At 53.0% G+C, this 115,343-nt stretch carries 94 protein-coding genes, 2 tRNA genes and 1 pseudogene (1 of these 97 running past the window's edge); 27 read left to right on the top strand and 70 right to left on the bottom strand.

From position 1 onward, the window contains the following. The 3 genes from AYI96_RS14170 to AYI96_RS14160 all read left to right on the top strand — a co-directional run. Positions 1 to 978, top strand: partial view of an anhydro-N-acetylmuramic acid kinase gene (locus tag AYI96_RS14170; RefSeq protein WP_039033674.1) — the 3' portion only. The gene continues 132 nt to the left of window position 1, outside the view; 978 of the gene's 1,110 nt are visible here — the last part of the coding sequence; its start codon lies beyond the left edge, outside the window; its stop codon occupies positions 976 to 978. 149 nt (positions 979 to 1,127) lie between these two features. After that, a complete protein-coding gene (locus AYI96_RS14165; RefSeq protein WP_039033673.1) occupies positions 1,128 to 1,505 on the top strand; it encodes a DUF2750 domain-containing protein in 378 nt (125 codons plus the stop codon). Further along, on the top strand, positions 1,465 to 1,968 hold the full coding sequence (locus AYI96_RS14160) for a hypothetical protein (protein WP_260853001.1): 504 nt from the start codon (positions 1,465 to 1,467) through the stop codon (positions 1,966 to 1,968). The genes AYI96_RS14165 and AYI96_RS14160 overlap by 41 nt, the downstream gene beginning before the upstream one ends. Positions 1,969 to 2,030: 62 nt before the next feature. Here the strand turns inward: AYI96_RS14160 and erpA are convergent, their stop codons facing one another. After that, positions 2,031 to 2,381 carry an iron-sulfur cluster insertion protein ErpA gene (gene erpA / locus AYI96_RS14155; protein ID WP_025010525.1) on the bottom strand — a complete coding sequence of 117 codons (351 nt, stop codon included), beginning with the start codon at positions 2,379 to 2,381 and terminating at the stop codon, positions 2,031 to 2,033. After that, on the bottom strand, positions 2,374 to 3,177 hold the full coding sequence (locus AYI96_RS14150) for a DUF6776 family protein (RefSeq protein ID WP_039033671.1): 804 nt from the start codon (positions 3,175 to 3,177) through the stop codon (positions 2,374 to 2,376). Before AYI96_RS14150 ends, erpA begins: the two co-directional genes overlap by 8 nt. A gap of 130 nt (positions 3,178 to 3,307) precedes the next feature. On the opposite strand from AYI96_RS14150, the gene AYI96_RS14145 reads away from it, so the two are divergent. The 4 genes from AYI96_RS14145 to nhaD all read left to right on the top strand — a co-directional run bounded on the left by AYI96_RS14145 (position 3,308) and on the right by nhaD (position 9,144). Then, entirely contained in the window at positions 3,308 to 4,960 is a 1,653-nt protein-coding gene (locus AYI96_RS14145; RefSeq protein WP_082014254.1) for a chloride channel protein, read from the top strand. A gap of 124 nt (positions 4,961 to 5,084) precedes the next feature. Further along, positions 5,085 to 6,104, top strand: coding sequence for an aspartate carbamoyltransferase (locus AYI96_RS14140; RefSeq protein WP_039033669.1), 1,020 nt, complete (start codon positions 5,085 to 5,087; stop codon positions 6,102 to 6,104). A 29-nt stretch (positions 6,105 to 6,133) separates the two neighbouring features. Continuing rightward, a complete protein-coding gene (hemL, locus tag AYI96_RS14135) occupies positions 6,134 to 7,417 on the top strand; it encodes a glutamate-1-semialdehyde 2,1-aminomutase (RefSeq protein ID WP_039033668.1) in 1,284 nt (427 codons plus the stop codon). Between the two features lie 476 nt (positions 7,418 to 7,893). Further along, complete coding sequence (gene nhaD / locus AYI96_RS14130) at positions 7,894 to 9,144, top strand: sodium:proton antiporter NhaD (RefSeq protein ID WP_144361818.1); 1,251 nt, start codon at positions 7,894 to 7,896, stop codon at positions 9,142 to 9,144. Between the two features lie 237 nt (positions 9,145 to 9,381). Here nhaD and AYI96_RS14125 read toward each other — a convergent pair whose 3' ends face one another. The 6 genes from AYI96_RS14125 to AYI96_RS14100 all read right to left on the bottom strand — a co-directional run bounded on the left by AYI96_RS14125 (position 9,382) and on the right by AYI96_RS14100 (position 18,440). Next, positions 9,382 to 10,698, bottom strand: a complete 1,317-nt coding sequence (locus AYI96_RS14125) for a sugar MFS transporter (RefSeq protein WP_144361824.1) — start codon at positions 10,696 to 10,698, stop codon at positions 9,382 to 9,384. Positions 10,699 to 10,917: 219 nt separating this feature from the next. Next, entirely contained in the window at positions 10,918 to 12,063 is a 1,146-nt protein-coding gene (gene nagX / locus AYI96_RS14120; protein WP_071475587.1) for a transmembrane glucosamine N-acetyltransferase NagX, read from the bottom strand. Positions 12,064 to 12,154: 91 nt separating this feature from the next. Further along, positions 12,155 to 13,300 (bottom strand): N-acetylglucosamine-6-phosphate deacetylase, encoded by a 1,146-nt coding sequence (nagA, locus tag AYI96_RS14115; RefSeq protein ID WP_144361817.1) that lies wholly within the window; start codon positions 13,298 to 13,300, stop codon positions 12,155 to 12,157. Between the two features lie 49 nt (positions 13,301 to 13,349). After that, the gene (gene nagB-II / locus AYI96_RS14110; RefSeq protein WP_101054025.1) at positions 13,350 to 14,348 is read right to left on the bottom strand and encodes a glucosamine-6-phosphate deaminase NagB-II; all 999 of its coding nucleotides are present in this window, start codon (positions 14,346 to 14,348) and stop codon (positions 13,350 to 13,352) included. Then, positions 14,345 to 15,292 (bottom strand): N-acetylglucosamine kinase, encoded by a 948-nt coding sequence (gene nagK / locus AYI96_RS14105; protein ID WP_144361816.1) that lies wholly within the window; start codon positions 15,290 to 15,292, stop codon positions 14,345 to 14,347. The genes nagB-II and nagK overlap by 4 nt, the downstream gene beginning before the upstream one ends. Before the next feature lie 445 nt (positions 15,293 to 15,737). Beyond that, positions 15,738 to 18,440, bottom strand: coding sequence for a family 20 glycosylhydrolase (locus tag AYI96_RS14100; protein WP_144361815.1), 2,703 nt, complete (start codon positions 18,438 to 18,440; stop codon positions 15,738 to 15,740). A 623-nt stretch (positions 18,441 to 19,063) separates the two neighbouring features. Between AYI96_RS14100 and AYI96_RS14095 the strand changes: the two genes are divergently transcribed. Further along, positions 19,064 to 19,750, top strand: coding sequence for a SapC family protein (locus AYI96_RS14095; protein ID WP_039033662.1), 687 nt, complete (start codon positions 19,064 to 19,066; stop codon positions 19,748 to 19,750). Between the two features lie 166 nt (positions 19,751 to 19,916). On the opposite strand, the gene AYI96_RS14090 is transcribed toward AYI96_RS14095, so the two are convergent. After that, positions 19,917 to 21,272 (bottom strand): NCS2 family permease, encoded by a 1,356-nt coding sequence (locus AYI96_RS14090; RefSeq protein ID WP_144361814.1) that lies wholly within the window; start codon positions 21,270 to 21,272, stop codon positions 19,917 to 19,919. Positions 21,273 to 21,624: 352 nt separating this feature from the next. On the opposite strand from AYI96_RS14090, the gene AYI96_RS14085 reads away from it, so the two are divergent. From AYI96_RS14085 to torD, 4 genes are all read left to right on the top strand, one after another. Further along, entirely contained in the window at positions 21,625 to 21,777 is a 153-nt protein-coding gene (locus AYI96_RS14085) for a nitrate reductase (RefSeq protein WP_025009952.1), read from the top strand. Between the two features lie 20 nt (positions 21,778 to 21,797). Continuing rightward, complete coding sequence (torC, locus tag AYI96_RS14080) at positions 21,798 to 22,976, top strand: pentaheme c-type cytochrome TorC (protein WP_144361813.1); 1,179 nt, start codon at positions 21,798 to 21,800, stop codon at positions 22,974 to 22,976. Positions 22,977 to 22,988: 12 nt separating this feature from the next. After that, complete coding sequence (gene torA, locus AYI96_RS14075) at positions 22,989 to 25,478, top strand: trimethylamine-N-oxide reductase TorA (RefSeq protein ID WP_101094934.1); 2,490 nt, start codon at positions 22,989 to 22,991, stop codon at positions 25,476 to 25,478. A 71-nt stretch (positions 25,479 to 25,549) separates the two neighbouring features. Continuing rightward, positions 25,550 to 26,179: a molecular chaperone TorD gene (gene torD, locus AYI96_RS14070; protein WP_144361812.1), complete on the top strand. Its 630-nt coding sequence runs from the start codon at positions 25,550 to 25,552 to the stop codon at positions 26,177 to 26,179. A gap of 191 nt (positions 26,180 to 26,370) precedes the next feature. Here the strand turns inward: torD and torS are convergent, their stop codons facing one another. After that, a complete protein-coding gene (gene torS / locus AYI96_RS14065) occupies positions 26,371 to 29,241 on the bottom strand; it encodes a TMAO reductase system sensor histidine kinase/response regulator TorS (RefSeq protein ID WP_144361811.1) in 2,871 nt (956 codons plus the stop codon). A gap of 184 nt (positions 29,242 to 29,425) precedes the next feature. Between torS and torT the strand changes: the two genes are divergently transcribed. Continuing rightward, complete coding sequence (gene torT / locus AYI96_RS14060; RefSeq protein ID WP_101094953.1) at positions 29,426 to 30,451, top strand: TMAO reductase system periplasmic protein TorT; 1,026 nt, start codon at positions 29,426 to 29,428, stop codon at positions 30,449 to 30,451. Here torT and torR read toward each other — a convergent pair. Next, positions 30,441 to 31,151, bottom strand: coding sequence for a two-component system response regulator TorR (gene torR / locus AYI96_RS14055; protein WP_025009949.1), 711 nt, complete (start codon positions 31,149 to 31,151; stop codon positions 30,441 to 30,443). The genes torT and torR overlap by 11 nt on opposite strands. Positions 31,152 to 31,298: 147 nt before the next feature. Between torR and AYI96_RS14050 the strand changes: the two genes are divergently transcribed. After that, complete coding sequence (locus tag AYI96_RS14050) at positions 31,299 to 31,667, top strand: PilZ domain-containing protein (protein WP_144361810.1); 369 nt, start codon at positions 31,299 to 31,301, stop codon at positions 31,665 to 31,667. Between the two features lie 92 nt (positions 31,668 to 31,759). On the opposite strand, the gene radA is transcribed toward AYI96_RS14050, so the two are convergent. Further along, on the bottom strand, positions 31,760 to 33,124 hold the full coding sequence (gene radA / locus AYI96_RS14045) for a DNA repair protein RadA (protein ID WP_039033655.1): 1,365 nt from the start codon (positions 33,122 to 33,124) through the stop codon (positions 31,760 to 31,762). Positions 33,125 to 33,291: 167 nt separating this feature from the next. Between radA and AYI96_RS14040 the strand changes: the two genes are divergently transcribed. Then, complete coding sequence (locus tag AYI96_RS14040) at positions 33,292 to 35,706, top strand: PilZ domain-containing protein (protein WP_144361809.1); 2,415 nt, start codon at positions 33,292 to 33,294, stop codon at positions 35,704 to 35,706. On the opposite strand, the gene AYI96_RS14035 is transcribed toward AYI96_RS14040, so the two are convergent. Together AYI96_RS14035 and serB are read right to left on the bottom strand one after the other, a co-directional pair. Beyond that, positions 35,673 to 36,593 carry an alpha/beta fold hydrolase gene (locus tag AYI96_RS14035; protein WP_039033653.1) on the bottom strand — a complete coding sequence of 307 codons (921 nt, stop codon included), beginning with the start codon at positions 36,591 to 36,593 and terminating at the stop codon, positions 35,673 to 35,675. The genes AYI96_RS14040 and AYI96_RS14035 overlap by 34 nt on opposite strands. 91 nt (positions 36,594 to 36,684) lie before the next feature. Then, entirely contained in the window at positions 36,685 to 37,635 is a 951-nt protein-coding gene (gene serB, locus AYI96_RS14030; protein ID WP_404830124.1) for a phosphoserine phosphatase SerB, read from the bottom strand. Between the two features lie 107 nt (positions 37,636 to 37,742). Here serB and AYI96_RS14025 point away from each other — a divergent pair, with 107 nt between their 5' ends. After that, complete coding sequence (locus AYI96_RS14025) at positions 37,743 to 38,828, top strand: YtjB family periplasmic protein (protein ID WP_144361808.1); 1,086 nt, start codon at positions 37,743 to 37,745, stop codon at positions 38,826 to 38,828. Positions 38,829 to 38,934: 106 nt separating this feature from the next. Here the strand turns inward: AYI96_RS14025 and deoD are convergent, their stop codons facing one another. From deoD to pnp, 11 genes are all read right to left on the bottom strand, one after another. Continuing rightward, positions 38,935 to 39,645: a purine-nucleoside phosphorylase gene (gene deoD / locus AYI96_RS14020; protein ID WP_144361807.1), complete on the bottom strand. Its 711-nt coding sequence runs from the start codon at positions 39,643 to 39,645 to the stop codon at positions 38,935 to 38,937. A 76-nt stretch (positions 39,646 to 39,721) separates the two neighbouring features. Next, positions 39,722 to 40,939: a phosphopentomutase gene (locus AYI96_RS14015; protein ID WP_044733933.1), complete on the bottom strand. Its 1,218-nt coding sequence runs from the start codon at positions 40,937 to 40,939 to the stop codon at positions 39,722 to 39,724. 1 nt (position 40,940) lies between these two features. After that, positions 40,941 to 42,281 carry a thymidine phosphorylase gene (gene deoA, locus AYI96_RS14010; protein WP_144361806.1) on the bottom strand — a complete coding sequence of 447 codons (1,341 nt, stop codon included), beginning with the start codon at positions 42,279 to 42,281 and terminating at the stop codon, positions 40,941 to 40,943. Positions 42,282 to 42,424: 143 nt separating this feature from the next. Further along, positions 42,425 to 43,198 (bottom strand): deoxyribose-phosphate aldolase, encoded by a 774-nt coding sequence (gene deoC / locus AYI96_RS14005; RefSeq protein ID WP_071475600.1) that lies wholly within the window; start codon positions 43,196 to 43,198, stop codon positions 42,425 to 42,427. Between the two features lie 389 nt (positions 43,199 to 43,587). Then, positions 43,588 to 44,439 (bottom strand): outer membrane protein OmpK, encoded by an 852-nt coding sequence (locus AYI96_RS14000; protein ID WP_071475619.1) that lies wholly within the window; start codon positions 44,437 to 44,439, stop codon positions 43,588 to 43,590. A 295-nt stretch (positions 44,440 to 44,734) separates the two neighbouring features. Beyond that, a complete protein-coding gene (locus AYI96_RS13995) occupies positions 44,735 to 46,030 on the bottom strand; it encodes a NupC/NupG family nucleoside CNT transporter (protein ID WP_071475601.1) in 1,296 nt (431 codons plus the stop codon). Between the two features lie 176 nt (positions 46,031 to 46,206). After that, on the bottom strand, positions 46,207 to 47,004 hold the full coding sequence (locus AYI96_RS13990; protein WP_039033696.1) for a TatD family hydrolase: 798 nt from the start codon (positions 47,002 to 47,004) through the stop codon (positions 46,207 to 46,209). Next, positions 46,997 to 47,173: a hypothetical protein gene (locus tag AYI96_RS20340; RefSeq protein WP_186300066.1), complete on the bottom strand. Its 177-nt coding sequence runs from the start codon at positions 47,171 to 47,173 to the stop codon at positions 46,997 to 46,999. The genes AYI96_RS13990 and AYI96_RS20340 overlap by 8 nt, the downstream gene beginning before the upstream one ends. A 59-nt stretch (positions 47,174 to 47,232) precedes the next feature. Further along, entirely contained in the window at positions 47,233 to 48,816 is a 1,584-nt protein-coding gene (gene prfC / locus AYI96_RS13985) for a peptide chain release factor 3 (protein ID WP_039033646.1), read from the bottom strand. A 99-nt stretch (positions 48,817 to 48,915) separates the two neighbouring features. Beyond that, positions 48,916 to 49,815 carry a lipoprotein NlpI gene (nlpI, locus tag AYI96_RS13980; RefSeq protein ID WP_071475603.1) on the bottom strand — a complete coding sequence of 300 codons (900 nt, stop codon included), beginning with the start codon at positions 49,813 to 49,815 and terminating at the stop codon, positions 48,916 to 48,918. Between the two features lie 153 nt (positions 49,816 to 49,968). Continuing rightward, entirely contained in the window at positions 49,969 to 52,071 is a 2,103-nt protein-coding gene (pnp, locus tag AYI96_RS13975; RefSeq protein ID WP_039033644.1) for a polyribonucleotide nucleotidyltransferase, read from the bottom strand. A gap of 203 nt (positions 52,072 to 52,274) precedes the next feature. On the opposite strand from pnp, the gene AYI96_RS13970 reads away from it, so the two are divergent. Further along, entirely contained in the window at positions 52,275 to 54,329 is a 2,055-nt protein-coding gene (locus AYI96_RS13970) for a putative bifunctional diguanylate cyclase/phosphodiesterase (RefSeq protein ID WP_039033643.1), read from the top strand. A gap of 127 nt (positions 54,330 to 54,456) precedes the next feature. Here AYI96_RS13970 and rpsO read toward each other — a convergent pair whose 3' ends face one another. The 14 genes from rpsO to rlmE form a co-directional block, all read right to left on the bottom strand. After that, positions 54,457 to 54,726: a 30S ribosomal protein S15 gene (gene rpsO, locus AYI96_RS13965; protein ID WP_039033642.1), complete on the bottom strand. Its 270-nt coding sequence runs from the start codon at positions 54,724 to 54,726 to the stop codon at positions 54,457 to 54,459. 100 nt (positions 54,727 to 54,826) lie between these two features. Beyond that, entirely contained in the window at positions 54,827 to 55,774 is a 948-nt protein-coding gene (gene truB / locus AYI96_RS13960) for a tRNA pseudouridine(55) synthase TruB (protein ID WP_039033641.1), read from the bottom strand. Continuing rightward, complete coding sequence (rbfA, locus tag AYI96_RS13955) at positions 55,774 to 56,187, bottom strand: 30S ribosome-binding factor RbfA (protein WP_039033640.1); 414 nt, start codon at positions 56,185 to 56,187, stop codon at positions 55,774 to 55,776. Before rbfA ends, truB begins: the two co-directional genes overlap by 1 nt. Before the next feature lie 57 nt (positions 56,188 to 56,244). Continuing rightward, positions 56,245 to 58,902, bottom strand: a complete 2,658-nt coding sequence (gene infB / locus AYI96_RS13950; RefSeq protein WP_039033639.1) for a translation initiation factor IF-2 — start codon at positions 58,900 to 58,902, stop codon at positions 56,245 to 56,247. Between the two features lie 24 nt (positions 58,903 to 58,926). Further along, a complete protein-coding gene (nusA, locus tag AYI96_RS13945; RefSeq protein ID WP_039033638.1) occupies positions 58,927 to 60,426 on the bottom strand; it encodes a transcription termination factor NusA in 1,500 nt (499 codons plus the stop codon). Positions 60,427 to 60,453: 27 nt separating this feature from the next. Then, complete coding sequence (rimP, locus tag AYI96_RS13940) at positions 60,454 to 60,909, bottom strand: ribosome maturation factor RimP (RefSeq protein ID WP_039033637.1); 456 nt, start codon at positions 60,907 to 60,909, stop codon at positions 60,454 to 60,456. A 174-nt stretch (positions 60,910 to 61,083) separates the two neighbouring features. Next, a tRNA-Met gene (locus tag AYI96_RS13935) sits at positions 61,084 to 61,160 on the bottom strand. An 82-nt stretch (positions 61,161 to 61,242) separates the two neighbouring features. Further along, positions 61,243 to 61,329: transfer RNA gene (locus AYI96_RS13930), tRNA-Leu, on the bottom strand. 10 nt (positions 61,330 to 61,339) lie between these two features. Continuing rightward, positions 61,340 to 61,645 (bottom strand): preprotein translocase subunit SecG, encoded by a 306-nt coding sequence (gene secG, locus AYI96_RS13925; protein ID WP_039033636.1) that lies wholly within the window; start codon positions 61,643 to 61,645, stop codon positions 61,340 to 61,342. A gap of 1 nt (position 61,646) precedes the next feature. After that, positions 61,647 to 62,429, bottom strand: coding sequence for a triose-phosphate isomerase (gene tpiA / locus AYI96_RS13920; protein WP_039033635.1), 783 nt, complete (start codon positions 62,427 to 62,429; stop codon positions 61,647 to 61,649). A gap of 182 nt (positions 62,430 to 62,611) precedes the next feature. Then, positions 62,612 to 63,949 carry a phosphoglucosamine mutase gene (gene glmM / locus AYI96_RS13915; RefSeq protein ID WP_039033634.1) on the bottom strand — a complete coding sequence of 446 codons (1,338 nt, stop codon included), beginning with the start codon at positions 63,947 to 63,949 and terminating at the stop codon, positions 62,612 to 62,614. Between the two features lie 98 nt (positions 63,950 to 64,047). Further along, positions 64,048 to 64,884: a dihydropteroate synthase gene (folP, locus tag AYI96_RS13910; RefSeq protein WP_039033633.1), complete on the bottom strand. Its 837-nt coding sequence runs from the start codon at positions 64,882 to 64,884 to the stop codon at positions 64,048 to 64,050. 113 nt (positions 64,885 to 64,997) lie between these two features. Then, entirely contained in the window at positions 64,998 to 66,962 is a 1,965-nt protein-coding gene (ftsH, locus tag AYI96_RS13905; RefSeq protein ID WP_143078337.1) for an ATP-dependent zinc metalloprotease FtsH, read from the bottom strand. A 44-nt stretch (positions 66,963 to 67,006) separates the two neighbouring features. After that, positions 67,007 to 67,636, bottom strand: coding sequence for a 23S rRNA (uridine(2552)-2'-O)-methyltransferase RlmE (gene rlmE, locus AYI96_RS13900; RefSeq protein WP_025009927.1), 630 nt, complete (start codon positions 67,634 to 67,636; stop codon positions 67,007 to 67,009). Between the two features lie 90 nt (positions 67,637 to 67,726). On the opposite strand from rlmE, the gene yhbY reads away from it, so the two are divergent. After that, positions 67,727 to 68,026, top strand: coding sequence for a ribosome assembly RNA-binding protein YhbY (gene yhbY / locus AYI96_RS13895; RefSeq protein ID WP_025009926.1), 300 nt, complete (start codon positions 67,727 to 67,729; stop codon positions 68,024 to 68,026). 116 nt (positions 68,027 to 68,142) lie between these two features. Here yhbY and secF read toward each other — a convergent pair whose 3' ends face one another. The 10 genes from secF to AYI96_RS13845 all read right to left on the bottom strand — a co-directional run bounded on the left by secF (position 68,143) and on the right by AYI96_RS13845 (position 82,648). Beyond that, a complete protein-coding gene (gene secF / locus AYI96_RS13890; protein ID WP_409928946.1) occupies positions 68,143 to 69,039 on the bottom strand; it encodes a protein translocase subunit SecF in 897 nt (298 codons plus the stop codon). Between the two features lie 4 nt (positions 69,040 to 69,043). Then, positions 69,044 to 70,879: a protein translocase subunit SecD gene (secD, locus tag AYI96_RS13885; protein ID WP_144361805.1), complete on the bottom strand. Its 1,836-nt coding sequence runs from the start codon at positions 70,877 to 70,879 to the stop codon at positions 69,044 to 69,046. 119 nt (positions 70,880 to 70,998) lie between these two features. Next, entirely contained in the window at positions 70,999 to 71,565 is a 567-nt protein-coding gene (locus AYI96_RS13880; RefSeq protein ID WP_144361804.1) for a hypothetical protein, read from the bottom strand. A 107-nt stretch (positions 71,566 to 71,672) separates the two neighbouring features. Beyond that, on the bottom strand, positions 71,673 to 72,149 hold the full coding sequence (gene greA, locus AYI96_RS13875) for a transcription elongation factor GreA (RefSeq protein WP_039033631.1): 477 nt from the start codon (positions 72,147 to 72,149) through the stop codon (positions 71,673 to 71,675). A 244-nt stretch (positions 72,150 to 72,393) separates the two neighbouring features. Continuing rightward, on the bottom strand, positions 72,394 to 75,318 hold the full coding sequence (locus AYI96_RS13870) for an alkaline phosphatase family protein (protein WP_144361822.1): 2,925 nt from the start codon (positions 75,316 to 75,318) through the stop codon (positions 72,394 to 72,396). A gap of 296 nt (positions 75,319 to 75,614) precedes the next feature. After that, entirely contained in the window at positions 75,615 to 78,836 is a 3,222-nt protein-coding gene (gene carB, locus AYI96_RS13865) for a carbamoyl-phosphate synthase large subunit (protein WP_144220251.1), read from the bottom strand. Between the two features lie 23 nt (positions 78,837 to 78,859). Continuing rightward, a complete protein-coding gene (gene carA, locus AYI96_RS13860; protein ID WP_093982431.1) occupies positions 78,860 to 80,008 on the bottom strand; it encodes a glutamine-hydrolyzing carbamoyl-phosphate synthase small subunit in 1,149 nt (382 codons plus the stop codon). Between the two features lie 188 nt (positions 80,009 to 80,196). Beyond that, on the bottom strand, positions 80,197 to 81,015 hold the full coding sequence (dapB, locus tag AYI96_RS13855; protein ID WP_039033628.1) for a 4-hydroxy-tetrahydrodipicolinate reductase: 819 nt from the start codon (positions 81,013 to 81,015) through the stop codon (positions 80,197 to 80,199). A 59-nt stretch (positions 81,016 to 81,074) separates the two neighbouring features. After that, positions 81,075 to 81,692 (bottom strand): FKBP-type peptidyl-prolyl cis-trans isomerase, encoded by a 618-nt coding sequence (locus tag AYI96_RS13850; protein ID WP_039033627.1) that lies wholly within the window; start codon positions 81,690 to 81,692, stop codon positions 81,075 to 81,077. 161 nt (positions 81,693 to 81,853) lie between these two features. Continuing rightward, a complete protein-coding gene (locus AYI96_RS13845; RefSeq protein ID WP_039033626.1) occupies positions 81,854 to 82,648 on the bottom strand; it encodes a M48 family metallopeptidase in 795 nt (264 codons plus the stop codon). Positions 82,649 to 82,896: 248 nt separating this feature from the next. Here AYI96_RS13845 and AYI96_RS13840 point away from each other — a divergent pair, with 248 nt between their 5' ends. The 4 genes from AYI96_RS13840 to AYI96_RS13825 all read left to right on the top strand — a co-directional run bounded on the left by AYI96_RS13840 (position 82,897) and on the right by AYI96_RS13825 (position 86,666). Next, entirely contained in the window at positions 82,897 to 83,097 is a 201-nt protein-coding gene (locus tag AYI96_RS13840) for a DUF1656 domain-containing protein (protein WP_039033625.1), read from the top strand. Positions 83,098 to 83,105: 8 nt separating this feature from the next. Further along, a complete protein-coding gene (locus AYI96_RS13835; protein ID WP_039033691.1) occupies positions 83,106 to 83,969 on the top strand; it encodes an HlyD family secretion protein in 864 nt (287 codons plus the stop codon). Between the two features lies 1 nt (position 83,970). Further along, positions 83,971 to 86,094 carry an FUSC family protein gene (locus tag AYI96_RS13830; RefSeq protein WP_052248001.1) on the top strand — a complete coding sequence of 708 codons (2,124 nt, stop codon included), beginning with the start codon at positions 83,971 to 83,973 and terminating at the stop codon, positions 86,092 to 86,094. Positions 86,095 to 86,243: 149 nt separating this feature from the next. Then, positions 86,244 to 86,666, top strand: a complete 423-nt coding sequence (locus AYI96_RS13825; RefSeq protein ID WP_039033624.1) for a MarR family winged helix-turn-helix transcriptional regulator — start codon at positions 86,244 to 86,246, stop codon at positions 86,664 to 86,666. 192 nt (positions 86,667 to 86,858) lie between these two features. On the opposite strand, the gene dnaJ is transcribed toward AYI96_RS13825, so the two are convergent. Together dnaJ and dnaK are read right to left on the bottom strand one after the other, a co-directional pair. Beyond that, positions 86,859 to 87,989: a molecular chaperone DnaJ gene (dnaJ, locus tag AYI96_RS13820; protein ID WP_039033623.1), complete on the bottom strand. Its 1,131-nt coding sequence runs from the start codon at positions 87,987 to 87,989 to the stop codon at positions 86,859 to 86,861. Positions 87,990 to 88,079: 90 nt separating this feature from the next. Continuing rightward, positions 88,080 to 89,993, bottom strand: a complete 1,914-nt coding sequence (gene dnaK, locus AYI96_RS13815; RefSeq protein ID WP_039033622.1) for a molecular chaperone DnaK — start codon at positions 89,991 to 89,993, stop codon at positions 88,080 to 88,082. Positions 89,994 to 90,296: 303 nt separating this feature from the next. Here dnaK and AYI96_RS13810 point away from each other — a divergent pair, with 303 nt between their 5' ends. Beyond that, a complete protein-coding gene (locus tag AYI96_RS13810; protein ID WP_071475606.1) occupies positions 90,297 to 91,199 on the top strand; it encodes a DMT family transporter in 903 nt (300 codons plus the stop codon). 250 nt (positions 91,200 to 91,449) lie between these two features. On the opposite strand, the gene dinB is transcribed toward AYI96_RS13810, so the two are convergent. The 17 genes from dinB to AYI96_RS13725 form a co-directional block, all read right to left on the bottom strand. Next, positions 91,450 to 92,526: a DNA polymerase IV gene (gene dinB, locus AYI96_RS13805; protein ID WP_101095273.1), complete on the bottom strand. Its 1,077-nt coding sequence runs from the start codon at positions 92,524 to 92,526 to the stop codon at positions 91,450 to 91,452. 154 nt (positions 92,527 to 92,680) lie between these two features. Beyond that, positions 92,681 to 94,687: a methyl-accepting chemotaxis protein gene (locus AYI96_RS13800; RefSeq protein ID WP_144361803.1), complete on the bottom strand. Its 2,007-nt coding sequence runs from the start codon at positions 94,685 to 94,687 to the stop codon at positions 92,681 to 92,683. A gap of 247 nt (positions 94,688 to 94,934) precedes the next feature. After that, complete coding sequence (gene bfr, locus AYI96_RS13795; RefSeq protein WP_039033619.1) at positions 94,935 to 95,402, bottom strand: bacterioferritin; 468 nt, start codon at positions 95,400 to 95,402, stop codon at positions 94,935 to 94,937. 10 nt (positions 95,403 to 95,412) lie between these two features. Next, the gene (bfr, locus tag AYI96_RS13790; RefSeq protein ID WP_039033618.1) at positions 95,413 to 95,886 is read right to left on the bottom strand and encodes a bacterioferritin; all 474 of its coding nucleotides are present in this window, start codon (positions 95,884 to 95,886) and stop codon (positions 95,413 to 95,415) included. A 162-nt stretch (positions 95,887 to 96,048) separates the two neighbouring features. After that, the gene (locus AYI96_RS13785) at positions 96,049 to 97,035 is read right to left on the bottom strand and encodes a GGDEF domain-containing protein (RefSeq protein ID WP_039033617.1); all 987 of its coding nucleotides are present in this window, start codon (positions 97,033 to 97,035) and stop codon (positions 96,049 to 96,051) included. A 104-nt stretch (positions 97,036 to 97,139) separates the two neighbouring features. Continuing rightward, positions 97,140 to 97,364, bottom strand: coding sequence for a (Na+)-NQR maturation NqrM (gene nqrM / locus AYI96_RS13780; protein ID WP_025011868.1), 225 nt, complete (start codon positions 97,362 to 97,364; stop codon positions 97,140 to 97,142). Positions 97,365 to 97,380: 16 nt separating this feature from the next. Beyond that, the gene (locus tag AYI96_RS13775; protein WP_071475608.1) at positions 97,381 to 98,412 is read right to left on the bottom strand and encodes an FAD:protein FMN transferase; all 1,032 of its coding nucleotides are present in this window, start codon (positions 98,410 to 98,412) and stop codon (positions 97,381 to 97,383) included. A 62-nt stretch (positions 98,413 to 98,474) separates the two neighbouring features. Beyond that, positions 98,475 to 99,731 carry an NADH:ubiquinone reductase (Na(+)-transporting) subunit F gene (gene nqrF / locus AYI96_RS13770; protein WP_039033615.1) on the bottom strand — a complete coding sequence of 419 codons (1,257 nt, stop codon included), beginning with the start codon at positions 99,729 to 99,731 and terminating at the stop codon, positions 98,475 to 98,477. A gap of 45 nt (positions 99,732 to 99,776) precedes the next feature. Next, positions 99,777 to 100,385 (bottom strand): NADH:ubiquinone reductase (Na(+)-transporting) subunit E, encoded by a 609-nt coding sequence (gene nqrE / locus AYI96_RS13765; RefSeq protein WP_039033614.1) that lies wholly within the window; start codon positions 100,383 to 100,385, stop codon positions 99,777 to 99,779. A gap of 5 nt (positions 100,386 to 100,390) precedes the next feature. Then, entirely contained in the window at positions 100,391 to 101,023 is a 633-nt protein-coding gene (locus AYI96_RS13760; protein WP_039033613.1) for an NADH:ubiquinone reductase (Na(+)-transporting) subunit D, read from the bottom strand. Further along, positions 101,023 to 101,811: a Na(+)-translocating NADH-quinone reductase subunit C gene (locus AYI96_RS13755; protein WP_039033612.1), complete on the bottom strand. Its 789-nt coding sequence runs from the start codon at positions 101,809 to 101,811 to the stop codon at positions 101,023 to 101,025. The genes AYI96_RS13760 and AYI96_RS13755 overlap by 1 nt, the downstream gene beginning before the upstream one ends. Then, the gene (locus AYI96_RS13750) at positions 101,804 to 103,003 is read right to left on the bottom strand and encodes an NADH:ubiquinone reductase (Na(+)-transporting) subunit B (protein WP_039033611.1); all 1,200 of its coding nucleotides are present in this window, start codon (positions 103,001 to 103,003) and stop codon (positions 101,804 to 101,806) included. The genes AYI96_RS13755 and AYI96_RS13750 overlap by 8 nt, the downstream gene beginning before the upstream one ends. Then, a complete protein-coding gene (locus AYI96_RS13745) occupies positions 103,000 to 104,331 on the bottom strand; it encodes a Na(+)-translocating NADH-quinone reductase subunit A (protein ID WP_039033688.1) in 1,332 nt (443 codons plus the stop codon). Before AYI96_RS13745 ends, AYI96_RS13750 begins: the two co-directional genes overlap by 4 nt. A 372-nt stretch (positions 104,332 to 104,703) precedes the next feature. Continuing rightward, on the bottom strand, positions 104,704 to 106,749 hold the full coding sequence (locus AYI96_RS13740) for a TonB-dependent receptor (RefSeq protein WP_144361802.1): 2,046 nt from the start codon (positions 106,747 to 106,749) through the stop codon (positions 104,704 to 104,706). 132 nt (positions 106,750 to 106,881) lie between these two features. Beyond that, positions 106,882 to 107,391 carry an S-ribosylhomocysteine lyase gene (luxS, locus tag AYI96_RS13735; protein WP_025011876.1) on the bottom strand — a complete coding sequence of 170 codons (510 nt, stop codon included), beginning with the start codon at positions 107,389 to 107,391 and terminating at the stop codon, positions 106,882 to 106,884. A gap of 124 nt (positions 107,392 to 107,515) precedes the next feature. Then, the gene (locus AYI96_RS13730; RefSeq protein ID WP_039033687.1) at positions 107,516 to 107,815 is read right to left on the bottom strand and encodes a BolA family protein; all 300 of its coding nucleotides are present in this window, start codon (positions 107,813 to 107,815) and stop codon (positions 107,516 to 107,518) included. Between the two features lie 75 nt (positions 107,816 to 107,890). Further along, positions 107,891 to 108,553: an alpha-ketoglutarate-dependent dioxygenase AlkB family protein gene (locus AYI96_RS13725; protein WP_144361801.1), complete on the bottom strand. Its 663-nt coding sequence runs from the start codon at positions 108,551 to 108,553 to the stop codon at positions 107,891 to 107,893. A 163-nt stretch (positions 108,554 to 108,716) separates the two neighbouring features. On the opposite strand from AYI96_RS13725, the gene AYI96_RS13720 reads away from it, so the two are divergent. After that, positions 108,717 to 109,847 (top strand): methyltransferase, encoded by a 1,131-nt coding sequence (locus tag AYI96_RS13720; RefSeq protein ID WP_144361800.1) that lies wholly within the window; start codon positions 108,717 to 108,719, stop codon positions 109,845 to 109,847. Positions 109,848 to 109,953: 106 nt separating this feature from the next. On the opposite strand, the gene AYI96_RS13715 is transcribed toward AYI96_RS13720, so the two are convergent. Next, entirely contained in the window at positions 109,954 to 110,796 is an 843-nt protein-coding gene (locus tag AYI96_RS13715) for a choice-of-anchor H family protein (protein WP_144361799.1), read from the bottom strand. Between the two features lie 524 nt (positions 110,797 to 111,320). Between AYI96_RS13715 and AYI96_RS13710 the strand changes: the two genes are divergently transcribed. The 3 genes and pseudogenes from AYI96_RS13710 (at position 111,321) to AYI96_RS13700 (ending at position 113,711) form a co-directional block, all read left to right on the top strand. Further along, positions 111,321 to 111,659 (top strand): PepSY domain-containing protein, encoded by a 339-nt coding sequence (locus AYI96_RS13710; protein WP_233962558.1) that lies wholly within the window; start codon positions 111,321 to 111,323, stop codon positions 111,657 to 111,659. A gap of 13 nt (positions 111,660 to 111,672) precedes the next feature. Beyond that, positions 111,673 to 112,362: pseudogene (locus tag AYI96_RS13705) on the top strand (response regulator transcription factor). Further along, positions 112,362 to 113,711: an ATP-binding protein gene (locus AYI96_RS13700; protein ID WP_144361798.1), complete on the top strand. Its 1,350-nt coding sequence runs from the start codon at positions 112,362 to 112,364 to the stop codon at positions 113,709 to 113,711. The pseudogene AYI96_RS13705 and the gene AYI96_RS13700 overlap by 1 nt, the downstream one beginning before the upstream one ends. Before the next feature lie 720 nt (positions 113,712 to 114,431). Here AYI96_RS13700 and AYI96_RS13695 read toward each other — a convergent pair. Then, on the bottom strand, positions 114,432 to 114,797 hold the full coding sequence (locus AYI96_RS13695) for a hypothetical protein (protein WP_144361797.1): 366 nt from the start codon (positions 114,795 to 114,797) through the stop codon (positions 114,432 to 114,434). Positions 114,798 to 115,343 lie beyond the last annotated feature (546 nt).

The raw sequence follows: 115,343 nt of genomic DNA, 5'->3' as shown, positions 1-115,343 counted from the left end.
TTCAAGGGGTTGCAGCGTCTGTGCCAACCGGATACAGATGAAATTAACCGTTTGGGACGGCTGGATCGCACTGTTGGTAAGGTGTTTGCAGCCGCGGTCAAGCAACTGCTGGCCAAGACTGGGGTGAGTAAAGAACAGATCTGTGCTATCGGCAGCCACGGCCAGACAGTACGCCACATGCCCAACCTGGAAGTGGGCTTTACCCTGCAAATTGGCGACCCCAACACAATCGCCGCCGAAACCGGTATAGATGTTATCGCCGACTTTCGCCGTAAGGATGTCGCCCTCGGTGGCCAGGGTGCTCCCTTGGTGCCGGCATTCCACCAGCAGATATTCTCACACCCAGGTATAAATCGCTTCATTCTCAATATCGGCGGCATCGCCAACATCACTTTCCTGCCCGCCGATAACCGGGAGATCCTTGGCTTTGATACCGGCCCGGGAAACACCCTGATAGACGCCTGGAGCCAGCAGATAAGACAACTGCCGTTTGATGAAGATGGCCAGTGGGCCGAAAGCGGCAACAGTTCGGCGGAGTTTCTGGCGCAGTTGTTATCACACCCCTATTTCTCACTGGATTATCCCAAGAGCACGGGCAGAGAGCTATTCAACAACGCCTGGTTGGATCAACAACTGGCGCTGTTCAGCCATCTGCCGGAAGAAGATATTCAATCGACACTCTTGGATCTCACCTGTCACAGCATTGCCAGAGACATAGCCAAGCTGAGCCCGGATGGCGAAATCTATGTCTGTGGTGGCGGCGCGCTCAATGGCGTATTGATGAAACGCCTCGGGGCCCAGTTACCAAAGCACAGCATAGCCACTACCTCGGCTTTGGGTATTGATCCCAAGTGGGTGGAAGGCATAGCGTTTGCCTGGCTGGCGCTGCGCCACCATCAAGGCTTACCGGCGAACCTGCCGGCGGTAACCGGCGCCAGCCGCGAAGCCGTGCTCGGTGCCCGTTTCCCCGCCGCCTGAAAAAAGATTGGCTTCAACCAGGCAAAGCTGAAAAACAGGAATTAGCCATTGCGCCCTGCGGGGCGCTTTTTCTTGCCTGCAAGCAATGTTAACATGCCGTCAATTTTTGGCCGGGCGCAGTGCCGTGGCCACCGAGATGAGATGTCACCATGAGCAAGAAACAAACCCAGGCCCAGTTCGCCGGTATGACACCGGAAGGCCGCTACGACTTTCTGGTAGAGCAGGTAAAAGAACATAAAGAGCTGTGGGTATTACAAGACAATGACGGCTGCGTGATGCTGACCACGGATGATGAAGACTGTATTCCAGTTTGGCCCAGTGAAGAGACGGCTTCCCTGTGGGCCGAGGATGATTGGCAAGATTGCCGACCGCTGTCTATCGGCCTGGCCGAGTGGCTGGAGCGCTGGGTTCCAGGTATGGAAGATGACGAGCTCTATGTTGCCGTCTTCCCTATGCTGGAAGATCTCGGCGTAGTGATCCCGCCACATGAGCTGGAGCAGCGACTGGCGCCCAAGACGCGTCACTGAGTCGATAGAGCATGATTCAATAGTGCACAAGGAGCGCCGCGAGATGAGCCAAACCGCCACAGAAAGCTACGCCATTCCCAAACGCCTACTGCTGCTGATGCTACTTTATATCGCTGCCGCGGTCAGTGGTCTGATTGCCGGTCAAGGCGTTATCTTTTGTCTGCTGACGCTGATCATGGTGTTGGCGGTATTAGCGCGCCATCAAGCCGGCTTATGGGCACTACGACTCTATACCTTGGTGCAACTCGCGCTGGTGAGTTTCTTGCCCTATCTTCTGGATCAGGGCGACAGTGTAGCTACTGGGCCTAACTCACTCAAAATCACAGGTTTTGAGATCAAGGCACCGGACTGGGCCATTTTCAGCTTTCTGATAGGCTTTTGCATGCTGCAGGTATGGATAGCCTTTACCCCCAAGGTCAAAGCCTTCTTCAAGCGTAAGATGAACTTCAACCTGATGCAGTAACCGGCCTTGCGCCCACAAAAAAGCCGTCCCAGTGGACGGCTTTTTGCTGCTTTTATTCTCGGTTATACCGAGAAGCTGGCCCCACAGCCACAGGTGGTGGTGGCGTTTGGGTTTTTGACGAAAAAACGCGAACCTTCCAGCCCTGAGGTGTAATCCACTTCACCGCCAACGAGGTATTGCAGGCTCATGGGATCAACGACCAGCTGTACCCCTTGTTTTTCCACAGTGAAATCGCCTTCATTCACTTTTTCGTCAAAGGTGAAGCCATACTGAAAACCTGAGCAGCCGCCGCCCGTGACATAGACCCGCAGCTTCAGCGCACTGTTCTGTTCTTCTTCCAGCAAGGCCTTGACCTTGGTTGCCGCCGCATCGGTAAACTGGATGGGCATAGCTGATTCAGCTTGTTCAGTCATTACTACCTCTTACATCTGTTTGCTGTGGCAGATTATCTGTTACCTGACTATTTTGTTCAAGTATTATGCCGGGATCTTTTTCGCCCTCAAGCAACTCAGGCAAGCTGAAACTTTGCTCGGTTTCGGCGCCTTTGCTCCAGCGACTCGCAGGCACAACGACCTTGGCTTTCATCTGCTGTAATTCAAACCCTTCAGGCAGGGTAAATTCCGCTTCCAGTACCTGAAAGTACTTGAAGTTAAATGCCAACTTGGTGTCCACCAGTTTAGCTAAATTCAGTTCGACTTGCTTGCCCTCTTGCATGCCAATGAGAAGTATCTCACTTCTTCCCTTGAGCGCCTGCTTACGCTTTTGCAACTGGGTCAGCACCAATTTGAGGCGAAACTGTCCAGCTGTGGCTAAAGGCATCAATTCCAAACCATGAATAGCCACCCCTTCGGCATTATACTCCGGCGCCATGATGCTGCGGTAGAAGGCCAACTCACGTTCCAGCTCCTGCTGCTTTTTATGCTGTTTGTTGAACAGCTGCTGCATCTGTTCGTTGGCTTCCTTGGCCAGGCTCAGCTCCAAATTGCGGCTCGCCAACTGCTGCGCCTGCTCCTGTAACTCGATCTGCAATCGCTGACTCTTGCCATCGTTTCGTTGAAATTTGACTTCTGCTGGCGGAATAAAAAAGTGATAGCTGAGCAGTCCAGTCAGAAAGGCCACCATGACCAAGAGCAACAAATACAGACTGGATGGGCGAATATTTCGCTCCATCACTTGCAGGCGATCGAGCCAGCGATGATAATTTGCCATTAACTAACAGCCCCTTATATAAAAATTTCCATCTTGGGTACTAAGATTTCACATCAGGCTTCGGAAAGCAGCAGTGCAGACAAGATTCAGAAAGTTCAAACTTGAGGCGCGAAAGTATCTGCGCCACCAGATGAGAGACAAGCTGTCCCAAACGAGGATCAGTATTCAACTGTGTCTGCTGGCCCTGTTGTTTGCGCTGATGGCCTCGGCTGTCATCATACTGTTTCGCCTGCTGCTGCAATGGGCCAATCATTTTACCCAAACACAAGAATGGGATTTTACGGGCTCAATCGGTGACTGGCGAGTCCTGTTACCACTTTTTGGGGCTTTTTTGATCTGGATTGTCGCCAAATTCGGCTCCAAACGCTACAAGCGGATGGGCATAGCCTATGTGCTGCACAGGGTGAAACTGCATTACGGCAAAATTCCGCTGCAGTCGGCACCGGGGCAGTTTTTTCAGGCGCTGTTTGCACTGGCGAGCAACTTCTCGGTCGGTCGTGAAGGCCCGGCAATTCATCTGGGGGCGGTCACCGCCTCGGTATTGGCGGAAAAATTCAAGCTGCCGGACAACAGTGTACGCATCATGTGCGCCAGCGGCATAGCCGCCGGGATAGCCGCCACCTTTAACGCGCCCTTGGCCGCCGTGGTATTTGTCCTCGAAGTGGTGCTCAGGGAATACAAGGTACAGTACTTCTTCCCCATCATGCTGTCGGCCATCTGCGGCGCCGTATCCAGCCAGGTGGTGTTCGGTAATATCCACGAGTTTGATGCCATCAAGGTCAGCCATATTCCACTGGATCAGTACCCGCTGCTGGCACTCGGCGGTATAGTGCTGGGGGTCGCCGCGGCCTTATTCAATCACAGCCTTATTCAGGTGACCGAGCGCGGCCAACACTGGCCCTTGATTATCCGCCTGTTACTGGCGGGTGTTATCACCACTTTGATAGGCCTGGTGCTGCCTCAGGCATTGGGCAGCGGTGAAATGGCCATAGGACTTGCGGTCAGCGACAATCCGGCCATCTGGTTTTTGCTGGCGGTATTGCTGGCCAAGATTATCGCAACCATTGCCGCTATCGGCCTTGGGATCCCGGGTGGGATCATAGGCCCACTCTACGGTATAGGCGCCTTGGGCGGCGCCATTCTGGCTCAGGCGACCGCGCTGCTGTTTCCCTCGGTGGCCCCCTATGCCGGGCTCTATACCGTCATCGGCATGACCGCCATGATGGGGGTTTGCCTCAGTGCACCGCTCGCCGCCCTGGTGGCGCTGCTGGAGATGACCAATGATGCCTCCATCATACTGCCCGGAATGATAGTGGCCGTGCCCGCCTACCTCATCGCCTATCAGGGGCTGAATGCCAAATCCATATTCTTTCGTCAGTTGGATATCATGGGCCTGGGTTATAAAGTGGCCCCGGTTAACCTGGGGTTACAGAAACTCGGGGTACGCGCCCTGATGGACAGGCGCATAGTGATAGTCAACAACAATGATGAGCTGCTGCTGGAAGTAATGAAACGCGCCCAGGGCAGGCCCGTGCTTGCCAGAGATGCCGAAGGCCAGATTGCCATGCTGGAGTTGCAGATGCCTTCGTTTGACACTGACACCAGCCTGACCCAACACAGGATCCAGGGGCTACCCGACTCGGCCACCCTCAACGAGGTGTATGAAATACTGGCGCCGAAACGTGCCGGTGAAGTCTATATCTATCAAGATAACCCGGAGAATATCGTCGGAGTGATCAGTTGGTCTAACCTGCAGCAGGAAATCCGTGCCGGAGAAGTGTAATTTCAGTCATCAGTCATTTTCATGACCGCCGCCTTCTGTTATAGTTGCGCCTCAGCCAAACCCTACATAACCCATGGGTCCAGACCTCAGTGTCAACACCCAACTGCATTGGAAACCAAGGCTGATGAACCATTTCCAGGGATCACATATCCTCTCTGTAAACCAGTTAGATCTGGACGCCATTCAAACCATTTTCTCAGTAGCCCAAAAGATGACCCCATACGCACTACGCGAGAAGCGTACCAAGGTGCTGGACGGTGCTATTCTCGGCAATCTATTTTTTGAACCCAGCACCCGCACCCGGGTCAGCTTCGGCTGCGCCTTCAACCTGCTTGGCGGCCGGGTTGCTGAAACGGTCGGCATGGCCTCCTCGTCGCTGTCCAAGGGGGAGTCCCTCTACGATACCGCCAGGGTGTTGTCCAGCTACTCGGACGTGATAGCCATGCGCCACCCCGAGTCCTACTCGGTACGCGAATTTGCCGAAGGCAGCCGGGTGCCTGTGATTAACGGCGGCGATGGTGCCAACGAGCATCCAACCCAGGCACTGCTGGATCTGTTCACCATACAGAAAGAGCTGCACAGCAAAGGCTTAGGCATAGACGGTATGCATATCGCCATGGTGGGCGATCTCAAATACGGCCGCACTGTGCACTCGCTGTCGCGTCTACTGTGCATGTACAAGAACATCAGCTTCACCCTGATCTCCCCTGCCGAGCTGGCAATGCCTGACTATGTGATCGCCGACATTGAAAATGCCGGGCATAAGATCACAATAACAGACCAACTGGAAGGCAATTTAGATCAGGCTGATATACTCTACCTGACGCGCATTCAGGAAGAGCGCTTCCCCTCGCAGGAGGAAGCCGATAAGTATCGTGGCAAGTTCCGTTTGAACAGCGCCATATACACCAAAAATTGTAAGTCCAATACAGTGATCATGCATCCATTGCCTCGGGACTCCAGGCTGCAGGCCAATGAGCTGGACAATGATCTTAACAACCATCCCAACCTGGCTATCTTCCGTCAGGCCGACAATGGCTTGTTGATCCGCATGGCACTGTTTGCCCTGACACTCGGGGTGGACAATCAGTTGGAAAAATACGAGTGTCCGGTTAACTGGTATTCACGCAAGGCCAATCGCTAAAGAGCGGCCACTGACTTTAAGGATTAAACATGACCCGTTCTGAAGACCTGTTTGAACAGGCCAAGAAAACCATCCCCGGCGGTGTGAACTCGCCAGTACGTGCCTTCAATGGTGTAGGCGGCTCTCCCCGCTTCATCGAAAAGGCCGACGGTGCCTATATCTATGATGCCGACGGCAAAGCCTATATCGACTATGTCGGTTCCTGGGGGCCTATGATCCTGGGTCACAACCATCCCAAGATCCGCGAAGCAGTTCTCAAGGCGGTGGAGAACGGTCTGTCTTTCGGCGCACCTACCGAACTGGAAGTGCAGATGGCAGAAAAAGTCATTGAGATGGTGCCTTCCATTGAACAGGTACGCATGGTGAGCTCTGGTACAGAAGCTACCATGAGCGCCATACGCTTGGCTCGTGGTTACACCAACAGAGACAAAATCCTCAAGTTCGAAGGCTGCTACCACGGCCATGCCGACTGTCTGCTGGTTAAGGCCGGCTCAGGCGCCCTGACTCTGGGTCAGCCCAGCTCCCCTGGGATCCCAGCTGACTTCGCCAAGCACACTCTGACTGCTGTCTATAACGATCTGGACTCAGTCAAAGAGCTGTTCAGCCAGCATCCGCAGGATATCGCCTGTATCATACTTGAGCCGGTTGCCGGCAACATGAACTGTATCCCGCCGGTTGCAGGTTTCCTTGAAGGACTGCGTGAGCTATGCGATCAGTTCGGCGCCCTGTTAATCATCGACGAAGTGATGACAGGCTTCCGCGTCTCCAAGAGCGGTGCTCAAGGCCACTATGGCGTGACACCGGATCTGACCACTCTGGGTAAAGTTATCGGCGGCGGTATGCCGGTTGGTGCCTTCGGTGGCAAGAAAGAAGTCATGCAGTATATTGCCCCGACCGGCCCTGTGTACCAAGCCGGTACCCTTTCAGGTAACCCTATCGCCATGACCGCAGGTCTGGCCCAGCTGGAAGCCCTGTCAGAGCCTGGCCTCTATGAAGATCTGGCTGCCAAGACCAAGCGTATTGCCGAAGGCTTCAAGGCCGCGGCCGACAAACATGGTATCCCTATGGCCATCAACTATGTTGGCGGCATGTTTGGTTTCTTCTTTACCGATGAAGAGAAGATCACCGGCTTTGAGCAGGTCACCAAGTGCAATATGGAGCAGTTCCGCGCCTTCTATCACGGCATGTTGGATGAAGGTATTTACCTGGCACCAAGCGCCTTTGAAGCAGGTTTCCTGTCTATGGCTCACGGCGAGCAAGAGCTGCAAGCGACTCTGGATGCAGCCGATCGCGTCTTGGCACGCATGAAGTAATCCGCAGATGGATTGAAAACGGGGCCTATACGGCCCCGTTTTTTATGCCCACTCCCGCCGGGTAGATTTCTCTGGCGTCCAGCTCGAACTCAGGTTGCTCAATTCCCCTTCTGCAATTTTCCACCCAGCGCCATACTCACAAGTCAATTAAAGCTGCACCATGGCTGTCACGCCAACTTGCCACCGGCTCGCGAGTCGACTGTCGCGTTTCACTGCCAAACAAACCCAATCAGTACAAAACACCAAGATATAAAAAATAAACAGACCAAATCACTGGCTTAGCCCGAAAGTAGACGGATGCTTATCACAAAGTCTAAGAAAATGTGTTCCAGTTAACAGTTGCGTTATCCATGTCAGTGTGGTCTGATGCGCACGCGCTATCACAGCTTGATTAACTGAACCTTGATGGCCAACACAAAAACTGCCCACATCCCCCAGGGCAGACGAACATAAAATCAGCAGTTGGAATTGCATTTATGCTCTATACCTTTCTTATCATACTGGCGGTGTTGGCACTGCTGAGTATCATTTTTGAAGAGGTGACTCACCTCAACAAAGCCAAAACGACTCTGTTTTTCGGTTGTATCTCCTGGATAGCTCTGTTCATGTCTGCCGGCGACCCCGGCCATGAAAAGCTGGTAGAGCATCAACTCAATGAAAACCTGCTGGAAATCGCGACGCTCTGGCTGTTTTTGATGTCGACCATGACCTTTGTGGCCTACCTCAACGCCAAGGGCATGATCCAAATTTTAGTGCAGAAGCTGTTTCCGCAGCGGGTCAGTACCCGGATGCTGATGCTGCAAGTCGCCCTGTTTTCCCTGGTATTGTCGGCCATCTGTGACAACGTCACCGCTACCTTGGTCTCTCTGGGACTGCTGACCACCTTCAAACTCGACAAACAGATGCGTCGCCGGATGGCGGTATTGATTATCTTTGCCGTCAACTCAGGAGGGGTTTCCCTGATAACGGGTGACGTCACCACCCTGATGATCTTCCTCGGCGGCCATGTGCATATGTCAGAGCTGTTGATGTTGGTGCTGCCGGCGGCGTTCAGCGTGATGTTGCTGGCAATACTCTTCTCCCTCAATGCCAAGGGCGAGGTGTCCACCACACCTATTCGTCAAAGTTACGAGACAGTGGATGTGCTGATAGCCATCATCTTCTTCACCACCATATTGATGACCATGGCACTGAATATTCTGTTTGCCATTCCCCCCGTGCTAACTTTCCTCACCGGGTTGTCAATCATGTTCCTGGTGGGCCACACCGCCCGTAACGACAAAGAAGAGCTGCAGATCCTCGAGTATATCCGCCAAGTGGAATACGACACCTTACTGTTCTTCCTCGGGATCCTCTTGTTGGTAGGGATGCTCAAAGAGATAGGAACGCTGGATCTGCTGGCCCAGGTCTACGCCCGTCACGACCCCAACATTTCCAACTTTGTCACAGGTATGGGCTCGGCGGTATTGGATAACGTGCCCTTGACCGCGGCACTTTTGAAAGCCGCACCGCAACTGACCACACCAGAGTGGCTCGGCCTGACCTACGCAGTAGGTGTTGGTGGCTCTCTGCTGGTAATAGGTTCGGCGGCCGGGATCATCGCCATGAGCAAGATCAAAGAGCTGACTTTTGTCTCCTACCTCAAGTATGTACCTGCGCTGCTGCTGTGCTACTCGGTGGGCTATGCTCTGACGTTGCTACTGGGTAACTACTTCTACGGCATTTGATATCTATGTCAGCGATAACGGCTCAATCAAGGAACCAGTGGCTCATGGCCACAAGCGTACGACTAATCCAAGTTGGAATTGATTCCCTGCCAAGCTCGGCAAGGAAAGATTAACTGGTTTCTTTATCTATTCTATTTGTTGCAAGAGCCAGAGTTACAGAAGAATACGAGAGATACCTTGATAAGCAAGAAGCCACCTGTTTAGCAGGTGGCTTCTTTATGCCCGGAATTTCCCTGTTTACCAACTACGCATCTTATGGCCTTTCAGCGCATAGAAGAGAATAAACAGATAACAGGGCAAGCCTATCCAGTAACCCAACTGCACATTGTCGCTGAAGTGGGCGATCTTGCCGAATATCAGCGGCAGTATGGCGCCACCTGAAATACCCATGATCAGCAGCGCCGAGCCCTGGGCCGTGTACTTGCCCAGGCCTTCCAGCGCGAGCGGCCACACAGAAGGCCAAACCAGAGCGTGAGCCAGGCCCATCATGGCGACAAAGGTGACTGTATCCGGAATAGTTGGAATACCGCTCCACCCCCACAGCAGCGACGAGATAGCATGGCTCTCGGCCGATGAGAAGATGATGCCAAAGATGCAAGCAATACCCGCCAAGGCCGAGGCGAGCAAAGCCTTTTCCTGGCTGATAAAACGTGGAATACAACTAACCCCCAAAAGGTAGCCGATAACCATAAACACCATGGTGTAGGAGGTCAGGGATGCGAAATTGTTGACCTCGAGGCTGGCACCATAGAGACCTATGGTATCACCGGCAATCACTTCAACCCCCACATAGGCAAAGATGGCTATGGCGCCCAGGATCACCTGAGGGAAATGCACTATACCGCTCTTGTCGGCGTGCTCTCCCTCTTCTCCCTCGAAGGCGATTTCCGGCAAAGCAGAAAACTTCACCAGTGCGATCAGTACCACAAGCGCCAGCGTCATATAGATATAGGGCATCACCAGACGTGCAGACAGTTCGCTTATTTGGGCTTCTCGCTCGGCCGGGGCCATGGCAGCCAGATGCCCGGCGGTGAACCCTTCCAGATCAGCCAGTACCAAAGCGGTAAACAGAATAGGCACTATCACCCCGGCGCCCTTGTTAATCAGCCCCATGATGGAGATCCGCATGGCGGCGCTCTCCTTTGGACCAATATGCACCACATAGGGGTTGGACGCCGTCTGCAAAATGGTCAGGCCGGTTCCCAGTACAAAAAGCGCCAGCAGGAACATCAAAAAGTTGGCGCTGAAGGCGGCGGGAATAAACAGCATAGAGCCGACGGCCATGATCCCCAACCCCACCGCCATGCCATTGCGATAGCCGGTACGGCGCAGGATAGATGACATGGGCAGCGCCATCACGGTATAAGCGATGTAGAAGGCAAAGGTGACAAACAGTGCCTGAAACTCATTGAGCTCACAGATGATTTGCAGAAAAGGGATCAATGAACCATTCAACCAGGTCACAAATCCAAAGATGAAAAACAGCGCACCTACGATAGTCATAGGCAGAAAACTGCTTCTTGAGGCTGCGTCAGCCGGGGTAGCAACTGTCATGTTCATAAACCTGCTTCTTATAGTAATTTATTGTTTGGCAACCAAATTTATCGGCGCCCCATCCATCTTGAGTGGTGTTTAACCCTTGAAACCTTGATGCCGCGGCAGCTTTATACACGGCTTTGTTTCAATAAAGTTACGTCATAATAACAAAAAAGACAACGCTGTCATTAATTTTAAACCCGGCAGATGACCGCTTGTTCACCTCACTTAGGCAAGCTAAACCCGAATAAACAACTGCCTGCGATACATCCACCAGAGCAGCAACCATTGCACCCCGAGCATGGCCAATACCCCAAGCAGTGGCTGCCAGTTCTCGGGAGCGCTATTGATAAAACCGCCAAGCAGACTTTCGCTGCTATAGCGCCACTGAACCAGACTGGAAGCGAGATAGATGATGATGGCGTTGCAACCAATCACCACAAAGGGGAAACCCAACCAACGCAGCCCAAGCACATCGATAACGGCGTAAAACAGTGCCAGCAGCAACAGGCTCCAGCCGCTGCTCACCAGCACAAAACTGCTGGTCCAGAGATCTTTATTAACCGGGATCAGAGGATTGAGCAGCCAGCCAAGCCCCAAACAAACCAGCCCGGCCAGACACAGCAAACCTACCCTGCCCCAGGCTGAAAAACTTTGCTGCTGCAAAAAGCGGCCCACAAACACACCGGCCAAAGCATTGACCACTGCGGGAAGGGTCGATAACAGGCCTTCCGGATCATAAGGCTTATGTTGGTAGCTGATCCCGGGCAGGAAATGACTGTCTACCCAGGCGTTGATAGAACCGGCGGCGCTGAAGTCTCCGGCACTGCCGCCCGGGACCGGCAGCCACAGCTGCACCATGGCGTATCCCAGCAAGATAGCGACAGCAACATAGATCTGGGTTCTGAGCCCTGTGTGCCACACCAGCATGGCGGCAAAAAACCAGGCGAAGGCGATACGCCCCAAGACGCTGGCATAGCGTATCTCATCCAGGGCCACCGGCATGCCCGTCCCCCAGCCGTGATTGTAGAGCACGCCAAAAAACAGCAGTAAAGCCAAACGCTTAACTGCGTGCTTATATTTTGGAAGTCGCTCGGCAAACGCCAACTTGTCCAGACGCTTGGGAGACAAACCCAGGGCAACGCCGGAGAGGAAGATAAACAGCGGGAAGATAAGATCGTAGAAGGTAAAACCATGCCAACTGCTGTGGTGCATCTGGCCATCGAACCAACGCCAGCCACTCCAAGTAGTCAGCAGCAAGAGGGCGGCAAACAGCGCTTCACCGCCGAGGATCCAGAACATGTCAAAGCCCCGCAGCGCATCGAGCGACATCAGCCTGGGCTTGTTGGCGGTCTCAGTTGCCGCCGCTATCTTTTCAGTCATAGGGCTTCCCTGTTGTTATTATCTTTATCCGGGTAAAAGCTGCACTGCTTATGTGAAGACGGTTAATGTGTTCTTGGCGCAACGGCTTATTTCAGTACACTCTTTCCTCGGCGGCGTAAACCAATTGACCGCCGATATAGGTGCTTTGCACCTTGAGTTCATTATCGAGCACCAGGAAATCGGCACGTTTGCCCGCAGCCAAGTGGCCTTGCTGCTCAAGCCCAAGAAATGCCGCCGGATACTCGCTCGCCATCCGTATGGATTCTTCAACACTGAGCCCCAGCAGAGAGACAGCGTTTCGCACCGCGGTATTCATATCCAGCACACATCCGGCCAGCTCTCCTGTGATGGCGTTGAGTCTGTCGCCCTGGCGCAGCACCTGCTGGCCAAAGAGCTCAAAACTGGCATCTTGCTCCAACCCCACAGGTGGCATGGCGTCCGTCACCAAAATAATCTTGCCTTTAGCCTTGGCGCGGATAGCCACCTTGGCTGCGGCCGGATGCACATGATGACCATCGACGATAAGGCCACACCAACTGGCCTCGTCCTCTATGGCGGCGCCCACCATACCCGGTGCTCTGGAGCCCAAGGGCGACATGGCGTTGTAGAGGTGAGTAAAACCGCTGGCACCTGCCGCCAGGGCCGAACGCACGGTATCATAGTCGGCATTGGAGTGACCTAGACAAACACGGACACCGGCCTCGACCAAGGCACTGATAACCTCAGGCGCCACATTTTCCGGCGCCAGAGTCAGCAAACGAACACCCAAGTCCTGACGGCTGAACAGTGCCAGCTCGGCATCGGAAATTCGGCGGATATACTGCTGTGGATGCACGCCTTTCTTCGGCACAGACAAGTGCGGCCCCTCAAAATGTATCCCCAACACCCCTGTGCTTTGCCTGGCTATCGCCTCGGCCACCGCATCGGCCGCGCGGTTCATCACTTCGATTCTGTCGCTGATCAGGGTCGGCAAGAAGCCCGTGGTGCCGAACCTGGCGTGGGCCCGGCCTATGGTTGCGATACACTCGAGTGTAGGCTCGCCGTTAAACAGCGCGCCGCCACCGCCATTGACCTGCACATCGATAAATCCGGGTACGACCAGGCCTTGCAGGCGGATAGCATCTGAACCTGCCGCAGAGCCCAAGGCCTGCAGATGGCCGTTCTCCACGGCAAAGCTCAGATTGTGATGATATTGCCTGCCATCGAACAAGCGCTCGGCGATAAAGGTTTGCGTCATTCTCTGCTCTCCACAGCGTTATCCAGGTTGGGCACGTCGGCCACTTTAATCAAAGGGTTTGGGTGACTTTCTTAAGCCCGGCCGGTTGATCCGGATCTATGCCTCTGGCTATGGCCACAGCGGCCACATCGATATAAAAACGCTGCAGCAATGCCAGTGGTGCCACTCTGGGGTGAACCTCATTGGCGGTTTGCTTGAGGTGCACCAACTCAGCGCCGCGGCGCCCGACTTCGGCTATCTGCTCAAGATGGCTGGCATAGGATTCATCGGCCACACAGACATCGACTATTTTGAGCTGGTTCTCCACCAGGGTCACAGGGCCGTGAAGAAACTCGGCGCTGGAGAAGGCCTCGGCATGGATAGCACAGACTTCCTTGAGTTTGAGCGCTATCTCTTTACTGATGGCATAACCCAGTCCTCGTCCCAGCACTACCAGGTTGTTGCTGCCCTGCAAAGATTCGGCAGTCAGTTGCGGTTCTGCATCCACAGCCGCCTGCAGCGCCTGGGGCAATTCATCTATGGCGCGGGCCAACTCAGGGCTCTGGGTCCAGGCAGCGGCCAGTTGCAGCAGCGCCGACAGGGTAGCCAAATAGCTCTTGGTGGCGGCCACCGCCTGCTCCTCTCCGGCGCGAAGCGGCAATACAAGATCGACTATGTCCTTGATAGGTGCGGTTTCATCATTAACCAGCGCCACGCAAAAGGCACCGGCTTCGCGGGCCATCTTGGCCTGGGCCAGAATATCCGGGCTACGTCCCGACTGAGAGATGACTATCACCAGACCACCGGCCAACTGCAAGCGCTTGCCATAGACACTGGCCACCGAAGGCGCGGCGGCAAAAGTAGGCACACCGGCCTCTATTTCAAACAGATACTTGGCAAATACCCCGGCGTGATCGGAAGAGCCGCGACCCACAATCATCACAAACTTGGGCGCAAACTCGCGCAGCCGCTGCCCCAGTTTCCGGGTTAACTGGTCATTGGCCTGCAACTGGTTGGCAATCTTCTCGGGAGCACTGCGAGCCTCGCGCTCCATTATGGTATGGGTCATGGTTTCACCTTTGCTAAGTCGTATGCGCCGGCATCGGCCGGACGGGCTGAAAATTGCGAGTGTTGGTGCATGGCAAAGTGCACGGCACCGATTTCCGGTGGCGCCAACACGGGGGCGATTCGTTCGACCACATCGTCGGCCAGCCAGGGCCGGAGCGGCTCGGCCAGGCCGCCTATCATGGCAAATCGCGGCGGATTGAGTTCAAACAGGCGCCGTGCCAACTGGCTGATATAGTCGGCACCTTCGCTGACAATAGTGGTGGCGGTATCATCGCCCTCGGCCGCACAGGACAGCACTATTCTCGCCAGGGCGGCATAACAACTGGAGGAGCGACCGGCGAGGTTTTCCACTATCCCCAAGGCATCGGTCACCCCGAAATGGGCCAGCAATTTGGCGCCAAGGGCTGTTTGCGGCGCAAAACCATCGAGCGACAACAACACCTGCTCCGCGGCTTTCAAGCCCATCCAGGCACCACTACCCTTATCGCCCAGCGCAAAACCATGACCACCGAGAGACAATTGCCGTTCGCCCACATGGGCATAACCACAGGAACCTGTGCCTGTGATGATGACGGCACCCTCTTCCCCCTGGTGGGCGCCTATGCAGGCGGTATGCAGATCTGTGGTCAAATACATGGCGGCAAAGGGATGCCTCCAATCGAGGATCTCCTGATAAAGCCTGGGAATATTGACACCGGCAAGCCCGAGACCGGCCACCATATTGGCGCAATCGGCTTGCTGCAGACCGGCATCGGCCAGGGCCAAACCTGTAGCACTGATGATGGAGTCGAAAGTTTGGCTCAGACCGTGCAAAGGATTGGCCCGACCGGCAACTCCGGTTCCCAGCACACCCTTTTGCCGGCAGTAGAGGGTTGCCCGGCACTTACTGCCGCCGCCGTCTATCCCTATAAACACTTGTGTATCCGGTGTCGGGTTTTCCCCCATGGCAGACCTCTTTCTGTTTCTTTTATGGTCACGGCGCAATCTGGCGCGGCGGAACACTGACAAATCGCTGCAGTAAGGCGCCTTTCAGGATTAACCCGATGACATTCCACTGAGCGCACTCAAGTTAAAGCTATAGTTAACCATGTGGTTAAACTAATGTTACATCACAAATGACAGCGTTGTCATTTAATTTTAATCAGCAGAGATAAATCGACTCATGGCTAGGACTCGCCATTGACTAATACATTGAAAATTAACCAATAAATATTCAGCAAGCCACTATCTTTGAGCGACTCGGGCCCCTTAACCACTCTTAAACGCCACTCTTCTAAACGCAACTCAAGTATTAAAACCAGGCATTAAAAACCGGGCATTAAAAATAAGTCAGGCAACGTGGGCTGGCGTTATCTGTTAACGCCAGCCCACATCCGTACCTGCTTAAAGACTAATTCAGTGGCTGAACCCGGCTATAGCGGCGGCCATCGGGCGAAACACTGCGAAGCTCAAGCGGCGCAGCAATTGCCACAGGGCCGCGATACTCCTGCCATTCAGCCCCTGGTCGGCGATATTGGATCTTGAGCCCGGGAAAGATGATATTGGCCTCAAGCTTGCCATCCTTGATTCTGCCGCCCGGCAGCGGCAAACGGTAATGGACCCCGGCCTTATCCAGCTTGGCCAGTTCCTTATGCCCCAGGATGTTGGCCAGTCGATGCCAATCCTCTGCCTGCGCCTGTCGCTGCTCGGCAACGAAGTGACCGGAATCCTGGCTGTAACTTGCCCCCTGATGCCGGTAAGCCAGTTCCCAGTCCGGCTTATGCCAGGCCTTTTCCGCCAAAACCAAGAGGCGAGGGAAAATCATGTAGGCTGCGGTCGTGTCGCTGCGAATCGTCTCGCTCCAGAGTTGCCCCTGCAGGCCTATAAAGCCCCTGCCCGGCGCCATTGGGCCGCTGAGACGCTTTCCTTGTGGGCTGAGTTGCTCTGTGTCATCGGCGACAAAAGGCCTGGCCTCAATATCGCCCCACTGCTCGGCATTGGCCGGCAGGTTATCCGGCATAAAGCTGTGTAACTTGCGACTGTTGCTGCTGCGACTGGCCCAGTAATAGCCGGGCTCTTTCGGATCGGCCGCCGGCGGCATATCGAAATAGAGTACTTCCGGGTTGGACAGTACAGTATCCCAGCCGAGATTGGCCTGGGCATGTGCCCGTTTGAAGCCGCCGTGGGCGACTATGTCCCAGATATTGCTTTGCACCGGGCTCGGCATATTGGCCGGGTTGACGTGACTCATGCCATCGCTCCAACCGGCAGCCTCTATGCCGCGATCGGCCAGCATCTGCGATACCCGCTCAATAAAGTAGGCGCCGAGGGCCGATTTGTCGGCCACTCGCTGCGAATTGGCCGCAATAAAGCGTTCACAGGCCGGCGAGTCGAGCCAGGCACCGGCGGTCTCATCGGCACCTATGTGATAGCGCTTAAGCGGTACTCCGGCGGCCTGATGCAGCTTGGCAATTTCATCTATCACCTTGGCGACAAAGGTGTAACTGGACTCCATACAGACATTGAGCGTGTTGTCGTTGTAATACTGAATAGAGCTGTAGACAGTGGCATCCTCGGGATCCGCCAGCAGATATTGGCTGGCGGCCTGACTGTCGCCCTGAGCCAATAACTTGCGGCTGCGGGCCTGCATCGATTTGATAGCGGCGCGGGAGTGACCCGGCATATCCATCGACGGGATCACCTGGATCTGTCTTGCGGCGGCAAACTTGAGAATGTCGATATAGTCCTGGGTCGTGTAGTACCCGTTGACCTGAGTCTCAGGATTGGGGCCACTGCCGAGTTGCGGCAGCAAACAGCGGTTTTCATCGAGATCATGGCAACGCTTGCTGCCAATCTCGGTCAGCTCCGGCAGGCCGGGGATCTGCAGGCGCCAGCCTTCATCGTCGGCCATGTGCAAATGCAATACGTTGAGTTTATAAGCCGCCATCTGCTCCAGCAGGCTCAGCACAAACGCCTTGGAGTGGAAGTTGCGGCCAACATCCAGATGCATACCACGAAACGGGTATCTGGGGCCATCTTGAATGCGCAGCTGTGGCAGTGCTATTGATTGGGTATCATCGGCAGGCAACTGCAGCAAGGCGGCAAGACTCGCCAAGCCATAGGAGTAACCCGCGGCGTCTGCGGCGGCCAGGTTAATTTCGCCGGCCTCAATCTCGAGTCGATAGTGCTCGCTTTGCCCGCCCTTGAGCGGCAGCAAGTTAAGCGCCAATCCTTGCTCGCTCTGGCTGACACCCAGCCTTTGTAGGCGCAAGAGCGCCGCCTCAAGTGATTGCAGCTCGACTCCGGTAGCTATGTGGCTCGGGTTAAGCTTAATCCCGGCATTGAGGGTGACGGGTGTTTGCTCAAGCCAAGTCACTGAATCCGGCTTAGGAATAAGGCTTGCCACCGCAAGGCCGGCATCATCGGGAGTATCGGCATTTTGGCCGAAGACGACATTGGCGGTATCCCAGGGCAGCTTATCCTTTGAGCTGCGGCGATATTGTTTCTCGGCATCCGTATAAGGCTGCACATAGGGAAGCAACTCAAGCCCGGTATCCGGGTCTTGCTTAACTTCAGTGCTGGCGATGACCTCCGGCTTGAGCCCCTCAACCACCATGTAATAGTTGGGCATGGCATCGATTTCCGACAGCTGCCACAGCTCACCGCGAAAATTGATGATTTCGCTGACACCCTTTTTGAAACCGCCGAAGGCGGCGGTTGGCGTCAGACGATGCAGATCGCCCTGAATATGCTCTATATGAAACTCAGGCGAGGCAACCGAGAGTACCGGACGCATCTGGCTAAAATAGATGGCCCAGTCAGAAGCGCTGAGATCTTCGCTCGGAGTCAGGCGAATTTGCGCCTGGAAACAGCGGCCTTCGGCACGGCTCGGGTCGCAGTTATCATCCGGCACATTGGACAGCACAGCATATTTCAGCTGCAAACTCTGGGCAAAGCTATGCAGCTTATTCTGAGTCAGATCTTCACTCGAGGCTTTTGACGAAGAACCGGCTTGGCTCTGCCCTGGTTCAGTCCCGGTTGCCGGCGGCTTGTCAGAACAAGCCGTCAGCCCCAAGCTCAAGGCAATGGCTAACGCCGCGATAGTTAACTTCATTCCGTTACTCTCCTGTCCTTATTATTGTTTTCACCATGATGCCATATTCCCTGTCGACTCAAGCAGTGGCTGTCACCTCAACAAGCTATGTTGAGTGACAACCGGGATAAAAAAATGGCCAGGTACTGAAATCAGCACCCAGCCCACTCTAGTTTCCGGGGAGAGACTACAGTATTGAAAACACAGTTGCGCAGCCGCCCGACAGATACTCAACTGTGGAAGGCATGTAAAGGAGACCTCATCCTCGACATGCAGACCTTACAAGACAGCATGGTCATGGAAACAATAGTCACACAAGCAATGACAACGCTGTCATCGATAAACATACACAAGTACAAACCTTATTTCTACATTTTTTTGACAATTTTTATTTTCCCAAGCCCCCTTGAAAACAGCGCTTGCAAACATATTTTTAACAATGACATCCAGTTTGCCCACTGTTAACATCCGCAGCATGCTTGGGGTCACAAGCCAATAAGTCTCAAGCTGAACTTTTTACTGGTTTGCGGTACTAATACAACCGAAGAAGCGGTTCTGGCCCGATATTTCAGTGACGATTTATTTTCCGGTGCGTCAGTTGATTGGCTGACGGAACCTCAGATAACAACAAGGATAAAAAGACAATGACAGCACAATACGTCCCGCTCAACAACGGCGCACACAAGGCTCTGAAAGTCACTCCAGGCATAGATTTCAGCGAATTTGAGCAGCACCATATGTTGCCCTTGCTGGTGCAGGAATTTTTGCCTGCCGCCACCAGTTTCCCGATCATTTTCGCCAAGAACAGCCAAAGTGGAGAATTCCAGCCGGTTGCCATCACCTCTCTGAAGCCTGAGAGCAACTGCTTTATCAAGGACAACACCTGGACCCGACGTTACCTGCCAATGCAGTGCCGGATGCAACCTTTTGCCGCCGGTGACTCCAGCCAGGAAAATGTACTTATCGGTATCGATGTCAACAGCAAGCATGTCAGCGAAGACAAGGGCGAAGCCCTGTTTACCGAAACCGGTGAGCAGACCGAATTCCTGAAAAACCGCATCGAATTTATCGGCAACCTGATTGAGTACCGTGAAATCACCAAGCAGTTCGTCAAGACCCTGACCAGCCATGAATTACTGCAACCCAAGACTCTGACAGTAACCAACAAACAGGGTGAAAAGAGCAATATAGATGGCCTCTATATCGTCGATGAGCAAAAGCTCAATGCCCTGAGCGATGAGGTTAAACTGGAATTTGCCAAGCGCGGCGTCTACTCACCGGTTTATGCTCACCTGTGCTCACTGAATCAAATCGACTTGCTGCTGGATTAATCCACTCATCCCTATTCCGGGACAATAAAAACGGCGGCCAAAGCAGTAATGCTTGGCCGCCGCCTTATTGGATCACGGTTAGTTTGCCCTATAGGGAATTAAAAGCGCCAACGAGTTAAGCCTTGTTTGCCTTCCCTAAACCAAGCCTAAAGCTTGAACTTCAGGGTTAAATGGCCCAGCCGCCCATATAGAACACTACCAAGCCTATGGTGATAACCAACACACCAGGCTTGAGCTTACGCCACTCACCGCTGCAGATTCGGCCGATAACCAGGGTCGCAAACCCCAACATAATGCCTGTGACTATGTTGCAGGAGAGTATGATGAATACTGCGCAGGTCAGTCCCGCCATGGCATCCACCTTGTCATCGAAGTCCAGCTTGGTGACATTGGACAACATCAGCAGTCCCACATACATAAGCGCAGGCGCCGTGGCGTAGGCAGGTACCAAATAAGACAGGGGTGCCAGGAAGATCATCAGCAGGAACAGTACCCCCACCACAGTGGCGGTCAGGCCTGTTTTTCCGCCTGCTGCAGTACCGGCGGCCGATTCAATGTATACAGCGGCAGGTGCGCCGCCCACCAGACCGGCGAAGATAGAACTGACAGAATCCGAGGTCAGCGCCTTGCCGCCCCCTATGATGTTGTCGTCCTTATCCAGCAAATTGGCTTGTCCGGCCACGGCTCTTATGGTGCCTGTGGCATCGAAGATAGCTGTCATCACCAGCGCCAGCACTATCGGCAGCACCACAGGGTTAAGGGCGCCCATGATATCCAGTTGGCCAATCAAAGAGCCTTCAGCGCCTAAGTCGGGTATGGCAAACACGCCTTTGAACTCCACATTGGGGTCAAACAGCAAACCAAACACTGACAGGGCGATTATCACTAACAGAATGCCGCCCGGCACCCGACGACGCTCGAGTCCGATAGTGGCAGCCAGCCCCACAACAGTGGCGATCACCGGCAGGCTGTGGATGTCGCCGAGCTTGACCGGCAAACCGGTATCATTGGCCACAATCAGTTGCACACTGTTAGTGGCAATCAGCAGCAAAAACAGGCCGATACCTATCCCTGTACCATGGGCAATCCCCTTGGGCAGGTTAGCAAGCACCCACTGGCGAACGCCGGTAACGCTCACCAGGGTAAAGACGATACCCATAAGGAAAATCGCCCCCAGGGTGACAGGCAGGCTCATGCCCTGCCCCAACACCAGACTAAAGGCGGTAAACGCAGTCAGTGAGATGGCGCAGCCTATTGCCATCGGCAGATTGGCCCACAGACCCATCAGCAATGAGCCGAAGGCGGCAATCAGACAGGTGGCAATAAACACGGAGCCGGGATCAAACCCGGCCTTTCCCAACATGGAGGGTACAACGATAACTGAGTAAACCATGGCAAGAAACGTGGTCAAACCGGCGATCACTTCCTGGCGGACAGTGCTGCCACGAGCGCTGATATTGAAGAAGCGTTCCAGCCATGACGATGTAGTAGGTACAGCGGTATTTGTCTTTGAAGACATCATAATTATTCTACCTTTTTGATCTCTTTATTCGGGTCAGATGACGCCGGCTACGGCAGGTGAGAGCCCCGCTGGGCGGGTGAGAGATCCACAACAAAACGTGACCTGCAGGTGGTGGGCACCAAGGAGTATCGTCAAACGATGTCCAACGCAGCCTTTGTTGGTCGCGGATAATACTGCAAATTGGCGCCCCCGGCTAAAAAGATTTCGGGATCTGTGGCTCATCCTGAATATGCAGTTGTTCATAACTTTTCATATTTTCTCAAATCCCATTCATTGGCAGCGCAATCGCCATTCACATCCTTTCCCTATAGTGGCCCCATCAAGCAAACCCTGCTGCGTTGGAGCAATCACTATGTCTGAGTCCACATCAAGCAAAAAACAGGAACTTATGGCCCACGGCCTGATTATTTTCATGCTGTTTCCGGCCCTGACCATCACAGGTATCAGCCTCTATGGCCTGATCATCTGGATCATGCTGGCCCTCGGCGGCGTCGCCAGTCACTGATACAAGAGAGGATTGAATAGATGAAACGGTTAATAACAATCTGGCGTACTCTCAACCGCCCAACCAAGTACCTGAGCCTGGGCGCCATCAGCCTGTCGGCCTTTATCATGGGTATTATCTTCTGGGGCGGCTTCAACACGGCGCTGGAAGCCACCAACACAGAGGCCTTCTGTATCAGTTGCCACTCGATGGAGAGCAATCCCTATCAAGAGCTGCAGCAAACTGTGCATTGGTCGAATCACTCCGGCGTGCGGGCAACCTGCCCAGACTGCCACGTGCCCCACGACTGGAGCCGCAAGATAGCCCGTAAGATGGAAGCATCTCACGATGTCTGGGGCTGGCTGTTCCAAACGGTCAACACTCCGGAAAAATTTGAAGCCAAGCGTCTGGAAATGGCCAGCCGTGAATGGAAACGCTTTGCCCGTGACAACTCCCAGGCCTGTAAAAACTGCCATGACTACAAGTCAATGAAATGGGAAGAGATGTCAGCCCTGGCGCAAAAACAGATGAAACAGGCGGCCGAGAAAGATCAGTCCTGCATCGATTGCCACAAGGGCATAGCTCACAAGCTGCCTGATATGGGCACAGCCAGAGCCCCGGAACTGATTGCCGAAGTGGGTTCGGGTGAGACTTCACTGCAACAGGGCGGCAAATATTTCAGCGCCTTGACCAAGCCTCTGTATCTGGATGACAAGAGCGCGGAAGAAGCCGGTACTCTGAACGTGGCCACCGAAATCAAGGTACTGGAGCTCAAGGGCAAGCGCGTCAAAATCGCCATCGATGGCTGGCGTAAAAAGATAGGTGCCGGCCGGGTGATCTACATGGACTTCGGTATCAATATCCTCTCGGCTCAATTGACCAAGGCCGCTGCCGAAACCGACGGGGTGATCAAGACCTTTGAAGAGAAAGAAGATCCCATGACTGGCCTCAAGTGGCAGCGTGTGGAAGCCGAGATCTGGACCGACAGCGATTATCTGCTGACCGAACTGGCACCACTCTGGGGCTATGCCCGCAGCACTTATGCCTCTAGCTGCAGTGTCTGTCACACCCAGCCCGATGAGCATCACTTTGATGCCAACACCTGGCCGGGCATGTTCCAGGGGATGTTGGCCTTCGTCAACATGGATCAGGACACCCAGGCACTGGTGCAGAAATACCTGCAACAACATTCTTCCACCTTCAGCAAAGAAGAGCACTAAGAGGTTGGCGTTATGAACAGAAGAGACTTTTTAAAAGGCCTGGCCTCCACTTCCGTTGTGGTTGCCGGAAGCAGTTCGGTACTCGCTCCCCTGTCGGCGCTGGCCAAGGGGATGGATGACGGTGACGCCTGGCTGACCACAGGCTCCCACTTCGGTGCATTTCGTATCAAGCGCCGCAACGGGGTTATTGCCGAAGTCAAACCACTGGAATACGACAAGTATCCCACCGACATGATCCGCGGTATCCGTGGCCTGGTCTATAACCCATCACGGATCCGTTATCCCATGGTGCGGCTCGACTTCCTGCTCAAGGGACACAAGAGCAATACCCATGAACGCGGCGACTTCCGTTTCGTTCGTGTCACCTGGGACAAGGCCTTGACTCTGTTCAAAGAGTCGCTGGATATCATTCAAACCCAGTACGGCCCATCTGGCCTGCACGCCGGACAAACCGGTTGGCGAGCCACCGGACAGCTGCACTCAAGCACCAGCCATATGCAGCGCGCCATTGCTATGCACGGCAACTTCGTCAAGAAAGTAGGCGACTACTCCACCGGCGCCGGGCAAACGATTATGCCTTATGTGCTGGGCTCTACCGAAGTGTACGCTCAAGGCACCTCCTGGCCGCTGATCCTCGAGCACAGCGATACCATAGTGCTCTGGTCCAACGATCCATATAAAAACCTGCAGGTGGGCTGGAACGCCGAAACCCACGAGTCCTTCGCCTATCTGGCGCAGCTCAAGGAAAAGGTCAAAGCCGGTAAGATCCGGGTGATCAGCATAGATCCGGTCGAAACCAAGACCCAGGCCTATCTGGGTTGTGAGCAGCTGTATGTCAACCCACAAACAGACGTGGCCTTGATGTTGGGTATCGCCCATGAGATGTACACAGCCAAGCTGCACGATGCCAAGTTTATCGAAGGCTATAGCCTGGGCTTTGAAGAGTTCCTGCCCTACCTCCTGGGCGACAAAGACGGCATCGCCAAGACTCCGGAATGGGCCGAAGCCATCTGTGGCGTCAAGGCTGAAGTCATCCGCGATCTGGCCCGTACCCTGACCAAGGGCCGCACCCAGATCATGATGGGCTGGTGCATTCAGCGTCAGCAACACGGTGAGCAGCCTTACTGGATGGCAGCGGTACTGGCCACCATGATAGGCCAGATAGGCCTGCCTGGCGGTGGTATCAGTTATGGTCACCACTACTCGGGTATCGGCGTACCTGCCACAGGTGCCGCCGCGCCGGGCGCCTTCCCGCGCAACCTGGACGAAGGCCAAAAGCCACTGTTCGACAACAAGGACTTCAAGGGTGCCAGCAGCACTATTCCGGTCGCCCGCTGGATAGATGCCATTCTGGAACCCGGCAAGACTATTGATGCCAACGGCAGCAAGGTCACCTATCCGGATATCCGCATGATGGTGTTCTCGGGCAACAACCCCTGGAACCACCATCAGGACAGAAACCGTATGAAGCAGGCGTTCCGCAAGCTGGAATGCGTGGTCTCCATAGATGTGAACTGGACCGCCACCTGCCGCTTCTCTGACATAGTCTTGCCCGCCTGTACCACCATGGAGCGCAACGATATCGATGTCTACGGTGCCTACGCCGGCCGCGGTATTCTGGCGATGCACAAGATGGTTGAACCGCTGTTTGAAAGTCTGTCTGACTTTGAGATATTCACCCGCTTTGCCAAAATACTCGGCAAAGAGAAGGAATACACCCGTGGGCTAACCGAAATGGAATGGCTGGAAAAACTCTACAACGAGTGTAAGGCCGCCAACCAGGGCAAGTTTGCCATGCCGGACTTCAACGAGTTCTGGAAGCAGGGTTATGTGCACTTCGGTGAAGGGCAAAACTGGGTCAGACACGCCGACTTCCGCGAGGATCCTGAGATCAACCCCTTGGGTACTCCTTCAGGCCTGATTGAAATCTTCAGCCGTAAGATTGCCCAGTTCGGTTATGATGACTGCCCAGGCCACCCAGTGTGGATGGAAAAATCCGAGCGCAGTCACGGTGGTCCAGGCAGCGATAAGTACCCGGTTTGGCTGCAGTCCTGCCATCCGGACAAGCGCCTGCACTCACAGATGTGTGAGTCCAAGGAATATCGCGAAACCTATACGGTGCAAGGGCGTGAGCCGGTTTACATCAACCCTGAAGATGCCAGGGCCCGCGGTATCAAAGACGGCGATCTGGTGCGGGTGTTCAACGACCGCGGTCAACTACTGGCCGGTGCCGTCGTCTCCGGCCGTTTCCCCAAAGGGGTAATTCGGATCCATGAAGGCGCCTGGTATGGCCCGGTCGGCAAAGATGGCAGCGTCGAAGGCGGCGCCGAAATCGGTGCCCTGTGCAGCTATGGTGACCCCAATACCCTGACTCAGGATATAGGTACCTCCAAGCTGGCGCAGGCTTGCTCGGCCTACACTTGCCAAGTGGAGTTTGAAAAATTCACCGGTAAGGCGCCCAAGGTATCCTCCTTCGATGGGCCGATTGAGATAAAAATCTAAGGGAAGGTGCAAACAAGTCCCACGAGAACTTATTCGCATCATCCCTAATCGCAGATAACTGAGGTAAGCCAATGGAACAGTTAAACCAAGGCAGAGCCATGCTGTACAACTTCCTCTCGGGCCTGTTCGCCCGCGAGTTGAATGCCGAGCGCCTGAATCAATTGACGGCGCCGCAGAGCAAGGACTTCTGGCAACAGCTGAGCAGCGATCCTGCCCTCAAGCAAGAAGCCAAGCTGATGGAGCAAAAACTGCTGGCCATCGCCTGGATGCAGGACAGAGACAAGGCGCTGCTGGAGCTGGCGGCAGACTTCTGCGGGCTGTTTCTGGTGGGTAGTAAACAGAGTGCTTCGCCCTATGCAGGCCTCTATCTGCAAGCGGATGACGATGTCACCCTGTTCGGTGAACAGCATCAACAGATGCTGACCTTTTTGCAGCGAAGTCAGCTGCAGCTGAGCGGTGACTTCCCCGAGCCCGCCGACCATCTGGCGGTGATTCTGGCATACCAAGCTCATCTGTGTCTGAACGCCTCGGCCTCAACGCAGCAAGAATTTCTGCAAGAATGTCTGCTCAGTTGGTTGGAGCCATTTTGTCAGCGGGTGATCGAATGCGATCGCGGCGGTTTTTATGCCGCGCTCGCGCGCCTGACCCTGGCCTTTGTTCAAAGCGATGCCGAATGGCTAAAAGGCGCCGCAGCGCACTGAGCGAGGCGATTTAGACCAGTGCTGACTCAAGTGCTTGCCTGAATCAAACGTAACACAGCCTCCCCCTAATCAAAGGATCAAAGGGTCAAAGGGCGCCAACTCGAGTATCGAGCGGCGCCCTTTCTATATCATCAGTAGCCGGTAAATGCTGCGCTTCTTCTCTTTCGCTTAAACCCCAGGTAAAAAGCACCTTAGTCTGATTGCTGCTCAAGCCAGTTTTCGAGCGCCTGCAATGATGCCGCTACGCAATCTGTCAGCTCGGTAAGTTCCTCGTCGCTCAAAGGATTGCCAACCTTGATGGACTGTTCCAGTGCGGCGCAGCGCAAATGCAGCGCTTCAAGCCCCATGTTGCCACTGCTGCCCTTGAGTGCGTGCAGCTTGGCAGCCATGATATCCCGTTGCCCATCCGCCGCCTTTAAAGCTTGCAGCTGCGCGTCACAGCTATCCACAAACTGTTGCCGCATCTCCAGCAAAGTGGCCTTGCCGAGTACCTGCAAGTCCTGCTCAAGTTGCTCCAGCGCCAGCCATTGGGCGTTGTCCGTATTGCGGGATTTAAGGCCCGGCGCTTGGATATCCTCCTCCTTATGGCGCTCATCACTCAGATTCGAGCCGGAGACAACCCCTAGCCAATTGGCCAGTGCCTGCAATCCCAAGGGCTTACCCAGCACTGTATCAAAGCCCATGGCCTGATAATCAGCCATGTCCTGAGTCTGCAACTGGGCGGTAAAGGCGGCAATAGGCACCTTGGTGCCCAGCTGTTGCCTGAGCTCAGGCAACAGCTCGCTGCCGGAGCCGTCACTCAGCTGTAAATCCAGCATCACGGCATCAAAGGGGCCTGACGTGTTATCAAGCAACACACTTCGCGCCTCAGCCAAACTGACACACAAGAGTGATTCATGTCCAAGGTGCGCCAAAAAGCCCTGAGCCACCAGGGCGTTAACCCTGTTATCTTCCACCAGCAACACCCGCTTGGCGATTTCACTCTGCGGCAGGCGACTCGATTGTTGCTCCCCCTGCTCACAGGGCTGAAGCGGCACACTGAAACTGAAACGGCTGCCCTGCCCCGGCGTACTGATAACGTCTATGGCGGGCTCATCCTCGCTCTCACGGCCATTCATCAGTTGCACCAGGTCACGACTGATACTCAGCCCAAGCCCGGTACCCCTGGCACTGGCATGGGTCGCCTCTGTGGCATAGGGGGTAAACAGATGCGCCATGGCTTCGGGGCGGATGCCGATACCTGTGTCAGTCACGCTGAAGCACAGGCGTGCACCTTCAATACTGACCTCCAGAGTCACACTGCCCTTGGTGGTAAACTTGATCGCATTGCCCAGAAGGTTAAATAATACCTGCCTGAGCTTGGGCCCATCAAGCCAGACCCATTCGGGCAATTCCGGCTTTAACAACCTGAGCTCAAGCCCGGCAAGATTGGCCCCGGCCAACATGATGGCGGTCACTTCGTTGAGCAGCGCCGGCAACTCCACAGCCCTTGGCTCATTGAGCAGCCTACCCTGCTCCAGACGTGAAAAATCGAGAATGTCATTGAGCACGGTTTGCAGTTGAGTGCCACTGTACTGGGACAACGCCAACATCTGCCGCGCCTTGGCGGGTAACTCCGCCTGCCCCAGCAGACTCAGGGTACCGAGCAAGCCATTAAGCGGTGTACGTATTTCATGACTCATGGTTGCCAAAAACAGCGACTTGGCCTGACTGGCTTCCTCCAACTGGGCATTGGTCTGGGCGAGCTCGCGGGTTCGCTCGGCGACCTTCAGCTCCAGCGCTAATTTATGCTCGGTCAACTCGGCGGCGGTGCGTTGCAGATCCTGCTGCAACTTTTGATTATGAGCCGTTTTCTGTTTGAAGGCTTCCAGCGCCGAGGCCATGGCAGTAAGTTCATCATCACCGTAGGAGCGTATACTGACATTGGTATCGCCAAGACTCAGGCGACTGAGTGCCTGGGTGGCATCGCTCAAGCGCCGGGCGATGCCCTTATAGATAACCTGCCAACTGACAAACAGGATCAGCAGCAACATCAAAGCGCCCGTCCCCCAGAGCCCTGCGCTGGCCCAATTGAGCTGCCCCAGATAGTCGCGGCGGGCCAAATTCAGCTGTTGCTGTTGGCCTTCGAGGGCGGCATCCACGGTTTGCTCCATCGACTTGAGGTTATCAGAAATCACCAATTGCCTTTGTTCCAGTTGCTGCTGCAACTGCCATATCGCTTCGGCCAATTGTTGACCGGCAATGACCTGGTCAAGACGAGCAAATTCTGCCTCGAGCGCCTCGGCTCTACCTGGGTCCCGAACCAAATCGGCCACAGGAATACGCTTGAGCAATCCCGGGGACAGGGCATCATCGGTCAACGGCGCCTGGTTGATGGCGCCGACCAAGTCTTGCGGCGCATCGGCCGCGGCAAATATCTGCCCGAGCAAGGCTATCTTGTGGGTCAGTTTCAGGGCGCGGTTGAGCTGCTCGGCGCTGCTGAGATCCAGCTCTATAATGTCATCTACTGTCTCAGCGCCAGGGATCTGGCTCAGCTTGGCAATAATAACTGAATCCAGCACCGCCAGCTCGGAACGCAGCAGATTATCGGCCTGCTTGGAAGCCTGTACCAGTAAAAGTCCTTGCTGCTTCAGCGCTTGGGTACGCTCAAGTCGCTCGCCAGTCTGTTCGCCGAGTAAGGTCAGCTCGGCGATAATGGTGGCCGCCGCCTGTTTAAGGTTGGCCGAATCCGGCACCGCCAACTGCTCCAGGGTCGCTATCGCCGCCAACATGCGATTGCTTTCAAGAGACAGGCGGCGTCCCAAATATTGACGCTGCTTTTCATCTGCAACTGTGCCCAGGCGCTGGGCATTCTCCGCCAACGAGGTGGCCGACTGCGATAACTGCCGCGCGGCTTCTGATGCGGGCAAGGCCTTCTCATACAGAAAACTGTCGGCACCCTTGACCCAGTGCAGGCTCAAATTGCCCAGAGTCACCAGTAATAACAGCAACAGCGCCAGTAAACAGAACGCCAGCATCAGACGGCCGGTCAGGCTGCTCAGCCATGAAGATAAAGGTCTCACTTGTTATCCTTGTTGATACCGGTTCGCATAGGCATTGACTCACTCAAACATTCAGCAGGAATGCTATGGTAGAATACTTGCATCATATATCAGGGCCTTCCCCATGAGCCAATTTTCCGCCAAGTTTGAGGCTGTGTTGCCTGCAACTAAAAAACCGCTACAGCTGTGGTTATTGGCTCTGCTGATGTTTATCCCTGCCGCGCTGGCCAATGAAGCCTGGGAGCTGGAGCAACGCAGTCCTTTCAACGAAGCAATCCAGCAGGCCAGCCCTCTGACCCACACGCCGCTCACCAAGGCCAACAAACCTTGGAAACTGTGCGCGTTGGTGCCGCATCTGAAAGATGCTTACTGGATAGGGATTAATTATGGCTTAGCCAAACAGAGCCAAGTATTGGGGCTCGGGCTGGAACTCCATGAAGCCGGTGGCTATGGCAACACTCAAACCCAGTTGGCACAACTCAAATCCTGCCTCGATGGTGATGCCGATGCCATTTTGCTCGGCGCCGTCAGCCCACACCTGCTTGAGGGCCAGGCGCTTGAGCTGACCAAGCCGGTGTTGGCGCTGGTGAACCAGTTGGCAGACAGCCGAGTACAAACCCATATAGGAGTCAACTGGTATCAGATGGGTTATCTCACAGGTCAATTTCTCGCATCCAAACCATATCAACGTCTGGCGATGCTGGCGGGGCCCGAAGGCCGCGGTGGTACCGATCTGGTGGAAAAAGGCGTCGGACAAGCACTGCAAGACAGCACCGTAGAGATAGTGGCCGTGATGCATGCCGACAACAACCGCAATCTCTACCGGGATCAGCTCAATCTGTTGCTTAACCAAAATAAGCCGCCGCTGCCACAAGCCTTACTCGGCAGTGCTGTGGCGATTGAAGCCGCCATGGGCACTCTGAGACAGAGAAATATGACGGATAAAATGGCGCTGGTAAGCAGCTACTTGTCTCCGGATGTCATGCGAGGCCTCAAGCGCAACAAGGTCGCTTATGCCAATGATGACAGAGTGGTACTACAGGGGCGGCTGGCGGTCGATCTCGCCGTTAGGCTGTTGCAGGGGGAAAAGGCGTTTGGTGATATAGGCCCGGCAATTTTGCAATTGCGCCCGGATAACCTCAACAGCATGCAACTAGATGACAGTTTGGCACCGGCGGATTTCTACCCGGTATACAGAGTGGAAGCCAAGGGCTCAGAACTCAGTCGCTAACATCGGCGGCAAACAGATAACCTTCACCATGCACAGTGACAAACAGCTCTGGACTCAGCTTGCTGCGCAGACGCCGAATAATCACATCTATGGTACGGTCGTTAACATCCTGATCCCTGTGACTGGTTTGTTGCATCAAGCGCTCTCTCGATAGCACCTGCTGCGGGTGCAGGGCAAAGGCCACCAGCAGTTCAAACTCAGCCTTGGTCAACTTGATAGCCTGCCCATCCAAGCTCAAACGGCGGCTATTGAGCTGCAGGTGATAGCCTTCGAAATAAAGATTGTCGTCCGAGCGCGACAGTTGTTCGGCCGTTTGTTGCTGCGCCTTCTTCACCAGAGAGATGCGCCAGAGCAGATTTTTGACCCTGACCCTGAGCTCACGAAACTCAAACGGCTTGGTGACATAATCATCGGCGCCCATTTCCAGGCCAACTATTTTATCTATCGCCTCATCCCGGCCGGTCACCAGAATAATGCCCACATCTGAGCGACTGCGCAGCTCACGGGTCAGCATCAAACCATCGTCACCAGGCATATTGATATCCAGCATCACCAGGTCCACATGCTGTTGTTGTAGTTGCTGCCACATCTGCTCACCGTCAGCGGCCTCCATCACCTGGTAACCATCTTTTTCAAAGTAGCCTTTTAAACGAGTCCTAATGATAGCCTCATCGTCCACTATCAATATGCGGTATGCCATGCTTGTATTCCAACCGGCTGGGATAGAGGCCATTATTCACAATTTTTCATATTTTGTCTGTAGCGGATAGATATTTGACCTGAGTTCGGTGCTAAGCGCTTTTTATGTGGCTACAATAAGGACGAATCAAAAATTAAAGGACTGAATATGGACGAAAAGCGCAAGTTTTCGCGGATCCTGTCTAGCATAGATGCCCAGCTGAGCTGCGGTGACAAGGTGTGGAGCACCCATTTGCTGGATCTCTGTCTCAATGGCGCCATGGTGGAAGAACCTGCCGATTTCGCTCCCGAAGGCGTGCTGAAGCTGAGTTTTTGCCTGCCCCAGTCCGAAGTTGAACTGTGCATGGAGGCTGATGTCGTGTATCGCCGCAACGGCCTTCTGGGCCTCAAGTGCGGGCTTATTGATATCGAGAGTATCAGTCACTTAAGACGGCTATTGGAGCTGAATCTTGGTGATGCCTCACTGCTGCACCGGGAGTTGGAACAGTTTATCGCCGAACATGAACAGAGCCGCTGAAGCGGCTCCTGCTTCACAGGTCACAGGGCGGCAATAGCCCTGTTTGCCGGGCTATTACTCCACATAGCACTCACATAGCGCTCACATAGCAATCATAAAGCCCCGAGTGCCTCGCTGAGTTTGCTCACCCCTATCACCTGCATCCCCTGAGGCGGCTTTTTCGGCATATTGGCCTTAGGCACAATCGCCCGGGTAAAGCCATGCTTGGCAGCTTCCACCAAACGCTCCTGACCATTGGGCACAGGACGTATCTCACCGGAAAGGCCCACTTCGCCGAACACCACCAGATCCCTGGGCAGAATATCACCACGGAAACTGGAAACCATGGCCAACAGCAGAGTCAAATCGGCGCTGGTTTCTGTCACCTTGACACCACCGACCACGTTAACAAATACATCCTGATCCGACATCTGTAAGCCGCCATGACGATGCATTACCGCCAGCAACATAGCCAAACGATTGGCATCCATCCCCACGGCGACTCGCCGCGGATGCGACAGTGCCGAGCTGTCCACCAACACCTGTAGCTCCACCAGCAGCGGCCGGGTGCCCTCCCAAACCACCATCACCAAGGAGCCGGAGGCAGCTTCATCGGCGCGTGACAGGAATATCGCCGACGGATTGGCCACTTCCTTGAGCCCCCGTTCCGTCATGGCGAACACTCCCAGCTCATTGATGGCACCGAAGCGGTTCTTATGGGAGCGCAGGGTACGGTAGCGGCTATCGCTGTCCCCTTCAAACATCACGGAGCAATCTATACAGTGCTCCAGCACCTTGGGGCCGGCCAGAGAGCCATCTTTGGTGACATGGCCGACCATGATAATGGCGATACCATTTTGTTTGGCAAAACGGGTCAGAAAAGCGGCCGACTCACGAACCTGGGCCACACTGCCGGGGGAAGACTGCACATCGCTGATATGCATCACCTGAATCGAGTCTATCACTATGACCTTGGGCTTCTCCCGCAGTGCCACAGTGCAGATGGTCTCGACACTGGTTTCGGACAACATCTTCAAACGTCCGGTGGGCAGACCCAAACGATGGGCACGCATAGCCACTTGCTGCAAAGATTCCTCGCCGGTGACATAGAGAGCCGGCATTGTCTCTGCCAGCTGACACAAAGTTTGCAGCAGCAAGGTACTCTTACCGGCCCCCGGATGACCGCCAATCAGGATGGCACTGCCGGCGACTATGCCGCCACCGAGCACACGGTCGAATTCGATAAAGCTACTGGGGATCCTGGGCACTTCGTTGAGATCTATCTGATCCAGCGTCTGGATCTCACTGGCACCGGCACCGGCATAACCGCTGAACTGCCCCCCCCGGGATGGTGTGGCTGCCCCCAGTCTGACTTCGGTAATGGTATTCCATTCATGACAAGCACTGCACTGCCCCTGCCAACGGGGAAAGTCCTGGCCACATTCGTTGCACACGTATGCTGTTTTATTCTTCGCCATCTGGGTTCAAACTTGTGTAAAATCTGTAATAGTTAATTAAAATAATTGCACTTTCAAAGTGATAGTTTCAGCGCGATAATCCCGATTTGGGTTCAAGCTTCCCAAAGCCGGGCCGACATAAGACTAACAGTCAGCACAAGAATAAGCACCCTTTAAAGAGCGAGTCCATGAGCCCAGATCACCACAGCGCCCTGATTGAGCAACTCAAGCCCCTGATGATGGAGCCGGACTTTAGTGAGATCTTCTTGCAGCTCACCGCCGAAGAGTCCAACTCGACCCGCTTTCTGTTAAAGATGGAAATCCAGCGCCTGGCTTCCCCCTGTCTGAGGATCATTGATCTCAGAGACAAATCGGAACTGCCCTGCCTGGAGTATCGCTTCGCTGACCAACGCCATTATCTCGATGCCCCGGCCAAAGAGGCCTTAGATGCCGCACTGGCGCTGTACCGCAACCAGTACACAATGGGAGTATATGAACAGGTGATGGAGGCTCATCGCCAGCGTCGCCAACGACTACAGCAAACGCCCCGCAATCAGGAAGGCCAGGAGAATCCCTATCTGGTACCCGGAATCGTCCTGGGACGTTACTTCAACCGCAGTGAAGAGCGGATGAACTACAGCATCAAGATAGCGGTTTCCCAACCCGGCAGAGAAGAGTTGCGCGGCAATACCGCAGATCTTTCCGTCGGTGGCGCCAGGGTGCGCCTGCCCGCCAGACACAACTTCGATCTCAACCGGCCGCTAAGGGTCAAGCTACTGGACCTCAGCGATGAATACTATTACCGGGATCTGCAACTCGGAGTCGACTACCAGATAGTCGATGCCCAGACAGAGCAGGATACCTGCTGGATGCGGCTAAAACGCATCGGCGGCAGTGAGCAGCTCTCCGAGCTACTTGCCAGCCTTATTCGCGGTTATAAGTTCCGTTACAAGGTGGATGTCAACGATGTACTGACAACAGCAACAGGACTGGGATTTGAGCGCCATTATCTGGCCCATCTGCCACACCTGCCGCTGTTTATCGAGCAGGACAGCCAAGGCAAGCCAACTATTGGCGCTTTGCTGCTGAGCCGGGACAATCAGGCACTGCTGCACGATTTTCTCGATGAAGCCGATATCAACCAATTGCCGGGACTGCTGAGCAAGCAGAGACTGGCGGCCATGCTCGCCGAACCGGACAACGCCGAGCACAGATTACTGTTCAGCTTTACCTATAATGCCCGTGGTCAACTCTACTTCTACTCAGCCAGCCTCAGCGAGCTGAAAAAAAGCCGCTTGCAACCTCTGTTTCTGGGCTTTGGTGCCACCAAGGGCAGTTGGAAGGTTATCCAGGTGAGCCTGGATGCCATAGACCACCAGGGTTCCTACAAGGCCTCCATGCTCCCGGGGGATGACAGCAACTACTCGGCACTGACCGAGCAGCAACTGAGCAAATACAGCCACATATTACAGTTGATGGACGTGACCGACGAACAGGCCACCGAAGAGTATCGTCGCTGGCCATTCAAGATGGACGCCAATGAGCTCAAGCGTTTCGGCCAAACCAAAATCACCACCAACAGTATCCGATTGGTGTCCATGTATTTCAGCGAGCGACGTCAGGAAGCCAGGTTCTCCTTCAAGACCTTGGTCAACATCAGTCAGGGAAAACAGCAATACACAGGGATCACCCACGACATTTCCAGTCGTGGCCTGCAGCTGAATCTGGATGAGAACGCGACTCTCAATCCCAAGGAGCCACTGCTGCTGAGCTTTCCCAAGCTGCAAGAACTGGCGCCCAAGGCAAAACTGCAGGCACTGCCCTACCGCTTGGTGCGCAGCCGTAAAAACGGTGTCACCCTGCATCTGGCGGCGGTGATGGGCCACACGCCTCATCCGGGAGTGGAGTTTTTGCAGCGCCTGATAGAGCAAAACCGCGAGAAATTGCAGCAACTGACAGAAAATAACTCTGAGGTCAAAGAACTGGCCGAAGGAATGAAAAACCTCTTGATGCGCAAACTGCATTCAGTGCCTTTCCTTGTGGAAAAAACCGTCAAGTCTTTCCGTTTTTCGGCGCTGGGGGTCGGCGTCAAGCCGGATGTCGTCAGCGACCTGTTCGCCAACAGCAGCGCTGAACAGTTGCAGTTCAATCTCGAACCTTTACTGCAAGACGGCCGGCTGAAGCGCGACTTTATCGGTCCGATACGGGCAATGAAGCCGCAGATGACCATGGACAGCTTCGAAGTCTTTGTGCAGTTGGTGCGCCAATCCAGCGGCCAGTTGCGGCTGCGCTGCACTGCCCGCCATGAGCTGACAGAGCGTCAGGCTCAAATAGATTTTATTCGTCAGGCGCAATCGCTCGGCAGCTTTATGGCCTTGAAAGTCTATCGCGGCGCTGCCGGTAAACCGGATCTGGGCTATATCCGCCGCGAGCTGGAATATATAGGTGTCCATGCCAAGCACAAGGCCAAGAAGCTCGAAGAGATGCTATGGCGGGTCGTGGGCGTCGGCGAGTTTTTGGAGATCACCAGCGAGGTATTGCTGCGCTACCCGGAACTGAACCCTGAAGCTCAATCACTGACGCTGGAAAGCTCAAAGCCCTGATACCAGGCAAGCACCTTGTTGAAATGATCGGTCGGAGCATCCACATGGGTCAGCATATCCGCATGACCATAGTCGTGGCGATTGCCGTTTTCCCGTGACAGCAAGGTAAAGCGACTATTCTGCAAGCCGCATTCGGCCATCATATCCAACACATCTTCCGGGTTGCCGAGCACAGTGTCATTCTGTCCGGCGATAAACCAACTCTTGGGCCAAGTGGCTTTGGCGGCAGCCTGGCCATAGTCAAAACCATCGTCATGATCTATCCAATCTCCGCGCACCCAATCTATGCTCTGCTGCAACGAAGCCCGGCTCTCGTTATCCATGCCCATGCGCCACTTGTCGGCCGCAAGATAGCCGTGACCGGCGGCAATCCCTGGAGCCAGGCGGTTCCAAACAAGATCCACCATCAACCACTTTTTCAGTGACCTGACTCTTATGGTGCGCTTGCTGCCAAAGGTAAGCAGTGATGCCACCGAGGCTTGCAGCTCAGGAAACCGGGCCAGGGCACTGGTCATCAGCACCCCGCCCCAGGAATGGGCGCACCAATGCAGCTTGTCCAGCGACTCGGCCTTAAGCAGATATTGCTGCACCAAGGGTAGTTGTTCACGGATGACCTCGCCTTGCCCAAGCTCGAACCCACGCGCCAGCTTAGGCGTGCTGAGGCCACGACCTGCACTATCCATTACATAGACGGTAAAGCCCGCCTGAGCCAGAAACGGCGCCAGACCTCGACCGCTGCTGCTATAAAATACCCGGCCGTTGGACATGGCACCATGCAACATCAAAATCGGGATCTGATGCCGAAAACCGGCAGCGGGAGAAATTTTGCGAAGGTGCAGCTCACCATTGCGATAAGGCAGAAAGATTGATTGCTGTACAGTTTCCATGAATTGTGTCGTCACCGGGTTCTATAGCAGAAGCTAATAAAACCCGGTCATAAAAACAAGAGCAATCACTCTAGTTCTAACGGTTGACGCTTCAGCGCCCTTGCAGCAAGAAAGGTAATGCCTGCAGGCCCAGCTTATTGATCTTCGCCGCAGCCGCCGCAGCCAGCTTAGGTTTGGCATGATAGGCAATACCAAAATCGGCTGCCTGCACCATGGGGATGTCGTTGGCGCCATCGCCTATAGCCAACCTTTGCCCGGCAGCTATCTGCCACTGCCCGGCGCATTTTGTCACCACATCGGCCTTGAAGGCGGCATCCACTACCTGACCGCGAACCTCGCCGAGCAACTTGCCATCGCTTATCACCAACTCGTTGGCAAAGGCGGCATCCAACCCAAGCAACTGCTGCAGATGACCAACAAAGGGAGTAAAACCACCTGAGGCTACCACAGTGCGCCAGCCATGGGACTTGAGCTCGGCTATCATGCTCTCAAGCCCTGGACTCAGGGGCAAGCGGGCACAGAGATCATCAATAATACTTTGGTCGGCGCCCTTGAGCTTGGCCACCCTCTGGCGCAGGCTTTGTTCAAAGTCCAGCTCTCCCTGCATCGCCCGCTCGGTCACTTGTGCCACCTCGGCGCCCACTCCGGCAGCGGCCGCCAATTCATCGATACACTCAATGGTAATCGCGGTCGAGTCCATATCCATCACCAACAGGCCTGGAGTAGAAAGCTCAGGTAAATTCGCTGTCGCGGCTATGGGCAGGTAATCCAGCTCGCCAATTGACTCAAGACGTTGCAACATGGCTTGACAGGGGCTGGTTTCGAGTTGTAACTCAAGCCCATACAAGGATTGCTCGCGCTGCAAAATTGCCACCGCCCTCGGTGCCAGCTCAAGAAGCAAGTCGGCAACAGCAGCCGCGGCCTTTTCACTGAAGATCAACCGCAGTCGCTCGCCTTGAGCGTGTAGCCCTTCCTTGAATGCCGGCCAAGTGTGCTGCTGCAGACTCAAGGTATAGACGCCATCTTGACGCTGACTGGCCAACAGGGGAAAAGGTAAGACTGACTCCATGGTCACTGCTCTCCGGCTATCGGGCATACCCATAATCCATTATGATTAGGGAAACACCGAATTGATTAAGGGACAAAGTATTGTTGTTCAAGGGCCTTAAAAAAAGCCAGAAGATCAGCAGACTGCTGCAGATCGCCATAGCCGTCACTCTGCTGGTCGGCCTGGTCCAGCTGTGGCAGACAAGCCTACTACAAGGGCAGCGGCTTCTGAAGACCCAAACCCAAAAGATGGCCAGATTATTGGTGCAACAAACAGCCTACGGTGCCGCCCCGGCGCTGCAACTGCAAAATGATGAGCAGTTGCAGTGGCTCGCCAGCGCATTGGTGGAAGATCCCAAGGTGATGGCGGCGACTATCTACAGTGAGGATGGCCAGCGCTTATCCTTTGCCCAGGACGTCAGCCCCGAATTGTTGGAGCCGGATTCCCCGGAACTGGATGATCTGCTGGCGCCCTATCCCCCTTATGTCGAGCCGGTGATCCAGCAAGGTAACAACCTGGGGTTTGTCGAAGTCAGGTTGGATCCCAAGCTGTTTTTCAATGAGATCCAGGAAGCCCACCAGCTGAATATGGAGCAGCAGCAACTGATGCTGATAGTCGCGGGCTTTATCGGCCTGCTATTATCACGGGCCTTGTCGTTCAAACGCGCCGACTTTGACCGCCGCCGCACCCGGGTCAAACGCAGGCGTAAAAAGCTCAAGCAGCAAGACAAAGCAGCCGCCAAGGAAGCCGCGGATACTGAACTGATTGCCACCGAAAGCCAAGATTCAGCCCCGGATACAGGCGAATCCCAGACAGAGCTTGCCGCTGAATTCAACACCAATACGTCTCCCAAACAGGCTGAACAGCCCGCCAAAGCATCGGCCACAAAGGCTGCCAGGCCAGAGCTCTCAGAGGTAAACACCGAATCTGGGATTGGCAATAAAACAGGGGAAAAAATCCAAACAGAAACAGGCTCTGAAACTTCAGCATCCCCAATTGACCCAAGTAACCAAAGAGACCAAAGAGACCAAAGCGAAGCCAAGCAAGCCAAGCAAGCCAAGCAAGCCAGCGATAGCCTGAACCCGGATCCTGTCGATGCGGACAATCCCCGCAGTAAACGTCCCAGGACAGAAGTAGCCCCCAAACGGGAGTCACAAACTGCAGAAGCAAACAAAAAGAACAACTAGCCTGAAAGCTAGCTTCTGCTGCAGAGCTGCGCTCCAGGAATAAACGAAAAGGCTTAAACAATAAGGGCTCCCGAGGGAGCCCTTATGATGTCAGTTCGCTACCGGATTACAGGGTAACCGCGGCGTCTAGCGTCATGACGATCATATCGTTGAAAGTGGTTTGACGCTCATCAGAGCTGGTCTTCTCACCGGTACGGATATGGTCGGAGACAGTTACCACGCAAAGAGCGCGGGCACCGAATTCATGGGCAACACCGTAGAGACCGGCAGCTTCCATTTCCACACCCAGTACCCCCATCTTTTCCATCACGTCGAACATTTCAGGATCCGGAGTGTAGAAGAGATCGGCAGAGAACACGTTACCTACACGAATTTTGGTACCGTGAGCCTTGGCTGAGTCAACCACAGCGCTCATCAGCTCATAGTTGGCGATAGCGGCAAAGTCCTGGCCCTTGAAACGCAGACGGTTTACCTGGGAATCGGTGCAGGCGCCCATGCCGATGATCACATCGCGCACTTTCACGTCAGTACTGATTGCACCACAGGTGCCCACACGGATCAGGTTCTTGACACCATAGTCCTTGATAAGCTCAGTGGCATAAATGGAGCAGGAAGGGATACCCATACCTGAACCCATCACAGAGATACGCTTACCTTTGTAAGTACCGGTAAAACCAAGCATGTTACGTACATCGGTAACCTGCTCTACGTTTTCCAGAAAGGTTTCGGCAATGTACTTGGCCCGCAGTGGATCGCCAGGGAAAAGTACGGTTTCAGCGAATGCGCCGTCAACTGCATTTATATGTGGTGTTGCCATCGAAATAACCCCGTTAGTTTTATAAAGACTCAAGTCTGTTTATTAAAGACGGCTCCGGCGAGGGAGCCAAATCTTGTCAGCGAATAAATGATTCGCCGTATTCCATTGGTTCCAGCTTGAAGTAGCTGGCAATGGATTGGCCGATATCGGCAAAGCTCTTGCGACGCCCCAACGAGCCGGCACTCAAACCTGCGCCATAGGCCAGAACCGGCACATGTTCGCGGGTATGATCTGTGCCTTCCCAGGTAGGGTCGCAACCATGGTCTGCGGTCAGGATAAGCAAGTCATCCTTATTCAGCAGTGCCAGGATTTCAGGCAATCTTGCATCAAAGTATTCCAGTCCCCGGGCGTAACCTGCCACGTCGCGGCGGTGACCATAATGGGAGTCGAAATCCACGAAGTTGGTGAAGACTATGGTGTTGTCACCGGCAGCCTTGACCTGCTCCAGTGTAGCATCAAACAAGGCTTCCAGGCCCGAGGCCTTAACCTTGCTGGTGATACCGCAGTGGGCATAAATATCGGAAATTTTACCGACACTGACCACTTGGCCGCCGGCGGCTTTGAGCTTATCCAGCACAGTTTTCGCCGGTGGCTCTACTGCGTAGTCACGGCGATTGCCGGTGCGAGCAAAATCGGCGGCGCCGCTGCCAACAAAAGGTCGCGCTATGACTCGGCCGATATTATATGGCTCAAGCTCTTCACGGGCGATTTCACACAAACGGTAGAGGTTCTCCAGGCCGAAGCTTTCTTCATGGCAGGCAATCTGGAACACAGAGTCGGCCGAAGTGTAGAAGATAGGCAGGCCGGAACGCATATGTTCTTCACCCAACTCTTCAAGAATCGCAGTTCCGGATGCGTGACAATTACCGAGGAAACCGCCAAGGCCGGCGCGCGCCAGGATCTTATCGGTCAATTCTTTGGGGAAAGAGTTTTGCTTGTCGCTGAAATAGCCCCAATCAAACAGCACGGGAACACCGGCCATTTCCCAGTGACCACTGGGGGTATCCTTGCCTGAGCTCAGCTCTTCGGCATGGCCATAAGCGCCTATCAGCTCGACATCGGCGTCAAACCCAGGGGCAAACTGACCTGTGCTTTCCATGGCGGCATGTGCCAGCCCCAGACGGCTAAGATTGGGCAACTTCAGCGGCCCTTCACGGCCATCATTGGCACGCCCTTCGGCACACTCTTTGGCGATATGACCAAAGGTATCTGAACCCAGGTCACCAAACTTGGCAGCATCACCGGCTGCACCGACGCCGAAGGAATCCAGCATTAAAATAATGGTACGTTTCATACTACTTCTCCTGGAGATCGGCGGCGCGGATGGCGCGATAAATCTCCGGTGTTTTCTCAGGGGCGCTGTCGCCAATGACTATGGCTCGGCGCACAGCGGCAGCGGCTTCTTCGAAGGCGCTTTCTGACTGGGCATGCACCATTGCCAGCGGCTTGTCGGCATTGATTTCATGTCCCAGGGCACAAACCTGTGTCAGGCCGACGCTGTAATCCAGGGCATCACCAGGCTTACGACGACCACCACCCAAAGTGACCACAGCCAAGCCGAGTTCACGGGTATCCATACTGTAAGCAAAGCCTGAACGCTCGGCATATACAGGACGAATAATCTTGGCTTGGGGCAAATATTTTTCAGGATGTTCGACAAAATCGGCCGGGCCACCCAGTCCGCAAACCATACGGGCGAAGATCTCGGCGGCCTTGCCATTATCCAGCACGGCGTTGAGCTTACTGCGGGCCTCGGCCTCATTGGCGGCAAGGCCACCGAGCAGCAACATCTCACTGCAAAGTCCCATGGTGACTTCGTAGAGGCGCGGATTACGATATTTGCCGGTAAGGAAATTCACCGCCTCAAGCACTTCGACCGCGTTCCCGGCGCAGGAGGCCAACACCTGGTTCATATCTGTCAGCAGCGCCGTGGTCTTGGTACCTGCACCATTGGCAACCGCAACAATAGAGCGAGCCAGCTCCTCGGATGCCTGATAAGTAGGCATAAAGGCACCGCTGCCCACTTTGACGTCCATCGCCAGCGCATCCAGGCTACAAGCCAGCTTCTTCGACAGAATAGAGGCGGTGATAAGCGGGATCGATTCGACGGTGGCCGTGTTGTCACGAATGGAATAGAAACGCTTGTCGGCGGGCACCAGATCGCCGGTTTGACCGATAATGGCCACACCGACCTCTTTAACTACCTTACGGAATAGTTCGCTGTCGGGCTCAGTCTGATAGCCGGGAATGGCGTCAAACTTATCCAGAGTACCACCTGTGTGGCCCAGACCACGACCGGAAATCATGGGAACATAACCGCCGCAGGCTGCCGCCATAGGGCCAAGCATCAGGCTGATAACATCACCCACGCCGCCTGTGCTGTGTTTGTCTATGACAGGGCCGTCGAGCTGCAGGCTATCCCAATTGAGCACAGTGCCGGAATCACGCATAGCCGTAGTCAGTGCGATGCGCTCATCCATGGTCATGTCGTTAAAATACACCGCCATCCCGAATGCAGCTATCTGACCTTCAGACACACTGTTATCGGTAATGCCTTTGACAAAGAACTGGATCTCCTCCTTGGAAAGCGCCATTTTTTCACGTTTTTTACGGATTATCTCTTGTGCCAGAAACATAATACTGCCTCCTTTCTGCTGCAACCTTGTCTATAAAAGCTGTTACAGCATTGGGGTTGGACGTCAAATGTGTAGTAATTTTATTACAGATACTAACCAAGTTTTGACGTCCCCAAATAGACTTGGATCACAATCAGCGGGGATTAGTAACCTTGAGTCGGTGCTGGTGCGTCAGCCAGTTCCAGCGTGTGCAGCAGACTGGCCAGCAGGCTGGATGCACCGAAACGGAAAGTCCGGGGAGACACCCAGTCACTGCCCAGAATACGCTCGGCTACGCCAAGAAATTCAGCAGCTTGGGCGGCATCACGCACACCACCGGCGGGCTTGAAGCCTACAGCAGGATTCTTCTCACTGATAACAGTCAGCATGATTTCAGCTGCTTCAAGAGTGGCATTGACCGGCACCTTACCGGTAGAGGTTTTGATAAAGTCAGCGCCGGCATCGATAGACAGCTCAGAAGCCTTGCGAATAAGCGCCGGGTCTTTCAGCTCGCCGGATTCGATGATCACCTTCAACAGCACATCTTCACCACAGGCTTCTTTGCAAGCCTTCACCAGCTCAAAACCAACTGTTTCGTTGCCTTCCATCAGCGCACGATAAGGGAATACCACATCCACTTCATCAGCACCGTAAGCGACTGCTGCACGAGTTTCCAGCACCGCGATAGCGATGTCATCATTGCCGTGAGGGAAGTTGGTGACTGTGGCAATACGGATATCATCGGCACCCATGGCATCCAGAGTCTTGCGCGCGATAGGAATAAAACGTGGATAAATGCAGATAGCAGCGGTATGACCGGCCGGGGTATTGGCCTTATGACACAGATCAATCACCTTCTGATCGGTATCATCATCATTCAAGGTGGTCAGGTCCATCAGTTGGATGGCGCGCTGTGCTGCTTGTTTTAAATCGCTCATAATTGCTCTCCGAGACATAAAATCAAAGGATTAAAAATCTGTCTTGGCAGCGCCAGAGGGGCTTTTGTGGTTATTGTTATGGCCGGGCCTTCGGGCGACGCCTGCATTTGACTGCAAATCATCTTTGTAGGGTATTCAACCTTGATAACGAGTATCACGACTTGAATCCTTGAAGACCGGGAAGGGGGAACTCGAGTTCCTTGCCTTGCCGCGAAAAATCCCTTTTAACGCGAGAAATCTGTCAACCTTTACATAAACAAGCTGAACCAGCTTCCGGCTATTAATCCGGGTTCATTGAACCCAATTCACTATAGCTCAGGCTTAGGTAAAGATTAAGTCAGAGCAAAATAAAAACGGGGGTCACCCAATTGGGTCACCCCCATCAGAACTTAGAACTTGTAGGTCGCGCTCAGGTAGTGAGACCAACCTGTAGATTCCAGAGCCAGAGCACCGGCACCATCTTCAATCAGGTATACGTCTTTAAAGCCTTTCAGGCCATAACCCAGAGCGTAACGGTCTGAATGCCAGTACAGACCGAAGAATACGTTACCACCATTGGTAGATGTTGGTACGAAAGCGGTCTTGTTTTCGTCAGCACCGAACTGGTAGTCGATGTAGCCCTGGAATGACAGGAAGCTCTTGTTGTCGAAGAAGTAGAAAGGCTTGAACCAGTTCATGGAGAACTGATAACCGTTCCATTCTTTGTTGTTCAGGTCGTAGTATCCATACAGGTTCATGCCGGTTTTGCCCAGCCATGGCACCATAACGTCAGCACCCACACCCCAGAAAGAGCTGTTTACACCTGTACCATCACCGTCGTTAATCAGACCGTCCCAGTTAAACAGAGTAGAGAAGTAAACTTCTTGAATTGGACCGAATGACAGATCTTTACCAAATACGGCATCCAAGGAGATACGTGGTGCAAATTTCATGAACAGCTTGCTGCTGCCTGAACCTGGGTTCTTGTCACCGTCGTTGGTGTACTGGTTACCCAGGTTAAACACGTCAACATAACCGTACAGGTCAAAGATACCGGAACGACCACCGAATTCCATTTCCAGGTAGTTGTGCTGATCACCTGTAGCTGGGTTATCGGGCTTCTCACCGATAGAATACATCAGGTTGAACTGCATCCACTTGTAATCACTGCCGTGCAGATCAGAACGATCAGCGGCGTAAGCATTGCCTGACATGGCGGCGACCGCGGTAGCGGCTAAAGCTAAAGTTTTAACGTTTTTCATCATCAACCCCATTCATCTTTGGTTCTCGCCACCCTCTTGGAGCGGCATTCTTTTAATTGGCGCCCGCATTCTACCTTCTCCGTCCAAAACTACAAGAAAGACAAAAATAAAATGCGAACACTTAATTTTATATTTGAACAAAAGTACCCATTTCACTCACTTGCCAGAAATATCTGCACTCTTGTTCTGCTCATCTTGCCAACCATAGATAGGCATATGAGCCAAGCAAAGCTAATTTGGAAATCGATTGGGTTAACAAGAGGCCTGCGAATTCAGGCCTCTGTTCACTACCGTCTTACAGTGCCAGGAACAAACCGGCCAGAGTCGCACTCATCAAGTTAGCCAGAGAACCGGCAACCACAGCACGCAGACCCAGTTTAGCCAGATCGTGACGACGATTTGGTGCCATGGCACCCAAACCGCCCAGCAGAATTGCGATGGAAGACAGGTTAGCAAAGCCACACAGAGCGAAAGAGACAATCGCCATTGTACGGGCTGTCATTGGCGCCTGAGTTTCAGCCACACACATAGGCAACTCTTTAGTGACGTCAGCGGCAACTGTAGTACAAGCCATAGCAGCATCATGGATGTAGGGTGCAAAGTTCATGTAAGCCACAAACTCGTTGACCACTATCTTCTGACCGATGAAAGAACCTGCAATCATGGCTTCATTCCAAGGCACACCAATGAGGTAAGCCAGCGGCATGAAGATATAACCCAGGATCAGTTCCAAGGTCAGGTTTTCCATGCCGAACCAACCGCCGATACCACCAATGATACCGTTGATCATGGCAATCAAACCGATGAAGGCCAGCAGCATAGCACCAACGTTCAGCGCCAGGTGCATACCGGAAGAAGCACCGGCTGCAGCAGCGTCAAGCACGTTAGCTGGCTTGTCAGGATCGTCCGGCAGCTCATCCATGTCGTTCTTGGCAGTTTCTGTCTCTGGGTGCATCAATTTGGCCATCAACAAGCCACCTGGAGCGGCCATGAAAGATGCCGCAACCAGATACTGGATCGGTACACCCATCTGCGCGTAACCTGCCAGAACAGAACCCGCGATAGATGCCAGACCACCGACCATAATGGCGAACAGCTCAGATTGAGTCATGGTAGGAATGAAGGGACGAACCACCAGAGGTGCTTCGGTCTGACCCACGAAGATATTGGCAGTGGCAGACATAGACTCGGTACGGCTGGTACCCAGGGCCTTCTGCAAGGCGCCGCCTATGATGCGGATAATCCACTGCATGATGCCCAGATAATAGAGCACAGCGATCAGAGAAGAGAAGAACACTATGATTGGCAGCACGTTTACTGCGAAGATAAAGCCGACCTTAAAGTTAGCCAAATCACCAAACAGGAAACCGATACCATTTTGTGCATAACCGATAACACTGGAAACAGCGTCGGAGATACTTTTCAGGATATCTTTACCGACCGGCACATACAGCACAAAGCCACCGAAAGCGGCCTGAATCGCCAGTGCACCACCGACTGTTCTAAGATTGATTGCTTTCTTGTTGTTGGACAACAAGAAACCAATCGCGAGTAGGGTGACCACCCCTACCAAGCTCATAAGTATATTCATTAACCATCACCCTATTGTTAACGCTTTTTAATTATGTTGTTAACCAACCTTTTTCCGAGCAAGATTATACCCGACCTCCGGGGCAAAATCGTCGTTTTGATCAAGTTTTTGAAGTTAATTTTCAAAAGTTTAGTCACCGCATGTAATGCGAGTTACACCTGTTCCATTAAAAAAAACTAAAGCTCAAATAGTTGCATTAGATTCTGTTGGAGGTGTTCTGATATTAGAACATTGCTGTTTTTCTGCAAATTCGCCATTTCGGCTATTATTTGTACCAGCGTCAGAGGGGTATTGCGCTTTTCCGGCAAGAAATGAGGTGCCATTGAGGGTGAATCCGTCTCGATCAAGAGCGCATCCAGAGGTAATTTGCTAACTGTGTCACGTAACTTTTTTGCGTTTTTATTCAGCAATAAGCCACCAATCCCCAATTTGAAACCCAGTTCCAGATAAGCGATTGCTGTTTCGTAGGAGCCGTTGAATGCATGAACCACTCCGCCCCGCGGCAGTGAATACTGTTTCAGCATTCCCAAGAGTTCATTATGGGTCTTCACCGAATGTAATATCAGTGGCAGCTTCAACTCCGACGCCAAGGCCAACTGCCCATCAAGCACTCGGTATTGTAAATTCCAAGGGGCATGCGCCGGGTTATCTGGTGCGAGCTCTGCCTTGGGTTTATCCAAACCACACTCGCCAATTCCCACCATCAAAGAGTCATTCGCCGTTATGAGCTCGGTTCTCAGTGCGGCAAGGGATTGATCACATTCAATGAGGGTTTTCGGGCAATACCAGGGATGGATCCCCAAGGTATAAGGCAGTTGCAGTTGGTGAGCAATCGCTTTCTGTTTTGACCAATGTTCACGGCTAACACCGGGAATTATGGCCCCACCAATACCGGCAGCCTTCATCGCGGCTATGAGGGCTTGCCTGTCATGATCAAACTCACTGAAATCCAGATGAGCATGGGAGTCAAAGATCATGTTGCTTTCCTTCTTTTTGTTCGTCTGCCAGAGGTTCTTCCTGCTCACGTTTCTTTAATGGCGGATCGCTGAGCCTTGGCATACAACAACGGCGACTATCTTCGGTTAACCCCAAGCTGTCGCAAAAACGGATGTAACTTTTCCAGCATTTTTGAATAAAAAACATCAGAAGATCTCTCAACAACATCCCAATAAAAAAGGTGGAGCAAGCTCCACCTTTATGATTTAGTGTTCCCGGGTCTTGGCAAACTCAATATCCGGATAGCGCTCCATGGATAAATTAAGATTAACCATGGTCGGAGCGATATAAGTCAGGTTATCACCGCCATCCAATGCCAGATTGGTGGAGCACTTACGTTGGAACTCTTCCAGCTTACGGGCATCATCACAGTAGACCCAACGCGCGGTTGCCACGTTTATAGCCTCATAGATGGCTTCCACGTTGTATTCCGATTTGAGTCTGGCGACCACCACTTCAAACTGCAGTACCCCAACAGCCCCTACGATCAAATCATTGGTATCCAGAGGACGAAAAACCTGTACAGCCCCTTCTTCCGAGAGTTGCACCAGGCCTTTGAGCAGCTGTTTCTGCTTCAGCGGATCTTTAAGACGAATACGACGGAACATTTCCGGTGCAAAGTTGGGGATCCCGGAAAACTTCAACTCTTCACCTTGGGTAAAGGTATCGCCAATCTGAATGGTGCCATGATTGTGCAAACCTATAATATCGCCGGCGTAAGCTTCGGCGGCGCGCTCACGGTCACCGGCCATAAAAGTAACCGCATCTGAGATACTGATAGTTTTCCCTAAGCGGACATGCTTCATCTTCATGCCCTGGGTATATTTACCGGAAACGATACGCATAAAGGCGATACGGTCTCTGTGTTTCGGATCCATGTTTGCCTGGATCTTGAATACGAAACCGGAAAACTTCTCTTCTCCGGCTTCGACCAGACGCTCGGTGGTCTGCCTAGGCATAGGTTTGGGAGCCCAAGCGGTCAAGCCATCGAGCATATGGTCGACCCCAAAGTTACCCAAGGCGGTACCGAAGAACACAGGTGTCAGCTCACCACTCAAGAATAGTTCAAGATCAAATTCATTGGAGGCGCCGGTTACCAACTCCATCTCGTCACGTAGCTGTGTTGCAAGGTCGCTGCCAACGGCTTCATCCAGCTCAGGGTTATCCAACCCTTTAACTATCCGCACTTCCTGAATGGTGTGACCGTGACCTGTCTGATACAGAATGGTTTCATCGCGGTGAATATGGTAAACGCCTTTGAAAGACTTACCACAACCTATGGGCCAACTGACCGGAGCACAGAGAATATCGAGCTCGTTTTCCACTTCATCGAGCAATTCCATCGGATCGCGGATATCCCGGTCAAGCTTGTTCATGAAGGTGACGATCGGGGTGTCACGCAGCCGAGTCACTTCCATCAACTTACGGGTTCTGTCCTCAACCCCTTTGGCAGCATCGATAACCATAAGGCAGGAGTCCACCGCTGTCAGGGTACGGTAGGTATCCTCAGAGAAGTCTTCGTGACCTGGGGTATCCAGCAGGTTGACCAAGCAGTCGTTGTAAGGAAACTGCATTACAGAAGTCGTGACCGAGATCCCCCGCTCCTTTTCCATCTCCATCCAGTCAGATTTCGCATGCTGAGACGAGCCACGGCCTTTTACTGTACCGGCAGATTGAATGGCGCGGCCATGAAGCAAGACTTTTTCTGTGATAGTGGTTTTACCCGCATCCGGGTGAGAAATGATGGCGAAGGTGCGGCGCTTGTCCACTTCGACTTTAATACCTGACATGATCTTCCGTACACTTATGACGCTTGAAAAAGGCGCAAATTATAGCGCCTCACTCAGGCCTTGGCTAGGCAAGGCCTTTGATTGTCAGATAAAGGTAGATCAGTTAGCCGTCTGTTGCACAGGTTCCGGCGTTTGCTCCAGCAATGCCAGTTCCATTCGGGCATATCTGTGCTCGACAAAATCATAGATATTGGTGGCCAGTGCCAGGCGCAGATAATCAGCAGCCTTATCTTTATCGCCTTGTTCGGCCGCCACCTTAGCCAGATAAAAGTAGGTTTCACACAAGCGCTCTGCATACTCTTTGGGGTGAGTCAGGCCACTCTTGGCCATGGCAAACACCCGAGATTCATCAACCGCTCCCAGGTAATAGTCGACCAACACTGTCGCCCAGGCATTGTCATCCAAACGGGTACGATTAAACTGCAACCTTGCCAGCGCTTCCTGGGGGGAGAGCTCATATTCGATCAGATATAACCACAGCGCCCGGTAACCATCACTTTCATCCTTGAGATAAAAGCTTTCCATGTCTTTGGCAGCCAGCTGTTTGCGCTCGCCATAGTAAAGTGCAATACCACGATTGAGGAAGGCATAATCATATTCAGGAGACAACTCAAGAACCGCATCAAAGGCCTCATAAGCGCTCTCAAACTCCCCCTCCTGAGTGTAATAAATACCGAGGAAGTTATAGGCATCAGCTAAGTTGGGTTGCAGTTTCAACGCCTGATGAAAATCGATGCGAGCCAAGATCCTCAAGCCCACGCTGTCGTATATAACGCCGCGGTCATAATGAAAACGAGCCCGTTGCTCGGTAGTGAGTTCAGCCCTGGCCAGGATTTCATTGAGTTTTGCCAGAGTGACTTCCAACTTATAGTCCGGCAAAACAGGGGCAACCAACAATTCACTGTTGGCTTCAGACGCCGGCAGGGAAGCGCATCCCGAAGTCAGCAAACTGGCTCCGGCCAGTACAGAAAACACAGCGGCGCGCAGATTAAAACTCATCCAATCCATCCTTTGTCATATCCCAATGCAGGCTCAATCATAGCAATACAGCCGTACCTACGCTATCCGCCTGCGGTGGCAAATCCAAGATAATTTAAGTTTTAACCATAAAAAAGGAGACCCTAAGGTCTCCTTTTCTCATGCAATGAAAGCTTACTCGGCAGCTTCTGGAGCGGCTTGTTGTGCTTCCTTGATAGACAGACGTACACGGCCCTGACGATCCACTTCCATTACCTTAACGGCAACTTCCTGATTCAGTTGCAGGTAGTCGGATACGTTGGCCACACGCTCTTCAGCGATTTGAGAGATGTGTACCAGACCATCTTTACCGGGCAGTATGTTAACGAAGGCACCGAAGTCAACGATGCGGATAACTTTACCCTTGTAGATGCGACCCACTTCCACTTCAGAGGTGATCTCTTCAATGCGGCGGATAGCTTCCTTGGTGGCGTCGGCATTGCTTGAAGCAATCTTTACAGTGCCATCGTCTTCCAGCTCAATGGTAGTACCAGTCTCTTCGGTCAGCGCGCGGATAGTTGCACCGCCCTTACCTATCACTTCACGGATCTTCTCAGGGTTGATCTTGATGGTAGTGATACGTGGAGCGTGGTCAGAGATATCGTCACGGGCAGAGCCAATGGCCTGGTCCATCACATTAAGGATATGCACACGGGCACCATAGGCTTGCTGCAGTGCAATTTCCATGATCTCTTTGGTGATACCTTCAATCTTGATATCCATCTGCAGTGCGGTTACACCATCACGGGTACCAGCCACTTTAAAGTCCATATCACCCAGATGATCTTCATCACCCAGAATGTCAGACAATACGACGAAATCATCACCTTCTTTCACCAAACCCATGGCGATACCGGCAACTGAAGTCTTGATAGGTACACCGGCATCCATCAGCGCCAGAGAAGTACCACACACAGACGCCATAGAGCTGGAGCCGTTGGATTCAGTGATTTCAGATACTACGCGCACGCTGTATGGGAATTCTTCAGCAGAAGGCATTACGGCGTTGATACCACGCCATGCCAGCTTACCGTGACCGATTTCACGACGCTTGGGTGAACCCACCATGCCGGTTTCACCAACAGAGTATGGAGGGAAATTATAGTGCAACATGAAGCGGTTGGTACGCTCGCCCATGATGGAGTCAATCTTCTGTGCATCACGCTCGGTACCCAGAGTACAGGTCACCAGAGCCTGAGTTTCACCACGGGTGAACAGGGCGCTACCGTGAGTACGTGGCAGCACGCCGGCCATCACAGACAGGGCACGTACCATATCAGGCTCACGACCGTCGATACGAGGCATACCTTTGATGATACGACTACGAACCACTTTCTTCTCCAGGCTACCCAGCAGGCCGTCCAGCTCACGCTGATCCAGTTCAGGGTTTTCCTCGAGCAGCTTTTCAATAGCAGCTTTCTTGACTTCAACTACCGCATCGCGGCGCTCATGCTTGGCGATGATCTGGTAAGCGGCGGTAAGACCTTCCTCTGCCAGCGCCTTAACCTTGGCAACCAGCTCTTCATTGGCAACAGGAGCAGTCCAGTCCCAAGCAGGCTTACCGGCTTCGGCCTTGAGTTCATTGATGGCATTAACCACTACCTGCTGCTGCTCGTGACCGTATACCACGGCGCCCAGCATCACTTCTTCAGGCAGGGCCTTGGCTTCAGATTCCACCATAAGCACGGCGCTCTGGGTACCGGCAACAACCAGATCCAGCTGGCTGTTTTCACGCTGCTCTGCACCAGGGTTCAGCACATATTCGCCATTGATGTAACCGACACGTGCCGCACCCAGAGGACCATTGAATGGAATACCGGAAATAGCCAAAGCAGCAGAAGTACCTATCATGGCCACGATGTCTGGCTCGATCTGTGGATCAACAGAAACCACAGTGATGATCACTTGAACTTCGTTGGTAAAACCATCAGGGAACAGTGGACGGATAGGACGGTCAATCAGGCGGGCGATCAGTGTTTCATCTTCGGATGGTCGACCTTCACGCTTGAAGAAACCACCAGGGATCTTACCGGCTGCGTAAGTCTTTTCCTGATAGTTAACAGTCAGCGGGAAGAAGTCACGGCTTGGGTCTGCTTCTTTCTTGCCAACCACAGTCACCAGAACTGTAGTATCGCCCATGCTGGCCAGAACGGCTGCATCGGCTTGGCGTGCAATAACCCCTGTTTCCAGAGTGACTGTGTGTTGACCATACTCAAAACTTTTTACAATTGGATTCACTTGACCCATTCCTTAATTTAATAACCTTGAATTTCGCGCGTAAGTATACTGCAAACCTCTAGAATAGATAAAGAGTGCCAGATGATGACAAAGACGCTTCTTTTTTCTAAAGTGGACTATATCAATCACATGTTGCTGCATTGCTACCGAATTGGACTAGCCTTGAATATAGAATTCGCCCCCATAATAGCAGGAAAAGGCAGATGAATACCGCCAGGTTCAAGTCGCTCACCTGGAAGCAAACCAATCTGGTGGTTTTCACAGCTCTTTTCTTTGCCGTTGCTATTTTTATCATTGAAATTTTGATTGTAGTGACCACAGAAAGGCAATCGTTGCTCAGTAGTCAACAAGAGTTACTCGACTCAGTTGAACAACCGGCCGCCAATGCGGTCTGGGCATTGGATGACAATTTGGCGCGTCAGACAATGGAAGGCGTGATGAAAGTGGAGCATGTCGGTTCAGCCAGGATCACCCTGGATGACAACTCCCTATTCGTCAATCTCGGCAGCAGCCGTCCTGAGCCTTCTGATACTTTTGGACATTTGAGTCTCAAACTGTTTGGCGATCTCAAGCAGATATCAAGGCCACTGCAACGTCCTTTTTATTTTGAAGGCGCGGAAAAAGAGCAACTGATAGGCACGCTCACCATCAATTATGATACCCGAGAGTTGACCCAAAGCCTGATCAGCCAACTGCAGTTCAGTTTTGCCGCCACCCTGGCCAGGGCGTTGTTTCTGACACTGGTGCTGTCCATAGTGTTCCACCGTTTCCTGACCCAACCCATCGCCCGGATCAGTGAAGCAATAGACAAAATTGACCCTGAGTCACCGGATGAAAACATGCTGCCGGTATCAGCCAACCACAAAGATGACGAATTGGGACTGGTAACCTCCAAATTCAATCAGATCCTTAAACAATTCAGCCAGACCCAAAGCAAGCTGCGCAAAATGGCGACCCGGGACCCTCTCACCGGCCTGCCCAACCGTACCTTGTTATTGGAAACTATAGCCGTTGCCATTCAGCGTGCCCGGGTACATAAACGCAACTTCAGCCTGCTGTTTATCGACCTCGATAGATTCAAAAACGTCAACGACTCACTGGGGCATGCGGTGGGTGACCAGTTTCTGGCAAGAATTGCCCGGATTCTGGAACGGGTGGTCGGAGACAAGGGAACTGTGGCCCGTCTCGGTGGGGATGAATTTGTGATCCTGGCCGATGAGATTCAATCACCAACTCAGGCGGCCGACTTTGTAGACAAGCTGTTAATCCAGCTCAACACCCCGGTGCAACTCAATGAACATACCATTCACCCGGCCGCATCCATAGGCATCTCCATCTATCCCGAAGATGGCCTGAGTGCCGAAGATCTTATTCGTCACGCCGATATCGCCATGTACAGCGCCAAGGCAGCCGGTTCTAACCAATGGGCCTTCTTCAAGCAGCAGATGACAGAGCGGGCGGCGGTGAGACTGCGCACCGAAGCCTCGCTGCACGATGCCATTCGCAACAACGAATTTCTGCTGCACTTTCAACCAAAAGTTAATATCGAGACCGGTGAACTGGTGGGATGTGAGGCACTGATCCGCTGGCAAAAAGACGGCCGTTTGATAAGCCCCATGTCCTTTATTCCGGTTGCCGAAGAAACCGGGATCATCATTCCTATTGGCCGCTGGGTCATAGAGCAAAGCTGCCGGGTACTGCGGCGCTGGCAAAAACGCTATAACTTCAGTCCTCCAATCGCTGTCAATGTCGCTTCACAACAGTTTGCCGACGCCAGCCTGGTACCGGATATCAAACAGATGGCCCTGCGCTATCAAATAAGGCCCGAACTGTTGGAGGTGGAGATCACCGAGACCTCATTGATGAATGACATTGAGCTGGCGATCAGCAAGCTTGAACAGCTTAAATCGGCAGGCTTTGGTATTGCCGTCGACGACTTCGGCACGGGTTACTCATCCCTCTCTTACCTAAGACACCTACCAATCACCACCATGAAGATTGACCGCTGTTTTGTGACCGATCTTCCTCAAGAGAGCGCAATAGCTTCCACCATTCTGATGCTGGGGCGACAATTGGATCTGAAAATTGTCGCTGAAGGTATTGAGAACGAGCAGCAACTTGAATGGCTGAAGCAAAATCATTGCGCCATAGGTCAAGGCTTTTATTTCAGTCAGCCGCTGTCACTGGAGGAGTTTGAAGCTAAATACATAGCCCCCCATACTGCCAGGATCCTCAAATTGGATGGCCAACTGAGCTGAATTGTAATCAATCGGTTTTAGAGGACTGACATTAAGTGAAAAGGGACGAGCTAAAATACGCTTCCCCAAAATTGCAGACACAAAAAAAGGAGGCCTGGGCCTCCTCTTCTTTTGGTACAGTTCGCGATTAGCGACGCAGACCCAGCTTCTGGATCAGAGCGGTATAACGAGCAACGTCGGTACGCTTCAGGTAAGCCAGCAGCTTACGACGAGAACTAACCATACGCAGCAGACCACGACGTGAGTGGTGATCGTGAGTGTGTTCTTTAAAGTGGCCTTGCAGGTGGTTGATCTGAGCAGTCAACAGCGCAACCTGAACTTCAGTAGAACCGCTATCGTTTTCGCCACGGCCGAATTCAGCCAGGATTTTCGCTTTCGCTTCAGTACTTAGTGACATGTGTCTCTCCAAAATAGTCTTGATAGTTTCCCCAGCCGATCACTAACTCAGCCAAGGGCGCGACATAATAACCCCAAGGGCTGTAGATCGCAAGTCAAGCTCAGCTTTTTGCCTCAGGCAACACTACCAAGCGCTTGGGAGCCAGCAAACCATCATCATTCATCATGCCGACACCAATAAAGCGTTTGCTGTCACCCAAGGTGATCCGCACCAGAGTATCGGCTTCCAACTTAGCAACCCGCACCGGGTTACCATTAAGCAGATATCCGGCCATGGCATCGGGGACATTGCACTCTGGAAGGTCGGCAACCGCCGTATCCATGGGAAGCAGCAAAGGGTCCAATAGCTCGGAAGGCACCCGCTCTTCGGTCATGGCCTGTTCCAGCAAGGCTTCGAGCTGTGCCAGACTAACCATGCGTTCATAGGGATAACCCGCCACCTGAGTACGACGCAACATGATCACATGGGCGCCACAACCAAGCATTTCACCCAAGTCATCTACGATAGTACGAATGTAAGTGCCCTTGGAACAGTGAATATCCAGCGTCAGCTCGTCATTCTCCCAAGAGATGAACTTGAGCTCATAGACGTGAATAGGCCTGGCTTCGCGAGGCACCTCTTTACCTTCCCGGGCGTACTTGTACAAGGGCTGACCCTGATACTTGAGCGCCGAGTACATGGAAGGCACCTGCATGCTATCACCACGAAAATGCTCCAGCGCCTGTTCCAGTTGGGCCATGGAAAACTCAACCGGCCGGGTTTGCACTACTTCACCATCTGAATCGCTGGTATCAGTGCGCTGCCCAAGCTTGGCAGTCACCAGATAACGTTTATCGGCATCCAACAGGTGCTGGGAAAACTTGGTAGCTTCGCCAAGGCAGATGGGCAGCATCCCGGTCGCCAGTGGATCCAGCGCGCCGGTATGGCCAGCCTTGGCGGCATTGTAGATCCGCTTTACCCTTTGCAGGGCAAAGTTGGAGCTCATGCCTGTGTCTTTATCCAACAGGACGATACCATCGACCAAACGGCCTTTGGGACGACGCGCCATCAGTTGTTTTCCTCATCCTTGTCTTGAGATTCGGTGCCAAAGGTTTGCTGCTTGGCCTTGTCCTTATTAATAACCTCGGTTACCAGGTTGGACATTCTCATCCCCTCGACCAGAGACTTGTCATAGACAAATTTCAGTTCAGGCATCACCCTAAGCTTCATTCTGCCGGCAACCAGGGTGCGGGCATAAGGTGCTGCCTTGTTGAGTGCAGCCAGCTTTTCATCAACCTTAACCGGGTCTTCTTCAAAGAAGGTGACATACACTTTTGCATAACTCAGATCCCGTGAGACTTCCACGTCGTTGACTGTGACCATGCCTACACGAGGATCTTTCATATCACGCTGCAGTACCTGCGCCAGTTCCTGTTGCAGTTGCTGGGCGATACGCCGGGTACGACTAAATTCTTTTGCCATAGTATTCTTCCCCAAAATCAACAAGGGCGGCCTCAGCCGCCCTTTTCGATGTTGTCGTTACAGGGTACGGGCAACCTCGACGGTTTCGAACACCTCAATCTGGTCGCCTACGCGAACATCATTGTAGTTCTTCACGCCGATACCACATTCCATGCCATTGCGAACTTCGCTAACGTCATCTTTAAAGCGACGCAGAGACTCAAGCTCACCTTCATAGATAACCACGTTCTCACGCAGAACCCGGATAGGTGCGCTGCGCTTAACGATACCTTCGGTCACCATACAGCCGGCGATTGCACCCAGTTTAGGCGACTTGAACACATCTCGCACTTCAGCCAGACCAATGATCTCCTGCTTGAATTCAGGAGAAAGCATACCGCTCATGGCCGACTTGACTTCGTCGATGAGGTCGTAGATCACGCTGTAGTAACGCAGATCCACACTCTCACTTTCGATGGTCTTACGAGCCTGAGCGTCAGCACGGACGTTGAAGCCCACCATGATGGCGTTGGACGCTGCGGCCAGAGTCGCATCTGTCTCGGTCAGTGCACCCACGCCACTGGCGATGATGTTCACTTTCACTTCTTCGGTAGACAGACGAGTCAGCGAGTCGACGATGGCTTCCAAAGAACCCTGTACGTCAGACTTGAGCACGATATTCAGCTCTTTCACTTCGCCTTCGGTCATGTTGGCAAACATGTTTTCCAGCTTGGACTTCTGCTGACGCGCCAGCTTGATGTCGCGGAACTTACCCTGACGATACAGGGCAACTTCACGGGCCTTACGTTCGTCGCGAACAACTGTCGCTTCGTCACCGGCAGAAGGCACCCCGGACAGACCCAGGATTTCAACCGGAATCGACGGACCGGCTTCAGTGATGTTCTTGCCGTTTTCATCTTTCATGGCACGGATCTTACCGTACTCCAGACCACACAGAACGATATCGCCCTGACGCAGAGTACCTTCCTGAACCAGGATGGTAGCAACAGGACCGCGGCCCTTGTCCAGCTGAGACTCAACAACCACACCGGCGGCCATGCCGTCACGTACAGCCTTGAGTTCGAGGATTTCAGCTTGCAGCAAGATACCTTCCAGCAGCTCGTCCACGCCCATACCTGTCTTGGCAGAGACAAACACGAACATGTTGTCGCCGCCCCAATCTTCCGACATCACGCCGTGCTGGGACAGTTCACTCTTGACGCGATCGACATCGGCTTCAGGCTTATCCATCTTGTTCACTGCCACGATCAGCGGTACACCGCCGGCCTTGGCATGCTGGATAGCTTCAATAGTCTGAGGCATTACGCCATCATCGGCAGCCACCACCAGAATCACGATATCTGTGGCCTTGGCACCACGGGCACGCATAGCGGTAAACGCGGCGTGGCCAGGAGTATCCAGGAAGGTGATCATGCCGTTATCAGTTTCTACATGGTAGGCACCGATATGCTGGGTAATACCACCGGCCTCACCGGCCGCGACTTTAGTGCGACGGATATAGTCAAGCAGCGAAGTCTTACCGTGGTCAACGTGACCCATGATGGTCACAACCGGCGCACGAGGCTCCAGTTTGACATCTTCACCGTCACGGTCAGCCAGAACCTGATGTTCCAGCTCGTTTTCACGGATAAGCACAACCTTGTGACCCATCTCCTCGGCAACCAGTTGGGCAGTTTCCTGATCCAGTACCTGGTTAATGGTCACCATAGAGCCCATCTTCATCATGGTCTTGATGATTTCAGTGGCTTTGATGGCCATCTTCTGCGCCAGTTCGGCCACAGTAATGGTTTCACCTATGCGTACATCGCGGTTTACCGCAGCAACCGGCTTATTGAAGCCATGGCTCATGGCTTGAGGCGCACGATTGCGGATGTTGCGCTCACGACCGTCACGGGAGTCCTTGGTACGTTTCTTACCGGCACTCTTGTGACGTGAACGACGACCACGCTTCTCTTCATCCATATCACTGGTATCTTCGGCGGCGCGGGCCACTTTGGAGGTGGTGATATGGTGATCGCTGCGCTTCTCGGCTTCAAGACGCTGGCGCTCTTCTTCGGCCCAGCGTTTTTCATTCTCTTCAGCCAGGCGACGGGCTTCGGCTGCCGCACGGGCGGCTTCTTCATCGGCCTTGCGCTTAACTGCTTCAGCCTGAGCCGCTTTCAGACGCTCGGCCTCAACACGGGCAGCTTCCTGCTCAGCGCTGGTCTTGGGATCGGCCTTAACCTCTTCTTTGGCTTTACCGGCATCCTGAGCCACTTTAGCCTTGGCTTTGGCTTCAGCTTCCGCCTTGGCTTTCGCTTCGGCTTCTGCCTTGGCCTTGGCTTCAGCTTCTGCCTTGGCTTTCGCTTCGGCTTCTGCCTGAGCTTTGGCTTCCGCTTCGGCGCGGGCCTGCTCTTCCGCCTGACGGGCCAATTCGGCCGGGTCACGCTTCACAAAGGTGCGTTTCTTGCGTACTTCGACTTTGACGTCTTTGGACTGGCCGCCGCTGCCGGCAACACTCAGAGTCGATACGGTTTTACGCTGTAATGTCATCTTGGTGGGCGCACTGTCCGCACCATGTTGTTTTTTCAGGTAGTCCAGCAGTTGCTGTTTCTCGGCCTCGGTGACACTGTCATCCTTGCCTTTCTTGATACCGGCCTTGGAAAACTGCTCGATCAATCGGTCTACGCTTTTTCCCACTTCAGTGGACAGTTTCTCTACTGTTGTCTCTGCCATCAGTTAAATCCCCCTGTTGATCGACTATGCTTCTTCGCCAAACCAACAGATGTTGCGGGCTGCCATGATGAGCTCACCTGCTTTTTCTTCTGTCAATTCTTCAATTTCGATCAAATCGTCAATGCCTTGCTCGGCTAAATCTTCCAGAGTTATCACACCCATACTTGCCAGAACGTACGCCAGGTGGCGCTCCATTCCAGGCATGGACAACAACTCTTCGCTAGGTTCGGCACCATCCAGTGCTTCTTCGGATGCCAGTGCACGGGTAGACAAGGCAGCCTTGGCGCGCTCACGCAATGCAGCAACTATGTCCTCATCAAATCCTTCGATGGCCAACAGCTCGGAAACAGGAACATAAGCCACCTCTTCCAGAGAGGTGAATCCTTCGTCGGCCAGCACCTGGGCGAAATCTTCGTCCACATCCAACGCACCCACGAACAGCTCCATCACTTTGGCGCTTTCGGCCTGATGTTTCTTGTTCATGTCTTCCACTGTCATCACGTTCAGTACCCAGCCTGTCAGCTGTGTCGCCAAACGAACGTTTTGACCATTGCGGCCGATAGCTTGTGCCAGACTATCGGCTTCGACGGCGATATCCATTGAGTGGTTATCTTCGTCAACAATAATTGAGGCCACATCGGCCGGTGCCATGGCGTTGATAACAAATTGTGCCGGGTTATCGTCCCACAGCACTATATCAACACGCTCGCCACCGAGTTCATTGGATACAGCCTGCACCCGGGCACCGCGCATACCGACGCAAGCCCCGATAGGGTCGATACGACGATCGTTTGATTTCACGGCGATCTTGGCCCGTGAACCTGGGTCACGGGCGGCGCCCATCACTTCGATCATCTCATCGGCAATTTCCGGTACTTCAACACGGAACAGTTCGATCAACATCTCTGGCTTGGTGCGGGTCAGAAACAACTGAGCACCACGTGCCTCAGGACGCACAGCATACAGCAGGGAGCGTACCCGGTCACCAGGACGGAAAGTCTCACGGGAGATCAGGTCTTCTTTGAACAGCACGCCATCGGCGTTATTGCCGAGATCAACTACTACGCTGTCGCGATTGCTCTTTTTGACCACACCGGTAACCAACTCACCTTCTTTGTCGATAAACTGCTCGACGATTTGGGCGCGCTCGGCCTCACGAACTTTCTGTACTATTACCTGCTTGGCGGTTTGAGTAGTAATACGGTCAAATTGTACCGAATCGATTTCATCTTCAATGAACTCACCAGGCTGGATCTCAGGGTTCTCATAACGAGCCGCTTCCAGAGTGATTTCACGGTAAGGGTTTTCCAACGCTTCACCGTTATCATCAACCACCAACCAGCGACGGAAAGTCTCGTAATCGCCGGTTTTGCGATCTATGGCAACACGAACATCGATATCGCCTTCATACTTTTTCTTGGTTGCGGTAGCCAGCGCAATTTCGAGCGCCTCGAAAATCTTTTCGCGCGGTACAGCCTTTTCGTTGGAAACCGCTTCAGCGACCAGCAAAATATCTTTATTCATCGTCTTGCCTCGTTCACCTTGAAACCATCAAAACTTAGCGATCAGGTTGCCTTTACGGATGTTATCCAAGGCAATAATCAAGTCTTTTCCATCCACTGTCAGGGTGAGCATCTGCCCTTCCACCTTAGTGATGGTACCTTTTAAGTTACGACTACCCGCCACCGGCATAGTCAGTTGAATCTTTGCTTCCTCTCCAAGGTACATACCATATTGCTCAGAGGTGAACAGCGGCCTATCGAGACCGGGAGAGGAGACTTCCAGTGTGTATTCGGAAGTGATTGGGTCCTCGACATCCAGAATGGCGCTCGCCTGACGACTGGCATTGGCACAATCTTCAATATTAATGCCGTTCTCACCGTCAATAAAGAGCCGCAAGATTGAATGCTTGCCGGCCTTAACAAATTCAATACCCCAGAGCTGGTAGCCGAGGCCTTCCACTGCCGGAGTAAGCATTTCTGTGAGTCTGGATTCTAATGTTGCCAAGGTAACCCCCGAAAAACAAAAAAGGGCTATTAATAGCCCCAGTATTGAGCTGCCGTAAAAGGCAGCAAATTTAAAAGTCCCAGATAACAAAAAACCCCGTAATCACGAGGTCATTATGTTCAAGAACCTGTAAACAGGATGAATTATCTATCAGCTTAATTCATCACTGGGAGCTGGTTGCGGGGGCCGGATTTGAACCGACGACCTTCGGGTTATGAGCCCGACGAGCTACCAAGCTGCTCCACCCCGCGTCAACTGCTGCAAGTTTACTGATTTCAGCTTTTACTTGCAATAACTGAGAAAAATTTCATATCGATTAACTCAGTTAAAGATTGGTGCCGAGAGCGGGACTTGAACCCGCACGACCGTTAGGTCACAGCCACCTCAAGGCTGCGCGTCTACCAATTTCACCACCTCGGCATATTCGGTATTAGTCTGGAATTTTAGTCTCAGACTGTTGGGTCTGTTCTACTTCAGGCCCCAATATGTTGGTATCCTGCTTCACGTGGTGTGCACTCATATTGCCAATAACCAGGCTTAGAGTGAAAAACGCGATAGCGAGAATCGCCGTTGTCCGAGTCAGAAAGTTACCTGAACCTGCTGAACCGAACAGGGTTCCTGAAGCACCGGCACCAAAAGATGCGCCCATGTCAGCCCCTTTCCCTTGCTGGATAAGAATGAGTCCAACCAGACCCAAAGCTACCAACAAGTAAATAACCATCAGTACTTCTTTCATATTAAGCGCTCATTGCTATTGAACATAAACTCAAGAATTCGGTAGAGTTTAAGCTAGCACCGCCTATCAGTCCACCATCCACATCAGGTTGGGCGAATAAATCTGCAGCATTACTCGGTGTGACGCTGCCGCCGTACAAGATCCTGATATTTTCCCCAATATAAGGGGACACTTCAGAGAGGCGATTGCGTATAAACGCGTGAACTTCTTGTGCCTGCTCCGGTGTTGCGCTCTTACCTGTCCCTACAGCCCAAAGGGGCTCATAGGCGATGATCGCATTATCAAAAGCCATGGTACCGTTCTTTTCGATTACCACATCAAGCTCCTCGGCAAGCACCTCGAAGGTACGTCTTGCCTCACGAGCCGGGCCAGATTCACCAACACAAAGTATCGGAGTCAGACCGTGCTTTTGAGCAGCAGCAAATTTCTCTGCCACTATGTTACTCGTCTCACCGTACATACGGCGGCGTTCCGAGTGACCAATTATCACATAACGACAACCGGCATCTTTCAGCATCCGCCCTGAGGTTTCACCAGTGTAAGCACCAAAATCGTGCTGACTCAGGTTTTGAGCCCCCATTCTAACCAGAGAACCATTTAGGGTTTCTTTGTTAGCTTCGAGCAGTTGCCTTACGCTTTCCAGGTAAATCGCTGGTGGGCATAAAACCACTTCAACAGAATCATTATGTAGCTTGCTGGCAAACTTCTTGAATAGCTCTTGTGCTAACTGCGCACTGCCATTCATTTTCCAGTTACCTGCTACCATTGGACGTCTGAGTGCCATCACCATCTCCTCTGAAAGCGGCGTGAATAATAGCGAACCACTTATTAACTTACAATACCTGATTACGGAATTTTTGCGATTTACTGTGTGTTCGGCTACTTTTTATGCTCACACTCAGTAAATCGCTCACAATTCCAGCTTAAGTTATTAATTTTACTTTAATTAAGCTAAAGAATGCCAGTTTAAACCGCTTGTTTGACTGCAGCGGCTATGGTTTCGGCATGGGCGCGCACCAAGGCTTCATCATCCCCTTCCACCATTACCCGAATCAAAGGTTCGGTTCCGGATTTACGCAGCAGTACCCGGCCACGCTCGCCAAGTTGCGACTCAACCTGAGTCTGGGCATCTTGTACCAGTTGCGACGCCAGCGGATCTGAGTTGCCTTCAAAGCGAACATTAATAAGGACCTGGGGCAACATCTGCATCGACTCGGTCAACTCTTCCAGTGAGGCGTTGTGACGACGCATGGCCGCCAGCACAAGAATACCTGCAACTATACCATCTCCAGTCGTGCCATGGTCCAGATTGAGGATATGACCTGAGTTTTCCCCCCCTATGCGCCAATCTTTCTCTTTCAGCAGTTCCATTACATAGCGGTCACCGACCTTGGAACGGGCAAAAGGGATATTGAGCTGTTTGAGCGCCAATTCGAGCCCGAGATTGGACATCAGAGTACCGACAACCCCGCCTTTGAGGATGCCGCGCTTTTGCGCGTCGCAGGCAAGAATATAGAGGATCTGGTCGCCGTCTATAATGTCACCTTGTCGATTGACCATCATGATACGGTCGCCATCACCGTCGAGGGCTATACCCAGATCGGCGCCTTCGCTGACCACGGTTTCACAAATCTTGGTCATGGAGGTCGCACCTACTTGATCATTGATATTGATGCCATTGGGCTTATCCCCTATGGTCACTACCTCGGCGCCCAGTTCACGGAACACATTGGGGGCAATGTGATAGGTTGCGCCGTGAGCACAGTCCACCACTATCTTGAGTCCGGCAAGGGTTTGATCCGCTGGGAAGTTACCTTTGCAATATTCGATATAACGACCGGCGGCATCATCGATACGGGAGACCTTCCCCAGTAGATGCGACTCGACACAAACCAGAGGCTTTTCCAGCTCGGCTTCAATCTCAAGTTCCAACTCGTCATCCAGCTTGCTGCCATCTGTGGAGAAAAACTTGATACCGTTATCATAGTAAGGATTGTGAGATGCACTGATAACCACTCCGGCCTCGGCGCGGAAAGTTCGGGTCAGGTAGGCGACTGCAGGCGTAGGCATAGGGCCCATCAACATCACATTGAGTCCGGCGGCAGACAGGCCGGCTTCCAACGCCGACTCAAACAGATAACCAGAGATCCGGGTATCCTTGCCTATGATCACTTTACGAGTGCCACTGCGGGACAAGACTCTACCGGCAGCCCAGCCAAGCTTAAGAGCCAACTCCGGGGTCATCTTGCCCGCTCCGACTTTGCCGCGGATCCCATCCGTACCAAAAAACTTTCTCACGTTCACTCCTACTGAGAACCATCTTCAAATGGCTATTCTATATACTGTAAACCTAATGTTGGCTGACCTATTGGCTTGAAATGCTTTTATCCCAAATACATTTCCTATCCAAAGCGTTTGCTGGCAGCCATAACCTTGAGTACATCGCAAGTCTCTGCGACATCATGTACCCGAATAATATGTGCGCCCCGCTGAGCAGCCAGCATGGCGCCAGCCAGGCTGCCTGCCAATCTATTATCTACGCTGCGCTCAAGCAGATTTCCTATCATACTCTTTCGCGACAGTCCGATAAGTAAAGGCAGATCAAATTTTGCCAGCTCTTGTAAATGAGCCAGCAGATGATAATTGTGTTCCAGCGTCTTGCCAAATCCAAAACCCGGATCCAGCAATATTGCCTCTCTGGCGATCCCCGCTTCAATACAGGCCTCGATACGCTTGGCAAAGAAGTCATTCACCTCGGCGAGCAGATCCTCATAGTGAGGCTCATTCTGCATGGTTCTGGGCTGCCCTTGCATATGCATCAGGCACACAGGCACCTGCAGCTCAGCAGCGGCTTGCAGGGCTCCCGGCTCCTGCAAGGCCCGTACATCATTGATAAGGTGAGCGCCGGCATTGATACCGGCACTCATCACTTCGGCTTTACTGGTATCCAAAGAGATCCAAATTTGGGGATGCTTGGCAGCAATATACTCCACCAGGGGGACAACCCGGGCAAGCTCCTCATCGACACTGACATCGGCAGCACCGGGCCGGGTGGACTCACCGCCGATATCGATAAACACGGCGCCATCGGCCACCATCTGGTCGGCGTGCTGGCAGGCCAGTTCAAAGGAAGAAAAACGCCCGCCATCGGAAAACGAATCCGGGGTTACGTTGAGGATCCCCATCACCTTGGGCTCATCGAGTAGTAGTTGCTGAGCACCGGACTTCAATTCAAACACTCATTACTCCCTTACGCGTCAAGCGCGAGAACATCTTTCTTGGATTTAGTATTGTGCCTTGCGGCAGAAACAAGAAAACCCCTTGCGGGGTTTTCTTTAACCTCAGAATGGGCCTATTTCAGCGGGCTCTCGCCGGGTTTGCCCAAATCTGCAGCAGTATCACTCGGCTCATGCTCTTCAACTTCAGTCTCTTCAGGCTTAGCAGCTTTATTGCCGTTATTACCGTTGGAAGAACCGTTGTCATCCATATGCCAATCGACCGGAGGACGCACTTCGCGGCGCTCCATCAGGTCCTCTATCTGGCGCGAGTCTATGGTCTCATACTTCATCAGCGCATCTTTCATCGCGTGCAGTACGTCCATATTCTCATCCAGCAGTTGTTTGGCACGCTGGTAGTTGCGGTCAATGATGGCCTTGATTTCAGAGTCTATGATGGCCGCTGTCTCATCAGACATATGCTTGGACTTGGCCATGGAGCGGCCCAGGAATACCTCACCCTCTTCCTCTGCATACAGCAGTGGACCGAGTCGCTCGGAGAAGCCCCATTGGGTCACCATGTTACGGGCAATGGCCGTGGCATATTTAATGTCCTGAGATGCACCGGTAGAGACTTTTTCAGTGCCAAAGATAATCTCTTCGGCCAGTCGACCACCGTAGGCCACGGAGATCTTACTCTCCAGCTTCTGGCGGCTCTCACTGATGGCATCGGCTTCCGGCAGGAAGAAGGTCACACCCAAGGCGCGGCCTCGAGGGATAATGGTTACCTTATGCACAGGGTCGTGCTCAGGTACAAGATAACCCACAATCGCGTGACCGGCTTCGTGGTAAGCCGTCATCTCTTTCTCGGACTCAGACATCACCATAGAGCGGCGCTCGGCGCCCATCATGATCTTGTCTTTGGCACTCTCAAACTCTTCCATGGTCACTACACGGCGATTACCGCGAGCAGCAAACAGTGCCGCCTCGTTAACCAGGTTGGCAAGATCCGCACCAGAGAACCCAGGCGTACCGCGGGCAATTACACTGGCTTTAACATCGTCACCCAAAGGCACTTTACGCATGTGCACTTTAAGAATTTGCTCACGGCCGCGAACATCCGGCAGCCCTACTACAACCTGGCGGTCGAAACGGCCGGGACGCAGCAACGCGGCATCCAATACGTCTGGACGGTTGGTTGCGGCGATAACGATAATACCTTCATTACCTTCAAAGCCGTCCATTTCCACCAGCATCTGGTTCAATGTTTGCTCACGCTCATCGTGACCACCACCGAGTCCGGCACCACGCTGACGGCCAACGGCGTCGATTTCATCGATAAAGATGATACATGGCGCCGACTTTTTGGCCTGCTCGAACATGTCACGTACCCGAGAGGCACCGACACCGACAAACATTTCCACAAAGTCAGAACCTGAGATGGTAAAGAAAGGCACCTTGGCTTCACCGGCAATCGCCTTGGCGAGCAAGGTTTTACCTGTACCTGGAGGGCCTACCATCAACACACCGGTAGGAATACGGCCACCGAGTTTCTGGAATTTGCTGGGATCACGCAGATAATCCACCATCTCCTTCACTTCTTCCTTGGCCTCATCACAACCGGCCACATCGGCAAAGGTGGTCTTAATCTGATCTTCGCTCATCAGCTTGGCTTTACTCTTGCCAAAGGACATGGCGCCTTTACCGCCACCGCCCTGCATCTGTCGCATAAAGAAGATCCACACCCCGATAAGCAGCAGCATGGGGAACCAGGAGATAAAGATCTGTGTCAGGAATCCTGACTCTTCGGCTTCCTGCCCTTTCATACGGATGCCTTTACGATCCAGGTCATTGATCAGATCCTGGTCATACAAGGGCATAATGGTGGTGAACTTTTCACCGGACTTTTTAACGCCTTCTATCGTACGTTGGTCGCTTTTCACTTCCACGTTGCTGACTTGGCCGCTACGAACATCGTCCAGGAAAGTCGAATAATCCATCTTCTGCGCTGACGAAGAAGAGGGGGAGTAACCCTGGAACACGGACATCAGCACCACGGCGATGACCACCCAGAGAATCAAATTTTTTGCCATGTCACTCAATTACTGAACCTCACAAAGTCTTGAGATTTACTTCAATCAGGGTACTACAACTTGTACCCTGTCGCTACCAGATAGACCTCGCGAGAACGTGGCCTGGAGGAATCCGGTTTACGGGTTTTTACAGTCTTGAACGCTTGTCTGACTGCTTTCATATACTCGTCAAAGCCCTCCCCCTGAAAGACTTTAACAGCAAAACTGCCATTGGCTGCCAACACCTGATGACACATATCCAGCGCCAACTCCACTAAATACATGGCTCTGGGCTGATCCACACCATCTGAACCACTCATATTGGGCGCCATATCCGAGAGCACCAAGTCAACCTTATCTTCCCCTACACGAGTCAGCAAGGCCTCAAGGACTTTTTCCTCACGGAAGTCTCCCTGAAGGAAATCGACGCCAACGATTGGGTCCATCGGTAAAATATCACAGGCAACCACTTTACCTTTTTCACCGACCAACTTGGCTGCTACCTGAGACCAACCTCCGGGAGCGGCCCCCAGGTCAACCACTGTCATCCCGGGTTTAATCAGCTGATCTTTTTGTTGCAGCTCCTCTAACTTGAACGCGGCCCGCGAACGCAGCCCCCGTTTTTGTGCCAATTTGACATAGTGATCATCAAAGTGTTCCTGCATCCAACGGGTGGAACTGGCCGTACGTTTCTTACCTGACATTCAAAATCCGCAACAAATGAGAGTTACACAAGGGCTATATGAGGGTAGAATAGCGGCTTTTCAACAGTAACTCAGCAAAAGTTGGTAGAAATGAACTTAACAACCAAACAGAAACAGCATCTAAAGGGCCTGGCACACAGCCTCAAGCCAGTAGTGCTGCTTGGTGCCAATGGCCTGACTGAAGGGGTACTGGCTGAAATTGATAATGCGCTCTCTCATCATGAGCTGATTAAAGTTAAAGTCGCCTCTGAAGACAGAGAACTGAAAGCCGCTATCGTTGATGCCATTGTCCGTGAAACCCAGGCAACCAAGGTGCAGCTGATAGGCCATGTATTGGTGCTCTTCCGCCAATCCGAAGAGATGAAAATCGCTCTGCCCAAGGCCAGATAAGCCCATTCCCCTCAAAAAAGCCACCTAATTAAGGTGGCTTTTTTGTTGCCAGTATCCCATCGGCGCGCACATTGTGGCGCCGGTGGATTAAATCAGTATTAATTGACGGGTTTCAATCAAGGGGTCTGGGTCACAGGCGTCACCCGATAATGTTCACTGGACAGTCCCAGCCATTCCGGCAATGAAGTACCAACTGATATCGATGAGAAGGTACCGGTCAACACCCCGATAAACATGGCGATGGAAAATCCTTCCAAGGGACCTCCGCCCATGATCCACAGCGCTGAAATGGTCATCAGGGTAGTACCGGATGTCACCATGGTTCGGGCAAACGTGGCCGCAATCGCCTGGTTATTGATGTCTTTTACCGCCAGCTTGGGTTTGGCAGCCAGCAATTCGCGGATCCTGTCGGCAATAATGATGGAATCGTTGAGTGAATATCCCAAAATGGCCAACACAGCCGCCAGCACCGTCAGGTTGAACTCCATCTGAGTGGCGGCAAAAAAGGCCAGCACAAAGATAACATCATGTACCAGAGCAAATACCGCGCCGGATGCCAGACGCCACTCAAAGCGGTAAGAGAGATAGCCCAGAATACACAGCATAGCCACCAGCAAAGCCAAACCGCCCTGCTCGGCCAACTCCTGGCCGACCTGAGGCCCGACTATGCTGGTATTGAGCACTTCCACCTGAGTATTCATACCCGCCAACACTTCCGGCAGTTCGGGCATACTCTGTCCGGCACTTGGCGCGGCATAACGCAGCACCCAGCGTCCCGGCTCACCGGCAGCAATCAGGCTGACTTCCTGGCCATAGGCCTGCTGCAACACAGGTTGCAGCGATTTGGCGCCGATTGAGCTGTCGATACGGATTTCACTGACCACGCCGCCGGTAAAATCCAGCCCCCAGTTGAGCCCCTTGACGGCAATCACACTGATGGACACTATCATCAAAATCACGGAAACCGCGCTGCTGAAATAACGCCACTTGGTTGCATTTTTCATATTAATCATAATATTAAACCCTCACTTCGCGGCTGAAGTTCTTGCCATAAACCAGATTGATAATCGCCCTTGAGGCAAAAATCCCGCTGAACATACTGGTCAACAACCCCAGCCCCAGCGTCAGCGCAAACCCCTGAATAGGACCATTACCTATGGCATAGAGCACTACGGCGGTGATCATAGTGGTGAAGTTGGCATCGAAAATGGTGGAGAAGGCGCTGTCAAAGCCCTTGTCAATGGCGTGCGCCAATGCTCGCCCTTCACGAAGCTTGTCGCGGATCCGCTCGAAAATCAGCACATTGGTATCCACCGCCATCCCCACTGTCAGCACCAAACCGGCAATCCCGGGGAGAGTCAGTACCGCGCCGGGGATCAAGGCCAGCAAGCCAAACAGCAACACCATGTTAGCCAGTAGTGCCAGGTTGGCGACCCAGCCCAGCCTACGATACCAAAGCGCCATAAACACCAGGGTGATCCCCAGACCGAGCGCCAGGGCGGCAAAGCCGTTGTGAATATTCTCTGCCCCCAGCGTCGGGCCTATGGTGCGCTCTTCAACTATGGTGACAGGTGCAGTCATAGAACCGGCCCGCAGCAAAAGAGCCAATTGCTGCGCATCCTGATAACTACCGGCGCCGGTTATTCGAAAGCGCTCCGGCAGCACAGACTGGATGGTGGCGACACTGATAATTTCATTGCTTTGCACCGCCTTGCCATCGGCATCGCGACTGTACTCACTGTATGCCGTAGCCATAGGTTTGCCGATATGGCCTCGGGAGAAGTCGGTCATACGGCGGCCGCCTTCACTGTCCAGGGTAATATTCACCTCTGCAGCGCCCATTTCTCCTATTCCGGCACGGGCATCGACAATATGCTCGCCGGTCAGCACAGGTTTACGTGCCACGGGCACAGGATTGCCAGACTTGTCTTTAATCAAGATGGCGCCGGTGGCACTATCCTTAACCTCATAGAAGGCCAGAGTCGCGGTCGCCCCTATCACGCTCTTGGCGGCCGCCGGGTCTTGAACACCGGGCAGCTCGATACGGATGCGGCTCTCGCCCTGACGCTGCACCAAGGCTTCGGTGATCCCCAGTTCCTCAATTCGGGTACGCATGATCTGCAGATTTTGCTGCACCGTCAGATTACGCAGGTTGATTTTCTCGGCCTCCGTCAGCACCAGCTTGAGTTGACTGTTATCGCTGCTCACCTGCCAAAGTGGGTATTGCTTGGCCATAAATTGCCGCACCTCGGCGCGAGCCGCCTCAGGCATAATCACAGTCAGTTGCTCTTCAGCGCCCTGACGCACACTTAAGCCACGGATCCCCTTTTCTCTGGCAAAGGCGCGCAGGGCGTCGGCCAATGAACTGCCTTGAGTCTGATACACAGGAGCAATATCCACATCCAACAGAAACTGCACCCCACCACGAAGATCCAGTCCCAGTTTAATGGGTTCAAATCCCATGCCGAGCAGCCACTCGGGCGCCGCCGGGCTCAAGGCCAAAGTGAGCTCAGCGGGATCTTGGGCATGATTGGCCAGCAATGACTTGGCCAGTGTCTGTTGGCCTTCGTCATTGAGAATAACCAGGGTTTGCTGATCTTTGCTGTCCAGGCGCTTGACGAGAATATCGGCCTTGGCCAGTTCAGAAACTATCTGGGTCGGAGATAAGGCTATTCCAGCCTTGGGAGAAATTTGCACCGCGGCATCTTCACCATACCAGGTTGGCAAGGCGCTCAGCGCCATCACCACCAGAGTGACTACCAACACCAGATATTTCCAGGCGCTGTAGTGATTAAGCAGTTTTTTAGGCAGGCGCCCACGGCCATTACTCTTTAATAATGAGTCAGTTATCATATTTATGCTCTCTTTTCGACTCGTGGCTTAAGCCACATATCACAGTCGCAGTCATCCAATGAAGGAGTGACTGACAACAGATGAAGTGAAACCCGGACAGAAAAGCCCGGAAGAGAGCGTCAGGCGGCCTGCTGACTGAAGCGATAGCGGAGGTTGGCGTCTTTCCAGCCCCCAAGGCGCAAACCAGCCCCGGGGTGCGTTAAGGTCCAATTCTGCTCGATAGGCAATTGCTCGGCAAAACCTATGCTGAGCACTGGCGCCGGTGGCATAGCGATTTCAAACGCCAATTCATAGGGCGGCTCGGGCACATCCTGCTGAGCGGCCATACTGAGACAGCGCAGACGAGCACCAGGGGCAGAATAGAGTTGGTCGCCCTGCTCGGAGCGCAGCAACTTGGATAAGTCAGACAGGGAAACCTTGCCATCCACCTCAGCTCTGCCACTAGCATCATGCTTGCCAAACTTGTGATACCGGGCCTCTTGGACTTGAGACTCCTGACCAACTGAGGTAGATGAAGCTATGGACAACGGCTCTTTGTCAGCATCTTGCTGACTGAGCTCGGGCAAAGCCTGTTCAAACGCCTTCCAGGTTGCATCTGAGGCAATCCCGGAATACACATTTCCCAGCAGACCTATGGCGATCAGCAGGGTAAAGAGGCGCATGATTTTCAGCAACAAGGTGTCCATTGATAATGGTTATTTGGGCGGATGCTAGCCTTTCAAGCCCTGGCGGGCAAATTAAACTTTGTCCATCTTGCACAAAAAAGCCGCCCGGAGGCGGCTTGATAACGCAATCAGATATATTCGACGGCAACAACTTCATATTCTGCCAGGCCACCGGGAGTTTGAATATTGACTTCATCCCCCAGATTTTTACCGATAAGGCCACGGGCAATGGGTGAGTTCACCGAGATCAGGTTCTCTTTGATATTCGCCTCATCGTCACCGACAATGCGGTAAGTCACTTCGGCATCTGTGTCCAGGTTCAGTATGGTCACGGTAGAACCAAAGATGATCCGGCCATTGTTGGGCATCTTGGTCACATCAATGATCTGGGCGTTGGACAGTTTGCCTTCGATATCGCGGATACGGGCTTCGCAAATGCCTTGCTCTTCACGGGCGGCATGGTATTCGGCGTTTTCTTTCAAATCCCCCAGTTCACGCGCCGCGGCAATTGCCTCGGTGATCTTGGGACGGCGATCAAACTTGAGTATATCCAGTTCTTTGCGCAACTGTTCTGCCCCAACCAGGGTCATGGGAACCTTGTTCATAATCTCTTTCGTCTCCTGTCAAACAAAAGCAGCCTCCGTCAGCCAAGGGCCAACAGAGACTCATTTTTCGGGTGAATGGGCGCCATTTTGTCTGCGGCGCCAGGGATGCATAGCGGAATACCGGGGAACACACCGGCCAAAACTCAATTCATCTTGGCTACAAGCTTACCTAAGGCATGGCAGGCTTGCCAGTGATGGCGACAAAAATCTCTGTTTCTGTGGCACCGACGATAATAAATTCATCTCAGTTAAGACTCGAAAGCACAGAGGGATAGCCCCAACCATTGTCTCCTACCTCGACCTGCTCACCGGTAAGGTACTGATACAAAGTCGGTGCCAGTGAGCCGTTATCCAGCGGCCCCAATCTCTGGCCGGGTTTGCTAGGCTCGCCCCAGAAACCTATGAAGGCATCTTTTTCCAGATAATGCTCGCCCGCATGACGCCCCGGCACCAGGGTGTTATAGCCAAATCCCTCTTTGGGGAAGAGGTTGATGGTGCCGGCCCTGTCTTCATCATAGAGGTGTGCCAGCTGCACCACGGCATCGGGTCTGGGACTCATGGCCGCCAGATTGCGCCACTGCTCGGCGCTGCAGCCCTTGGCACTCCCCAAGCACAATTCGAGCAGTTGTTGTTTGGCCGATAACTGAACATCAGACAGCGGCGGCAGATAAGGGTTGCTCTGAGCCAGTGCCAGCAGCTCAGGCGCGCCTTTATCATCAAGCGCCTGATAACGGATAGCGCCCGAGTCACGACTGATCATTTCATCTCGGCGCTGCCCGTTTCTATATCCCACCAAACGCACAGAGCAGCTATCAAGTGTGCAATCACTTTGACGCACCACCAGATAATCCAGCGATTCCTGCAACTCATCGGCAAGCAAGCTGACCATATCCAGCGCCTCGCTTTCTTTGACCTTAAAACGGGTCAACTCCTGATACAAGGGTTGCACCTGCCAACCTCGGTCCGAGTTAAAGAAGTCCAGCATATAGTTACCACCTGCGGTAGAGGCTATCACCAAGTCTACCCCATGCAGTGAAGGCGGGTTGAGGTTGTTGGTTATCTTGGGGCCTTCCCCTTCATCAGAGGAGATTTTGCTTATCTTGAGCTCGACCCCGCGTTGCTTGAGCGCATCTTGCAACACCAGTTCGGGGTTAAGGGTGTGATACACAGGTGCCAAACCATGATCGCCGGCCATGCCCCACAGCGTCTGCGGATAAATACCCGAGTCCCGATACACCCTGTCCAGACGGCCAAGCCAGTAATCGAGCCGGTTAAGCTCACCGGTCGGCGCTATGATTTCGTCGCTGAACGGCCCCTTGAAATGGGCGAAATGATCCGGCCAGGGGTTATAAATAAGCAGATAGTCCGGCATCGCCTGTTCACTCAGCAAGGCCAGCTCATTAAGCTGTTCATTGAGCTTACCCCGCAAGCTCATGCGGGAAAACAGCCGCCAGGCCCCCATCTTGTCGTAGGCCTCGAGTTGCTTGCGAACCGCCGCCACGCTATGTTGCAAGTCCCTCTCGACTTCGGCGCGCAGCGACAACTCATTGAGACAGCGCTGCTCACCAAAATCACGGATCGCTTCCCCCAGCCCCAGATTAACCAGGGCATCGAAACTGGTCTGGGCGTTCCAGTCATATTGGGCGTTGCAGTTTAAGGTCTTGAGATAATTCAGCCGGTCGAACATGGTACGCATGCCGCGGCTCTCCACCAGATTTTCGAGCTGCAGGGCGTCGTTGCCGAAAAAGTAATAGGCCCGGTCACGGGTGCGATCGACAAAGTGAAAATTGGGGATCCCTGTGCCGCCCTTACCGGACACAGCGGCACCTGTCTTGATAATCGGCAGATTGCGCACACTGATGGTCGGCGTGGAAGAGATGCCTCCTGTGGCTATGCCATTCTCACTCCGGCGATAGAGTGACTTGAAAAACGGCAGATAGTACTGGTCGGTGGCGCCATTTTTCACCAGCTGACGCAAAAAGTCCTGCTTGGGAGTGTGCTGCGGCCGCCCCTTGGCTGACGCGGGCGTGAGTTGCGACAAAGCCGCGTCCCTGGCAAGTACTTCTTTGAGATAAGGGCCGGAATTGGGTGCAACCAACGCCTGCATCAGTCCCTGGCTCAAGCCATCTACCGTTATCTGCACCGCTCTTGGGCGTTGACTCCAACTTGCCAGAAAATCACTCAGCCCCTTGGGATCTTCCTTTAGACTGGCCTGCATCCAGGCCGAAAAGGCTTTTGCCCGCTGCGCCGGTAATGCATATTGGCGATAGGCCTTGAGCACATTGAGACGGACAAAGTCGATAAGAGTAACGGTTATCGCCTGCGCCTTGTTGTTTACCTTGGCGGCATTTTCCGCCTTGCCATCTTCAATAATCAGCTCGAGGGCGCTGCGCATATCCCCCTCAGGCAGACTGCCGACATACTTGCCAATCTCAGTGATGATCAGCGGCTGAATGTCGGCAATCAACGCCAGATCTTCAGGGCTATCGCCAAGATAGTTGTAATGCTCCGGCAGTATCTTGCCAAGGGCCCAGTCATCATTGTTGAACAGGCGATCATAGACAGTCACCAACATGGCAACCAACTGGCGATTGAGCGTCATGCCCTCGCGTCTGTCATTGGCTTCAGCGGTCGGTTCGGTGTTGTCTTTAACCTGCTCTTCCAGGCTGAACAGCGAATGCTGCCAGGGCGCGATTTGCTCCTTGCTGTATTGGCTCAGCAGATAATCCCGGAACTGATCCCGGTTCTCGGCGCGGCTGTATCTGTCGTAAAAAAGGTAGAGAAAATGCCCAAGGGGGATGCTGTAGAAAGGATCCGACAGCCGGGCTATGACCCTGGCCTTGGTCGGCGCATCGAGCGGCAGCGTTAAAATGTAGGCATCCAGGCTCATACCGGCAACAGAAAATATCGCCAGATCGCGCCCTGTGGTGACACTGAGCTCCAACCCTTTAAACAACTGCTTTTGCAGCAGTTCGCCGCCGTGATACAAGGGTGCCACCAAAGGCACGGTGTTAATATCGGCCCGCACGCCGTTGCTGCCGAGGCTCAAAGCCAAGCCAAGGCTTAAGGCCAGAGCCTGCGTGTTACGCCGCCGGTTGAACAACCCTTTGACTCGCCCCACAGCGCTTTCCCGGCCCTTGGGCTCCTTTGAGACAGACTCGAGTATCATCACTTCCTTTCCCTGAAACATCTTGATTGCAGCATCTTAAATGAAACGCCTTGATAGTGAGCGAGTTTAGCAAGAGCCGCCAAGATCCCAAAGCCAAGGGAAGGTGCGAATAAGTCTTCGCGGCGTTCTTTTTTGTAGAGAGTGGCTTGCACAGCAATTGGCGTTCAAGGCATCTGACTGAATGCATGCCGGGGCCTGTCCGCACCTTCCCAAGAAGTTTGACCCAAATCATCCTGCCTACAAAAAAACAGGCCACCCTAATGGGTGGCCTGGTCACTTTCAGTCACTGACAGCGTTTACTTGTTGACTCTGGCGTGCAGTTCCTGCACCGAGGCAACATTGCTTCTGTCGTCGGCATCATGGGCCATACAGGTTGCAAAAGCCGCATTCATGGTGGTGGTGTAATTCACCTTGTGCTGCAGCGCGCCGCGGCGCAGCTGTCTGGAATCCTCGATGGCCTGACGACCCTCAGTGGTATTCACTATGTAGGTGTATTCACCGTTCTTGATCCGGTCAAGAATGTGTGGACGACCTTCATGCACCTTGTTCACCAGGCGAGGATTGATACCCGCTTCACCCAGCACCACAGCCGTGCCGTGGGTGGCATCCAGCTCATAGCCGAGTTCAATCAGCTTGGCCGCCAGATCCGAAACCCGCTTCTTGTCGCTGTGACGAACAGACAACAGGGCGCGGCCTGACTTGGGTACATCCTTCACTGAGCCCAGTTGCGCCTTGGCGTAGGCTTCGGCGAAGGTATCACCCACCCCCATCACCTCACCGGTAGAGCGCATTTCAGGGCCGAGCAGAGGGTCAACACCCGGGAACTTGTTGAACGGCAGAACCACTTCTTTCACTGAGTAGTAAGGCGGGATCACTTCCTGAGTATGTTGCTGTTCGGCCAGTGAAGTACCGGCCATTACCCGGGCGGCAATCTTGGCCAGAGGCACGCCTGTGGCCTTGGAGACGAAAGGCACTGTGCGGGCGGCACGCGGGTTCACCTCAATCAGGTAAATCACGTCGCTCTTGACCGCAAACTGCACATTCATAAGACCGACAACGCCCAGCTCCAGCGCCAGCTTGCGTACCTGCTCGCGCATCTCGTCCTGAATCGCCTTGGAGAGAGTGTAAGGAGGCAGTGAACAACCTGAGTCACCTGAGTGAACACCGGCCTGCTCGATATGCTCCATGATGCCGCCGATAACCACGTCCTTGCCATCGCAAACGGCATCCACGTCTACTTCGGTGGCGTCATCCAGGAAGCGATCCAGCAGTACCGGCGACTCGTTGGATACACTGACGGCTTCGTTGAAGTAACGGCGCAGATCCTGCTCGTCGTAGACGATTTCCATCGCCCGGCCACCCAGAACATAGGAGGGACGAACCACCAGGGGGTAGCCTATACGCTCGGCATCCAGTACCGCCTGCTCCAGGTTGGTCACTGTGCTGTTTTCAGGCTGTTTCAGCCCCAAACGCTCAACCGCTTGTTGGAAGCGCTCACGGTCTTCGGCGCGGTCGATGGCATCCGGGCTGGTTCCTATGATGGGCACACCTGCGGCTTCCAGGGCGCGGGCCAGTTTCAGTGGCGTTTGGCCACCATACTGCACGATAACCCCTTTGGGCTGCTCAACCCGCACGATTTCCAGTACGTCTTCCAGGGTAACAGGTTCAAAGTAGAGTCTGTCAGAGGTGTCATAGTCAGTGGAAACGGTTTCAGGGTTACAGTTAACCATAATGGTTTCATAACCGTCTTCACGCATCGCCAGCGCCGCATGCACACAACAGTAGTCGAACTCGATACCCTGACCGATACGGTTGGGGCCGCCACCTATCACCATGATCTTGTCTTTATCGGACGGATTGGCCTCACACTCTTCCTCGTAGGTGGAGTACATGTAGGCGGTATCCGTGGCGAACTCGGCGGCGCAGGTATCTACCCGCTTATAGACAGGGAAGAGCTCATACTTGTGACGCAGTTTGCGCACTTCACTTTCAGAAACCCCCAGCAGTGACGCCAGGCGCGCATCGGAGAAACCTTTGCGCTTCAGCTTGCGCAGGAACTCCTGGGAAAGACCGCTCCAGCCACCTTCCTTGACCTTCTCTTCCTGCAGCACCAGATCTTCAATCTGCACCAGGAACCAAGGGTCTATGTTGGTGATGCGGCGAATACCCTCCATGGACATACCGGCGCGGAAAGCATCGGCGATATACCAAGGACGCTCAGGGCCAACATCCTGCAACTCGTAACGTATCTTGGCCAGGGCTTCCGGCTCGTTGATATCCACGATAGGGTCAAAACCTGTCATCCCGGTTTCCAGGCCGCGCAGAGCTTTTTGCATCGACTCCTGGAAGGTACGGCCGATGGCCATCACTTCACCGACAGACTTCATCTGAGTGGTCAGGCGGTCGTTGGAACCGGCAAACTTCTCGAAGTTGAAACGAGGGATTTTGGTAACCACATAGTCGATAGAGGGCTCGAACGAAGCCGGGGTCAGACCGCCGGTAATGTCGTTCATCAGCTCATCCAGGGTAAAGCCCACCGCCAGCTTGGCCGCAACCTTGGCAATCGGGAAACCGGTCGCCTTGGAGGCCAGCGCAGATGAGCGCGATACCCTTGGGTTCATCTCGATGATCACCATGCGACCATCTTTGGGGTTGATACCAAACTGCACGTTGGAACCACCGGTTTCAACACCGATTTCCCGCAGCACCGCCATGGAGGCGTTACGCATCAGTTGATATTCTTTGTCGGTCAGGGTCTGAGCCGGTGCAACTGTGATGGAGTCACCTGTGTGTACACCCATGGGGTCAAAGTTTTCGATGGCGCAGACTATGATGCAGTTATCGTTACGATCGCGCACCACTTCCATCTCGTACTCTTTCCAGCCAATCAGCGACTCGTCAATCAGCAGCTCATTGGTCGGCGACAAGTCCAGACCTCGGGTACAGATCTCTTCAAACTCTTCGACGTTGTAAGCGATACCGCCACCGCTGCCGCCCATAGTGAAAGAGGGGCGAATGATGCAGGGGAAGCCCACTTCATTCAGTACCTTGTGCGCTTCTTCCATGCTGTGGGCAATACCGGCACGAGGACACTCGAGACCGATACTCTTCATCGCCTTGTCGAAACGGGCACGGTCTTCGGCCTTATCGATGGCATCGGCAGTGGCACCGATCATCTCGACGTCAAACTCTTTCAATACGCCTTTGGCTTCCAGTTCCAGGGCGCAGTTCAGCGCCGTCTGACCGCCCATGGTTGGCAGAATCGCATCGGGGCGTTCTTTGGCGATAATGTTGCGCACCACTTCCCAGTGGATAGGCTCGATGTATGTGGCATCGGCCATTTCCGGGTCTGTCATAATGGTTGCAGGGTTGGAGTTCACCAGAATAACCCGGTAACCCTCTTCTCTCAGCGCCTTACAGGCCTGGGCTCCCGAATAGTCAAACTCACAGGCCTGACCGATAACGATTGGGCCGGCACCCAGGATAAGAATACTTTGAATATCAGTACGTTTTGGCATTTTCTTCTATCTTCTCCCGGCGATTACAGCTTGACTTGGTGACGGTATTGCTCAATCAGTTCGATAAAGTGATCGAACAGAGGCGCACAATCGTGCGGCCCCGGACTCGCTTCAGGGTGGCCCTGGAAGCTGAAAGCCGGCTTGTCTGTCAGGTGGATCCCTTGCAGTGAGCCATCAAACAGCGACTTGTGAGTCACCTTGATGTTGGCAGGCAATGTGGCTTCATCGGCAGCAAAACCATGGTTCTGGCTGGTGATCATCACAGTGCCTTTGTCAATATCGCTCACAGGGTGGTTGGCGCCGTGGTGACCAAACTTCATCTTCAGCGTCTTGGCACCGTTGGCCAGCGCCAGCAGTTGGTGGCCAAGGCAGATGCCGAATACCGGGATATCGGTTTCGAGAATTTGCTGAATCGCCTTGATGGCGTAATCACATGGCTCCGGGTCACCGGGGCCGTTGGAGAGGAATACCCCATCCGGTGCCATCGCCAGCACTTCACTGGCAGGCGTTTGTGCGGGAACCACAGTCACATCACAGCCTCTGTCTACCAGCATTCGCAGTATGTTCTGCTTCACGCCGTAGTCATAAGCCACTACCTTGTACTTGAGTTCTGACTCGGGAGTATCGACCGGCAGGCCGCTCTCCAAACGCCAGGTTCCCTTGCGCCAGGTGTAAGACTTGTCGGTCGTCACTTCCTTGGCCAAGTCCATGCCTTTCAGCCCAGGGAATGCCTTGGCGGCGGCCAGCGCCTTGTCTACGTCCTGCTCACCCACCAGAATGCAACCGGCCTGAGCGCCCTTCTCCCGCAGAATACGGGTCAGCTTACGGGTGTCGATATCGGCGATACCGACTACCTTGTTGGCTTTGAGGTAATCACTGAGGGATTGTTGGTTACGGAAGTTACTGGCGAGGAGGGGAAGATCACGAATAATAAGACCACAGGCATGAACTGCATCGGATTCTGTGTCTTCATTGTTAGTACCGGTATTACCGATATGTGGGTAGGTTAGAGTTACTATCTGGCGAGAATAAGATGGATCGGTGAGGATTTCTTGATATCCGGTCATCGAAGTGTTAAAAACGACTTCTCCGACTGCGATCCCATCGGCACCGATTGCTGTGCCGGAAAATACGCTTCCATCTTCGAGTACGAGTAAGGCAGACTTTGTCAACGCGACCTCCGAGAAAAGAGCCAAGCCACTGAAATGTAATGTTTTTATCTTTGTTTAAAGTACCAATTTCCGCTAAAATACGAAATTTTGACAAATTCCGCGCATCCTACACGATAAATATCGATCCGTCTATAGCTTGGCGGACGAATTCGAAAAAAAACCGCCAATCGGCGGTTTTTTAAATAATGTCACAGGGGGTTCAACCCCAATACCTGTTGCATGTCGTAGAGCCCGGCATCCTGTTCCTGCAACCAAAGTGCCGCACGCATGGCGCCGTTGGCAAAGGTCATTCGGCTGGAAGCCTTGTGAGTGATCTCTAAACGCTCGCCCATATCGGCAAACATGGCGGTATGCTCGCCCACCAAGTCACCCGCTCTGATAGTGGCAAAACCTATGGTGTCGCGCTCACGCTCGCCGGTGATCCCTTCGCGGCCATAGACGGCGACTTTTTCCAGATCCCGCCCCAGTGTGTTGGCAATCACTTCCCCCATCTTCAAGGCGGTACCTGAAGGAGCATCCTTCTTGTGTCTGTGATGGCCTTCGATGATCTCTATGTCGGTATAATCACCCATGACTTCCGCCGCCAGTTCCAGCAGCTTCCACATCAAGTTAACCCCAACCGACATATTGGGTGCCAATACCACAGGGATCTGCTCGGCAAAGGCCTCAATCTGCGCCTTTTGCGCCGAATTGAAACCTGTAGTGCCTATCACTATCGCCTTATGATGGCGGGCGCACCAATCCAGATTGCTGAGAGTGCCTTCCGGGCTGGTGAAATCCACCAGCACATCGAAGTCATCCGCAACTTGATCCAGGCTATCGCAGACCCGGACATGAAGACAACCGACCCCGGCCAACTCCCCGGCATCGACTCCCACCAGAGTCGAGCCAGCGCGCTCGATGGCCGCGCCCAGAATGATCCGGCTGAAATGCGCGGCCGCTTCTATCAAGGTACGCCCCATACGGCCGCTGCTTCCGGCAACCGCAACTCTGACATGTCCACTCATAACTTTCTCCACATACAGGCTAAAAAAATCGCCTGAGTCAGACTCAAGCGATTTTGGTATTACAGAATGTCCAGCAGTTCCACTTCAAAGACCAGAGTGGAATAAGGCGGGATAGCCGCCCCGGCACCGCGCTCGCCGTAGGCCAGGTGATGCGGTACATACAGCTTGTACTTGGCGCCAACCGGCATCAGTTGCAGCGCTTCGGTCCAACCGGCAATCACGCCGGAAACCGGGAATTCGGCAGGCTGACCACGGGTTACTGAACTGTCGAATACTTTACCGTCGATAAAGGTACCGTGATAGTGAGTACGAACGTTGGAATCATAGCTTGGCTTCTCGCCTGAGCCTTCGTTGATGATTTCGTACTGCAGACCTGATTCGGTAGTCACCACACCTTCACGTTTGGCGTTTTCGGCCAGGAAAGCATTACCTTCGGCAGAAGCGGCTTCGGCAGCCTCTTCCTGCGCCTTTTGCAAGCGACGGCTGATTTCAGAGAAAGCAACCTGCATATCTTCCATGGAAACAACACTCTCTTTGCCGTCAAATGCATCGGCCAGACCGGCTTGAACGGCTGGAATATCCAGACCTTCGAAAGAGTTTGCGGCCAGTTGCTCACCCAACTGGCGGCCTACGCCGTAGCTGGCTTGTTGTTCAACACTGGTGAACTTATCAGACATAATCAGTTTACTCTCAGTTTATCTGTGAATTTTTCGCGGCACAGTGTAACACTTATCCGGGTTCAAGTGTTGCGCTTATTCGTATCCTTACGCTTTGTTCATTCGCCGAGTCTCAAGCCAAAATGGACAGAAGGCCTAGCCTCAAGCCGACTTTGTTAACCTCATTTTTGGCAAGAGCTAAATTTACCCTTGCTCGCCTGATAGAGCGGCATCATCTGCGCTTGTAAATCACGCAACTGGGCAATGCGGTTCTCATTGGATGGATGAGTCGACAACAGCTCCGGCCCCTGACCGCCCCCCGCCTTGGCCATGTTTTGCCATAAGGTCACCCCGGCTCCAGGATCGAAGCCGGCCCTGGCCATCAGCTCCAGCCCCATCACATCGGCCTCGGATTCCTGCGCCCGGCCATAGGGTAAGATATAGCCCACCTGCACCCCAAGCCCCAGGGCCGCCATGTAAAGATCGGCATTGGCTACTTGCCCCATCCCCAACGCCGTACCGGCCAACTGCATACCGGTATTGCTGAGTTGGGCCCGTGAAGCCTGTTCATTACCGTGCTGCGCCAACACATGCGCTATCTCATGGCCGATTACCGTTGCCAGTTGGTCTTCATTGTTGGCCACCTTAAGAAGCCCGGTATAGACACCGATATGACCACCAGGCAAGGCAAAGGCGTTGACCTGATCCGACTCAAACAGTACCCATTGCCAATGTTGTTGCGGCAATAAAGAGGTAATACGCTGCGCCACACAGGCAACATAGGCACTGGCGGCCTTGTCCTGGCTCTGCTTCTCTTTTGCTTTTATCTGCTCGAAAGAGGCGGTACCCATCTGGTTTATCTGTTCGGGCGAAAACAGTAACATCTGCGAGCGCCCGGTGGGCGACTGAGTAGTGGAGCAGCCTGAAAGAGCTCCCACAAAGAGTATGGCAAGTAGGCCGAAAATTCGGTTATTCATCTTTTATCTTCCGGTGATAAAGTTTCCCTGGATTTTACCTGAGTGTCACACGCAAGCACAGCTTGTCGTATCGCCAATGATCCCGCCAGCCAAAAGCCAGCTGCGCGTACAGCCAAGGCTTGAAAAAAGTTGACCTCTGGCTTGTCAGGCACGACACTGATTGAGATATATGGATACGGAAAAACGCCGTTATCCACTTATAAGTTACTCTTTACCAAACGTCTTTTTATAAGGTTCCAACTCATACAATGCTTGAAGAATTAGCCTTGGGGGGATTGCTGTTCAGTCCTTTGGTTCTCTTCGCACCTCTTGCGCTCGCACTCTGGTTTCTGACCAGACTGGTTCTTCACTGGACCGGGCTGTACACAAAAATCTGGCGAGTGGCCTGGTTCGAAGTCGCCCTGTTCGTGTGCTATCTGGCACTGATTATCTACCTGTTTGAGAGTTGACACTTATCATGGCAAAAGTACTGCGCATCTCCATTACCTTGCTTCTCGTGCTGGCAGCCTTAGTGGCCGGATATTGGATTTGGAATCACTACCTCTATTCCCCCTGGACCCGTGATGGCCGGGTGCGGGCCGAAGTCATTACCCTCTCGGCCGATGTCTCAGGCTGGGTCACTCAACTGAATGTTAAAGATAACCAACAAGTTAAACGTGGCGATCTGCTGTTTAAGGTGGACGATACCCGTTATCAAGCCGCCAGTACCGAATTGGCCGCCGAGCTGGAAAACAAGCTACACGCTTGGGAACTGGCCAAGCACAAATATGAACGGCGCAAGAATCTCACCGGCCGCGAGGTGATCAGTGAAGAGGATTTGGAAACTGCACGGATCAACACAGAGTTGGCCAAAGCCAGCTACAACTTGGCAAAGGCCAGACTCGACAGCAGCAAAATAGATCTTCAGCGCACTCAGGTTCACTCCCCCGCCGATGGCACCATAATCAACCTCAGCCTGCGTCAGGGCAACTATGTCAACCAGGGCAAGGCGGTATTATCTCTGGTTAAACAAGGCTCTTTCTATGTCACAGGGTACTTTGAAGAAACCAAACTGCCACTAATAAAGGTAGGCCAAAAGGCCAAAATCAGCCTAATGAGCGGTGGCAAGCCGCTCAGGGGCGAAGTGATCAGCATAGGCAAAGCAATTGCCGATACCAATACCAATGCCAATGGTCAACTATTGCCGCAAATTCAACAGAGCTTCAACTGGGTCAGGTTGGCGCAGAGGATCCCTGTGGATATCAAGCTGGACCCGGCTTCGGAACAACATGAACTCAGCGCCGGATTGACGGTTTCCATCCAACTGCAAGCCGAAAAATAATATGCCCCTATCTCCCACGCTGGCGGTATTTCTGACCCCGGACAAGCGCACGCTAATCTTCGCCACCAAAGGGGTGATTGCCATGGCACTGGCATTGACGGCGGCGCTCTATCTGGACTTGGAGCGCCCCTACTGGGCGCTGGTATCGGCAATATTCCTGCAGATGCGTCCCGAAAGTGGCCTGGTGCTGGAAAAAGGTCTTTGCCAGATAATAGGCACCCTGGTAGGCGGGGTTGCCGGCATAGCTATTCTCAGCATTTTTTACGGTGCCCCCGAACTGGCCATGCTCACCCTGGCGCTGTGGTTGGGGCTCAACTCTGCATTGTCGGCCATGGTACGCCATATCAACTTTGTCTACGCCTTCGCCATGGCGGGGATCACCCCCTGTCTTATTGTGCTCTTGGTGATGGTAAGCCCAGCTACAGCAAACAGTGAAACCATCTTCGCCGTCGCCCACTCCAGGGTCAGCGAAATTATAGTCGGTGCCATCTGTGCCACTCTGGTGAGCCAGTTGCTGTGGCCAGTCAGAGTCACCGAAGGGCTGCAAAAACAAACCCGTAAAATAGTCAACCAAACCCTGGAATACCTCACACTGGAGCTGGATCTCAACGGCTCCCATGAAAATCGCCATAATCAGATAGACGCAATTCTTGAATCACTGGCAGCAGCCAGCGACGATGCCAACGCTCTCAGCTACGAGGGTCCGGAAGGCCCGGGACGCAGTCGTGCGGCCAATTTGTTATTCAACAAGGTGTTATCATTGCTCGCCGTGATCCAGATATTCGGCCGTTTGCAGCGTAACCACGAAGAGTTGATGACAAGCACTCTCTCAGGGCTAATCCGTACCCTAAAAAGCAACTTCAAGGCGATGTCCGAGTCGGACGATTTCCAATTCTGTTATGAATTGGCACACAGGCAAAGGCGCGAAATCATCCACTTTCGCAACACTCATACCTGTATCAGCCCACTGGAATCGCGGCTGCTGAAAACCGCCTCGGAGCTGGCCAGCGATTTGGTGCTGGTGCTGCGGGCATTCAAGGCGTTGGAGTCACCGGATAAAACGCTGCTCAATGCTCCCGCGATGCAGACCCACAGAGATCCCCTGCTGGGGCTTATCACGGGTGTCAGAACCATGCTGATTTTCCTGATAGGTGCAGGGATGTGGATTGGCACCGCTTCCAGTGCGGCCCTGATGATAATGACTATGCCGGTGATCTTCTCCATCATGATGGCCAGACTGCCCTTACCCCTTTTGAGCATGATCCTGCGGCGACTGCTGATAGGAGTAATGATCGCCATTCCTGTCGCAATATTTTACGCCCTCGGACTACTGGCCCAAAGCAGCGGCGATATTGAGATCATGTTGTTGGTATTGGCAGGCCCCTTCTTTATTGGCCTGATGGCCCTGGCCAATCAGGCCACCCTGCCCTACGGCCTTGGATTTTGCATACCATTTGCCATTTTGGTCAGCCCCGGCAAAGACATGAGCCAGGCTTTTGCCGTAGACAACACCCTGAGCAAGGCGATGGCCATCTTTGTCGGCGTCAGCATCCTCTATTGGCTATTTAAGCTGGTGACTGAGCCAGGAGTCAAAATGATGCAGCAACGCCTACTCAACGCCACCCGCAAAGATCTGATTGAGATGGTCAAACAGGACAAGCCTGAAGACTGGTTTAATGCCCGTATGGCTGATCGCTTGCTGCGCTTGGCCAATTATGAACGCAGCAGCCAGAGCAACAACCGAACCCTGACCGACTTAGGCCTCACCGGCCTTAACCTGGGCCATGTATCGATGCGTCTGCGCCGCCTGCTGGCCAGCATCAGCGACAGCCAACTCGACGAACTACTGCAAGACTGGCAACTGGCGCTCGCCAACGCCTTTATCTTCTGTTCCCGCGGCGAAAATCCACCTGATTTCCGTAACAGTTGCGAACGCCTTTTAGCCCGGCTGCAAACCGATGGTTTGACACAGGAGCAACTGGAAATGGTTCAGGGGATGTTTGAGCGCCTGATAATGACCTTTGAGCGCAGCTCCGCCATGATAAGCAATGCCAATGCACCCGTAACCCAAGCTGAGTCTGCGCCACCGCAAGAGCAAGAGTCTGCTTCCGAACAAAAGCCTTAGGCAAAGACCTGAAGCTCAGCGCCATAAGTCATCCAACCCGATAGAAACTTGCAAACTACTTGACCGCTCAAGCAAATAGACTAATACTTGCACAATCAAGTATTGATAAAGCATTGGTCAAGTTAATTTCGTTTCCAGAGGTTTCACAGATGACACAACCCATAACGACAAGCATTGTGCTTGCTATAACCGAGATGCACAGTCAACTGCAACGCAGTCTGGCAGGCAGGTTGTCGCTGCACGGTATCAGCTTCAGCGAGTTTTTGGTACTGAGACAATTGGCAAAGGCCGAGGGCAATAAACTCAGAAGGATCGACCTGGCCCAGGGTGCCGGGCTCAGCGCTTCGGGGATCACCCGCCTGCTTAACCCAATGGAAAAAATTGGTCTGGTAGAAAAGGAAACTGCCAGCCGTGATGCCAGAGTCAGCCTGGTAGCCCTGACACCGGCGGGCGCTAAGATTTTTACTGAGGCCGAGGTATCATTTCAGCAAGTCGCCGATGAGTTTATGTCACGCTTGAGTGAGCAAGAGCAACAACTGTGGCTAAGCCTGCTCCATAAGCTGGGTGCCTGAATATCAGGGCTCTGAATACCAGACAGTAACTCTGAACATTGCTATTCTAAAAGTGCTTAAATCCGCGGCCGGAAACAGCAGAAACAGCAGAAACGGCATAAGTATCGAGTGCGACATTCACGCCAGCTCAAGTATGACCCCAAAAAAAACCGATGCCTTGAGCATCGGTTTTTTGTTTCGGTAGAGCGCCGGTTAGCTATTCAAATCCTGAAAGAACTTTTTCACTCCATCGAAGAAGCCTTCAGCCTTGGGGCTATGTTTCTTGGATGCGCCGGTGACTGAAGTTTCAAATTCACGCAGCAGCTCTTTCTGACGCTCGGACAAGTTCACCGGCGTTTCCATCACCACTTTGCAAAGCAGATCGCCAACCGCGTGACTGCGCACCGACTTAACCCCTTTGCCGCGCATGCGGAACATGCGGCCGGTCTGGGTTTCCGCCGGGATCTTCAGGTTGACCTTACCATCCAGTGTCGGCACTTCCACTTCACCGCCGAGGGCGGCCTTGGCGAAGGATATCGGCACTTCACAATAAAGGTTATTGCCGTCACGGACAAAGATCGGGTGCTCGCGCACAGTAACCTGTACATAGAGATCCCCCGCCGGGGCTCCGAATTCACCGGCTTCACCTTCACCGGCCAGGCGGATACGGTCGCCGGTATCGACACCGGCCGGAATTTTCACCGACAGTGTCTTGCTCTTTTCTATGCGGCCATCACCGTGACACTTGCTGCAAGGTTCTTTGATGATCTTGCCGCGACCATGACAGGTAGGACAAGGTTGCTGCACAGCAAAAAAACCCTGACGCATCTGTACCTGACCGGCACCGTGACAGGTACCACAAGTAGTAGCCGAGGTACCCTTCTTCGCGCCGCTGCCATCACAGAGATCACAGCTAACCAAGGTTGGGATCCTAAGCTCACGGGTAATACCACGCACCGCTTCTTCCAGCGACAGTTCCAGGTTGTAACGCAGATCTGAACCACGGGCAGCTTGACGATGCCCGCCGCGACGACCACCACCGAAGATATCCCCGAACACGTCACCAAAGATATCACCGAAATCAGCGCCGCCACCAAAACCACCACCGCCACGGTTAGGGTCAACCCCAGCATGACCAAACTGATCATAGGCAGCTTTTTTGTCTTCGTCGGTCAGGATCTCGTAGGCTTCTTTGACTTCTTTAAAGCTGGCCTCGGCCGCCTTATCGCCCGGATTGCGGTCAGGGTGATACTTCATCGCCAGGCGCTTATAGGCCTTCTTGATCTCCCGCTCGCTGGCGTCGCGACCGACGCCCAATACTTCGTAATAATCTCGCTTTGACATAATCTCACGCTTTCCAAGCTGGATTCACACAAGCGGGCGTTAGGGTTGCCCCGTAACGCCCGCCGGAATTAATCGAGTGTTACCACCCAATTACTTCTTGTCGTCTTTAACCTCTTCGAACTCGGCATCGACAACGTCATCGGCCTGGGCATTGCTGCTCTGGGCTTCGCCTTGACCTTGGCCTTGTTGTGCCTTGGCCTGAGCGATTTCCATCAGCTTGGCAGAAGCTTCTATCAGCTCTTGAGTCGCCTTCTCGATAGCTTCTTTGTCGTTACCCTTGGTGGCAGTTTCTACAGCGGCCATAGCGGTTTCAATCTTGGCCTTGTCGTCTGCTGCCAGAGCGTCACCGGCTTCTTCCACCTGTTTCTTGGTAGCGTGTACCAGACCGTCAGCCTGGTTGCGGGCGCTGACCAGTTCTTCAAATTTCTTGTCTTCCTCGGCATGAGCCTCGGCGTCGCGAACCATTTTCTCGACTTCATCATCAGACAGACCGGAAGAGGCCTTGATGGTGATGTTCTGCTCTTTGCCTGTCTTCTTGTCTTTGGCAGACACGTGCAGAATACCGTCGGCGTCGATGTCGAAAGTCACTTCAATCTGTGGCATGCCGCGTGGAGCAGGCTCAATACCTTCCAGGTTGAACTGACCCAGTGACTTGTTGGCGCTGGCTTGCTTACGCTCACCCTGCAGCACGTGAATGGTCACTGCGCTCTGGTTGTCGTCTGCTGTAGAGAAGGTCTGCTGCGCCTTGGTAGGAATAGTAGTGTTCTTCTCAATCAGCTTGGTCATTACGCTGCCCATGGTTTCAATACCCAGAGACAGAGGCGTTACGTCCAGCAGCAGTACGTCTTTCACGTCACCGGCCAGTACACCACCTTGAATCGCAGCACCTACGGCTACCGCTTCATCAGGGTTCACGTCTTTACGTGGTTCCTTGCCAAAGAAGTTGGTTACCGCTTCCTGAACCTTAGGCATACGGGTTTGACCACCCACCAGGATCACTTCGTTGATGTCAGACACTGATAGGTCGGCATCGGCCAGAGCCACTTTCAGAGGCTCCAGAGAACGCTGGATCAGGTCTTCAACCAGAGATTCCAGTTTGGCACGGGTGATCTTAACCACCAAGTGCTTGGGACCTGTCGCATCAGCAGTGATGTAAGGCAGGTTCACCTCGGTCTGAGTGGTGCTGGACAGCTCAATCTTAGCCTTCTCGGCAGCTTCTTTCAGACGCTGCATAGCCAGAGGGTCGTTACGCAGATCCAGACCTTGCTCTTTCTTGAATTCGTCAGCCAGGTAGTTGATCAGACGGTTGTCAAAGTCTTCACCACCCAGGTGAGTATCACCGTTGGTTGCCAGTACTTCGAAAGTCTGGTCGCCGTCGTTGCTGTCGATTTCGATGATGGAGATATCGAAAGTACCACCACCCAGGTCATATACAGCAACAATATTGTCGCCCTGCTTCTTGTCGATACCATAGGCCAGTGCCGCAGCAGTTGGCTCGTTGATGATACGCTTTACTTCCAGACCCGCGATACGGCCGGCATCTTTGGTGGCCTGACGCTGAGAGTCGTTGAAGTAAGCAGGTACTGTGATTACCGCTTCAGTCACTGGCTCACCCAGGAAGTCTTCAGCAGTTTTCTTCATCTTTTTCAGTACTTCAGCAGACACCTGAGGAGGTGCCATCTTCTTACCATGGCTTTCAATCCAAGCATCGCCGTTGTCGGCCTTGATGATTTTGAAAGGCATGATGCTGACGTCGCGCTGAACTTCATCATCAGTGAAGCGACGGCCAATCAAACGCTTGATGGCAAAGAAAGTGTTGGCAGGGTTGGTCACAGCCTGACGTTTTGCAGGTGAGCCAACCAGCGTCTCGTCTTCAGTGAAGGCGATGATAGAAGGTGTTGTGCGATCGCCTTCGGCATTCTCCAATACGCGAGCCTTGTCACCATCGAGGACAGCTACACAAGAGTTTGTTGTGCCTAAGTCGATACCAATAATTTTACCCATGAGGTCCTCCGAAAAATCTTTTCTTTCGAACTGAATATGTTTATCTGATTTCAGATATGGGGGTAAACTCGCTGTTTTCAAGCCCGTTGTAGATGGCCCCCAATCTTGCCTTACCCCCTATATAGGGGCGTAAAACTGCTTTACAAGGGCCAGGAAGAAAAAAATAGATTTTTTTGTACAATCTTTTTACGCATCGTCGGTGCCGGAGATCTTTTTTTGTTTAGCAGTACTGAATAAAATAGTGTCGATTGCGACCGTGGCAGAACCAGCCATAAAACAAGAGTAGAAACAGAGACCTCTAAAGTGAAAAAATCCCAGCTGGCCCTGATCTACGGAATGGCCGCCGTATTCCTCTGGTCCACTGTTGCGACCGCCTTTAAAATCGCCCTCGGCTTTTTCTCGCCGTTGCAACTGGTGTTTATTGCCGTTATCACTTCATCCATCTGTCTGGGGCTTATTCTTGCCTGGCAGGGGAAACTCACATTATTAAAGCAGCAGTTTCGCGCCCGGCCCTGGTTTTATCTGCAAACCGGAATACTGAATCCATTTCTATATTATCTGGTACTGTTCAAAGCCTATGATCTCTTGCCGGCGCAGCAGGCGCTGTCGCTGAACTACACCTGGGCGGTACTGTTGCCACTGCTTGCCGCCCCCATGTTGCAGCAAAAGCTGCAACTCAGCGACATGCTGGCGGCCATCACCGGCTACTTTGGAGTACTGGTGATAGCCACCGGCGGTAATCTGTTATCGATGGACTTTGAAAACCCCTTCGGTATTCTGCTGGCACTCTCCAGTACCCTGCTATGGTGCCTATATTGGATCATCAACACCAAAGACAAGGGCGATGCCATTGTCAGCCTATTGCTGAGTTTTTTGGTGAGTCTACCGCTGATAACCATCACCCTGCTGACAACAGAAAGTCTGCCCTCTTTGCATTGGCAAGCGCTGGGAGCCGGTGTCTATGTGGGGCTATTTGAGATGGGCGTCACCTTTGTGCTCTGGCTAATGGCACTGAGAACCACAGAGCGGGCAGCCAGCATCACCAATCTGGTGTTTCTGACGCCACTCATGTCCATGGTGTTTATTGCGCTGATATTGAAAGAAGCCATCACTCTGGCGACTCTGGTCGGTATGGGACTTATCCTGTCAGCCCTCTTGATACAGAAAGTGCTGAAACCCAAGGCACCGAAAATGAAGGTAGTGTGATACGCCATATTAAGCCATTATTTAAGGGCAACGAAGATTCTCGGCCTTATCTGTGCAACTCGTCTAATGTTGGAAATTGATGATGGCCCTATGATGATGGCCCAATACCCAGGAACCGCCTCATACAGTAAGCGTCGGGTAAACTGGCACATAAAGGTAATGCCGTAGAAGGAGCTTTTTAGCCTCACAATCCGTTACCCCAAGAACCGATAGCCGATTGAATTTCTGTAAACTAATCCAAACTGTCAATTTAGAAAGCCAAATCCAACTGCTGTAGAGTTTCCTCTGCCGATGAGTGGCTGTCATCCTGGCTAACCAGGCCGACAGCGACCCCCAGCAGGCGGATGCCACGGCCGTTGGCTCTTTGCAATGCCTGGGTCAGCAAGTCATCCAGCAGACGCACAGATAACTCTCTCGAGCGGGTTTCTATAGTGGTCTGTTTAAAGTCACTGAACTTGAGTTTGACCACCAGCTTTTGAATTTGCCTGTCTTTGGCTCCGCGCTCCAAACGGCGGGCCAACTCCTGCACCAACTGTGGCATTACCTGACGACACTGAGCCAGGGTATGGATATCCTCTGCCAGCGTGGTCTCTACCCCGACCGATTTACGCTCTCGGTTGATGGTCAGTTCACGCTCGTCTATCCCCTGAGCCCTTTCATAAAGTAAGCTTCCAAACTTTCCAAACCTCTGTTGCAATATGGCCAAAGGCACCTTCTGTACATCCGCACAGGTATGCAGCCCCATTTCGGCCAGTTTCTGAGCGGTGACCTTACCGACTCCGGGGATCTTGATAAGCGGCAGTTTTTTTACAAACTCAGGCAGCGCCTGTGGCGTGACCACATACTGGCCGTTGGGCTTATTGAGATCTGAGGCCACCTTGGCGAGAAACTTGACCGGAGCGATACCCGCAGAAGCCGTAAGGCCTGTTTCCGCCAGGATATCGGCGCGAATAGCCTCGGCAATTAGGGTGGCCGAACCTTGGTATAACGAGCTATCGGATACATCCAGATAGGCTTCATCCAGCGACAGAGGTTCAATCAGTGAGGTATAGCGGGCGAAGATGGCCCGGATCTCTGCCGAGACTTCCTTATAGACAGACATGCGCCCGGGGATCAGCAGCAGATCCGGGCAAAGCTTTAACGCATAGGCCGAGGCCATGGCAGAACGAACGCCAAATTTACGCGCCTCATAATTACAAGTGCTTATCACCCCGCGTCTGTCACTACTGCCGCCTACGGCCAAAGGTCGGCCACGATATTCTGGAAAATCACGCATCTCCACCGCGGCAAAATAGCAGTCCATGTCGATATGTATGATCTTTCTCAAGCTTGCTTTCCGGATCTCAAAGGGCTCGGTCGAGCCGGATATAAACAGAGTACTGTATATAAACACAGTTAACAAGCTGGGATAACGTAAAGATATTTCAATCGGGAGCAAAAAAGGAGATCCTGGGCTCTCCTTTATGGATTTGAAGCTCGTCTTAATCGATGCGGAACTGACCTATGTTACGCCCCAGAGCCGTGGCCAACTGTTGGAATGCCCGCATCTTTTGTGACAATTCTTCGCTGGCGCTCAGGGATTCATCGGAGCGGCCACGAACATTTTCAATGTTGCAGGCCACTTCTTCGGCCACCACAGCCTGCTGGCCTATCGCCGCGGTGATCTCCATGGTTTGCAACTGGATGGCATCCACTGCCGCGGTGATTTCTGTCAATGCTCGCTCAACCTCCAGTGTCAGGCTTTGGCCCTGGTTGGCCTCCCTGACTCCGGCTTCCATCACCTGTTCGGCTTGCTGTGCCTGTTGCTGCAGAGTCTGGATAATGCCCTGAATATTGGTAGTCGAGTCCTGGGTGCGGGATGCCAGGGTGCGCACCTCATCGGCAACAACCGCAAAGCCCCTTCCCTGCTCCCCGGCGCGGGCCGCTTCAATGGCAGCATTGAGTGCCAGCAGATTGGTTTGCTCGGCAATGGCGCGGATCACACTGAGCACCTCGCCTATCTCCTCTGAGCTGCTTCTGAGCGCCCGAATAACCCCGGCGGCTTGGTTAACCTGTGTGGAAAGTGAGTGCATTCCCTGACTGGCCTGCTGCACCACATCTGCGCCGTTTCTTGACTGCAACAGTGCCGTCTCGGCAAACTCGGCGGCTCGTTGGGCGCTGGTCGCCATCTCCTGGCTTGTGTGGGCCATTTCGGTAGCGGCAGTGGCCACTGAGGCAATTTCCTGTTTCTGGGCGCTGACAGAGGCCAGTGCGTTGTCACACACCTCAGCCGCGGCGGCAACCCCATTATCCACCCGACCACTGAGCTCACGGGTTTCCAGCAACAGACTCTGCACCTTGGCGGCAAAACGGTTGAATGCTGCGCCAAGACGCCCAAGTTCATCGGTGCGGTTGATTTCAATGCGGCGTGACAAGTCGCCCTCACCCTCGGCGATATCTTCCATGGTGTGCAGCAGGCTATTGAGATTACGCCGAAAAGGCAGCATCATCAGGAAAACGGTTAACGCCACCAGTAAAATAATCCCCACTGAGACCAGGCTGGTTTGCCAAAGGCTTTGCTTCACAGGAGCCTGAAACACTTCATTAGGCAACATAAACCCCAAATACCAGCGCACTTTGGGATAATCACCGCGAATGGCAATATAGCTCACTCGCTGCAATTCTCCCTGATAAGTGACTTCGGCAATACCGGCATCCCGGGTTTGCATTTCACGTTTCAGTTCACTAAAGCCCTGATTGTCACCGCTGAGATTGTCAATAACGGCCGCATCAGAGCCGGCGGGGAACGCTTGATTAAAACCCGGGAAGTACACCAGTTTTCCCTGCTCCGTCATCAAAAATGCCTGGCCTTCGCCCCGATATTTGATTGGCGCCAGCAGGTTTTTACCTATGGTATCGATGAGAATATCCATACCGCCTATGCCTATCAGGCGACCATTGGCATCCTTGACTACTGTCTTGACTGTGGCCGAGATTGAGCCGTCGTTAGCATCCACAGCCGGGTCGCCGACAAACAAACCATTTTTGTCTATCGCCTCCTGCCACCAGGGACGTTTGTTGGTGTAGTAGTCGGGATCGCCATCGTAACGGCCATTGAGATCAAAGTACTCGAAGGTATTGGCCGAGCCGAAGAACACCGACTTGATCTCCTTGTCCTGCTCGGAGAAAAAGTGAAAGTAATCCACCAGCTGTTGATAGCCGGGATCAAGACTGAGATCTAAGCCACGGCTATGGTATTTGGCAAACCAGTTATTGATGGCAGGGTTAGCAAAGACAGAGTGAATAATCTGCCCCTTGGCGTAGAAGTAGTTGCCGATTTCATTGGCCTTGAGGGTGATCAGCGCCGATATATCCTGATCTATACGGGCACGGGTATCTTCACTACTGCTCTTAACCATCACAGCCGCCACGATAGACAACAACAGCGCCAGGGCACCGGCGATAGCTAATACAAGTTGCAAACTGAGGGAACGTCTTATCTGCTCCATTGCGAGTCCTATTTGTTATATTTTTATTTAAGGAAACCTGCAATGTATCAGAATCTGTTAACAAATTTGACTATAAAATGGCAAGAAACAATATAATTTTCTATGTAAACAATCCACTGCACCAAACCGAAGTAATTCAGTGCCTTATTGCCCAACTTAAGTGCATTCAATTTAATTCAGGTTCAATGCAACATCAGATAGCAAAAGAGCCGCAATAGCGGCTCTTGTCGTAGTGGCTTTGATACCGTTACATCTTGGACTGGATGTAATTCTGTAGCCCAACCTTGCCAATAAGGCCCAGCTGTTTCTCCAGCCAATACATGTGGTCGTCTTCGGTTTCTTCCAGTAATAGCTCCAATAACTCCCGGCTCTGATAGTCCTTGAGTTGCTCACACAAGGTAATGGCTTCTCTCAGGTTGGCAGCAACCTTGTATTCATATTGCAAGTCGTTGTGGAGCATCTCCTGCACATTCTTGCCTATGGTGAGAGCGTCGCGACTGGCAACATCCGGAGTGCCTTCCAGAAACAGGATCCGCGCAATCAACTTGGCGGCATGCTCTCTTTCATCATCCGACTCATGTTTAATTCGCTCATAGAGCTCATTCAGCCCCCAGTCTTCATACATATGGGCATGTACGAAATACTGATCCATTGCCGACAGCTCCCCGGTCAGCAGCTTATTGAGCACATCTATGACTTGCTGATGGCCTTTCATATCTGTCTCCTTATTCTGTCTCAATCTGTGATTGCAGATAGTTAGCCAGTCCGGTCAGGCCTATCAGCTCAAACTGAGCTTCCAGCCAATCCAGATGTTCCTCTTCATCTTCCAGCAGATCCTCAAGGATATCGCGACTGACATAATCACGCTCAGCCTCACACAAGGCAATGGCATCACGCAGCACTGTCAGTTGTTCTTCCAGCATCTGTTTGTCACAGGCCAGCATCTCTTCGCTGTGTTCACCTATGCGCAGCTTGTCCAGCTGTTGCAAGTTGGGCAGACCTTCGAGAAACAACACCCGCTCGATAAGCTTGTCGGCGTGTTTCATATCCTGAATCGATTTCTTGTAGGCTTTATGGTTGAGTCCTTCCAGGCCCCAGTTCTTGAACATGCGGGCATGAAGGAAGTACTGATTGATGGCTGTCAGCTCACAGGTCAACACCTTGTTGAGCTGGGAAACCACTTTGGGATGACCTTTCATTGTCTCGTCCTTTAGCTTTGATTAAACTTGATCCAAGTCAAGTTTTCCCAGCCTAGCCTAAAGTAGGAGGCATTACAAATTAACCTTTAATTTCACCAACTTACAAAAGGCAACCATTATCATTTTGACTATGATTAGCAAGAAAACTTTGTGTTCAAGTGATTAAAAAAGCTCAATATCATCCTCAATTTGTGGTCCTTCGAGCTTGCCTTCCGCCAGCAGTTGCCCATAAAACGCTACTTGGTTACGGCCATTGCCTTTAACAAAATACAGTGCATTGTCAGCCTGATTGAGCAAGGTGCCGGGATCAACCCGGGGATCGATTCCCACAATGCCCATAGAGATGCGGATCCCGCCTAAACGCTCCTGCTGCAATTGAGCCAAATTCTGGGTGAACTCCTGACACAATTCGATAAGTGCCCTGCGGCTGCGCGGCGCCGGCAAGATAACAAACTCATCACCGCCGAAACGGAACATAAGATCCTGAGCACTGAACACCTGTTTCATCAGCGCCGAAACCTGCAACAAGACTTCATCGCCATAGAGGTGACCAAAGGTATCGTTGATTTTTTTGAAGTAATCTATATCGAAGATGCAGATCCACAACTTGAGCTCCTCGTCGGCATCCTGACTTGCCTGCGCTTGCTCCTGCAGGAGGTCGCAGGCAATCTCCACCGAGCTATAAAGCTGTGGCAAAAAGGCCTTGCGGTTTAATAAATTGGTCAGGCTGTCGGTTTCACTCTCCACCACTATGTGAAAATAGTTCTCATAGACCTTGGCGAAACCTCTGAGTAGAACCCTGTCTTGCTCAGTCAATAAAGGCGCGCTGACCAAGAGCACCTTGGTGAGTTTGTCATTGATGATAATAGGAACGGCCAACTCCTGATGCAAACCGTTGGAAAAACAGATCTCCCTTCGTTGTTCAATACAGAGTTTGACCGACACCGCCAAGCTGGCGCTACTGACATTGCGCTGGCCATCCAGGCCCCCTTTACGCTTGGTCAGCTTATCCACATCCAGGATACACACCTCATCTATACTGAGCATTTGCGATACAGTGGACACCAGGCTCTCGGCCAGCGAATCCAACTGCCGCTGCTCGGTCAGTTGTACCACAGAATCGAGAATAGCTTCCGGTTCCCGGTTCATCGGCATATCTCCTCTACAGAGCGCTTGTCCATGCCACAGAGTGTAGTACAAGAGAAATTGACGAGAACGATGGACGAAGAAAAGGCATCCGAAGAGGCCCTTTTTCAAATAATTCTATCTTTGGTTAAACGCTCGCGCCGGGCTTCTTCTGCCGCTTCACGGGCCTTGCGTTTATCACATGGCTCATCACAATCACAGGCTTTTTCTATGCCCAAGACCCCGAGGCCACCACAGCTACCCTGCACCGCCTTGCGCTTGATTAAATAGCCCACAGACATCAGCAGGAAAAATGCCAGCAGTATCACAAAGGCTGCAATAAAAGTACTCATAAAGGCTCCAATTACTCTAGTCAACGAAGGCTTTAAACGCAGAGCTATAGTATACCTTAAACCCTTCGTCCTGTTTTTCAATCAGCATGATGGCCAGCTTTTCCTTTTCGGCCAGGGCCAGTGAGGCTTCTGTGCCCATCACCATCATGGCAGTGGCGAAACCATCGGCCGTCATACACTGAGGGTGCAACACTGTGACAGAGGCCAGTCTGTGCTCTACCGGAAAGCCGCTGCGGGGGTCAATAATATGAGTAAAGCGCTGTCCGTCTTCCTCATAGTAGTTGCGATAATCACCCGAGGTCGCCATGGCCATGGTGCCCGGCTCTATCACCTGTTGCACGGCCAGGCCATTATCCGCCGGCTGCTCTATCGCCACCCGCCAGGGTTTGCCATCGCCTTTGCTTCCCTTGACGCTGATCTCACCGCCAATCTCCACCAGATAACCTTTGGGCTGATACTTATCCAGCAAATGAGCCACTTTATCGACCCCAAACCCTTTGGCTATGGATGACAAGTCCACATAGACGCTGGACTGAGTCTTGCTGAGCCGGTCCCCTTCTATTTGAATGGCATCTATGCCCATTCTTGCCTTGGCGTTGGCTATCTGCTCGGCAGAAGGCACTTCCAAAGGCCGCTTATCCGGGCCAAACCCCCACAGGTTGACCAAGGGTCCCAGGGTAATATCGAGCGCGCCGTCGGTGAGCTGATATAGTCTAATTCCTTCACGAATATTGGTAATGGTATCGGCGGAAACGGCCTGGCTTTGGCCTGGCTTGAGCTGATTGAAACGTGAAAGCTCGGAGTCGGGCCTGTAGGTCGACATCTGGTCGTTCACCTGCTCCAGCGCCATATCGATTTCAGCCTGTAACAACTGAGCATCCGGCAAGCGCTCACTGTTGACCACCTTAATGTGATAAGTGGTGCCCATGGTGCTGCCGGAGAGTGCAATCACATCATCCTGACTACTGCACCCAGAAACAAAAAAGGCCAATCCTATGAGGACCAGCCAATTTGCCAGCGTTGTAAACTTAGCGGTCTTGAACTGCATACTATGAATTTCCCTTACAAACTGGCACTGCCCAAAGGCAGTGCCAGGGAATGAACTAATGCTTAGCCACCGAAGTCATCCAAGAGGATATTTTCATCTTCAACGCCAAGATCTTTCAGCATAGCAATTACCGCTGCGTTCATCATTGGAGGTCCACACATGTAGAACTCGCAATCTTCAGGGGCTTCGTGCGACTTGAGGTAGTTCTCATAGAGCACGTTGTGAATGAAGCCAGTGTAGCCATCCCAATTGTCCTCAGGCTGAGGATCGGACAGGGCCACATGCCAGACAAAGTTATCATTCTCTGCCGCCAGGCCATCGAAATCTTCAACATAGAACATTTCGCGCTTGGAACGAGCACCGTACCAGAAGCTCATCTTACGCTTGGACTTAAGACGCTTGAGCTGGTCGAAGATATGAGAACGCATAGGCGCCATACCTGCACCACCGCCGATAAAGACCATTTCAGCATCGGTATCTTTGGCAAAGAACTCACCGAATGGGCCGGAGATAGTGACTTTATCACCTGGCTTGAGACTCCAGATGTAAGACGACATCTTACCACAAGGCAGACTCAAATTCCGTGGTGGAGGCGTGGCAATCCGCACGTTCAGCATGATAATACCGAACTCTTCCGGATAGTTGGCCATAGAGTATGCACGAATGGTTTCTTCATCAACCTTGGATTCCAGGTTGAAGAAACCAAAGTGTTCCCAGTCACCACGATACTCTGCTGGAATATCGAAGTCTTTATACTTCACATGGTGAGCAGGGGCTTCAATCTGAATATAACCACCTGCACGGAAAGGTACAGACTCGCCATCAGGGATCTGCAGCTTGAGCTCTTTAATGAAGGTTGCCTTGTTATCGTTGGAGATAACAGTACATTCCCACTTCTTGATGCCGAAGATCTCTTCGTCCAGCTCAATTTCCATATCTGACTTGACGTTAACCTGACAAGACAGACGGCAACCCTTACGGGCATCACCCTTGCTGATGTGATCCAGTTCGGTTGGCAGAATATCACCGCCACCGGACTTAACGTTGACACGACACTGACCACAAGAGCCACCGCCACCACAAGCAGATGACACGAAAATACCGTTGTTGGCCAAAACGCCCAGCAACTTGCCACCGGCAGCAGTGGTAATCGCCTTGTCTGGGTCACCGTTGATGCCAATAGTAATATCACCGCTGGAGACCAACTTGGATTTGGCGAACAGGATCACCAGTACCAGGATCAGAACTATCGCGGTAAACATACTCACACCGAGGTAAACCTCGAGCGGAGTAGACTTAAAAATACCAAGAATATCCATTAACTTATCCTTAGAGGTTCAATTTCGGAAGCCGCTTGGTGCCCCTTAAAGGGACACACCAGAGAACGACATGAAACCTAAGGCCATCAGACCTGCAGTGATAAAGGTAATACCCAGACCACGCAGACCATTAGGCACATCAGCATACTTCAGCTTCTCACGGATACCGGCCAACAGGACGATAGCTAATGCCCAGCCAAAACCGGAACCGAAACCGAACACCAGGCTCTCACCCAGGTTGTAGTCACGTTCAACCATGAAAGATACCGCACCGAAAATCGCACAGTTTACTGTGATCAGCGGCAGGAAGATCCCCAAGGCGTTGTAGAGTGGCGGGAAGTACTTATCCAGAGCCATTTCCAGGATCTGAACCAAGGCTGCGATAACACCGATAAAGGTAATGAACTTAAGGAAGCTCAGATCGGCATCCGGTACACCTGCCCAAGCCAGTGCGCCAGGAGCCAGAATACCTTGATAGATTATCTGGTTAACAGGTACTGAAATGGTCAGCACCACGATAACCGCAACCCCAAGCCCCATGGCCGTCTTCACTTTCTTGGAAACTGCCAAGAAGGTACACATCCCCAGGAAGAAGGCCAGTGCCATGTTTTCGATGAAAACAGAGCGAATTAACAAACTGATATAATGTTCCATCGCGCTTACCCTTTTGCTTCTACTTGCTCTGGCTTATAAGTGCGGATTATCCAAATCAGAATACCGATCAGGAAGAAGGCACTTGGCGGCAGCAGTAACAGGCCGTTGGGCTGATACCAGCCACCGTCTGATACTTTGGAAAGTATCTCGACGCCAAACAGCGAACCGTTACCAAAGAGTTCACGGACAAAACCTACGCTCATCAGTACCAGACCATAACCCAGGCCATTACCTATACCATCCATAAAGCTCATCAGCGGCGGGGTCTTCATCGCATAGGCCTCGGCGCGACCCATCACGATACAGTTGGTAATAATCAAACCAACGAATACCGACAGCTGCTTGGCGATGTCATAAGCGTATGCCTGCAACACCTGATCCACCACGATTACCAACGAAGCAATAATGGTCATCTGCACGATAATCCGCACACTGGCAGGAATATGGTTACGTATGATGGAGATAAACAGGTTGGAAAACGCGGTTACCGCCGTCAGTGCTATGGTCATAACCAATGCGGTTTCCAGCTTACTGGTTACCGCCAGGGCACTACACACCCCGAGGATCTGCAGCGCAATAGGGTTATTGCTGACTATAGGTCCGGTGAGAACCTGTTTGAGTTCTTTACTATCGGCCATTAGCTCAATCCTCCATTGCGTGCTTTTTCAATAAAGCGAGCAAAACCTTCCTCGCCCAGCCAGAATGTCAGCGAGTGCTGAACACCATTACTGGTCAGGGTTGCACCAGACAAGGCATCAACACCATGAGCTGACTCGGCAACGGCGGGGTTTTTGGTCACAGTAATAGCTATGTTACCCTGCTCGTCAAATAGCTTCTTACCCTGCCATTTGGCTTTCCAGCTTGGATTTTCAACTTCACCGCCCAGTCCCGGGGTTTCCCCTTGGTTGTAATAAACCAGGTTCTGGATGGTGTTCATGTCAGGTTCCAAAGCCAGGAAGGCGTACATGGTTGACCACAGGCCATAGCCATGAACCGGCAGGATAACGCTGGTCACTTTACCGGCATCATCACGCACCAGATAAACCACGGCGTTTTTGGCAATCCGCTTAACCGAAGCAATGTCATGCTCAGGCACCACAGAGGTGGCAGGATCACGAGAGGCTTTCTGTTGATCATAGGTATCGCCGTTGATATCTGTGACTTCGTCACCGGTTTTCAGCTCGATAACCTTGGCTTCAACATACTTCTTGTAAGTTTCCAAAACCACATCTTTGCTGACCTTGCCGGATTTGGTATCGATCAGATTGGCGGCTTCCAGAATAAACTTCTGCTTATCCAGCAGCTTGTTTTCCTGCTGGGTTGGCTTGAGCAGTACCGCTGCGGTCGATACGAAAATCGAGCAGACAAGACACAGGCCAACGACAACAAATAGCGTTCTTCCGAACGAATCCTTATTACTAGCCACGAGCAATCCTCCGCTTGATGTTTGCCTGGACTACAAAATGGTCAAACAGTGGCGCAAACAGGTTGGCAAACAGAATCGCCAGCATCATGCCCTCAGGGAATGCAGGGTTGATGACACGGATAAATACTGCCATGGCACCTATCAGGATACCGTAAGCCCATTTGGCCTGGTTGGTGAAGGAAGCCGACACTGGGTCAGTGGCCATAAACATCATACCGAAGGCAAAGCCACCCAGAACCAGGTGCCAGTACCAAGGCATGGCAAACATATGGTTGGTTTCAGAACCGACCAGGTTCAGCAACAGAGATACGGCAATCATACCGACCATCACGCCGCCGACAATGCGCCAGGAAGCGATACGGGTATAGATGATAACCAGACCACCGAGCAGGATAGCCAGGGTAGAGACTTCACCGACAGAACCAGGAATAAAGCCAAAGAAGGCGTCCCACCAGTTCTGGTTGAAGGCGTAGTCCAGAGTACCTGAAGCCGCTTGACTCAGCGCGGTAGCGCCGGAGAAACCGTCGGCAACGACCCAAGAAGTGTCACCGGACATATTCAACGGATAGGCAAAGAACAGAAAGGCACGACCGGCCAGTGCTGGGTTGAGGAAGTTACGTCCGGTACCACCGAACACTTCCTTGGCCACAACCACACCAAAGGTGATACCCAGTGCCACCATCCATAATGGGATAGTCGCCGGCAAGGTCAAGGCAAACAGCACAGAGGTTACGAAGAAACCCTCGTTGACTTCATGACCACGAACCGAGGCGAACAGCACTTCCCAAATACCACCGACCGCGAAGGTCACTGCATATATAGGCAGGAAGAAGCAGGCGCCATACCACATCAAGGTGGCCCAGCCGGAATCGGCTGTCAGCTGAGTACCGAAGAGCTCAAACAGACCCACCTGCCAAACATCGGGAGTACCGAAGCCAGCGGCCAGGGCGATTTGCGCCTGTAGACCCACGTTGTACATCCCGACAAACATGGCGGGGAAAGTACAGGCCCAGACAGTAATCATCATGCGTTTCAGATCCAGGTTATCGCGTACGTGGGTCTTGCCCTTGTTCACTTTACCCGGGGTGTAAAAAATGGTCGCTGCGGCTTCATAGAGCGCATACCACTTCTCGTATTTACCGCCCTTTTCAAATTGCGGTTCAATACGCTCAAGAAAATCTTTCAAGCTCATAAGCCTTCCCTCTCGACGGTCTCCAAGCAGTCACGCAGGTATGAACCATAGTCATACTTACCGGGACATACGAAAGTACACAGTGCCAGGTCTTCCTCATCCAGCTCCAGCGCACCCAATGCCACGGCGCCATCGGTATCACCGGAGATAAGATCGCGCAGCAACATAGTGGGCAGAATATCCAGAGGCATCACCCGTTCATAGTTGCCAATAGGCACCATGGCCCGCTCGGAACCACCGGTACTGCTGGTCATATTGAACAGTCGGGAAGGACTCAAGTGGCCCAGGAAAGCACGGGTAATGGAGTATTTATCGGATCCAGGCATCACCCAACCGAAGAACTCTTTCTCAGTACCCTCTTCAATCAGGGTCAACTGCTGGAAGTAGCGTCCCATATAAGCATGAGGACCTATTGCAGTACGGCCGTTAAGCACAGAACCTGAGATAACCCGAACTTGGCCATCGGCTTCGTCTTGGGTCAGGGCTTGTGTGCTGGCACCCAGCAGAGTGCGCACTAAGCGAGGGTTCTTGGCTTTGGGGCCAGTGATGGCCACTACGCGCTGGTTATTCAGTTCACCAGTGGTAAACAGCTGACCGATCGCGATGACATCCTGGTAACCCAGGTACCATACGCTGCGACGGGCAGAGGCAGGCATCAAGAAGTGGATATGAGTCCCAGGCAGACCCGCTGGATGGGGGCCAGCAAACTCTTCCACTTGGGCATTAGCCGCTGGAATGTCTGCTCCTGGTGCTTTACAGACGAAGACTTTGTCTGTCAGTCGGGCCAGTACTTTCAGGCCGTTGACGAAATCGTCTTTATGCTCAGCGATAACAACTTGAGGATCGCCCGCCAGTGGCTGGGTGTCCATGGCTGTCACGAAGATAGCCGCTGCTGTCGCATCCACTGCCGGCACCTTACTGAAAGGACGGGTGCGCAATGCGGTCCACATACCTGATTCAATCAGATTATCGCGAACCTGCTGCGGTTCCAGAGTATCCAGAGCCTGGGCATCATACTTGGCAAAAGAGACGGCGTCGTCCCCTTCTATGTCTATGACGACCGACTGCAGAACACGTTTGGCGCCGCGGTTGATTTCTAATATTGTGCCACTGGCCAAAGCCGTATATTTAACGCCAGGATTCTTTTTATCCTCAAAAATCACCTGACCTTTTTGCACTTTATCGCCCACTTTGATCTTCATCGTTGGACGTAAGCCAATATACTCTTCACCCAAAGTAGCTACGTGTTTAATGGCTGGGCCATCATGGATAACTTGCTTTGGTCCGCCTGCTATAGGCAAATCCAATCCTTTCTTAATTGTAATCATATCCACATGCACTACGTTTTGAAGGAAAGACAATGCGCCGCGTTCCTGCTAACCCCCGACTCTCACACAAAAAAATCGAGCGTTGAGCTAGCGCAGATTTATCACAGAAATGCGATCGCAATCACGCTGGTCGCGCGCATTTTACCCCAATTGAAACGCTATCGCCACGAAAATTGTAGTGTTTTAACCTGCTTTCAAAGTGACCAAGAGAGAATTGAGCCAAACGAGTTAAGCAGAGATAGCGATAAGCAGGCAAAAGGCAGGATTTTGTCCTGGCTCATAAATTTATACCTTTAATTTTTAAAGAAATAATCGACTAAATAGTCGAAAATACTTATTTCATCTTCACAGCTTTACCGGGGAGGCTCTGCTTCAAAATTTCATTCGATAGCCCAGCTGTAAACGTCGACCAACACTTGCCAACAAACCACTGTCATCTTCACGTAACGGACTAGCGTCATCGAGCAGATCCTCGGCGCGAAAATAGAGCTGATGTTTTGAGTTGAAGTCATAACTCAGCAGCAGATCCAGCTGCATGCTGTCCTTAGCCGTCACCTGAGGGGTAAGGCTTGCCACTTCTGAACGATATATACCCTGAGCTCTGGCCTTAAAGCCGCCCCACTCCAGACCGGCATGAAGACTCAAGGCATGCTCAGGCAACCAAGGCAACTGCTCATCGACCATCAGGCAAGGTCCACTCAGCATAAGGCAACCCGAATGCTGCGCCTTGGCTTGGGTATAATGATACTTGAGCCCCATGGGCCAATTGACACTGCCTGAGTCCAGCCGGTAATCGAGCGCCAGTTCGGCGCCTTTAACATCTACTTCTCCGAGATTGTATTGATTGAGGCGCAGCGCAGGGTCGCAGAAGCTACTTGCGGTGCAGTCAAAATGCAGATTGTCGAAGTCTCGCTGGTACAGGCTCAGTGCACTTTTCAGCCTACCTGACTCAAAGCGGCCACCGAGTTCATATTGCCAGGCTTGCTGGGAGCGTTGCCCCTGGTTGCCGGGGCTCGCCGCCGCCCAGGCCCTGCCGGCACTGATGAACAGGCTCAGTGCCTCCCCGCGCCAACTGAGCTTGGCCGTGGGTAACCATTCACTTTCGGAGAAATCCGCGGCTGAAAGCGGCACGGTTTCGCTGCTGCGCTCCAAGCTGACATCTTCATAGCCGACGCCGAGCTCCAGAGTCACGGCCGACCAGTTGAGCTCAGCCGTCACCGCCGAGCTCCAGACACTGGCCTTGTCATCAATCCTGATACTCAGACTCTGCGCGGTATCACTCAGCAGTCCATCCTGCCATAACCAACTCCCCAGGCCGGGGGCCTGCTCGGCCTTGTCTCTGTGCCAGCGGGCACTGTAACTCACCTTGTGGCGACCATACTGAGTAATGGCCTGAGTCTGGATCCCCATAGCCTCGAAGTCATCATCACGGCGAAAGTCGACCAATGAAACCGCGCCGATAGCATCGGCATCCAAGGCCGCCAGTTGCTCAAGCACGTCACCTTGAATAAAGGCGCCATCGGCAAAACTCATCTGCAACTGCGAGCTGTGATGGCTATGGTAGTAAAGCTCGGTAAACACTCGAGAGCCGGCGCTAGGCTCAACGCGGTGTGACAGCTGATATCTGTGACTGCGGTTCTTGAGTCTATCCTGCGTGGCAGCGCCATACACCAGTTCAGGGTTCAGTTGCCAATCGGCAGCCGTCAGCCCCATTCCCGGCAAAAACTGCCGCAGCTGTGAATACTGATACTTGAATTCAGTATGTTGCCGACTGCGGGCACCCGGCAAGCTGTTGGCCGCTATCTTGAAAAGGACCTTGGTCTGGCTGTCGTCTTGCCCCTGCTCGGCGCTTCTCGGCTCCTGCCAGGGTTGCTGGCGCCTGTGGCTCGCCTGCAGCAACACCTTATAATCATCGGCATCAATCAGGCCGCGGCCCTCGGCGCCCCAACCTTTATCTTCATTGCCTTGAAGCCGCACGCTCTTGCCCGGAGATTCCTGCAACCCCAGGCTTTGGGTTTCCAAAACGCCAAAACTGCCGCTACCGCCATAGAACAAGCTACCGGCGGCATTGGCCCTGCTGGCAACCAGGGTATCGGGATCCGGCAGTTGCCACAAATAAGGTGCAGAATAAGGTGCCGGCGCCAGATTGACCCTGTCTTCGATAATCGCTATTCCGGAATGGCCGCTGCCACCGGCGCCGCGGATACTGAAACTGCCAGGCAGGGTTGGGATAAGCTCGCCACCGGCAGTCAATTGCCGCTCGGCCGAGTCATAGTACATGGCATTGATTGCTGCGGGCTCAAAAGCCGGATGGTCAGCAGCCAAAGCTTCGGAAGCACGCGCCCACTGCCCGGCCAAACTCCCGCTCACCAAAACGGCCACTGCACTCACCTTAAGCAAGCCACGCCTCTGACTCATATCCCAATCCCCTATCAGCAGTTACCGCATATTTAATGTTATATTTTTGTAAACTAACTGATTTGCGAATAAAAAAAAAGCGACTTGAGTAAATATCAAGCCGCTTGATTGAGCGAGGTAAGCCGGGCGGGATTAGAGCTGCTTCAGCAGTTCCTCACTCAACTTGAGATCGTCGTTACGGTTAACGCTGACACCGGCGGCAATAATATTGCGGGCAATATCCTGCGCCTGCTCCAGAGAATGCATCTGATAGGTACCGCACTGGTATTCGTTCAGCTCGGGAATAGCCTTTTGATCTTGTACCTTGAGCACATCTTCCATGGCTGCCAACCAGGCATCGGCAACCCGGCCTTCTGCCGGTGTCCCGATAAGGCTCATGTAAAAGCCGGTGCGGCAACCCATGGGTGAAATATCTATGATCTCCACTCCGTCACCATTGAGGTGATCGCGCATAAAGCCGGCAAACAGGTGTTCCAGAGTATGAATGCCACGCTCGCTGAGAATATCCTTGTTGGGCGCGCAAAAACGCAGGTCAAATACCGTAATGGTATCGCCCTTTGGTGTGCTCATGGTCTTGGCCACCCGCACTGCCGGTGCCTCCATCTTGGTATGGTCCACGGTAAAGCTGTCTAACAATGGCATGGGTATTCTCCCTTGGATGGCAAGCAGGCTTGCACTGTTATATGGTTTCGCGTCTCAAAGCGCTATTATTACAGCGCCAAAACACAAATGCAGCCCCTGGAGGCGGTTTATCAAGCTAGGACTTTTAACCTCGGCACTTGGGCGACTCAGGCACGGCGCTTTGGGCATCCCATTCGGCCTGAGTATAAGTGTGCATGGACAGAGCGTGCACGCCATTGGCCAGTTCTTCCGCCAATGCCTGATTCACTTCTCTATGGCGAGCCAGCAGACGCTTGCCATCAAAGGCTTCACTGACAATGATCACCTTGAAGTGCGTCTCTGAATTAGGCGGCACATGGTGATTGTGGCTCTCGTTGATGACTTCTATATGACTCGGCGTCAGGGCGAGGTGCAACTTCTGCTCTATGGTCTGGGCAACGGACATGGTAAAACCTGATATAAACTGTTGGGATTGGCGGCAGGTTACTGCGTCGGCGAACAAAGATCAATCCGACAATTTTCAACCACCAGGGGGATGAAAACCCAATTTGAGCCGCCGATAGGTGAGATTGAGCCTGGGCTCTGTGAGTTTCAGCCTTCTTGGCAATGCATGTTGCCACTCCTGCTGCATCGGCCAGCGCATCAACAAGAGATCGCCCGAGTTAAGCCTGAGCCGCAGCTTCTCGCCGCTTTGCTTGTGTCTCAAATCAAAATCGCGCCCGGCGCCCAGACTGATTGAAGCGATATCGGCCCCCTCAGCCAGCTCAGGTTCATCGTCGCAGTGCCAACCCATGGCGTCGTGGCCATCGGCATAACGGTTTACCAGCACGCCGTTGCTGTCAAGCTGCCAGTCCCGATCCAGCTTTTGCCTTAGCCGTAACAGATATTTGGGCCAGGGAAGCGCCCTGACCAATAACCCTGAGTAGCGATAATCACAGCCGGGATCGCCAAACCACACCTGAGTACGGGGAATGGCGTGACGCTTACCGAATATTTCAAGCTCGGGGCGAGTCAGGGGATAATGCTCCGCCTCGCGCCAAATGGCATCCTGCTGGGCTGGATTGAGATAACCGCGCACCAGCAACATAGGCGGCTGCTCAAACCGCTGCACGCCTGTTACCGACTCAGCAGATGACCCAGGCTCAAGCGCAAACAGCGACTGCTGTATCTCTTTTGAACTCATATTTGAACTCACCTTTGAACTTCATGGCATTGCTTCTCTGTGGCTTATTGCCCGGCTTAAGCCTTCTTTATTACATAATGACCAAGGCAGACTTTCGCAAATATCGCCTTGAGCGCCAGTATTTGCGATAATCCGCGCAAATTCGTCCTTTAAGCCCAGTTATATGACTAGCCAGTTCTCAGCCGCTGATATTCAGCTCACTCTGCACCGCTATCCCGAAGAGCAGGAATCCAACCTCCAGGCCTGGGATGCCGCCGATGAACACCTGCTCAAACAGCTCGCCGAGGAAGATACGCCTCAATCTGTGCTTATTATCAACGACAGCTTTGGAGCCCTGCTGTGCGCCATTCGCCGACGTTACCCAGATGCAAAGATTCACTGGAGCTCGGATGCCCGCACTTCCCACCTTGGCGCTCGACAGAATCTTGAGAAAAACCATCTCAGCGATGCCGACATTCACTGGCTAAACAGTCGGGAAATGCCTGCTTGTGTACCCGATACCATATTGCTGAAGCTGCCCAAGAACCTCAACTTTTTTGCCTGGCAGCTGACCATGCTGGCCAATATGCTTCCCGCCGGTACCCGGGTATTGATTGGCGCCAAGGCCAAATCCATCAATCAAGCCTTGTTGGCCCTGATTGGCAAACATCTGGGCCAGGCCAGCGCCAGTCTGGCATGGAAAAAGACCCGGGTGATTACCGCTTTTGCCGATGGCCAGGCACGCGAATTGCCTGCCCCCAGCGAGTGGCCCCTTGGCGAATTCGGCCTCAACATCTGTAATCTCAGCAATGTATTTGCCGCCGGCAAACTGGATATCGGCGCCCGTTTGATGTTGGCCAACCTCCCCGAAGGTGAGTTTAGCTCTGTGGTGGACCTGGGCTGCGGCAATGGCGTTTTGGGGCTGGCGGCGGCCAAACGTTATCCCGAGGCGAGCATTCACTTTGTCGATGACTCAGAGATGGCCGTGGAAAGTGCCCGGCTCAACTGGCAGGGCAATGGCTTTGAAGCCGAACGCGGCCACTTCTATTGGGATGACTGTCTGAGTCATTTGAGCGCCGGCGTCGCACCGGATCTGGTGCTCTGTAACCCGCCGTTTCATCAGGGAGAGGCCATCACAGATCATATTGCCTGGCAGATGTTCCTCGATGCCAGACGGCGTCTGGTGAACGGCGGCATACTGCATGTGGTCGGCAACCGTCACCTGGGCTACCACATCAAGCTCAAGCGCCTGTTTGGCAACTGCAAGACCATAGCCTCCAATGGTAAGTTTGTGATCCTGCAAGCCTCTAAATAAAAGGCCAACAAGAGTAAACCTTGTTAACCCATTCCGGCCCCCGTTGGGAACCTGGAAAGAAACAGGCCGGGAGAGACCCCGGCCTGTGTAGTTAAATTTTGTGATTTCATGCGGCAACTTGGCCGCGTCTGTAACGCAAGCCGCCAAGCAGTACCAGACTCGCGAGCGCCAGCACTGACAGGCTGCCGCCGGCATCGACTATCACAGTCGCGCCATCATCTCTGTCCCATTCGCGACTCTCCAGCGGCAAGGCATAGAGGCTATTGCTTTCATAAGAACTTATGGTTGCCACTATGTCACTGTAACCGGGTTCATAGAGGTCGATCAGCACATCATAGTGATCGCTGGGGTAGCCGCTCTCTAACGTGGTGAGCACTTCAAAGTCATCCTGGGTACTGTCTCCCTGAATGTAGAACACCTCAGTGCAGTAGTAATGCTCCCAGTCACCGCCGTTGCGGCTCAGATAAAGCTCGGCATAAACGGGCACAGACTCGGCCGGATCATTACCGTAAACATCGGCATCGAAGCGCACCGCAAAGCTGCGATAAAAGCCATCAGAGTCATAATCATCATAAAGGTAGCTGGCCGCCTCATAAAAGCTGAACTCATGGTAATAGCTGTGGGCAGTAGTGGAGACCATCCGCTGCGGCGCGGCTTGGATCTTGGGCAGTTTCTGTTTATTGGCAATCATCTGCTCGCGGGTCATGCGCTCACCGGAAACCTGAGCTCCGGTAGATTGCCACTCCTGCTGCAGTTGCTTGAGCAACTGCCTGTGTTGTGCCGCCCGTAGCTTCGCGCCTGAGCTATCCTGTTCATCGCTCGGTTGCTGCGCTTTTTGGCCGATGGAGACTTGTCCGCCGACAGGCTCCTTGGCATAGGCAGCAGGCAGAGCCCCAAACAGAGCCAAAAACAGCGACAGGCTAAATACAGTGTAAGATAATAATTTCATAGTGCTTCTCCACAGGGCGCATCCCGCGCTTATTCGGGTTTAGGGAAGGTGCGAACAAGTCCCATGTGTGCTCTGCGTCGGCTTCCAGGCCTGGATGCAAGGCGTGGTTCGCAGCAAATGGCCCTAGTCCTTTGCAAGAAGCACAACATAGCAGGCAGGTCTGTAAGCCACGCCCTTCGGGGCTTTCACAGCAACCGGCTCTCTGCGTTATCCGACTTCGACAGGCCCCGGCATGCCTTCAGTCAGATGCCTTGAGCGCCAATTGCTGTGCAAGCCACTCTCTACAAAAGAGAAGGCCACGAGGACTTATTCGCACCTTCCTTAGCATTATTAAAAGTCAGCCTGGGTGAACATGAGATGAACGGTTTCTGTCAGCCGATGTTCATCTTGGAAGGAGTACAACTGACCGGGCCTGAGCGAAAACCGGGGGTGAAGGACAGATAGAGAGTGAAGACCCGGCTGGCTATTTCATCCACCGCGGGGATCTTTTACACTGGGCCAAGCGTTTCCAAAAGGGCAAAACCATGAAAAGGGGCAGTAAAATCAAGCATCAAGCTTATCACTCAAGCGGAATTATCGCGGCAAGCATGCTATTGCTGTCGCTGGCTTTCGCTCAGCCCCTGCATGCTGGCCCCTTTGCCAAGCCGGAACGAACGACTCAGGCCCAGGAGGCCAAGCTGAAAGTCCGCAGCGGCGATGAAGCCGCCAGACTGGTGAAGCAGGCTTATGGCGGTAAGGTACTCAGGGTGCAGTCTGTGAAGGTCAACGGCAACCCGGGGTATCGGGTCAAACTGCTGCAGGACAGTGGCCGAATTGTCTATGTCTCTGTGGATGCCCGCAGCGGCCGCCTGCAGGCAAACTGACAGGAAATAGCTTATGCGACTGTTATTGGTAGAAGATGATGCCGCCTTACAGGCCAACTTAAAACAGCATCTGCAAGAGGCAGGTTTCAATCTGGATACGGCATCAGACGGCGAAGAAGGGCTGTTTCTGGCGGCGGAGTATCCCTATGATGCCGCCATTATCGATATCGGCCTGCCCAAACTCAGCGGCATAGCACTGATTGAACAGATGCGCGCCAAGGGACTGGATTACCCTGTGCTGATCCTCACCGCCAGAGATGGCTGGCAAGACAAGGTGGAAGGCCTGGATGCCGGCGGTGATGACTACCTCACCAAACCCTTCCACCCCATGGAGCTCACCGCCAGGATCAAGGCTTTAATCCGCCGCAGCGCCGGTAAGGCCAGCCCCTTGCTGCAAAGTGGCCCTGTCACCCTGAATACCAGCAGCGGTGAAGTGCGACTTGGCAAACACAGCGTCAGCCTCAGCGCCTCCGAATAAAAATTGCTCGAGTATCTGATGCTGCATCAGGGCGAAGTCACTTCCAAGAGTCTGCTTATCGAGCATATCTATGATCAGGACTTTGATCTCGACTCCAATGTGATTGAGGTATTTATTCGCCGTTTGCGCAAGAAGCTGGATCCCGAGGGCACGCTTGGGCTTATTGAAACCCTGCGTGGTCAGGGTTATCGCCTTAATACGCTTCCTGTCAGAGATAACCCCTGATGAAGCCCTTGCCTGCAAGGCTTTTGCCCGGTTCACTCAAGGGCCGGTTGGTGATCAGCGCCCTGCTGTTGAATCTGGTGCTCTTGCCGCTTATCGGCGTAACCCTGAGCGATGCCTTTCGTGCCCAATTGACCCACGCGGTAAAAGATGAACTCAGCGCCGCCCTTTATGGAGTATTGGCATTGGCAGAAGTGGAACAGGGCGAACTGGTTCTGCCGGAACAATTACAGGACAAACAGTTCAACATAGATCAATCCGGGCTCTACGCCTTGGTCAGTAGCCAAGGCAAACTGGTATGGCATTCGCCTTCCTTTATCGGTATGCCGCCTCCGGGCAAGCTTCCAAGCCCACCACTCGGAGAAGGCCGCTTTGGCGAAATGCTCCTCCTGGGCAAGCCACACTTCAGTTACAGCTTCAGCGCCAGCTTTGCCTCGGCCTCGAATAATGGCCGGGATATTCCCTTTACCGTGCACATCATCAAAGATCAGACCGGCTTTGAGCAAACCCAAGGCGCCTTCAGCCGCCAGCTCTGGCAATACCTGGGACTATTAATGCTGCTCCTGTTACTGGTACAAGGGGGCTGGCTCTGGTGGACACTCAAACCACTGGCGCGCTTTCGCGCCGAGCTCGAAGCGGTTGAGCAAGGCAAACGGCAACATCTCGGCAGCGACTATCCCAAGGAGCTGCAACAGGTCGCGACCCAGCTCAATGCCCTGATAAGCAACGAACAGCGCCAACGCCAGCGTTATCGCAACGCCCTGTCGGATCTGGCCCATAGCCTGAAAACACCGCTGGCGGTACTGCAAAGCCTCAAGTCTTTGCCGAGCGATGCCCAAGAGCCCATCAGCCAAATTAACGCCAGCATAGGCCACCAGTTGAAGCGAGCCCAAAGTGCCGGCAGCGGCGCTTGGCACCAAGGGGTGAACAGCAAAACCGTGGCCGACAAACTGCTGCGAACCCTTGGCAAGATTTATGCGGACAAGGCGCTGGAGTTTGAGGCTGAACTGGCAACAAACGCCCTGTTTTACGGCGATGAAGCCGACCTGGCCGAACTCCTCGGCAATCTATTGGATAACGCCTGCAAGGCAGCAAACAGCAAAGTCGCCCTCAAAACCTGGGTTAGCGAAAAAGGCCTGAACCTCTGCATCGAAGACGATGGCCCGGGCATTACTGAGCAGCAAAAAAACCAGCTGTTCGAGCGCGGTGTCAGAGCCGATAACTACCAACAAGGTCATGGTATAGGACTGGCGATAGTCAAAGATCTGCTGCAGAGCTACCAAGGCCAGTGGCAAATAGATCAATCTCCCCTGGGCGGCGCCCGCTTCACCCTGTTTTTACCCAGAAGTTGAGATTGGGAATAGTACATTCATTCCCCATCCTTGGGCGCTCGACGAAAACGTCTGACCTACAAGGACGTAGGAAATGCCTAATTTGTCTGGAACAAAATTCGGCCCTGTTTTCGACAGTCACAGTTCCGCCTGTGCCTAGAAATGAGGTGCATGTCTGCGAACACTTCAGCTACTCAGGACTAACAGTATTGCACTAATCCCCCCTCGGTGTCGCCGACAGCCGTTGGCGCAGATAACGTGGTTAAGCAGCGGCCAATCACCTGCGGTGCGCTTTTCGCACAGGCGATCCTGTGACATGGCGAGAGTTGCATAGCAACATGCTTTCGAGCGCGAGCCAGGGATGGTGAGCTGGCCGTTAAACAGGGACGTTGTTCGAGTACGTCCCTTATCTCCTTAGATGGAGTGTATGCCGACATTTGTCTGGAACAAATGCGGTGGTAAGCTCTGCCTCGCCATCCCTGGCTCGGAAGGTCACAGTTCCGCCTGCGCCTGGAAAATAGGTGTATGTCTGCGGGAATATAAGCAACTTCAAGCAACACTATTCTTGCAGAATTGTACCAATCCCTCCTCGGGAAATAACCGCTGCCCTAAGTAGCGTTGATAGCCTATATGCGAAAGTTGTTGGTTATGCTCAATACCATGATGAAAAATCGAACCCGAATGGGGCGAAAGCTATCACAATTAGCGAAATACCTATTGACGGAATGCCACAGTCACTTGTTATGTTTCAATGCCTCGTTCCTTAAGCATATTTTTAAAAACTATTTGAGCCCATTTAATTACTATTTCAGAATTCCCAAGTTCATCTTTATCCAGGTAAGAGATGAGGACAGGATATCCTCCGCTGGGACAATACTTTGAATGTTCGAATCCATCCCATTCCAAACCCAACCCACGAACAGGTATGCTGGGGTCTCCGTTAACCCAGTAACTTACTTTTTCAAAATATCCCGCGGATATAAGAGATTCACCAATGTTTATTGCTTGTTCTACGGATTGAAAACAAACAGGTTGATAGGTAGTTTTATTGGTCGAAGAGCAACCTAGTAACAGGAGGCTTAAAAAAGCGAGGAGCCAAACTCTCATAATATCTTCCTTGAAAAATAAAACCGCGATCACCGGTTTGTCCAGTGCGGCGCATTGTTATATGCCTTTTTGGTTACGATATGAAGCATAACTTTTTAAACCAAATGCAACTGTTAAACATAGGCAAAGTAACGGAATGAAATAATACAGCCAATATAATTGTTCAAAAAAGGCATTAATTGGCTTACCCGTGGAGAAGAAAAATCAAGAAAAATCAAGCCACCCACTTTAAAACAATAACTTAATCTTCTTTCGGTCTGCGTTCAAGCACCGCTAGGGGATTTGAGCACCCGGAGGTAGAAAGATATCCGTGAGTTGCAGAGGTTTGATGAAATCGAACCGATTTCACGCAAAAATGCGAGATTTGAGCCGTGCAAGCCCCACCCATGGTTCAGGGGATTTCAATGACTGCGGTTGAGATAGAGTGGGGTTCAAGCCGTTTGAAAGTACTGGCAACTGGTTGCAAAATGCCGTCGTCGCTTCTCCAAATGTTCGCAGTAACAGCTGAGCTCTTGCAAGGTGCCTACCGGTCCACGAAATAGTCTT

The organism is Shewanella sp. MSW (assembly GCF_007636515.1).
Taxonomy (GTDB): Bacteria; Pseudomonadota; Gammaproteobacteria; order Enterobacterales; family Shewanellaceae; genus Shewanella; species Shewanella indica.
This window is presented reverse-complemented; position numbering and strand designations above follow the sequence as displayed.

Coding starts and splice junctions, on each gene's coding strand:
- AYI96_RS14165 (WP_039033673.1), top strand. CDS start 1,128: ATGAGCAAGAAACAAACCCAGGCCCAGTTCGCCGGTATGACACCGGAA.
- AYI96_RS14160 (WP_260853001.1), top strand. CDS start 1,465: ATGAGCTGGAGCAGCGACTGGCGCCCAAGACGCGTCACTGAGTCGATA.
- erpA (WP_025010525.1), bottom strand. CDS start 2,381: ATGACTGAACAAGCTGAATCAGCTATGCCCATCCAGTTTACCGATGCG.
- AYI96_RS14150 (WP_039033671.1), bottom strand. CDS start 3,177: ATGGCAAATTATCATCGCTGGCTCGATCGCCTGCAAGTGATGGAGCGA.
- AYI96_RS14145 (WP_082014254.1), top strand. CDS start 3,308: ATGAGAGACAAGCTGTCCCAAACGAGGATCAGTATTCAACTGTGTCTG.
- AYI96_RS14140 (WP_039033669.1), top strand. CDS start 5,085: ATGAACCATTTCCAGGGATCACATATCCTCTCTGTAAACCAGTTAGAT.
- hemL (WP_039033668.1), top strand. CDS start 6,134: ATGACCCGTTCTGAAGACCTGTTTGAACAGGCCAAGAAAACCATCCCC.
- nhaD (WP_144361818.1), top strand. CDS start 7,894: ATGCTCTATACCTTTCTTATCATACTGGCGGTGTTGGCACTGCTGAGT.
- AYI96_RS14125 (WP_144361824.1), bottom strand. CDS start 10,698: ATGACAGTTGCTACCCCGGCTGACGCAGCCTCAAGAAGCAGTTTTCTG.
- nagX (WP_071475587.1), bottom strand. CDS start 12,063: ATGACTGAAAAGATAGCGGCGGCAACTGAGACCGCCAACAAGCCCAGG.
- nagA (WP_144361817.1), bottom strand. CDS start 13,300: ATGACGCAAACCTTTATCGCCGAGCGCTTGTTCGATGGCAGGCAATAT.
- nagB-II (WP_101054025.1), bottom strand. CDS start 14,348: ATGACCCATACCATAATGGAGCGCGAGGCTCGCAGTGCTCCCGAGAAG.
- nagK (WP_144361816.1), bottom strand. CDS start 15,292: ATGGGGGAAAACCCGACACCGGATACACAAGTGTTTATAGGGATAGAC.
- AYI96_RS14100 (WP_144361815.1), bottom strand. CDS start 18,440: ATGAAGTTAACTATCGCGGCGTTAGCCATTGCCTTGAGCTTGGGGCTG.
- AYI96_RS14095 (WP_039033662.1), top strand. CDS start 19,064: ATGACAGCACAATACGTCCCGCTCAACAACGGCGCACACAAGGCTCTG.
- AYI96_RS14090 (WP_144361814.1), bottom strand. CDS start 21,272: ATGATGTCTTCAAAGACAAATACCGCTGTACCTACTACATCGTCATGG.
- AYI96_RS14085 (WP_025009952.1), top strand. CDS start 21,625: ATGTCTGAGTCCACATCAAGCAAAAAACAGGAACTTATGGCCCACGGC.
- torC (WP_144361813.1), top strand. CDS start 21,798: ATGAAACGGTTAATAACAATCTGGCGTACTCTCAACCGCCCAACCAAG.
- torA (WP_101094934.1), top strand. CDS start 22,989: ATGAACAGAAGAGACTTTTTAAAAGGCCTGGCCTCCACTTCCGTTGTG.
- torD (WP_144361812.1), top strand. CDS start 25,550: ATGGAACAGTTAAACCAAGGCAGAGCCATGCTGTACAACTTCCTCTCG.
- torT (WP_101094953.1), top strand. CDS start 29,426: ATGTTTATCCCTGCCGCGCTGGCCAATGAAGCCTGGGAGCTGGAGCAA.
- torR (WP_025009949.1), bottom strand. CDS start 31,151: ATGGCATACCGCATATTGATAGTGGACGATGAGGCTATCATTAGGACT.
- AYI96_RS14050 (WP_144361810.1), top strand. CDS start 31,299: ATGGACGAAAAGCGCAAGTTTTCGCGGATCCTGTCTAGCATAGATGCC.
- radA (WP_039033655.1), bottom strand. CDS start 33,124: ATGGCGAAGAATAAAACAGCATACGTGTGCAACGAATGTGGCCAGGAC.
- AYI96_RS14040 (WP_144361809.1), top strand. CDS start 33,292: ATGAGCCCAGATCACCACAGCGCCCTGATTGAGCAACTCAAGCCCCTG.
- AYI96_RS14035 (WP_039033653.1), bottom strand. CDS start 36,593: ATGGAAACTGTACAGCAATCAATCTTTCTGCCTTATCGCAATGGTGAG.
- deoD (WP_144361807.1), bottom strand. CDS start 39,645: ATGGCAACACCACATATAAATGCAGTTGACGGCGCATTCGCTGAAACC.
- AYI96_RS14015 (WP_044733933.1), bottom strand. CDS start 40,939: ATGAAACGTACCATTATTTTAATGCTGGATTCCTTCGGCGTCGGTGCA.
- deoA (WP_144361806.1), bottom strand. CDS start 42,281: ATGTTTCTGGCACAAGAGATAATCCGTAAAAAACGTGAAAAAATGGCG.
- deoC (WP_071475600.1), bottom strand. CDS start 43,198: ATGAGCGATTTAAAACAAGCAGCACAGCGCGCCATCCAACTGATGGAC.
- AYI96_RS14000 (WP_071475619.1), bottom strand. CDS start 44,439: ATGAAAAACGTTAAAACTTTAGCTTTAGCCGCTACCGCGGTCGCCGCC.
- AYI96_RS13995 (WP_071475601.1), bottom strand. CDS start 46,030: ATGAATATACTTATGAGCTTGGTAGGGGTGGTCACCCTACTCGCGATT.
- AYI96_RS20340 (WP_186300066.1), bottom strand. CDS start 47,173: ATGTTTTTTATTCAAAAATGCTGGAAAAGTTACATCCGTTTTTGCGAC.
- prfC (WP_039033646.1), bottom strand. CDS start 48,816: ATGTCAGGTATTAAAGTCGAAGTGGACAAGCGCCGCACCTTCGCCATC.
- nlpI (WP_071475603.1), bottom strand. CDS start 49,815: ATGAGTTTTAATCTGCGCGCCGCTGTGTTTTCTGTACTGGCCGGAGCC.
- AYI96_RS13970 (WP_039033643.1), top strand. CDS start 52,275: ATGAATACCGCCAGGTTCAAGTCGCTCACCTGGAAGCAAACCAATCTG.
- rpsO (WP_039033642.1), bottom strand. CDS start 54,726: ATGTCACTAAGTACTGAAGCGAAAGCGAAAATCCTGGCTGAATTCGGC.
- truB (WP_039033641.1), bottom strand. CDS start 55,774: ATGGCGCGTCGTCCCAAAGGCCGTTTGGTCGATGGTATCGTCCTGTTG.
- rbfA (WP_039033640.1), bottom strand. CDS start 56,187: ATGGCAAAAGAATTTAGTCGTACCCGGCGTATCGCCCAGCAACTGCAA.
- infB (WP_039033639.1), bottom strand. CDS start 58,902: ATGGCAGAGACAACAGTAGAGAAACTGTCCACTGAAGTGGGAAAAAGC.
- nusA (WP_039033638.1), bottom strand. CDS start 60,426: ATGAATAAAGATATTTTGCTGGTCGCTGAAGCGGTTTCCAACGAAAAG.
- secG (WP_039033636.1), bottom strand. CDS start 61,645: ATGAAAGAAGTACTGATGGTTATTTACTTGTTGGTAGCTTTGGGTCTG.
- tpiA (WP_039033635.1), bottom strand. CDS start 62,429: ATGGCACTCAGACGTCCAATGGTAGCAGGTAACTGGAAAATGAATGGC.
- rlmE (WP_025009927.1), bottom strand. CDS start 67,636: ATGTCAGGTAAGAAACGTACGGCCAGTTCCACCCGTTGGATGCAGGAA.
- yhbY (WP_025009926.1), top strand. CDS start 67,727: ATGAACTTAACAACCAAACAGAAACAGCATCTAAAGGGCCTGGCACAC.
- secF (WP_409928946.1), bottom strand. CDS start 69,039: ATGATTAATATGAAAAATGCAACCAAGTGGCGTTATTTCAGCAGCGCG.
- secD (WP_144361805.1), bottom strand. CDS start 70,879: ATGATAACTGACTCATTATTAAAGAGTAATGGCCGTGGGCGCCTGCCT.
- AYI96_RS13880 (WP_144361804.1), bottom strand. CDS start 71,565: ATGGACACCTTGTTGCTGAAAATCATGCGCCTCTTTACCCTGCTGATC.
- greA (WP_039033631.1), bottom strand. CDS start 72,149: ATGAACAAGGTTCCCATGACCCTGGTTGGGGCAGAACAGTTGCGCAAA.
- AYI96_RS13870 (WP_144361822.1), bottom strand. CDS start 75,318: ATGATACTCGAGTCTGTCTCAAAGGAGCCCAAGGGCCGGGAAAGCGCT.
- carB (WP_144220251.1), bottom strand. CDS start 78,836: ATGCCAAAACGTACTGATATTCAAAGTATTCTTATCCTGGGTGCCGGC.
- dapB (WP_039033628.1), bottom strand. CDS start 81,015: ATGAGTGGACATGTCAGAGTTGCGGTTGCCGGAAGCAGCGGCCGTATG.
- AYI96_RS13850 (WP_039033627.1), bottom strand. CDS start 81,692: ATGTCTGATAAGTTCACCAGTGTTGAACAACAAGCCAGCTACGGCGTA.
- AYI96_RS13845 (WP_039033626.1), bottom strand. CDS start 82,648: ATGAATAACCGAATTTTCGGCCTACTTGCCATACTCTTTGTGGGAGCT.
- AYI96_RS13840 (WP_039033625.1), top strand. CDS start 82,897: ATGCTTGAAGAATTAGCCTTGGGGGGATTGCTGTTCAGTCCTTTGGTT.
- AYI96_RS13835 (WP_039033691.1), top strand. CDS start 83,106: ATGGCAAAAGTACTGCGCATCTCCATTACCTTGCTTCTCGTGCTGGCA.
- AYI96_RS13830 (WP_052248001.1), top strand. CDS start 83,971: ATGCCCCTATCTCCCACGCTGGCGGTATTTCTGACCCCGGACAAGCGC.
- AYI96_RS13825 (WP_039033624.1), top strand. CDS start 86,244: ATGACACAACCCATAACGACAAGCATTGTGCTTGCTATAACCGAGATG.
- dnaJ (WP_039033623.1), bottom strand. CDS start 87,989: ATGTCAAAGCGAGATTATTACGAAGTATTGGGCGTCGGTCGCGACGCC.
- dnaK (WP_039033622.1), bottom strand. CDS start 89,993: ATGGGTAAAATTATTGGTATCGACTTAGGCACAACAAACTCTTGTGTA.
- AYI96_RS13800 (WP_144361803.1), bottom strand. CDS start 94,687: ATGGAGCAGATAAGACGTTCCCTCAGTTTGCAACTTGTATTAGCTATC.
- bfr (WP_039033619.1), bottom strand. CDS start 95,402: ATGAAAGGCCATCAGCAAGTCATAGATGTGCTCAATAAGCTGCTGACC.
- bfr (WP_039033618.1), bottom strand. CDS start 95,886: ATGAAAGGTCATCCCAAAGTGGTTTCCCAGCTCAACAAGGTGTTGACC.
- AYI96_RS13785 (WP_039033617.1), bottom strand. CDS start 97,035: ATGAACCGGGAACCGGAAGCTATTCTCGATTCTGTGGTACAACTGACC.
- nqrM (WP_025011868.1), bottom strand. CDS start 97,364: ATGAGTACTTTTATTGCAGCCTTTGTGATACTGCTGGCATTTTTCCTG.
- AYI96_RS13775 (WP_071475608.1), bottom strand. CDS start 98,412: ATGCAGTTCAAGACCGCTAAGTTTACAACGCTGGCAAATTGGCTGGTC.
- nqrF (WP_039033615.1), bottom strand. CDS start 99,731: ATGGATATTCTTGGTATTTTTAAGTCTACTCCGCTCGAGGTTTACCTC.
- nqrE (WP_039033614.1), bottom strand. CDS start 100,385: ATGGAACATTATATCAGTTTGTTAATTCGCTCTGTTTTCATCGAAAAC.
- AYI96_RS13760 (WP_039033613.1), bottom strand. CDS start 101,023: ATGGCCGATAGTAAAGAACTCAAACAGGTTCTCACCGGACCTATAGTC.
- AYI96_RS13750 (WP_039033611.1), bottom strand. CDS start 103,003: ATGAGCTTGAAAGATTTTCTTGAGCGTATTGAACCGCAATTTGAAAAG.
- AYI96_RS13745 (WP_039033688.1), bottom strand. CDS start 104,331: ATGATTACAATTAAGAAAGGATTGGATTTGCCTATAGCAGGCGGACCA.
- AYI96_RS13740 (WP_144361802.1), bottom strand. CDS start 106,749: ATGAGTCAGAGGCGTGGCTTGCTTAAGGTGAGTGCAGTGGCCGTTTTG.
- luxS (WP_025011876.1), bottom strand. CDS start 107,391: ATGCCATTGTTAGACAGCTTTACCGTGGACCATACCAAGATGGAGGCA.
- AYI96_RS13730 (WP_039033687.1), bottom strand. CDS start 107,815: ATGTCCGTTGCCCAGACCATAGAGCAGAAGTTGCACCTCGCCCTGACG.
- AYI96_RS13725 (WP_144361801.1), bottom strand. CDS start 108,553: ATGAGTTCAAAAGAGATACAGCAGTCGCTGTTTGCGCTTGAGCCTGGG.
- AYI96_RS13720 (WP_144361800.1), top strand. CDS start 108,717: ATGACTAGCCAGTTCTCAGCCGCTGATATTCAGCTCACTCTGCACCGC.
- AYI96_RS13715 (WP_144361799.1), bottom strand. CDS start 110,796: ATGAAATTATTATCTTACACTGTATTTAGCCTGTCGCTGTTTTTGGCT.
- AYI96_RS13710 (WP_233962558.1), top strand. CDS start 111,321: ATGAAAAGGGGCAGTAAAATCAAGCATCAAGCTTATCACTCAAGCGGA.
- AYI96_RS13700 (WP_144361798.1), top strand. CDS start 112,362: ATGAAGCCCTTGCCTGCAAGGCTTTTGCCCGGTTCACTCAAGGGCCGG.
- AYI96_RS13695 (WP_144361797.1), bottom strand. CDS start 114,797: ATGAGAGTTTGGCTCCTCGCTTTTTTAAGCCTCCTGTTACTAGGTTGC.